At 68.3% G+C, this 115,343-nt stretch carries 93 protein-coding genes, 1 pseudogene and 1 riboswitch (1 of these 95 running past the window's edge); of the genes and pseudogenes, 47 read left to right on the forward strand and 47 right to left on the reverse strand.

All coding sequences use genetic code 11. From position 1 onward, the window contains the following. Both IB227_RS10105 and rpoE read right to left on the reverse strand, forming a co-directional pair. Positions 1–555 (reverse strand): sigma-E factor negative regulatory protein (locus IB227_RS10105; RefSeq protein WP_225591788.1); only part of this gene is annotated, 555 nt, incomplete at its 3' end. Further along, entirely contained in the window at positions 552–1,172 is a 621-nt protein-coding gene (gene rpoE / locus IB227_RS10110; RefSeq protein WP_132865191.1) for an RNA polymerase sigma factor RpoE, read from the reverse strand. The genes rpoE and IB227_RS10105, both read right to left, overlap by 4 nt. 238 nt (positions 1,173–1,410) lie before the next feature. Here rpoE and IB227_RS10115 point away from each other — a divergent pair, with 238 nt between their 5' ends. Continuing rightward, positions 1,411–3,474 (forward strand): 3-hydroxyacyl-CoA dehydrogenase NAD-binding domain-containing protein, encoded by a 2,064-nt coding sequence (locus IB227_RS10115; protein ID WP_192287335.1) that lies wholly within the window; start codon positions 1,411–1,413, stop codon positions 3,472–3,474. 116 nt (positions 3,475–3,590) lie between these two features. Here the strand turns inward: IB227_RS10115 and IB227_RS10120 are convergent, their stop codons facing one another. The 3 genes from IB227_RS10120 to IB227_RS10130 form a co-directional block, all read right to left on the reverse strand. After that, on the reverse strand, positions 3,591–4,571 hold the full coding sequence (locus IB227_RS10120; RefSeq protein ID WP_192287336.1) for a cation diffusion facilitator family transporter: 981 nt from the start codon (positions 4,569–4,571) through the stop codon (positions 3,591–3,593). An 83-nt stretch (positions 4,572–4,654) separates the two neighbouring features. Next, on the reverse strand, positions 4,655–5,476 hold the full coding sequence (gene dsbG, locus IB227_RS10125) for a thiol:disulfide interchange protein DsbG (protein WP_192287337.1): 822 nt from the start codon (positions 5,474–5,476) through the stop codon (positions 4,655–4,657). A 28-nt stretch (positions 5,477–5,504) separates the two neighbouring features. Next, positions 5,505–6,302 (reverse strand): TlpA disulfide reductase family protein, encoded by a 798-nt coding sequence (locus IB227_RS10130; protein ID WP_192287338.1) that lies wholly within the window; start codon positions 6,300–6,302, stop codon positions 5,505–5,507. 137 nt (positions 6,303–6,439) lie between these two features. On the opposite strand from IB227_RS10130, the gene IB227_RS10135 reads away from it, so the two are divergent. The 8 genes from IB227_RS10135 (at position 6,440) to mutS (ending at position 19,870) form a co-directional block, all read left to right on the forward strand. Beyond that, the gene (locus IB227_RS10135) at positions 6,440–7,873 is read left to right on the forward strand and encodes a GGDEF domain-containing protein (protein WP_192287339.1); all 1,434 of its coding nucleotides are present in this window, start codon (positions 6,440–6,442) and stop codon (positions 7,871–7,873) included. Between the two features lie 87 nt (positions 7,874–7,960). Continuing rightward, positions 7,961–9,070: a metallophosphoesterase gene (locus tag IB227_RS10140; protein ID WP_192287340.1), complete on the forward strand. Its 1,110-nt coding sequence runs from the start codon at positions 7,961–7,963 to the stop codon at positions 9,068–9,070. A 350-nt stretch (positions 9,071–9,420) separates the two neighbouring features. Further along, complete coding sequence (locus IB227_RS10145; protein ID WP_225591789.1) at positions 9,421–10,845, forward strand: DcaP family trimeric outer membrane transporter; 1,425 nt, start codon at positions 9,421–9,423, stop codon at positions 10,843–10,845. Positions 10,846–10,948: 103 nt separating this feature from the next. Next, the gene (gene adiC, locus IB227_RS10150; RefSeq protein ID WP_192287342.1) at positions 10,949–12,298 is read left to right on the forward strand and encodes an arginine/agmatine antiporter; all 1,350 of its coding nucleotides are present in this window, start codon (positions 10,949–10,951) and stop codon (positions 12,296–12,298) included. Positions 12,299–12,328: 30 nt separating this feature from the next. Further along, positions 12,329–14,617: an Orn/Lys/Arg decarboxylase N-terminal domain-containing protein gene (locus IB227_RS10155; protein WP_192287343.1), complete on the forward strand. Its 2,289-nt coding sequence runs from the start codon at positions 12,329–12,331 to the stop codon at positions 14,615–14,617. A gap of 353 nt (positions 14,618–14,970) precedes the next feature. Next, positions 14,971–15,846: a cation diffusion facilitator family transporter gene (locus IB227_RS10160; RefSeq protein ID WP_263863711.1), complete on the forward strand. Its 876-nt coding sequence runs from the start codon at positions 14,971–14,973 to the stop codon at positions 15,844–15,846. After that, complete coding sequence (locus IB227_RS10165; protein WP_192287345.1) at positions 15,843–17,162, forward strand: amino acid permease; 1,320 nt, start codon at positions 15,843–15,845, stop codon at positions 17,160–17,162. Before IB227_RS10160 ends, IB227_RS10165 begins: the two co-directional genes overlap by 4 nt. 137 nt (positions 17,163–17,299) lie before the next feature. After that, positions 17,300–19,870, forward strand: coding sequence for a DNA mismatch repair protein MutS (gene mutS / locus IB227_RS10170; RefSeq protein ID WP_225591831.1), 2,571 nt, complete (start codon positions 17,300–17,302; stop codon positions 19,868–19,870). Between the two features lie 81 nt (positions 19,871–19,951). Here mutS and IB227_RS10175 read toward each other — a convergent pair whose 3' ends face one another. Both IB227_RS10175 and IB227_RS10180 read right to left on the reverse strand, forming a co-directional pair. Next, the gene (locus IB227_RS10175) at positions 19,952–20,572 is read right to left on the reverse strand and encodes a glutathione S-transferase family protein (protein WP_132865203.1); all 621 of its coding nucleotides are present in this window, start codon (positions 20,570–20,572) and stop codon (positions 19,952–19,954) included. Positions 20,573–20,638: 66 nt separating this feature from the next. After that, positions 20,639–21,331 carry a YafY family protein gene (locus IB227_RS10180; RefSeq protein ID WP_132865204.1) on the reverse strand — a complete coding sequence of 231 codons (693 nt, stop codon included), beginning with the start codon at positions 21,329–21,331 and terminating at the stop codon, positions 20,639–20,641. 365 nt (positions 21,332–21,696) lie between these two features. Here IB227_RS10180 and IB227_RS10185 point away from each other — a divergent pair, with 365 nt between their 5' ends. Further along, positions 21,697–23,208, forward strand: a complete 1,512-nt coding sequence (locus IB227_RS10185; protein WP_192287906.1) for a catalase — start codon at positions 21,697–21,699, stop codon at positions 23,206–23,208. Positions 23,209–23,362: 154 nt separating this feature from the next. Further along, complete coding sequence (locus IB227_RS10190; RefSeq protein WP_192287347.1) at positions 23,363–23,971, forward strand: DUF937 domain-containing protein; 609 nt, start codon at positions 23,363–23,365, stop codon at positions 23,969–23,971. A 152-nt stretch (positions 23,972–24,123) separates the two neighbouring features. On the opposite strand, the gene IB227_RS10195 is transcribed toward IB227_RS10190, so the two are convergent. Further along, a complete protein-coding gene (locus IB227_RS10195) occupies positions 24,124–24,534 on the reverse strand; it encodes a S4 domain-containing protein (protein ID WP_132865206.1) in 411 nt (136 codons plus the stop codon). Positions 24,535–24,637: 103 nt separating this feature from the next. On the opposite strand from IB227_RS10195, the gene IB227_RS10200 reads away from it, so the two are divergent. Then, positions 24,638–26,113, forward strand: coding sequence for an MATE family efflux transporter (locus IB227_RS10200; RefSeq protein WP_192287348.1), 1,476 nt, complete (start codon positions 24,638–24,640; stop codon positions 26,111–26,113). A 147-nt stretch (positions 26,114–26,260) separates the two neighbouring features. On the opposite strand, the gene IB227_RS10205 is transcribed toward IB227_RS10200, so the two are convergent. From IB227_RS10205 to IB227_RS10215, 3 genes are all read right to left on the reverse strand, one after another. Then, a complete protein-coding gene (locus tag IB227_RS10205) occupies positions 26,261–27,616 on the reverse strand; it encodes a Gfo/Idh/MocA family oxidoreductase (protein ID WP_192287349.1) in 1,356 nt (451 codons plus the stop codon). 121 nt (positions 27,617–27,737) lie between these two features. Then, positions 27,738–30,713, reverse strand: coding sequence for a TonB-dependent receptor (locus IB227_RS10210; protein WP_192287350.1), 2,976 nt, complete (start codon positions 30,711–30,713; stop codon positions 27,738–27,740). A 124-nt stretch (positions 30,714–30,837) separates the two neighbouring features. Beyond that, on the reverse strand, positions 30,838–34,200 hold the full coding sequence (locus IB227_RS10215) for a TIM-barrel domain-containing protein (RefSeq protein ID WP_192287907.1): 3,363 nt from the start codon (positions 34,198–34,200) through the stop codon (positions 30,838–30,840). Positions 34,201–34,520: 320 nt separating this feature from the next. On the opposite strand from IB227_RS10215, the gene IB227_RS10220 reads away from it, so the two are divergent. The 7 genes from IB227_RS10220 to IB227_RS10250 all read left to right on the forward strand — a co-directional run bounded on the left by IB227_RS10220 (position 34,521) and on the right by IB227_RS10250 (position 42,340). Then, positions 34,521–35,669: an SIS domain-containing protein gene (locus tag IB227_RS10220; RefSeq protein WP_192287351.1), complete on the forward strand. Its 1,149-nt coding sequence runs from the start codon at positions 34,521–34,523 to the stop codon at positions 35,667–35,669. Beyond that, a complete protein-coding gene (locus tag IB227_RS10225; protein WP_192287352.1) occupies positions 35,662–36,597 on the forward strand; it encodes an ROK family protein in 936 nt (311 codons plus the stop codon). The genes IB227_RS10220 and IB227_RS10225 overlap by 8 nt, the downstream gene beginning before the upstream one ends. A gap of 18 nt (positions 36,598–36,615) precedes the next feature. After that, the gene (locus IB227_RS10230; protein ID WP_192287353.1) at positions 36,616–37,950 is read left to right on the forward strand and encodes a D-tagatose-bisphosphate aldolase, class II, non-catalytic subunit; all 1,335 of its coding nucleotides are present in this window, start codon (positions 36,616–36,618) and stop codon (positions 37,948–37,950) included. A 36-nt stretch (positions 37,951–37,986) separates the two neighbouring features. Beyond that, positions 37,987–38,763, forward strand: coding sequence for a DeoR family transcriptional regulator (locus IB227_RS10235; protein ID WP_192287354.1), 777 nt, complete (start codon positions 37,987–37,989; stop codon positions 38,761–38,763). Then, positions 38,760–39,884 (forward strand): N-acetylglucosamine-6-phosphate deacetylase, encoded by a 1,125-nt coding sequence (gene nagA / locus IB227_RS10240; RefSeq protein ID WP_192287355.1) that lies wholly within the window; start codon positions 38,760–38,762, stop codon positions 39,882–39,884. The genes IB227_RS10235 and nagA overlap by 4 nt, the downstream gene beginning before the upstream one ends. A gap of 80 nt (positions 39,885–39,964) precedes the next feature. Beyond that, positions 39,965–41,764, forward strand: a complete 1,800-nt coding sequence (locus IB227_RS10245; protein ID WP_192287356.1) for an MFS transporter — start codon at positions 39,965–39,967, stop codon at positions 41,762–41,764. 108 nt (positions 41,765–41,872) lie between these two features. Then, positions 41,873–42,340 carry a hypothetical protein gene (locus IB227_RS10250; protein WP_192287357.1) on the forward strand — a complete coding sequence of 156 codons (468 nt, stop codon included), beginning with the start codon at positions 41,873–41,875 and terminating at the stop codon, positions 42,338–42,340. A 266-nt stretch (positions 42,341–42,606) separates the two neighbouring features. On the opposite strand, the gene rplS is transcribed toward IB227_RS10250, so the two are convergent. The 8 genes from rplS to ffh all read right to left on the reverse strand — a co-directional run bounded on the left by rplS (position 42,607) and on the right by ffh (position 48,717). Further along, complete coding sequence (gene rplS, locus IB227_RS10255; protein WP_132865217.1) at positions 42,607–43,020, reverse strand: 50S ribosomal protein L19; 414 nt, start codon at positions 43,018–43,020, stop codon at positions 42,607–42,609. Positions 43,021–43,159: 139 nt separating this feature from the next. Continuing rightward, the gene (trmD, locus tag IB227_RS10260; RefSeq protein ID WP_192287358.1) at positions 43,160–43,939 is read right to left on the reverse strand and encodes a tRNA (guanosine(37)-N1)-methyltransferase TrmD; all 780 of its coding nucleotides are present in this window, start codon (positions 43,937–43,939) and stop codon (positions 43,160–43,162) included. Between the two features lie 5 nt (positions 43,940–43,944). Then, positions 43,945–44,460, reverse strand: coding sequence for a ribosome maturation factor RimM (gene rimM / locus IB227_RS10265; protein ID WP_132865219.1), 516 nt, complete (start codon positions 44,458–44,460; stop codon positions 43,945–43,947). A 40-nt stretch (positions 44,461–44,500) separates the two neighbouring features. Beyond that, positions 44,501–44,761, reverse strand: coding sequence for a 30S ribosomal protein S16 (rpsP, locus tag IB227_RS10270; RefSeq protein ID WP_132865220.1), 261 nt, complete (start codon positions 44,759–44,761; stop codon positions 44,501–44,503). A gap of 137 nt (positions 44,762–44,898) precedes the next feature. Next, positions 44,899–45,690, reverse strand: coding sequence for an aminotransferase class IV family protein (locus tag IB227_RS10275; RefSeq protein ID WP_192287359.1), 792 nt, complete (start codon positions 45,688–45,690; stop codon positions 44,899–44,901). After that, positions 45,690–46,763: a nitronate monooxygenase gene (locus tag IB227_RS10280; protein WP_192287360.1), complete on the reverse strand. Its 1,074-nt coding sequence runs from the start codon at positions 46,761–46,763 to the stop codon at positions 45,690–45,692. The genes IB227_RS10275 and IB227_RS10280 overlap by 1 nt, the downstream gene beginning before the upstream one ends. Positions 46,764–46,793: 30 nt before the next feature. Then, on the reverse strand, positions 46,794–47,228 hold the full coding sequence (locus IB227_RS10285) for a hypothetical protein (RefSeq protein WP_192287361.1): 435 nt from the start codon (positions 47,226–47,228) through the stop codon (positions 46,794–46,796). A gap of 106 nt (positions 47,229–47,334) precedes the next feature. After that, on the reverse strand, positions 47,335–48,717 hold the full coding sequence (gene ffh / locus IB227_RS10290; protein WP_192287362.1) for a signal recognition particle protein: 1,383 nt from the start codon (positions 48,715–48,717) through the stop codon (positions 47,335–47,337). Positions 48,718–48,827: 110 nt separating this feature from the next. On the opposite strand from ffh, the gene ccsA reads away from it, so the two are divergent. Then, complete coding sequence (gene ccsA / locus IB227_RS10295; RefSeq protein WP_132865225.1) at positions 48,828–49,619, forward strand: cytochrome c biogenesis protein CcsA; 792 nt, start codon at positions 48,828–48,830, stop codon at positions 49,617–49,619. A 108-nt stretch (positions 49,620–49,727) separates the two neighbouring features. Here ccsA and radA read toward each other — a convergent pair whose 3' ends face one another. The 5 genes from radA to hflK all read right to left on the reverse strand — a co-directional run bounded on the left by radA (position 49,728) and on the right by hflK (position 55,918). After that, positions 49,728–51,113: a DNA repair protein RadA gene (gene radA, locus IB227_RS10300; RefSeq protein ID WP_132865226.1), complete on the reverse strand. Its 1,386-nt coding sequence runs from the start codon at positions 51,111–51,113 to the stop codon at positions 49,728–49,730. 74 nt (positions 51,114–51,187) lie between these two features. Continuing rightward, on the reverse strand, positions 51,188–51,901 hold the full coding sequence (locus IB227_RS10305; protein ID WP_132865227.1) for an AraC family transcriptional regulator: 714 nt from the start codon (positions 51,899–51,901) through the stop codon (positions 51,188–51,190). Between the two features lie 408 nt (positions 51,902–52,309). After that, positions 52,310–53,602, reverse strand: coding sequence for an adenylosuccinate synthase (locus IB227_RS10310; RefSeq protein ID WP_132865228.1), 1,293 nt, complete (start codon positions 53,600–53,602; stop codon positions 52,310–52,312). 352 nt (positions 53,603–53,954) lie between these two features. Further along, positions 53,955–54,818: a protease modulator HflC gene (locus IB227_RS10315; protein ID WP_132865229.1), complete on the reverse strand. Its 864-nt coding sequence runs from the start codon at positions 54,816–54,818 to the stop codon at positions 53,955–53,957. Continuing rightward, positions 54,815–55,918 (reverse strand): FtsH protease activity modulator HflK, encoded by a 1,104-nt coding sequence (gene hflK, locus IB227_RS10320; RefSeq protein ID WP_192287363.1) that lies wholly within the window; start codon positions 55,916–55,918, stop codon positions 54,815–54,817. Before hflK ends, IB227_RS10315 begins: the two co-directional genes overlap by 4 nt. A 141-nt stretch (positions 55,919–56,059) precedes the next feature. On the opposite strand from hflK, the gene IB227_RS10325 reads away from it, so the two are divergent. Beyond that, a complete protein-coding gene (locus IB227_RS10325; protein ID WP_192287364.1) occupies positions 56,060–57,055 on the forward strand; it encodes a YhdH/YhfP family quinone oxidoreductase in 996 nt (331 codons plus the stop codon). Positions 57,056–57,147: 92 nt separating this feature from the next. Next, on the forward strand, positions 57,148–57,531 hold the full coding sequence (gene pilH, locus IB227_RS10330; protein WP_132865232.1) for a twitching motility response regulator PilH: 384 nt from the start codon (positions 57,148–57,150) through the stop codon (positions 57,529–57,531). A gap of 75 nt (positions 57,532–57,606) precedes the next feature. Here the strand turns inward: pilH and IB227_RS10335 are convergent, their stop codons facing one another. Further along, positions 57,607–58,503 (reverse strand): DnaJ C-terminal domain-containing protein, encoded by an 897-nt coding sequence (locus IB227_RS10335; RefSeq protein WP_192287365.1) that lies wholly within the window; start codon positions 58,501–58,503, stop codon positions 57,607–57,609. A gap of 120 nt (positions 58,504–58,623) precedes the next feature. Then, positions 58,624–59,058 carry an Hsp20/alpha crystallin family protein gene (locus IB227_RS10340; RefSeq protein WP_192287366.1) on the reverse strand — a complete coding sequence of 145 codons (435 nt, stop codon included), beginning with the start codon at positions 59,056–59,058 and terminating at the stop codon, positions 58,624–58,626. A 150-nt stretch (positions 59,059–59,208) separates the two neighbouring features. On the opposite strand from IB227_RS10340, the gene IB227_RS10345 reads away from it, so the two are divergent. Beyond that, positions 59,209–59,691, forward strand: coding sequence for a peroxiredoxin (locus IB227_RS10345; RefSeq protein ID WP_132865235.1), 483 nt, complete (start codon positions 59,209–59,211; stop codon positions 59,689–59,691). A gap of 27 nt (positions 59,692–59,718) precedes the next feature. Further along, positions 59,719–60,297 (forward strand): ferritin-like domain-containing protein, encoded by a 579-nt coding sequence (locus tag IB227_RS10350; RefSeq protein ID WP_132865236.1) that lies wholly within the window; start codon positions 59,719–59,721, stop codon positions 60,295–60,297. An 80-nt stretch (positions 60,298–60,377) separates the two neighbouring features. On the opposite strand, the pseudogene pbpC reads toward IB227_RS10350, so the two are convergent. The 6 genes and pseudogenes from pbpC to prpB form a co-directional block, all read right to left on the reverse strand. Beyond that, a pseudogene (gene pbpC, locus IB227_RS10355) lies at positions 60,378–62,693 on the reverse strand (penicillin-binding protein 1C); the annotation flags it as partial. A gap of 186 nt (positions 62,694–62,879) precedes the next feature. Further along, positions 62,880–67,799 (reverse strand): alpha-2-macroglobulin, encoded by a 4,920-nt coding sequence (locus tag IB227_RS10360; protein ID WP_192287368.1) that lies wholly within the window; start codon positions 67,797–67,799, stop codon positions 62,880–62,882. A gap of 116 nt (positions 67,800–67,915) precedes the next feature. Further along, a complete protein-coding gene (gene prpF / locus IB227_RS10365; protein ID WP_192287369.1) occupies positions 67,916–69,109 on the reverse strand; it encodes a 2-methylaconitate cis-trans isomerase PrpF in 1,194 nt (397 codons plus the stop codon). Positions 69,110–69,226: 117 nt separating this feature from the next. Continuing rightward, entirely contained in the window at positions 69,227–71,842 is a 2,616-nt protein-coding gene (gene acnD, locus IB227_RS10370; RefSeq protein WP_192287370.1) for a Fe/S-dependent 2-methylisocitrate dehydratase AcnD, read from the reverse strand. A 335-nt stretch (positions 71,843–72,177) separates the two neighbouring features. Then, entirely contained in the window at positions 72,178–73,335 is a 1,158-nt protein-coding gene (prpC, locus tag IB227_RS10375) for a 2-methylcitrate synthase (protein ID WP_132865241.1), read from the reverse strand. Between the two features lie 90 nt (positions 73,336–73,425). Next, positions 73,426–74,310 (reverse strand): methylisocitrate lyase, encoded by an 885-nt coding sequence (gene prpB / locus IB227_RS10380; protein WP_192287371.1) that lies wholly within the window; start codon positions 74,308–74,310, stop codon positions 73,426–73,428. A 114-nt stretch (positions 74,311–74,424) separates the two neighbouring features. Here prpB and IB227_RS10385 point away from each other — a divergent pair, with 114 nt between their 5' ends. Further along, entirely contained in the window at positions 74,425–75,654 is a 1,230-nt protein-coding gene (locus IB227_RS10385; protein ID WP_192287372.1) for a citrate synthase family protein, read from the forward strand. Positions 75,655–75,672: 18 nt separating this feature from the next. On the opposite strand, the gene IB227_RS10390 is transcribed toward IB227_RS10385, so the two are convergent. From IB227_RS10390 to pdxH, 3 genes are read right to left on the reverse strand one after another with little or no spacing between them, the layout of a single operon-like run. Continuing rightward, complete coding sequence (locus IB227_RS10390; RefSeq protein WP_192287908.1) at positions 75,673–76,461, reverse strand: cobalamin-binding protein; 789 nt, start codon at positions 76,459–76,461, stop codon at positions 75,673–75,675. After that, complete coding sequence (locus IB227_RS10395) at positions 76,461–76,805, reverse strand: hypothetical protein (protein WP_192287373.1); 345 nt, start codon at positions 76,803–76,805, stop codon at positions 76,461–76,463. The genes IB227_RS10390 and IB227_RS10395 overlap by 1 nt, the downstream gene beginning before the upstream one ends. A 30-nt stretch (positions 76,806–76,835) precedes the next feature. Further along, positions 76,836–77,435 (reverse strand): pyridoxamine 5'-phosphate oxidase, encoded by a 600-nt coding sequence (gene pdxH, locus IB227_RS10400; protein ID WP_192287374.1) that lies wholly within the window; start codon positions 77,433–77,435, stop codon positions 76,836–76,838. A gap of 41 nt (positions 77,436–77,476) precedes the next feature. Between pdxH and IB227_RS10405 the strand changes: the two genes are divergently transcribed. Then, positions 77,477–78,295 carry a kinase gene (locus IB227_RS10405; protein WP_192287375.1) on the forward strand — a complete coding sequence of 273 codons (819 nt, stop codon included), beginning with the start codon at positions 77,477–77,479 and terminating at the stop codon, positions 78,293–78,295. Between the two features lie 7 nt (positions 78,296–78,302). Here the strand turns inward: IB227_RS10405 and IB227_RS10410 are convergent, their stop codons facing one another. After that, on the reverse strand, positions 78,303–78,506 hold the full coding sequence (locus IB227_RS10410; RefSeq protein WP_132865246.1) for a dodecin family protein: 204 nt from the start codon (positions 78,504–78,506) through the stop codon (positions 78,303–78,305). 99 nt (positions 78,507–78,605) lie between these two features. Here IB227_RS10410 and IB227_RS10415 point away from each other — a divergent pair, with 99 nt between their 5' ends. The 6 genes from IB227_RS10415 (at position 78,606) to mdtD (ending at position 83,994) form a co-directional block, all read left to right on the forward strand. Then, positions 78,606–79,148: a shikimate kinase gene (locus IB227_RS10415; RefSeq protein WP_132865247.1), complete on the forward strand. Its 543-nt coding sequence runs from the start codon at positions 78,606–78,608 to the stop codon at positions 79,146–79,148. Next, positions 79,145–80,254, forward strand: coding sequence for a 3-dehydroquinate synthase (gene aroB, locus IB227_RS10420; protein ID WP_192287376.1), 1,110 nt, complete (start codon positions 79,145–79,147; stop codon positions 80,252–80,254). Before IB227_RS10415 ends, aroB begins: the two co-directional genes overlap by 4 nt. A gap of 129 nt (positions 80,255–80,383) precedes the next feature. Beyond that, positions 80,384–80,635, forward strand: coding sequence for a WGR domain-containing protein (locus tag IB227_RS10425; protein ID WP_132865249.1), 252 nt, complete (start codon positions 80,384–80,386; stop codon positions 80,633–80,635). Between the two features lie 19 nt (positions 80,636–80,654). Continuing rightward, positions 80,655–81,764 (forward strand): uroporphyrinogen decarboxylase, encoded by a 1,110-nt coding sequence (hemE, locus tag IB227_RS10430; protein ID WP_192287377.1) that lies wholly within the window; start codon positions 80,655–80,657, stop codon positions 81,762–81,764. 49 nt (positions 81,765–81,813) lie between these two features. After that, positions 81,814–82,497: a hypothetical protein gene (locus tag IB227_RS10435; RefSeq protein ID WP_192287378.1), complete on the forward strand. Its 684-nt coding sequence runs from the start codon at positions 81,814–81,816 to the stop codon at positions 82,495–82,497. Positions 82,498–82,572: 75 nt separating this feature from the next. Next, positions 82,573–83,994: a multidrug transporter subunit MdtD gene (gene mdtD, locus IB227_RS10440; RefSeq protein WP_192287379.1), complete on the forward strand. Its 1,422-nt coding sequence runs from the start codon at positions 82,573–82,575 to the stop codon at positions 83,992–83,994. A gap of 91 nt (positions 83,995–84,085) precedes the next feature. Here mdtD and IB227_RS10445 read toward each other — a convergent pair whose 3' ends face one another. Both IB227_RS10445 and IB227_RS10450 read right to left on the reverse strand, forming a co-directional pair. Next, complete coding sequence (locus IB227_RS10445) at positions 84,086–87,649, reverse strand: ATP-binding protein (protein ID WP_192287380.1); 3,564 nt, start codon at positions 87,647–87,649, stop codon at positions 84,086–84,088. A gap of 5 nt (positions 87,650–87,654) precedes the next feature. After that, positions 87,655–91,230 carry an ATP-binding protein gene (locus IB227_RS10450; RefSeq protein WP_192287381.1) on the reverse strand — a complete coding sequence of 1,192 codons (3,576 nt, stop codon included), beginning with the start codon at positions 91,228–91,230 and terminating at the stop codon, positions 87,655–87,657. Between the two features lie 256 nt (positions 91,231–91,486). Between IB227_RS10450 and IB227_RS10455 the strand changes: the two genes are divergently transcribed. The 3 genes from IB227_RS10455 to IB227_RS10465 are packed head-to-tail and all read left to right on the forward strand — an operon-like array spanning position 91,487 to position 93,301. Next, entirely contained in the window at positions 91,487–92,164 is a 678-nt protein-coding gene (locus IB227_RS10455; protein WP_192287909.1) for a YceI family protein, read from the forward strand. Continuing rightward, positions 92,154–92,732 carry a cytochrome b gene (locus tag IB227_RS10460; RefSeq protein WP_192287382.1) on the forward strand — a complete coding sequence of 193 codons (579 nt, stop codon included), beginning with the start codon at positions 92,154–92,156 and terminating at the stop codon, positions 92,730–92,732. Before IB227_RS10455 ends, IB227_RS10460 begins: the two co-directional genes overlap by 11 nt. Continuing rightward, positions 92,729–93,301, forward strand: coding sequence for a YceI family protein (locus IB227_RS10465; protein ID WP_132865256.1), 573 nt, complete (start codon positions 92,729–92,731; stop codon positions 93,299–93,301). Before IB227_RS10460 ends, IB227_RS10465 begins: the two co-directional genes overlap by 4 nt. Positions 93,302–93,418: 117 nt before the next feature. On the opposite strand, the gene IB227_RS10470 is transcribed toward IB227_RS10465, so the two are convergent. Further along, a complete protein-coding gene (locus tag IB227_RS10470; protein WP_132865257.1) occupies positions 93,419–93,646 on the reverse strand; it encodes a glutaredoxin family protein in 228 nt (75 codons plus the stop codon). A gap of 98 nt (positions 93,647–93,744) precedes the next feature. Here IB227_RS10470 and IB227_RS10475 point away from each other — a divergent pair, with 98 nt between their 5' ends. Together IB227_RS10475 and IB227_RS10480 are read left to right on the forward strand one after the other, a co-directional pair. Continuing rightward, the gene (locus IB227_RS10475; RefSeq protein WP_192287383.1) at positions 93,745–95,127 is read left to right on the forward strand and encodes an L-serine ammonia-lyase; all 1,383 of its coding nucleotides are present in this window, start codon (positions 93,745–93,747) and stop codon (positions 95,125–95,127) included. A 145-nt stretch (positions 95,128–95,272) separates the two neighbouring features. Beyond that, on the forward strand, positions 95,273–96,010 hold the full coding sequence (locus tag IB227_RS10480; RefSeq protein WP_225591791.1) for a response regulator transcription factor: 738 nt from the start codon (positions 95,273–95,275) through the stop codon (positions 96,008–96,010). Here the strand turns inward: IB227_RS10480 and IB227_RS10485 are convergent. Together IB227_RS10485 and IB227_RS10490 are read right to left on the reverse strand one after the other, a co-directional pair. Further along, a complete protein-coding gene (locus tag IB227_RS10485; protein ID WP_192287384.1) occupies positions 95,992–97,368 on the reverse strand; it encodes an ATP-binding protein in 1,377 nt (458 codons plus the stop codon). The two genes, IB227_RS10480 and IB227_RS10485, sit on opposite strands and share 19 nt — an antisense overlap. 313 nt (positions 97,369–97,681) lie before the next feature. Beyond that, positions 97,682–98,254 carry a hypothetical protein gene (locus IB227_RS10490; RefSeq protein ID WP_192287385.1) on the reverse strand — a complete coding sequence of 191 codons (573 nt, stop codon included), beginning with the start codon at positions 98,252–98,254 and terminating at the stop codon, positions 97,682–97,684. 386 nt (positions 98,255–98,640) lie between these two features. Here IB227_RS10490 and IB227_RS10495 point away from each other — a divergent pair, with 386 nt between their 5' ends. The 6 genes from IB227_RS10495 to IB227_RS10520 all read left to right on the forward strand — a co-directional run bounded on the left by IB227_RS10495 (position 98,641) and on the right by IB227_RS10520 (position 103,955). Further along, the gene (locus IB227_RS10495) at positions 98,641–99,123 is read left to right on the forward strand and encodes a hypothetical protein (RefSeq protein ID WP_192287386.1); all 483 of its coding nucleotides are present in this window, start codon (positions 98,641–98,643) and stop codon (positions 99,121–99,123) included. 98 nt (positions 99,124–99,221) lie between these two features. Continuing rightward, positions 99,222–99,995: an SDR family oxidoreductase gene (locus tag IB227_RS10500; RefSeq protein ID WP_132865263.1), complete on the forward strand. Its 774-nt coding sequence runs from the start codon at positions 99,222–99,224 to the stop codon at positions 99,993–99,995. A gap of 86 nt (positions 99,996–100,081) precedes the next feature. Then, the gene (locus IB227_RS10505; protein ID WP_192287387.1) at positions 100,082–101,533 is read left to right on the forward strand and encodes an aldehyde dehydrogenase family protein; all 1,452 of its coding nucleotides are present in this window, start codon (positions 100,082–100,084) and stop codon (positions 101,531–101,533) included. An 84-nt stretch (positions 101,534–101,617) separates the two neighbouring features. Continuing rightward, positions 101,618–101,788, forward strand: a complete 171-nt coding sequence (locus IB227_RS10510; RefSeq protein ID WP_225591792.1) for a hypothetical protein — start codon at positions 101,618–101,620, stop codon at positions 101,786–101,788. 28 nt (positions 101,789–101,816) lie between these two features. Continuing rightward, positions 101,817–102,980 (forward strand): low temperature requirement protein A, encoded by a 1,164-nt coding sequence (locus IB227_RS10515; protein ID WP_313251707.1) that lies wholly within the window; start codon positions 101,817–101,819, stop codon positions 102,978–102,980. A gap of 186 nt (positions 102,981–103,166) precedes the next feature. Then, positions 103,167–103,955 carry a hypothetical protein gene (locus IB227_RS10520; protein WP_192287388.1) on the forward strand — a complete coding sequence of 263 codons (789 nt, stop codon included), beginning with the start codon at positions 103,167–103,169 and terminating at the stop codon, positions 103,953–103,955. On the opposite strand, the gene rarD is transcribed toward IB227_RS10520, so the two are convergent. The 4 genes from rarD to IB227_RS10540 all read right to left on the reverse strand — a co-directional run bounded on the left by rarD (position 103,930) and on the right by IB227_RS10540 (position 108,398). Beyond that, positions 103,930–104,832 (reverse strand): EamA family transporter RarD, encoded by a 903-nt coding sequence (gene rarD, locus IB227_RS10525; protein WP_192287389.1) that lies wholly within the window; start codon positions 104,830–104,832, stop codon positions 103,930–103,932. The two genes, IB227_RS10520 and rarD, sit on opposite strands and share 26 nt — an antisense overlap. Before the next feature lie 229 nt (positions 104,833–105,061). Further along, positions 105,062–106,129 carry a homoserine dehydrogenase gene (locus tag IB227_RS10530; protein WP_192287390.1) on the reverse strand — a complete coding sequence of 356 codons (1,068 nt, stop codon included), beginning with the start codon at positions 106,127–106,129 and terminating at the stop codon, positions 105,062–105,064. Further along, positions 106,126–107,373, reverse strand: coding sequence for an O-succinylhomoserine (thiol)-lyase (locus IB227_RS10535; protein WP_192287391.1), 1,248 nt, complete (start codon positions 107,371–107,373; stop codon positions 106,126–106,128). The genes IB227_RS10530 and IB227_RS10535 overlap by 4 nt, the downstream gene beginning before the upstream one ends. Continuing rightward, a complete protein-coding gene (locus IB227_RS10540; RefSeq protein WP_192287392.1) occupies positions 107,370–108,398 on the reverse strand; it encodes a homoserine O-succinyltransferase in 1,029 nt (342 codons plus the stop codon). Before IB227_RS10540 ends, IB227_RS10535 begins: the two co-directional genes overlap by 4 nt. Before the next feature lie 69 nt (positions 108,399–108,467). Beyond that, a riboswitch (SAM riboswitch) is annotated at positions 108,468–108,587 on the reverse strand. Positions 108,588–108,726: 139 nt separating this feature from the next. Between IB227_RS10540 and IB227_RS10545 the strand changes: the two genes are divergently transcribed. The 4 genes from IB227_RS10545 (at position 108,727) to IB227_RS10560 (ending at position 114,122) form a co-directional block, all read left to right on the forward strand. Beyond that, positions 108,727–109,530, forward strand: coding sequence for a M23 family metallopeptidase (locus IB227_RS10545; protein WP_318639539.1), 804 nt, complete (start codon positions 108,727–108,729; stop codon positions 109,528–109,530). A gap of 147 nt (positions 109,531–109,677) precedes the next feature. Further along, the gene (locus IB227_RS10550) at positions 109,678–111,282 is read left to right on the forward strand and encodes a peptide chain release factor 3 (protein WP_132865272.1); all 1,605 of its coding nucleotides are present in this window, start codon (positions 109,678–109,680) and stop codon (positions 111,280–111,282) included. 125 nt (positions 111,283–111,407) lie between these two features. Further along, entirely contained in the window at positions 111,408–112,040 is a 633-nt protein-coding gene (locus tag IB227_RS10555; RefSeq protein WP_132865273.1) for a hemolysin III family protein, read from the forward strand. 120 nt (positions 112,041–112,160) lie between these two features. After that, positions 112,161–114,122, forward strand: a complete 1,962-nt coding sequence (locus IB227_RS10560; protein WP_192287394.1) for an AsmA family protein — start codon at positions 112,161–112,163, stop codon at positions 114,120–114,122. A gap of 18 nt (positions 114,123–114,140) precedes the next feature. Here the strand turns inward: IB227_RS10560 and IB227_RS10565 are convergent, their stop codons facing one another. Further along, positions 114,141–114,572 (reverse strand): CBS domain-containing protein, encoded by a 432-nt coding sequence (locus IB227_RS10565; RefSeq protein WP_132865275.1) that lies wholly within the window; start codon positions 114,570–114,572, stop codon positions 114,141–114,143. After that, a protein-coding gene (locus tag IB227_RS10570) for a glycosyltransferase family 2 protein (RefSeq protein WP_192287395.1) crosses the window boundary here: on the reverse strand, positions 114,532–115,343 show its 3' portion. The gene runs 208 nt beyond the window's last position; the window shows 812 of its 1,020 coding nt (coding positions 209–1,020); the start codon falls outside the window, past its right edge; it ends in the stop codon at positions 114,532–114,534. The genes IB227_RS10565 and IB227_RS10570 overlap by 41 nt, the downstream gene beginning before the upstream one ends.

Here is a 115,343-nt window from a genome sequence, read left to right on the forward strand (position 1 = left end):
CTCACGGCGGGCCACGGCGGCTGCCACGGCCGGTGCCGCCGCAGCCAGGCCGGCGGCGTCATTGAGCACCGCGCCCTGCTGCGGTGCCGGGGCCGACGGCGCGGCCGGCGTCGCCACCTGTGCCGCCGAGGCGATCACCGGTTCCGGCGCACTGTTGTCAGGCAACTGCTCGCGGGCCATGAACAGGGCCACGGCCGCCACCGACGCCGCCAGCGCGGCCCCGCCGCCCCAACGCCGCCAGCCACTGCGTGGCTTGGCCCGCGTGACCTGCACCGGCCCCTGCGCCTGGAGGTCGGCGGCCACGGCCGCCTGCACCCGCGCGCTGAAATCCAGCGGTGCCGGGGCCACGGCGCGCCCGCGCAGCACGTCACCCACCAGCTGCCAGCGCTCCTGGCAGCTGGCCAGTTCGGTGTCGTGTTCGATCCGGCGCAACAGGAAGCGCGCTTCGTCAGCGGCCAGCTCGCCATCCACCAGGCAGGACAACTGCAGGCGGTTGTGGAGGTCCAGCTTGTCGGGGGTGTCGGTCATTTCCGGGGTACGGCCTGTGGGGTTCATACGCGGCTCCGCTCACGGGTGGCACTGGCGGTGTCCAGCAAGGGGCGCAACTGGGCGTCGATGGCTTCGCGCGCACGGAAGATCCGCGAACGCACCGTGCCGATCGGGCAGCCCATCTTCTGTGCGATTTCCTCGTAGCTCATGCCTTCCACCTCTCGCAACGTAATGGCCGAGCGCAGCTCTTCGGGCAACGCGTCGACCGCCTTCATCACGGTCTGTTCCAGCTCCTGGCGCATCAACTCGCGCTCGGGCGTATCGGTATCCCGCAGCCGGGTACCGCTGTCGAACTGTTCGGCGTCGCCGATTTCCACGTCATCGGTCGGCGGTCGCCGGTTATGTGCAGCCAGGTAGTTCTTTGCGGTATTCACTGCGATTCGATGCAACCAGGTATAGAACTGGGCGTCGCCACGGAAATTCCCGATCGCGCGGTAGGCGCGGACGAAAGTGTCCTGGGCCACGTCCTGACATTCACTCCAGTCGGCGATGTAGCGCCCGATCAGCGCGATGATCCGATGCTGGTACTTGCGCACCAGGACATCGAACGCCGCGCTCTCGCCGCGCTGCACGCGCCGGACCAGCTCCAGATCCAGCTCCTGCGGTGTTTCAACCTCGGCCATAACGGGCCGCACTCCTGTCAGCCCAACCGACGTCGGGCGTTATGACCGCTGCTCGCGGAAAAAGTTCAGTCCCCTCGCCAGAGAGGGGCGAACCCGCTTTTAACTTCCGTTCGGATAGCCTGCCCTGAACCGGCGGCGGTGCGAACGCATCACATCCCCAAGCATTGGGATTTGACGCCGAGGAAACAACCTCTGGATCATAGCGATCTTCTCCATACACAACCGGATGGAACGTCCCATGCTTTCAGGCTTCGATGGGCTCCGCTTCAATCATTGGCACACCGAGCTGCGGCAGGACGGCATCGCCGTGCTCAGCCTCGACCGCAAGGACAGCCCCGTCAACGCGATGTCGCAGGACGTGCTGCTGGAACTGGGTGACATCATCGAGCGCCTGGCGATCGATCCGCCCAAGGGCGTGGTGGTGCGCTCGACCAAGCCGGCCGGCTTCATCGCCGGCGCCGACCTGAAGGAATTCCAGGAGTTCGATCGCCGCGGCACCGTCAATGACGCGATCCGGCGTGGCCAGACCGTCTACCAGAAGCTGTCCGAGCTGCCCTGCCCCACCGTGGCCGCCATCCACGGCCACTGCCTGGGCGGCGGCACCGAGCTGGCGCTGGCCTGCCGCTACCGGGTGGCCTCCAACGACGCCTCCACCCGCATCGGCCTGCCGGAAACCCAGTTGGGCATCTTCCCGGGCTGGGGTGGCAGCGCACGCCTGCCGCAGTTGGTCGGCGCCCCGGCGGCGATGGACATGATGCTGACCGGGCGCACCCTGTCGGCCTCGGCCGCGCGCGCGATCGGGCTGGTCGACAAGGTGGCCGCACCTGCGGTGCTGGTGGACGCGGCGGTGTCGCTGGCGCAGTCCGGCACCACCCGGCCGTTCAAGCAACGTGCCACCGCGTGGGCCACCAATACCTGGCTGGCGCGCAAGATCCTGGCCCCGCAGATGGCCAAGCAGGTCGCCCGCAAGGCCAAGAAGGACCAGTACCCGGCGCCGTACGCGCTGATCAGCACCTGGGAGCGCACCGGTGGCAGCCCGATCCAGAAGCGCCTGGACGCCGAGCGCCGCGCGGTGGTCAAGCTGGCCAGCAGCCCGACCGCACGCAACCTGATCCGCATCTTCTTCCTGACCGAACGGCTCAAGGGCCTGGGCGGCAAGGATTCGGGCATCCAGCACGTGCATGTGGTCGGTGCCGGCGTGATGGGCGGTGACATCGCCGCGTGGGCGGCTTACAAGGGCTTCACCGTTACCCTGCAGGACCGCGAGCAGCGCTTCATCGACCCGGCCATGACCCGCGCCCAGGCGCTGTTCGAGAAGAAGGTGAAGGACCCGGCCAAGCGCCCGGAGGTCGCCGCGCGCCTGAAGGCCGACCTGGCCGGCGACGGCGTGGCCCAGGCCGACCTGGTGATCGAGGCCATCATCGAGAACCCGGAGGCCAAGCGTGCGCTGTACCAGTCGCTGGAACCGAAGATGAAGGCCGATGCGCTGCTGACCACCAACACCTCGTCGATCCCGCTGGTCGAGCTGCGCGACCACATCCAGCGCCCGGCGCAGTTCGCCGGCCTGCACTACTTCAACCCGGTCGCGCAGATGCCGCTGGTGGAGATCATCCACCACGACGGCATGGCCCCGGAAACCGAAAAGCGGCTGGCCGCGTTCTGCAAGGCGCTGGGCAAGTTCCCGGTGCCGGTGGCCGGCACCCCGGGCTTCCTGGTCAACCGCGTGCTGTTCCCGTACATGCTGGAAGCGGCCACCGCCTATGCCGAAGGCATCCCCGGCCCGGTGATCGACAGGGCGGCGGTGAAGTTCGGCATGCCGATGGGTCCGATCGAGCTGCTCGACACCGTGGGCCTGGACGTGGCTGCCGGCGTGGGCAAGGAGCTGGCACCGTTCCTGGGCCTGCAGATCCCGGCGGCGCTGGCGACCGTCGAGCAGGACAAGCGCGGCAAGAAGGACGGCCAGGGCATCTATAAGTGGGAAAACGGCCGTGCGGTGAAGCCGGAAGTGGCCAAGGACTACCAGGCCCCGGGTGACCTGGAAGACCGCCTGATCCTGCCCCTGCTCAATGAAGCGGTGGCCTGCCTGCACGACGGCGTGGTCGCCGATGCCGACCTGCTCGACGCCGGCGTGATCTTCGGCACCGGCTTCGCCCCGTTCCGCGGCGGCCCGATCCAGTACATCCGGTCGGCCGGGGCTGATGGCCTGGTCGAGAAACTCAAGGTCCTGCAGGCCCGCCATGGCGACCGCTTCGCGCCGCGCCCGGGCTGGGACCTGCCGGTGCTGCGCGAACCGGTGGCCTGACGGTTCACCCGCCCACCGTGTGGATACGAAAACGGAGCCTGCGAGGGCTCCGTTTTTCTTTCGTGGCCGGTGCGGCTGTCGGCTTCGCGGCCCAGGTCGCTCCTGCCGGCGGGGGCTCAGCGATGGACGTGGCCGTGATGGCCCTGCGCGTCCGGGCCGTGATCGTGATCGTGATCGTGATCGTGATCGTGATCAGCCTGCGGCTTCGGCACGGCGCAGTCATCACCGCAATGGTCGATTTCCATCTGCAACGTCACATGGTCGATCGCGAAGCGCTCGTGCAGCAGGTCAGCCAGCTGGCGACGCAGGTTGTCCTGCTCGCGGCCGTCGGTGATCACCACGTGCGCGGTCAACGCCGGGGTGCTGGATGCCAGCGCCCACACGTGCAGGTCGTGGATTCCCGCCACGCCGTCGTGGCTGCGCAGCGCCTGTTCGATGTCGCCCAGCACCACGCCCTTCGGCACGCCTTCGAGCAGCACGTTGATCGCATCACGCAGCAGCACCCAGGTGCGCGGGATCACCCACAGGCCGATCAGCACCGCCAGGATCGGGTCGACCAGGGTCCAGCCGGTGAAGTGGATGATCAGGCCGCCGGCGATCACCGCCACCGAACCGAGCATGTCGCTCCACACTTCCAGGTAGGCCCCCTTGATGTTCAGGCTCTCGCCGCTGCCGGCGCTGAGCAGGCGCATGGCGATCAGGTTGACCACCAGGCCGAACGCGGCCACCCACATCATGCCGGTCGAGGCGATTGCCTGCGGTTCGCGGAAGCGATCGACGGCTTCCCACAGGATGTACAGGCCCACGCCGAACAGCAGCAGGCCATTGACCACCGCTCCCAGCGCCTCCAGGCGGGCGTAGCCATAGGTGCGGCGGGCGTCGGGTGGGCGTCGGCTCAGGCGCACGGCGGTCAGCGCGATCACCAGGCCGATGGCGTCGGTAGCCATGTGCGCCGCATCGGACAACAGCGCCAAGCTGTTGGTCCAGAACGCGCCCACCACTTCGACGATGAGGTAGGACGTGGTCAGGCCCAGCGCCCACCACAAGGGCTTCTCGTGGCGGATCTCGCTGGGCAGGTGGTTGTGGTCGTGGCTCATGGCAGGCTCCAGGAAACGGGGCCAGCTTAGTCAGGCGCGTGCGGCGGAGACTATTACATCGCCGCACGCGCCCATGCGCGGGTTCAGCGCGGGCCGAGCACGGTCTGCAGGTCGGCCCCCTGCGGCAGGCCCGAGCGCATCTGCACCGTGCCATCAGCGTCCTTGAACACGATGCCCGGCGTTCCCTGGAACCCCAGTTCCATCATCAACATCTCGTTGGCGCGCAGCTGGGCCTGCACCTCGGCCGGCACGCTCGCCAACGGCTTGATGCCGCCCTTGGCGAAGTTGCGCTCGTTCTCCAGCAGCGCCTGCTCCGGCGATGCCGCTGCCAGGATGGCGGCAGCCTTGTTGGCGCTGTCCTGGCGGATCACGCCGACCAGGATCTCGCGGATCTGCACCTTGCCCGCCTCCACCCACGGCCGCGCGGCTTCCCAGAAGTGGTTGCAGTACGGGCAGTTCGGGTCGCTGAAGGCATAGATCACGCGCGGGGCGTCGGCCTTGCCGTCTGCCACCCAATGGCTGGCTTCCACCTTGCTCCATGCCTGCGCGCCCATCGGGCCGGACACCAGTTCCTTCAACTTGCCGGCACCGATGTCCTCGCCCTTGGCGTTGACGAGCGTGCCGACCACCGCGTACTGGCCATCCTTGGACACGTAGACCGCCAGCGGTTGCTGGCCTGCCGCACCGGCGTAGCCGGTCAGGCCCAGCGGTGTTTCGAAGGTACCCATGAACTCCACGCCCTGCGTGCGCAGCGTCCGGATCACTTCCGGCTCATTGGCCTGGCCCGGCGTGGCGGCGGACGCAGCAGGTGCCTGCGCCTTGGCCGGCTCGGCATCACGCGCACAGGCTGCCGGCACGAGCGCGGCGGTGGCCAACAGGAACAACATCGAACGGGGGCGGATCATCATCAACCTCGTCATCAGGATTTGGAATTCATTGCAGCTCACGCAGGCGCGTTTCCAGCGTTGCCCGCGACAGTTCGCCCATGTGCACGTCGCGCAGACGGCCATCGGCGCCAAAGAACAGGGTCGTCGGCAATGCGCGTGCACCGGTCTGCTGCATCACCGCCGAGTCCGCGTCGAGCAGTACGTTCTCCAGCCCGAGCTGGCCCGACTGCAGGAAGTCGATGACCTCCTCCGCTGTTTCGCCCTGGTTGGCGAACACGAAATCGACCGATGCATGCGCCTTCTGCGCGGCAGCCAGCACCGGCATCTCGCGCCGGCACGGGCCGCACCAGGTCGCCCACAGGTTGATCACCACCGGCTTTCCGGCGAAGGCCGTGAGCGGCGCCGGTTGCCCCTGCAGGTCCTGCAGCACCGTTTCGGGCAAGGGAATGGAAGCACGCTGCAACGCGAACAGGCTCATGCCACCAATGGCCCAGAACGCCGCACCCGCGGCCAACCCCAGCAACACCGGCTTGCGCGGCCCCCCCGCACGCGTCTTCCACAACGCATACGCGGCAGCCACCAGCACGCCGGCCCAGATCGACCAGCCGCCATCGCCGAGGCGGATGATCGACAGTGGCTGGGACAGATAGTCCGACGCATGCAGGAGCACATGCACCAGGCGCGCGCCCAGCAGCGCCAGCAACAGCGCATCGAGCACGACCGCGCCGGTGCGGGTACGCAGGCCGTCGACGGCCGGGACCAATGCACGCGCGAAAAACCACGCAATGGCAAACGCCACCAGCGCGATCACTGCCATCATCGGGAACGGCCCGGCGCTAATCACTGCGCGCTCCGCATATCAGGAAAAGCCATGCAAACAGATTGGACGGCAGTTGGAGACTTCCGCACACTACTTCCTAAAGTTACCGTTGAATTTGCCGATACAGGGCACCTGCCTGCCGGCGGTTGCCTATCCTACGCATGAAACCCGCATCTCCCCACTCCTGCGATCCCGAGGCTTGCCCGCTGGTTGCTGGCTGGCAACACAGCCTGGCCGCCGCAGGCCCCGCCGCCCATGCACTGCTGGCCGCGATCGCCAGCGACCACGCCCCGGCATTGGCGGCCCATTTCTACAAGGTCATGCTGAACGACAGCCGTGCATCACGCTCGATGTCGCACGACCAGGTGCGGGTGCGATTGCAGCCGGCGATGCAGCGCTGGCTGACCGGACTGCTGGGCGCAACGCCGGACGACGTCGAGCAATTGCTGGCCGCGCAACGCGTGATCGGCGACGTGCATGCACGCGTGGGCATCCCGGTGGACCTGGTCACGCGTGGCACACGCGTACTGAAGCAACGCATCTTCAGCCTGATCGTGGAGCAGGCCGGGCACGGCGAAACCGCGCACGCGGCAATCGCCAGCCTGACCGCATCCTTCGACATCGCGCTGGAAGGCATGACCCTGGCCTACTCCAACGCCCGCGAGCGTTCCTCGCGCACGGATGCCGCCTACCGGCTGTTCTCGCTGGTGCAGAACGTCAGCACCGAGCGCGAGCGCCAGCGTGCACTGCTGCTGGACTGGGAGAACACCCTGCTCTACGCCCTGGCAAGCACGGGCCGGATGCCCGGCTTCCAGTCATTGGCGCGTTCGGAGTTCGGCCTGTGGTTCACCCACAAGGGCATTCCCAGCTTTGGCGAGAGCACCGAGACCAACCAGATCCTCCACCTGATCGCGGAAGTGGACCGGCTGCTGGAGCACACGCTCTCCAGCCACGAGGACGCCGCCCTGCGCTCCGCGCAGCTGCAGGACGTACGCATGAAGGTGGGCCAGGTGCGCAACCTGCTCGGCATGCTGTTCGAGCGCATCGGCGAGCTGGATGCCGGCTGCGATGCGCTGACCAACCTGCTCAACCGCCGCTTCCTGCCCACCGTGCTGCGCAGGGAGATCGAACTGGCCGAGAAATCGGCAGGCAGCTTCGCCGTGCTGCTGCTGGACCTGGACCACTTCAAGCACATCAACGACACGCACGGCCATGAATCCGGCGACCGCGCACTGCAGCATGTGGCCGGCGTCCTGACCCAGTTCACCCGTGGCAGCGACTACGTGTTCCGGTACGGCGGCGAAGAGTTCGTCGTGGTGCTGGTCGCGGTCGACCAGCGCCAGGCGCTGGTGATCGCCGAAGGGCTGTGCCGCCGCATCGCCGATTCACCGGTGGCCCTGGCCGACGGGCAGTTGCTGGACGTCAGCTCCAGCATCGGCGTGGCGATGTATGACGGCCACCCCGACTACGAGCGGGTGATGGCGCGCGCCGACGCGGCGATGTACCAGGCCAAGAAGCAGGGCCGCAACCGCGTCGTACTCGGCGATGAAGGACTGCCGACCGCCCCGGGCCGGGCCGCGTTGCTGCGCGGCTGAGGCCGACCATCGGCACATGCCAGGCGGCACGGCGGCGGCATATGCTCGGAGTCGATGCCGCCCACCTCCGCCGCCCGCTCCCTGCCGATGTCCCTGCTCCGCGCCGCCACCCTGCTGCTGTGCCTGTTCCCGATGATCGCGGCAGCCGCCGAACCAGTGGCGCCTGCCGAACACGTCGATGCCGATGGGCCCTATGTGTTCCGCAACGGAAAGCGGTTGCAGGCGCACTGGATCTGCGATGACCAGGTGGTCTCGCGCACGCTGCGGCAGCACCTGCGCGGCGCGCGGCTGCCACCGCGATGCGGCTATCCCCATCCCCTGCGCCTGGCCGCACCGGTTGCATCGGCGGCTGCCGTACTGCCCGCGGTGCCGCGCATCGTGGCGGTCTCCGACATCCATGGCCAGTACGATCTGCTGGTCCGCCTGCTGCGCGCACACCATGTGATCGACGCACGGGATCGCTGGTCGCTGGGCCGCGACACCCTGGTGGTGGCCGGCGATGTGTTCGACCGGGGCCCGCAGGTGACCGAAGCCTTCTGGCTGCTCTACAGCCTGCAGCAGCAGGCCGCCGACGCCGGTGGCGCGGTGCATTTCGTCCTTGGCAACCACGAAACGATGGTGCTCTACGACGACCTGCGCTACGTCAACCCCAAGTACCTGCGCAGTGCGCAGCGGTTGGGGCGCAGCTACCCGGACCTGTACGGTGCCGACTCGGTGATCGGGCAATGGCTGCGCACCCGCCCGGTGCTGCTGCGCATCGGCGACACGCTGTTCCTGCACGGCGGCATTGCACCGGAAGCGGTACAGATGGCGCTGGCGCCGGAGTCGACCAACGCGGCCTACCGCGCGTCGCTGGGCAGGCCCAAGGCCGAGGTGAAGGCGGACCCGGCCACTGCACCGCTGTACGACGGCAAGACCAGCCCGATCTGGTATCGCGGCTACTTCGATGGCCGCCTGGATGCCGGTGGGGTGCAACAGGTGCTCGACCAGCTCGATCTGCGCCGCATCGTGGTCGGTCACACCTCGATGCCGCATGTCAGCCAGTTCCACGATGGGCGCGTGATCGCCATCGACAGCAGCATCAAGGACGGCCAAAGCGGGGAACTGCTGTTCATCGAGAACGACCAGCTCAGCCGCGGGCTGCTGGATGGCAGCCGTGTGCCGCTGGCCGAAGGCACCCTCGACGCGGGCGACTGACGCCCAGCCCACGCCGAAGTGTTGCAATCCGCAACACCCGCGGCCCAGGCCCGGGCGGTTTCCGGTACCGCCCACGCTCACGGATTCTCTCCCGCACGGAAGCCGGTCACGCCTTGCCCGCATCACAAGGGGCGTGTGCGGCTGCCCATCGCCGGATTTCGACTTTTTTCGGTTTGTTTCACATTCCTGTTATGAAATCTGGGCCAACGTGACCGAGGGGGGAACGTCGCCGGACATCGGGAACTGCCAGGCGAACACACTGAAAACAGAAGCCGCGCACGGGCCAGCGCCTGTCGCGACGTGGTGTTTTGCATAGCTTGGGACAGGCGATGAAACCACGAAAACTTGCGATGCTGCCGTTGCTCCTGGCCCCGGGAGCCGCCCTCGCCCAGGACTCCGTCGGTGCCCTGAGGCAGGAGATCACCCAGGTGCAGGCACACCTGCAGGCCCTGACCGCGCGCCTGGACGCGCTGGAACGCGAACAGGGCAAGGATCCACCGCCATACACGCCAACAAGCCCGTCGCCCGCGCAAGCACCTGATACGCAGGCGACGGCGCCTCTGGCGCAGGCTGAAACCGCAGCGTCCCCCACCCGTGGCGCGGCCGCCGCACCGTCCATCCTGCCGCCACGCGATTCGGTCGCCGACCCGTCCACGGCGGCATCGCGCCCGGACAACGCGCCCTCGCCCACCGATCCGGAACTGAAGGGCTTCTTCGCCATCCCCGGCACCGAGACCCTGATCCGCCTGGGCGGCTACGCCAAGCTCGATGCCATCGCCGACAGCCGCGCGGCCGGTGACAACCAGCAGTTCGTCACCTCCTCCATCCCGGTCGGCGGCCCGCATCGCGATGTCTCGCATTTCGACATGCATGCCAAGCAGACACGCTTCAGCTTCGAGGCGCGCCGCCCAACCACCCACGGCAACCTGCGCTTCTACCTGGAGAACGACTTCTTCGGCAGCAGCGACAGCTATGAATTCCGCCTGCGCCATGCCTACGGGCAGCTGGGCAACACCTATGCCGGCTACGGCTATTCCACGTTCATGGATGCCGACTCGCTGCCGGACACCCTGGATTTCGCCGGACCCGGTGCGGCCGGCTACCTGTTGGTGGCCGGCATCCACCACAGCTTCGCGCTGGGCAAGGGCAACACCCTGACCCTCGCTGCCGAAGACCCCGATTCACAGCTGGCCAACCCCGGCGATGCCGACGTCAGCACCGAGCGGCTGCCCGACATCAGCCTGGTCGCACGCATGGAGCGCGACTGGGGCCACCTGCAACTTGGCGCGGTCGCGCGTAGCCTCGGCTATGACGGCGATGGGCGCAGCGACCGTGTCTTCGGCGGTGGCCTGCAGTTGAGCGGCTCGTTTGCCATCGCCGAACGCGACCTGCTGTTGTTCGGCGTGGTCGGCGGCAAGGGCATCAGCCGCTACACCGCCGACCTCACCGGCTCGGGGCTGGATGCGGCGATCAACGCCAACGGCCAGCTCAAGGCGCTGCCGCTGTATGGCGGCTTCTTCGGCTACACCCACTACTGGTCGGACATGTGGCGCTCGAACCTGATCTACGGCCAACTGCATCTGGACGACGCCGACGCGCTGGCCCGCGATGCCTTCCTTCGCAGCCAGTACGGCGCGCTCAACCTGATCTGGAGCCCTGCCCCGTCCTGGACGATGGGCATGGAGGTGCTTTACGGCCAGCAGCGCCTGCAGGACGGCCGCAGCGCGGACACCCTGCGCGTGCAGGGCAGCCTGCAGTACAGCTTCATCAAGTAGCCAGCCCGCACGCCGGCAGCAGCGCGGCCGGCCGCCAGCTATCGAGAACGTCCACCGCCTTTCCCTGTAATCACACCGGCATCCCCGGTGAAAGGAGATACCCATGGCAGGTCAGAAGAAAATCGGCGTGGTCGGTGCAACCTTCCTGGTCGCCGGCAACATGATGGGCTCGGGCGTGTTCCTGCTGCCCTCCAGCCTGGCCAAGATCGGCACCGCCTCGATCTGGGGCTGGCTGATCACCACCGCCGGCGCACTGCTGCTGGCGTTCGTGTTCGCCAAGCTCGGCAAGCTCGCCCCGCAGGCCGGCGGCCCCTATGCCTACGCACGTGACTGGTTCGGCCCGTACATGGGCTTCCAGACCAATACCATCTACTGGTTCGCCAACTGGATCGGCAACGTGGCCATCCCGATCGCGGCGGTGGGCTACTTCAGCTACTTCTTCCCGATCCTGTCCCAACCGCTGCCGCGCTGCATCGCGGTGCTGCTGCTGGTGTGGGCGCTGAGCTTCGCCAACGTGATCGGCCCGGCCTTCGTCAGCCGCGTGCAGACGGTGACCACCAGCTTCGCGCTGGTGCCGATCCTGGGCATCGCGATCTTCGGCTGGTTCTTCTTCGACCCGACCATCTTCAAGGGCGCCTACAACGTCTCCGGCGAGTCCAACTTCGGCGCGGTGTCCAGCGCCGCTGCGCTGACGCTGTGGGCCTTCATCGGCGTGGAATCGGCCTCGGTCACCGCCGGCGTGGTCGAGAACCCGGAGAAGAACGTCGCCCGTGCCACGCTTGCCGGGGTATTCCTCGCGGCGATCGCCTACATCGCCAGCTCCTCGGTGATCATGGGCATGGTGCCGAACGCGGACCTGCAGGTCTCCGACGCGCCGTTCGCCCTGGCCGCGGCCAATGCGGTCGGTGGATGGGGCGGTGCGCTGGTCAGCCTGTGCGCCTTCATCGGTGCGGCCGGTTCGCTCGGCGGCTGGATCCTGCTGACCGCGCAAAGCGCCAAGGCGGCCTCTGACGACGGGCTGTTCCCCAGCATCTTCAGCAAGATCAACAAGGACGAAGTGCCGGTCAAGGGCGTGCTGATCGTGGCGGTGCTGATGACCCTGGCGGTGCTGATCACCTCCACCTCGGAAACCGCGTCGGCGCAGTTCGACGTCATCACCTCCGCGGCGGTGGTGCTGACCCTGCTGCCCTACATCTACTCCTGCGTGGCCTGCTACTTCGTGGTGGAGCGCTCGCACACGCTGGTACATACCGGCGCGTTCTGGGTGCTGACCAGCATCACGGTGGTGTATTGCCTGTGGGCCATCTTCGGCTCGTCCGGCACGATCGTGCAGTACGCGTTCCTGTTCGTGCTGTTCATCACCGTCTTCTATCCCTTCTTCAGCGAAGAACGCCGCAAGCAACGGCTTGCCCGCTTCTCGCCCACCGGCACGCCGCGTGCCGCTTCGAACTGAATCCCCCGCTCGGTAGAAAAGGAAACCACCATGTACTTCAAGTCCCTGGACTATCCCATCGTCATCATCGACGCGGACTACGAGTCGCCGCGCATCAACGGCATCCTGATCCGCGCCCTGGCCGACGAGCTGCGCCACAACGACCAGCGCGTGCTGTGCGGCCTGACCCTGGATGACGCGCGCGCCGGCGCACGCACCTACGTGGCTGCCTCGGCGGTGTTGATCTCCATCGACGGCACCGAGGAGAACGACGACCAGTTCCAGCAGCTGCTCGCCTTCCTGCGCGAGCAGAGCAAGCGCCGCGCCGACCTGCCGGTGTTCCTGTACGGCGACCGCCGTACCATCGAGAAGGTGCCGAGCAAGCTGCTCAAGTACGTGCACGGCTACATCTTCCTGTTCGAGGACACCAAGAGCTTCATCGCCCGCCAGGTGATGCGCGCGGCCGAAGACTACATGGCCAAACTGCTGCCGCCGTTCTTCAAGGCCCTGATCCACCACGCCGCCGAGTCCAACTATTCCTGGCATACCCCCGGCCACGCCGGTGGCGTGGCGTTCACCAAGTCGCCGGTGGGCCGTGCGCTGCACCAGTTCTACGGCGAGAACACGCTGCGCAGCGACCTGTCGATCTCGGTCCCGGAACTCGGCTCGCTGCTCGACCACACCGGCCCGATCCGCGACGCCGAAGCCGAGGCCGCGCGCAACTTCGGCGCCGACCACACCTTCTTCGTCACCAACGGCACCTCCACCGCCAACAAGATCGTCTGGCACGGCACCGTGGCGCGCGGCGACATCGTTTTCGTGGACCGCAACTGCCACAAGTCGCTGCTGCACTCGCTGATCATGACCGGCGGCATCCCGGTGTACTTCACCCCCAGCCGCAACGCGCACGGCATCATCGGCCCGATCAGCCTGGACCAGTTCTCCGGCGAGGCGCTGCAGCGGATGATCCAGGCCAACCCGCTGGCCAGCAAGGCGGCCAAGCCGGGTGCCAAGCCGCGCATCGCGGTGGTCACCAACTCCACCTATGACGGCCTCTGCTACAACGCCGAGAAGATCGCCGACAACCTCGGCACCGCGGTGGACTTCCTGCACTTCGACGAAGCCTGGTACGGCTACGCCGCGTTCCACCCGTTCTACGAGAACCACTACGGCATGGCCAAGGGCAAGCCGCGCGAGCAGGACGCGATCATCTTCACCACCCAGTCCACGCACAAGCTGCTGGCCGCGTTCTCGCAGGCCTCGATGATCCACGTGCGCAATGCCGCCACCCGTGAGCTGGATGCCGAGCGGTTCAACGAATCGTTCATGATGCACACCTCCACCAGCCCGCACTACGGCATCATCGCCTCCTGCGATGTCGCCTCGAAGATGATGGAAGGCGAGGCCGGGCGGTCGCTGGTGCAGGAGATGCACGACGAGGCGGTGGCGTTCCGGCGGTCGATGCTGCATGTCAGCGAGGACCTGGGCCGGGACGAATGGTGGTTCAAGGTCTGGCAGCCCGATGGCGTGGAGCGCACGCTGGCCCATGAGGACAGCAGCAAGCCGATGGTCACTTCGCGGCCTGACTGGTACCTGCGTCCGGACGCCCGCTGGCACGGCTTCGACAACCTGGCCGATGACTACGTACTGATCGATCCGGTCAAGGTCACCCTGCTCACGCCGGGCCTGTCGATGGACGGGGAAATGGGCAAGCTGGGCATCCCGGCCGCGGTGCTGAGCAAGTTCCTGTGGACCCGCGGCATCACCGTGGAGAAGACCAACCTGTACTCGGTGCTGTTCCTGTTCTCGATGGGCATCACCAAGGGCAAGTGGAGCACGCTGGTCACCGAGCTGATGGCGTTCAAGGACCTCTACGACGCCAATGCCCCCTTGAGCCAATCGCTGCCCAACCTGATCCAGGACCACCCGGCCGCCTACGCCAACTGGGGCCTGCGCGACCTGTGCGAGGCGCTGCACGCCTTCAACCGGGAGTTCCGCGTGGCCGAGGTCATGCGCGAGATGTACGTGGACCTGCCCGAGCCGGTAATGACGCCGGCCGAGGCTTACAACCACCTGGTGCGCGGCGAGATCGAACGCGTGGACATCGACCAGATCAGCGGCCGGGTGGCCGGCACGATGCTGGTGCCCTATCCGCCGGGCATCCCGACCATCATGCCGGGCGAGCGTTTCGGCGCGCAGGATGAACCGATCATCCAGTCGCTGCGCATCGCCCGCGAGCAGAACGCGCGCTTCCCCGGCTTCGAGTCGGACGTGCATGGGCTGATCATCGACGACAGCGGCGCGCAGCCCAGCTACAAGGTGGAGGTCCTGAAGCTGTAACCGCCGGCGCGGCGCAGGGGATATGGCAAGCGCCCTCACCCCCAACCCCTCTCCCACCTGCGGGAGAGGGGCTCTGGCACGGCAGACGCGCGTTCCTGCTTCGGTGGGTTGCAAGGAAACGGCGATGCCCGCGCCGCTCCCTTCTCCCGCCCCGGCGGGAGAAGGTGCCCGCCAGGGCGGATGAGGGTGCTTTGTGCGTTCCACGTCAGCCCGCCCGCAACCAGAGTGAGCTCTGCCATCCCCCGGAGAAGCGGCTACGATGCGGGCGACACCCGCCGCCCCCGCGATGACGGGAACCAACGGATGCACCACGGCACGCCTTGATGACCAGCACCGGCCAGGAACAACGCGTCTTGCAACTGTCGATCGCGGCGACCGTCCTGGTCGCGGCGATCGGTTTCTTCGGGGGCCTGCTGGCACGGTCGCAGGCGATCCTGTTCGACGGCATCTACAGCCTGGTCGATGTCGCGCTGACCCTGGTCGCGCTGGCGGTACTGCGGTTGATGGCCAACGAACAGAGCCCGCGCTTCCAGTACGGGTTCTGGCACCTGGAACCGATGGTCGAGGCATTGGGCGGCGCAATCCTGAGCCTGGCCTGCATCTATGCGCTGGCCAATGCCGTCATCGGCTTCAGCGATGGCGGGCACGAGACACGGCTCGGCCCCGGCCTGGCCTGGGCGGCATTGCTGGCGGTGGTCGACCTGGTCATGGCGGTCTGGATCGGCCGCCACGCCCGTCGCCTGCAATCCGGTTTGCTGGCCCTGGATGCGCGTGCGTGGCTGCTGACCGGGCTGATGAGCCTGGCGGTGGTGCTGTCCTTCCTCATCGCCTTTGCCCTGCGCGGTGGCGCACACGCGCATTGGATCCCCTACATCGACCCGCTGGTGCTGGCCGCGATCAGCGTGGTGGCATTGCCGGTGCCGCTGCGCGCGGCATGGAAGGCCGCCCGTGAGGTGCTGCAGGTGGCCCCGGACGACCTGGACCGACGGGTGCGTGAGGTCATGCAGCAGTTCGTCGACGAACACGGTTTCGACGGCTTCACCAGCCACGTCGCCAAGATCGGGCGCATGCAGTTCATCGAGATCCACGTGCTGACCCGGCCGGACGCCCGGCTTGGCAGCATCGGCGACGTCGACCGCCTGCGCGACGGCATCGCCAACCGCCTGGACGCCCGCTCGGGCCGCTTCTGGCTGACGATCGACTTCACCTCCGACCCGGCCTGGACATGAGCACCTCCGCCCCGCGCAAGATGGGCCTGACCATGGCCACCATGCTGGTCGCCGGCAACATGATCGGCACCGGCGTGTTCCTGCTGCCGGCCAACCTGGCCACGGTCGGCAGCATCTCCTCCTTCGGCTGGATGATCGCCACCGCCGGGGCGATCGCGCTGGGCCTGGTGTTTGCCCGCCTGTCGCAACTCAACCCGCAGCCGGGCGGGCCCTATGCCTATGCGCGTGACACGTTCGGCAACTACATCGGCTTCGTCAGCAACTACGCCTACTGGTTCGGCAACTGGATCGGCAACGTCGCCATCGCGCTGGTGGTCACTGGCTACCTGAGCCAGCTGTGGCCCTGGCTGGAAGGCATCTACCCGCGGCTGGGCTTCACCCTGGCGGTGATCTGGCTGCTGAGCCTGGCCAACGCACGCGGCGCCCGCTGGATCGGCGCGCTGGAGACCGGCACCCTGTTGCTGGCGTTGGTCCCGATCCTGGGCATCGCCATCGCCGGCTGGTGGTGGTTCGACCCGGACCTGTTCCGCGCCGGCTGGAACGTCAGCGGCATGAGCGACAGTGCCGCGATCTCGCGCAGCGCTTCGATCGCGCTGTGGGCCTTCATGGGCGTGGAGAGCGCGGCGGTCTCGGCCGACGTCATCGACGACCCGCGCCGCAACATCCCGCTGGCCACCCTGTTCGGGTTGGCATTGGCAGCGGTGATCTACGTCAGCTGCTCGCTGGTGATCATGGGCATGCTGCCGATGGAACAGCTGCGCGACTCCTCGGCACCGTTCGCCGAGGTGGCCAGGCTGATGATCGGCCCGTGGGGCGTGGTGGTGATCGCGCTGTGCGCCATCTTCAAGTCCGTGGGCGCGCTGGGCGGCTGGATGCTGCTGGTCGGGCAGTCGGCCAAGGCGGCCGCCGAGGATGGCCTGTTCCCGCGCGTGTTCTGCCGGCTCAACCGGCATGGCATGCCCGGCACCGGCCTGATGATCGTGGCGGTGCTGATGAGCGGGCTGCTGCTGGTCACCTCCTCGCCCACCCTGGCCCGCCAGTTCGACCAGCTCACCAACATCGCGGTGCTGCTGACCATCATCCCCTACCTGTTCTCGGCCGGCGCGCTGGTCGCGACCACGCTGGAGCGCAACGAGCAGGGCGCGCTGCGCGCCGGCTGCCTGTTCATCGCCGCCACCGCCGTGGCCTATTGCCTGTATGCGCTGGTTGGCGCCGACGCCCAATTGCTGGCCTACGCCACCGTCGCCCTGCTGTTCAGCGCGGCGGTGTACCCGTTCTTCCGCCAGCGCCTGCACTCGCAGGGCAACCAGGACTGACCCCGGCCGGCTCGCCCGGCCTCCCGCTTCGTCCTGCCCGCGCCCAGCCACTACAATGCCCCCTTTGTGGCAGCCCCCTGCCCGGCTATCGAAGTGGAATGCGCGTGACCGAGAAGAAGCCCGAACACACCCCGTTGATGAAGCAGTTCTTCGCAGCCAAGGCCGACTACCCGGACCTGCTGCTGTTCTTCCGGATGGGCGATTTCTACGAACTGTTCTACGACGACGCGCGCAAGGCCGCGCGCCTGCTGGACATCACCCTGACCCAGCGCGGCAGCTCGGGCGGTGCGCCGATCCCGATGGCCGGCGTGCCGGTGCATGCCTACGAAGGCTACCTGGCACGGCTGGTGGCGCTGGGCGAATCGGTGGCGATCTGCGAGCAGATCGGCGACCCGGCGCTGGCCAAGGGGCTGGTCGAGCGCAAGGTGGTGCGCATCGTCACCCCCGGTACCGTCACCGACGAAGCCCTGCTCGATGAACGCCGCGACACCCTGCTGATGGCGCTGTCACGGACCAAGGCCGGCTACGGGCTGGCCTGGGCCGACCTGGCCGGCGGTCGCTTCCTGGTCAACGAAGTGGAGACCGACGACGCCCTGGAAGCCGAGCTGGCCCGCCTGGAACCGGCCGAGCTGCTGGTGCCCGACGAGGAGGACTGGCCCGAGTTCCTGCGCCAGCGCAGCGGCGTGCGCCGGCGTGCGCCGTGGCTGTTCGACGCCGACAGCGGCCGCCGCCAGCTGCTGAACTTCTTCAAGCTGCACGACCTCACCGGTTTCGGCATCGACGACAAGCCGCGTGCTACCGCCGCGGCCGGTGCGCTACTCGGCTACGTCGAGGAAACCCAGAAGCAGCGCCTGCCGCACCTGACCTCGATCGCGATGGAGAACGCCGGCGAGGCGATCGCGATGAATGCCGCCACCCGCCGTCACCTGGAGCTGGACACGCGCGTGGATGGCGACACCCGCAACACCCTGCTCGGCGTGCTGGACAGCACCGTCTCGCCGATGGGCGGGCGCCTGCTGCGGCGCTGGCTGCACCGTCCGCTGCGCCTGCGCAACGTGCTGCAGCAGCGCCACCACGCCGTGGCCACGCTGATCGACCGCGGTACCGATGCCGACCTGCGCGAGAGCTTCCGTGCGCTGGGCGACATCGAACGCATCCTCACCCGCATGGCGCTGCGCTCGGCACGCCCGCGTGACTTCTCCACCCTGCGCGACGGCCTGGGCCTGCTGCCGGCCATCAATGCGCAGCTGGATGGACTGGACTCCCCGCGGCTGCAACAGCTACGCGCCGAACTAGGCTCGCACGACGAAAGCGCGCAGCTGCTGGCCAGCGCCATCGCCGAACAACCGCCACTGAAGCTGTCCGACGGCGGCGTGATCGCCGAGGGCTATGACGCCGAGCTGGACGAACTGCGCCGGCTGTCCACCCACGCCGACCAGTTCCTGATCGACCTGGAACTGCGCGAGCGCGAGGCCAGCGGCATCGCCACGCTGAAGGTCGGCTACAACCGCGTGCACGGCTACTACATCGAGATCAGCAAGGGCCAGGCCGACAAGGCGCCGGTGCACTACACCCGCCGCCAGACCCTGACCAACGCCGAGCGCTACATCACCGAGGAGCTGAAGAGCTTCGAGGACAAGGTGCTGTCCGCGCGCGAGCGTTCGCTCAGCCGCGAGAAACTGTTGTACGAAGGCCTGCTCGACACCGTCGGCGAACACCTGGAGCCGCTCAAGCGCTGCGCGGCAGCACTCAGCGAGCTGGACGTACTGGCCGCCTTCGCCGAACGCGCGCAGGCGCTGGACTGGGCGCAGCCCGAACTGCAGGACGAACCCTGCCTGCGCATCGAGCGCGGCCGTCACCCGGTGGTCGAGGCGGTGCGGGATGCACCGTTCGAGCCAAACGACATCGACCTGCACCCGGACCGCCGCATGCTGGTCATCACCGGCCCGAACATGGGCGGCAAGTCGACCTACATGCGCCAGAACGCGCTGATCGTGCTGTTGGCGCACATCGGCAGCTTCGTGCCGGCCAGCCGTGCGCTGATCGGCCCGATCGACCGCATCCTGACCCGCATCGGCGCCGGCGACGACCTGGCCAAGGGCCAGTCCACCTTCATGGTGGAAATGGCCGAGACCAGCTACATCCTGCACCACGCCACCGCGCATTCGCTGGTGCTGATGGACGAGATCGGCCGCGGCACCTCCACCTACGACGGCCTGGCGCTGGCCGATGCGGTGGCCCGCCACCTGGCCTACCAGAACCGCTGCTACACCCTGTTCGCTACGCATTACTTCGAATTGACCGCATTGGCCGACGAGAGCCACGAAGGCGGCGCCAGCGGCATCGCCAACGTGCACCTGGATGCGGTGGAGCACACCGACAAGAACGGTGGCGAGCGGCTGGTGTTCATGCATGCGGTGAAGGACGGCCCGGCCAACCGCAGCTTCGGCCTGCAGGTGGCGGCGCTGGCCGGCCTGCCGCGTGCGACGGTAGCGCAGGCGCGGCGTCGCCTGGCCGAACTGGAGCAACGCGGCGGCGAGACCCAGTCCGCCGCGATGGCACCGCAGGCACTGGATGCACCGCAGCAGTTCGGGCTGTTCGCCGCCCCGAGCTCGGCCGCGCTGGATGCACTGCAGGCGATCGATCCGGACGAGCTGACGCCCAAGCAGGCGCTGGAAGCGCTGTACCGCGTGAAGTCGTTGTTGTAACGAAATACCGAGGGCCGCGAAAGCGGCCCTCGATGTATCCAGACACAGTTCGCGACCGAGGCCGCTCCTGCGATGACGGGCTCAGGCTGCGCTGGCAGTCACCAGCGCATCATCCAGCTCACCCGCACGCACCGACGCCGGTCGCTGCAGATGGACTGCGCAGTAATCCGTGAACACCGGCTTGGCCTCCAGCTCGCCGACACGCATGTAGTAGCTCAGGAAGGAGGCCATATACAGATCAGCGACGGTGAAGCTATCCCCGACCAGATAGCGCTTGCCGGCCACCGCCGTTTCCAATGTGTGCATCAGGTCCTCGGCGGTGCCATAACCTGCTTCCATTGGCGGTGCCAGCGAGCCATGACGACGATCGGTGACGAAAGCCTCCAGCGGCCCGGCCGCAAATAGCACCCAGCGGTAGCAGGCACCGCGCTCGGCGCTGCCCACCGGCGGCAACAATCCCTTCCAGGGCGCCAGATCCGCAAGATGCAGGCAGATCGCTGCGTTCTCGGTAATGACCGTACTGCCCTGCAGCAACGCCGGGACCTTGCCCATGGGATTGAGCGCCAGGTACTGCGCGGACTTCATGCTGGTGCCGTACTCCAGTATCACCGCGTCGTAGCGCAAACCCGTTTCCTCCAGCATCCAACGGGTGATGCGCCCGCGCGATTGCGGATGGGTATGGAACGTGAGCGTGTCGGACATGTCAGGCACCTGCCTTGTAAGGAGCCTGCAGTGTGCGCAGGGCCTGCTGACAGCGGTTGTCAGCAGTCAACGCGGACCGCGCTGCAAGCACTCCTGGTTCCAGCGCCGCAACAAGCGATGACGCTGCTCCGGATAACGCTGGCCGGTGTCCTCCAGCCAGACCATGCGGTCGGCGCGGAAGTGGCGGAAATCACCACGCATCTCGCACCATGCGGCCAGCAGGCGGATCTCGGCCAGGAAGGCCATGGCGAAGGGCCAGATCACCCGCTCGCTGGCGCGCCCCTCCCCATCGCGGTAATGGATGCGCACCGCGTTGCCGGCACGGATCGCACGGCGCAACGCCGGCAGCCACGGCTCCGGTTCGGCTGCATGCCATTGCGGTGCGAACAGGCCACTGGTCTCCACCTGCAGGCGCAGCCCTTCCGGCAACACGCCCGTCATCCGCTCCAGCGCCGCGCCTGCGGCCACCGCCAGCTCCGGGTCGGCGTGCGACGCCACCCAGCGCGCGCCGAGCACCAGTGCTTCCAGCTCCTCGGCCGAGAACATCATCGGCGGCAGCAGGAAGCCGGCACGCAGCTGGTAACCGATGCCCGGGTCACCGACGATGTCGGCCCCCTGCCCGCGCAGTGCGTCGATATCGCGGTACACCGTGCGCAGGCTGACGCCGAGCCGGTCGGCCAGTTGCGCACCGCGCACCGGCTTGCGGCGTCGGCGCAGTTCATCAAGCAGGTGCAGCAGGCGGGTGGCGCGTTGGCTCATGCCGGTGACCGGGAAACGGGGGCGCACAGCATAGCCGCCACACCCGCCCCTGCACCGCGCCATGTTGCGATGCGATGACCGAGGCGAGGCAGCGGAAAGACAACAGCCGGCACAGATGCATTTCCGGGCGGTGATAGATGAATGCTATCAATGCGAACGGATCATTTGATTGTCCATTTCACCTGCCCGTGGCTACAGTCGGTCCAAGATGTCCCACTAGCCAGCAGGAGCCAGCGATGAGCAGCAACGACACCAAGCCGACCTGTCCGTACCACAGTGCCCCGACACCGGAGCAGGCCGCCCAATCGCAGCGCGATACCAGCACCACGCCCACGCAGAAGCACGGCGACGCGCCGGTGACGCCGATGACCACCGCCTTCGGTGCGCCGGTGGTGGACAACCAGAACAGCAAGACCGCCGGCCCGCGTGGCCCGCTGTTGATGGAAGACGTGTGGCTGCTGGAGAAGCTGGCCAACCTCAACCGCGAGATCATTCCCGAGCGGCGCATGCACGCCAAGGGCTCCGGCGCGTTCGGCACTTTCACCGTGACCCACGACATCAGCAAGTACACCCGCGCCAAGCTGTTCTCGGCGGTGGGCAAGCAGACCGAGATGTTCGCCCGCTTCACCACCGTGGCCGGCGAGCGCGGCGCGGCCGATGCCGAGCGCGACATTCGCGGCTTCGCGCTGAAGTTCTACACCGAGGAAGGCAACTGGGACCTGGTCGGCAACAACACCCCGGTGTTCTTCCTGCGTGACCCGCGCAAGTTCGCCGACCTCAACAAGGCGGTCAAGCGCGACCCGCACACCAACCTGCGCAGCGCGCGCAACAACTGGGATTTCTGGACGCTGCTGCCCGAGGCACTGATGCAGGTGACGGTGGTGATGAGCGACCGCGGCATCCCGCGCAGCTTCCGCCACATGCACGGCTTCGGCTCGCACACCTACAGCTTCACCAACAACGACGGCGAGCGCTTCTGGGTGAAGTTCCACTTCCACAGCCAGCAGGGCATCCAGGCCCTGACCGACGCGCAGGCCGAAGTACTGGTGGGCAAGGACCGCGAGAGCCACGGCCGCGACCTGTTCCAGGCGATCGAGCGCGGTGAGTTCCCGAAGTGGAAGCTGTTCGTGCAGGTCATGCCGGAGCTGGAGGCGGAGACCTACCGCATCCACCCGTTCGACCTGACCAAGGTGTGGCCCAAGAGCGACTACCCGCTGATCGAGGTGGGCGAGTTCGAGCTCAACCGCAACCCGGACAACTGGTACCAGGACGTGGAGCAGTCGGCGTTCGCACCGAGCAACCTGGTGCCGGGCATCGGCCCGTCGCCGGACAAGATGCTGCAGGCCCGCCTGTTCGCCTACAGCGATGCACAGCGCTACCGCCTGGGCGTGAACCACCACCAGATCCCGGTGAACGCGGCTCGCTGCCCGGTGCACAGCAACCACCGCGACGGCGCCATGCGCGTGGACGGCAACTACGGCGGCCTGCCGCATTACGAGCCGAACAGCTATGGCCAGTGGCAGGAACAGCCGCAGTACCGCGAGCCGCCGCTGAAGATCCGTGGCGATGCCGACTTCTGGAACTTCCGCGAGGACGACAACGACTACTTCAGCCAGCCCGGCGCGCTGTTCCGCAGCTACAACGCCGAGCAGAAGCAGCGCCTGTTCGACAACACCGCGCGTGCCCTGGGTGATGCGCCGGACTTCATCAAGCAGCGCCACATCGACAACTGCAACAAGGCCGATCCGGCGTATGGCGCCGGCATCGCCGAGGCCTTGAAGAAGCTGGCGGCGAACCCGTCCGACCCGTTCCAGCCCGCCCATCCGGGCAGCGAATTCCCCAGCGCCACCCCCGGTGCGGAGGACATCACGCTGTGACACCGCACCCGCCCGGTTGAACGGGCGGGTCGCCCGCACCACCCCGACGCCCGGGATGCCTGGATGGCATTCCGGGCGTTGCCGTCTGCCACACCGGCCACCCCGCGCGGGGTTACCATCCCGGCTTGGCCACCCACCGCAAAGGAAACCACCGATGAGCCTGACCGACGACCTTCTTTCCCAGCTGCAGGGTGCGCCCCTGCAACAGGTTTCCCAGCAACTGGGCATCGACAGCCAGCAGGCTTCCGGCGCGATCAGTGCCGCCCTGCCGCTGCTGATGGGCGCCCTGGGCAACAACGCCGCCAAGCCACAGGGCGCCGAAGCCCTGCTCGGCGCGCTGCAGAACAACCACAGCGGCCTGGACATCGGCAGCGTGTTGGGCTCGGTGCTGGGCGGCGGCGGCAGTCCGGCCACCAACGGTGCCGGCATCCTCGGCCACATCTTCGGCGGCAACCAGGGCCGCGCGGAAACCGGTCTGGCCCAGGCCACCGGCCTGAGCCAGAGCAATTCCAGCCAGCTGCTCAAGATCCTCGCCCCGATCGTGATGGCCTACCTGGCCCAGCGCATGGCCGGGGGTGGCAACCAGGCCAGTGCCGGTGGGCTGGCGCAGATCCTGGGCCAGGAGAAGCAGCAGGTCACCCAGGCCGGCGGCATCGGCGGCGGCCTGTTGGGCAGCGTGCTGGACCAGGACGGCGACGGCCAGTTCGGCGTGTCCGACCTGATCAAGCTGGGCAGCGGCCTGCTGGGCTCGGGCAAGCGCTGACCTGTTCGGGCTGCGCCTGAAACAATAACGCCACCCTCGCGGTGGCGTTTTTTTCCTCCTGTGAGAGCGCCTTCGGGCGCGAGGCTGGGGCTCCTGCAATTGCAATCATTCCCTGCGGCGGACGAACCCCGGCTTCGCGGCCGAGGCCGCTCCTACAGGGCGTCGATGTCGCCCAGGGCGCGGATCAGGCGGCGGGCGCGCTTGTCGGGCTTGTGCTCCGGGGCCTGGTAGCCCGTGCGCTCGGCGGCGCGACGCAGGCGCACCTCCTGGCGGGCCTTTCGTGACGCATCACTCTCCTCGTACAACCCTTGCGCCACCGGTGCGGGGCCACGCATGTCGCTCAGCCCGCGCACGCTGATCTCGAACACCTCCTCACCGCGCTGTACCCGCAACGCATCGCCGATGCGGATCGCGCGCGAGGACTTGGGCCGCTGGCCGCCCACCTCGACCTTGCCGGTGTCCACCGCCTGCTTGGCCAGGCTGCGGGTCTTGTAGAAACGTGCCGCCCACAACCACACGTCGAGGCGGATACTGGGGACCACGGGAACGGCTTCGGGATTCATCAGGCTCCACTGGGTTGCAACAGGTCTGCCCTGCCTACATGGGGCCGGCATCGTCACCGTCAAGATGCTAACGTGCCGGACCTCGAGCCTGACCCGCGCATTCATGTCGAAAGCAAGCCAAGCCCGCAACCTGACCGAGGGCCCGATCGGCCGCAGCCTGCTGCTGTTCTCGCTGCCGATCCTGGCCGGCAACATCGCCCAATCGCTCAATGGCTCGGTCAACGCGATCTGGGTGGGCAAGTTCCTGGGCGAGGCGGCGCTGACCGCCACGGCCAATGCCAACAACATCATGTTCTTCCTGATCGGCTCGGTGTTCGGCATCGGCATGGCCGCCACCATCCTGATCGGCCAATCGATCGGCGCGAACGACCTGCCGCAGGCACGCCGGGTCATGGGCACCAGCGCGACCTTCTTCATCGGGCTGTCGGCGGTGATCGCGGTGGCCGGCTGGTTCCTGTCGCACCGGCTGCTGGTGGCCATGGGCACGCCGGCCGAATCGATGCCGCTGGCCGATGCCTACCTGAAGGTGATCTTCCTCGGCATGCCGCTGATCTATGCGTTCGCCTTCCTCACCGCGGCCCTGCGCGGCGCAGGCGATTCACGCACGCCGTTCCGCTTCCTGCTGCTGTCGGTGCTGCTGGACATCGGTTTCAACCCGCTGCTGATCTTCGGCATCGGCCCGTTCCCGGAACTGGGCGTGGCCGGTGCGGCGTGGGCCACCTTCTTCGCCCAGGGCCTGTCGCTGGCGGCGATGCTGCTGTACCTGCGCAACAAGCGCCACATGCTGTGGCTGGGCCGCAAGGATGCCGCGCTGCTGAAGATCGACCTGGACATCCTCAAGGCACTGGTGCTCAAGGGCGTGCCGATGGGCCTGCAGATGGTGCTGATCTCGCTGGCGATGATCATGATGATCTCCATGGTCAACGGCTACGGCGTGGAAACCGCCTCGGCCTACGGTGCGGCACTGCAGTTGTGGACCTACGTGCAGATGCCGGCGATGGCCATCGGCGCGGCCTGCTCGTCGATGGCCGCGCAGAACGTGGGTGCCGGGCGCTGGGACCGCGTGGATGCAACCGCGCGCACCGGCGTGCTGTTCAACTTCCTGCTGACCGGTGCGCTGATCGCGCCGATCATCCTGTTCGACCGCAGTACCCTGGCGCTGTTCCTGCCCGAGGCCAGCCCGGCGCTGGAGATCGGCCGCCACCTCAACCACATCGCGGTGTGGTCGTTCCTGTTCTTCGGCGTGAACTTCGTGGTGTCCGGCGTGGTGCGTTCCACCGGCGCGGTGGTGCCACCGCTGGTGATCCTGGCGATCGGCATGTGGGGTATCCGCGTGCCGATGGCCAAGCTGCTGCAGCCGGCGCTGGGGGCCGACGCGATCTGGTGGAGCTTCCCGACCAGTGCGTTCTGTTCGATGCTGATGGTGATGGCGTACTACCGCTGGGGCAACTGGCGCAAGGCCAAGATGCTGGACAAGCACGCGCCGGACACCCTGGCCACGCCGGCCGAGGTGGCGTCCACGCCGCCGTCGCCGGTGGCCGATGCCAACCCCGAGGTCGAGGAGCCGGCGGCGCGCTGAAGGGCGTGGCCGGTGCGGATGACGGGCTTCTTTGCCCTCTCCGCCCCTTCGCTGCGCGGAAGGGACGGGTGACGCCGGGCCGTGCCCGGCGCCGGCGTCGACAAGCCCTGCTGCCGAGCGTGGCTCGGCACTACCGCTGTACGGCCTTCAGTAACTGGCGTCAAACGCGAAGATCGGCTTGCGCTGCTGCCACAGGCCGTTGGTGAAGTCCGGGAATTCCAGCGTCTGGAAGCCATTGGCGATGGACTGCTCGGACAATGGCGTGATCGCGCTCCAGGTCACCGCGTCGAAAATGTCGATCGGCATCGGCGCCTGGGCCTTCAACGACTCGACGAAGGCATGGATCACGAACCAGTCCATGCCACCGTGCCCTGCCCCGGCGGCGGTCTCGGCGTGCTTCTTCCACAGCGGGTGCTCGTACTGGTCCTGGTAGACCTGGAACTCCTCCCACTGGTGCGGCGGACTGCGCCCTTCGATATGAATGCCGTGGTTGAGGTCCATCCACAGGCCCTTGGTGCCCTGCACGCGGAACCCGAGCGAGTACGGGCGCGGCAGCGAGGTGTCGTGCTGCAGCAGGATGGTCTCGCCGTTGGCGCAGGCCAGCGTGGTGGTGACGATGTCGCCCAGCTTGAACTGCACCTGCGTGCTGGGATGCGTGGTACCGCCGCTCTTGGCCACGGTGTACTCGTGCAGGCCGCGCGCCTTGCTGGCGAAGGCATTGATGTGGGTGAAGCGATTGCCACGGTTGATGCCGGTGTACATCGCGCACGGGCCAATGCCGTGGCTGGGATACAACTCGCCGTTGCGCGTGACCGAATGCTCGGTGCGCCAGCGCGCCTCGGACCAGCCCTTGGCACCAAACTCCACGCCGCTGCCATAGGGGTGCTCTGGATTGCCGTCGTTGAACTTCACCCCGCGCAGGTCATGCTGGTAGCCACCCTGCAGGTGCACCAGTTCGCCGAACAGGCCGGCGCGGACCATCTGCAGCGCGGCCATCACGTCGCGGCGGTAGCACACGTTCTCCAGCAGCATGTACGGCGTGCCGGTGTCCAGTTGGGTCCGCAGCACGTCCCAGTGGTCCTGCAGGGTGATGCCGGCGACCACTTCGCAACCCACCGCCACCTTGGCCTGCATCGCTGCGATGGCCATCGGCGCATGCCACTCCCACGGCGTGGCGATGATCACGCCATCCAGGCCGCGCTGCTCCAGCAGCCGCTTCCAGGCATTGACGTCGCCGTCCTGGCCGTAGGCGGTGGGCGCCGGTTTGCCGGCCTTGGCGACCATGTCCATCGCCCGGCCCAGCATGATCGGCTCGATGTCGCACAGCGCCACCATTTCCACGTCCTCACGCCGCACCAGCTCCTTGAGCAGCACCTGGCCGCGCATGCCGGTTCCGATCATGCCCAGCCGCACCTTGCGGTTGCGCGCCCAGGCCGGCATCTGCGGCAACAGGGTGGTGGCGGCCAGGGCCGCGCTGGCCAGGATGAATTCCCTGCGTTTCATTGCATGTCCTCTTTCGTGAAATCGTGCCGTTGCCGGCAGGCGTATCGGCCCCGCACTGACGGTGCCATCACCCTCCCGCGCATGCAACGCATGCGAGGGAGGGTGCCGGGGCGTGGCAGGCTCAGAACTTGTAGGTCGCCGTCACGCTGTAGATGCGACCGAAGTTGTTGGCGTAGCCGGCGAAGTTCATCCAGTCGTTCGGGTCGTAGAACGGCAGGCGGTTGAACAGGTTCTTCACGGTCACGCCCACGCTCAGCTTCTCGATCGGACGCCAGTTCACGCTCAGGTTGGCCGTCCACCAGGCCGGTGCGCCGCCGCAATGGCCGGGCGCCAGGTCCAGGTAGCTGCCGGTGCAGGTCTGGGCGTTGTTGTCCTGCGCGTCGATGCGGTCATACGCCCACTTGGTGCCACCGACATAGTTGACGTAGAAGCCGGTGTCCCACTTGCCGTAGGTCCAGTTGGTGTTGAAGGTGGCGCGCACCTTCGGGTTGTTGTAGTAGCCGACCACGTTGCCGTAGTACCAGCCGTCGCCGTTGTCGGAGTTGTACATGTTGCGGTTGGCGATGGTCGCGGCGACACCGATGTTCAGGCGGCCCCATTCCCCCAGGTCGAAGCGGCTGCGCAGGTCCACGTCGAAGCCGTCGATCAGGGTGCGGCCGCGGTTGCTGTACTGGCCGATCACGCTGGCCACGTTGCCGGTGCTGTAGCCGGGCAAGGTGGACGGACAGCTCACGCCGCTGGCCGGGTCGTTGCACATGTTGGCCAGCGCGGCCAGGTTGGACAGGTCGGTCTCGGTGATCGGGAAGCGGGTCATCGAGTCGATGTCCTCTTCCTTGCTGTAGTCCGGTGCGACGATCTCGTCGCGGCGGTACACGAACCAGTAGTCGGCCGACACCGACAACCAGTCGGTGGGTTCAAACACGACGCCCAGGGTCGCGATCTTGGCCTTCTCCGGCTTCAGGTCCTGGTTGGGCTGGGTCATGCGTGCCACGTTGCGGCTGCAGTCGCTGTTCCACAGGCTGTTGCCCAGGTCCTGGTCGACGACGCGGCTGGACTGCCGCAGCAGGCCGGCGATGGCATTGGTCTCGTTGCAGCGGATCTCATCGCGGTAGCCACCGATCTGCGCATACACGCCGCCGCTGCCGGCCTCGGCCAGGCTGGGGGCGCGGAAGCCTTCGGAATAGGTACCGCGCAGCATCAGCTGCGGCAATGCCTGGTACTTCAGGCCGATCTTCGGCGCGGCGTTGGCGCTGAAGCCCGGGTACTTGTCCAGGCGCAACGCCAGGTCCATCTCCAGCTTCTCGGTGAGCGGCGCAACGGCTTCGGCGAACAGCGCGTAGGTGTTGCGCTTGCCGTCGAACCACGAACCGCCCTGCTGGGTGATCAGGCCGTTGGCGGCATCCGGATTGCCCGGGGTGTAGAAGGTCTCACGGGTGGCGTTGAAGCCGAACGCCGCGCGCACCTCGCCGGCCGGCATCTTGAACAGCGGGCCTTCGATCTTGCCGTCCAGGGTGTGCAGGCGGGTCCACGACTCGATGTCAAAGGTCGGGAAGGCTTCGCGGATCAGCGCCGCGTTGGCTTCACTGATCTCGCCGAACTTGTAGGCCGGGTGATCGGAAATGATGACGCGGCCGGTACCCGGATCGACGGTGTACGGGCCGAATGCCTTCTCGAACCCCTTCAGGTTGACGTTGGTGGTCTGGTAGGTCACCGAATGCGAGCCGGCGGTGGCGAACGCGGTTTCCCAGTTCCAGTCGCCGGCGCTGCCGCGCAGGCCGGCCACCGCGCGGTAGCTCTCGTCGGTGTTGCGCTGGCCGAAATGGCCGCCGCCCACGTCCTGCAGCAGGTAGCCCAGGCCGACCACGCCGCCCATCAGTGCCTTCATCTCGGGGCTGGCGTGGTTGTATTCGTTGTTCGGGCCGAGCCACGGGGTCAGGAACTGGTTGACCGTGTTGCCGGTGTTGCGCGAGAACCAGCTCTGCGGGTTGCCGGTGGTGGTGCCATAGGCGCGCGGCGTGCCGCCGTTGGCATGCAGGTCGATGTCGGTGTAGGTGACCTCGGCGAACGCCTCGGTGGCATCGTTGAGCTGGAAGTGGCCGTTGACGTAGGCGGTCACGCGCTTGGAATCGGCGCCGCCGTTGATCTGGCGGTTCATCCAGGTCTGCCAGATGCAGCGCGTGCCGCTGGCTACCTGCAGCACGTTGTTGCAGCCCGGCGCGGCCTCGTCCATCCGCGCCCCGGTGACAGGGTCGATGGCGTAGTAGTAGCCGGGGTTGAACACGCCGGGCGCGCTGCCGGTGTCCAGCCGCAGGTTCTTGATGTAGTCCGGGTTGTTGACGTAGAACTGCGCCGGGTTCTTGAGGTACCACTCGCTGTCCGGGATGCCGTCGCGCTTGTACATGTTGACGCTGGCATAGACGTTGTAGCGATCTTCGGACAGGTCACCGAAGCCACCGGTGATGCTGGCCTGGGTTTCGCCGAACGAATCGAAGCGCGAGGCGGTGTCCCAGGTACCGCTGACCTCCAGTCCCTGGTAACTGCTCTTGGTGATGACGTTGATGACGCCGGCCACCGCGTCGGTGCCGTACACCGCCGAGGCACCGTCGGTCAGCACTTCCATGCGCTCGATCACGGCGGCAGGAATGGCATCAATGTTGACGAACTGGGTCTGGAAGCCTGCCGGTGCGCCGTAGTACGACAGGCGGCGGCCATTCAACAGCACCAGCGTGCCCTGTGCGCCGAGACCGCGCAGGTTGGCCTGCGAGGCACCATCGGAACCGGTGAACAACGACTTGGAATCCACCTGGCCCGGCCGCGCGGCCGGCAGGTTGTCCAGCACCTGCAGCAGCGTGCGCGCACCCATGTTCTGGATGTCCTGCTTGCTGATGACCTGCACCGGCGAGGCGGTTTCCACGTCGGTGCGGCGGATGTTGGAACCGGTGACCTCGATGCGGGCCAGTTCGGTGGCCTTGTCCTTGTCCTTGCCGTCGGTGTCCTGCGCGAAGGCAGGTGCGGCGATGGCGAACAGGGTGCTGGCGATGGCCAGCGACAATGGGGCGAATGTACAGCGATGGGGATTGCGGCGGGCTGGCAACATCGGGTTCTCTCCTAGAAAGGTCACGCAAGAACAGCAGTTGGCGGGCAAAGCGATCCCGGGCCACGGCCTTGCGGCCGTGGTCGGCGTGGTACGGGGGAGCAGCGGTGTTACGTGGTGGTGGTGGTCAGGGGGCGACGTAGTCGGCGGTGTCGCCCTCCTCGCCGATCAGCACGGCGTTGGCCCAGTTGCCACACACCCGGGCCGGGTCATCCCCCTGCGCACCCAGCGTGCGCAGGCTCAGGCGGGAAAGCCCGCGCACATCCAGTTCCGGCTTGACCACGCCGGGTGCCTTGACCAGGCCGCTGTCGTACAGCAGGCGGTCCTCGCCCCACACCTGGAACTGCATGCCACCGGCCTTGCGGCACTGGTCGTCGATGCCCAGGTCGGCGCGCAGCAGCTTCCAGTTGCCCTTCAACGCGATATCGATGCGGCTGCTGGCCGACACGCCCAGGCCGCGGCGGAACTGCAGGCCGTTCATGCGCATCGGCACGTCGGCGCTGAACGCGCGGTCGGCATGGGCCGACGCGGCCAGTGCGGCCGGCAGCGGCAGCTGGGAGAGGTACTGCTGCCGGGCCGGCCGCTCGGCCGCCTGTTGCTCGAGGATATGGAAGGTGGACAGCGCGATCGGGCCGACGTCGCGCGGCTGCAGTGCATCCACCGCACGTGCACTGCTGCCCTGCGCTGCGCTCACCATCGGATCGGCACCGCTTGCGCCATCTCCCTCCGGGTTCTGCACGCTGAGCACGCGGAAGCGCAGCAGGCGGCCGGCATGGGCCGGGAAGTCGATACGCTGCAGTTCCTGCTTCAGCTGCAGATGACCGCTGGCGATCGGCTTGCCCCACTCGCCGTTGCTGTCGGCCATGTAGATTTCGTAATCACGCACCTGGCCATGCTTCCAGTGCTGGTCATTGCGCGGTGCCAGCTCGATGCCGTCGATCAGCTTGCGCTCGCCAAAGCCCACCACCCATTCGTGGGCGCCGGTGCGGATGGCCTGGTTGCGCACGCTGCGGAACCAGGTTGCCGGATCGTCGTCGAAGGCATTTTCCAGCGGATGGCCGGGCTCTTCGGCCGGGCGGTTGACCACCAGCAGGCTGTCGGACGGCAGCGCGCGGCCCAGTTCGGGCGCGTTCGGGAAAGCGTCGTCGGCCAGCGCGGCGGCGACCGGGAAATCCAGCTGCAGTTTCAGCGAGGTGCGGATGTCCTGGCTGGCGGTACGCACATGCAGCGTGCCCTTGCGCTCCTTGCCATCGAAGTACCAGCCCTCGCTGGCGGCCTGCAGCGCGGCCGCGTCGGCCAGCTGGGGCAGCGCGCGGCCATCCAGCTGCACGGCGGTCGGTGCGCTGCGGTTCAATACGCGCAGGCCATAACGGCGCTGCGCCAACTGGCCTTGATACTCGCCCTGCACCGGCGCGATCTCCACCTGCACCGGGCCACTGCCCTGCGCCGGCGCCTGCACGCGGATCTGCTGCGTGCTCGACTCGCCCTTCTGGTAACGGCGGGTGCTGCCATCGTCTTCGTACAGGGTGTAGCTGGATGCGCCCTGCGGATACAGATCGAAGGTCACCTCATCCAATGGCTTTTCGCCGTCGAACAGCATCTCCGGGTACATCGGCAGGATCGCACCGGCGCGCACGAATACCGGTAGCGTCGCCAGCTCGACCGCACGGTCCAACTGTTTGCCTGCGGCACCTGCCTGCAGATGGCGGCCATCCCAATAGTCGTACCAGCCGCCGGCCGGCAGATGGATGTCGCGGCGCCAGCCACGGCTCGCCGCCTGGCTGCGGTAGACCGGCGCGACCAGCAGGTCGCGGCCGAGCAGGAACTGGTACTTGTAGGTTTCATCCTGCGCGTGCGGGTCCTGCGGGTAGTCCCACATCAGCCCGCGCACCGGCGGCGCACCGCTTTGTGCAGCGTCGTGCACCAGCCCGTACATGTACGGGGTCAGGCGCATTTTCAGCTTGAGGTAGTCGCGGTTGATCGAGCGATACGGCTCGTCGAAGGCCCAGGGGTGCTTGCGCGCATTGGACGACCAACCGGACATGCCCATCAGCACGGGAGTGAAGGTCTTCCACTGCAGGTCGCGGGTGAAGGTCTCGGCGCTGCCGCCGAAGATCGCATCGACGTCGCCGCTGGCGTAGGCCATGCCCGACAGGCCCGAGCCCACCAGGGTCGGCACGTGCCAGCGGATGTAATCCCAGCTGCTGCTCTGGTCACCGGTCCATGCCACCGCATAACGCTGGATGCCGGCCCAACCCATCACCGTCCACAGAAACGGGCGCGAGTCGGAATTATTGAGGATGCCGTTGAAGGCCTGCTGGTTGGCGTCCATCGCGAACTGGTAGCCCTGCCCGGTCCAGGCCACGTCCAGCTTCTGCACCCGGCTGCCGGCCTTGCCGACTTCCCAGGCAATCTTGTCCACGCCGTTCTCGGTCCACAGGCCGGTCTTGAAGCCGTACCTGGCCAGCCCCTGCACGGTTTCCGGCAGCTGCTTGTAGCCGCAGCCGTAGCCGTCGTTGGGCAGGATCCAGCCGCCGGGCATGTCGTTCTCGCGGTACTTGGCGGCGACGCTCTGGACCACGTCGGGCGTGGTGCCGGTGGGGCCATCGCTCCAGCCTTCGGGCACGCTGCCGGGCTTCTTGATGTTGTCGCCGTCGTTGTAGCAATCGGCATCGCCGTAGGACAGCGCCCAGCGCGCGACCATGTTCGGGCGGCCGGTCAGCTGGGTGTAGCGTTCGAGCAGGCGCTGCAGGTCGGCACCCACGAAGTAGTACGCGTCGAAGCGGTCCTCGCGGTGCAGCAGCGTGGACTGGTCGGGCTGGCGCAGGTCGTAGCTGCCATCGCTCCACGTATTGCGCAGCATGCCCCAGCCCCGCGAGCTGAGCAGCATCGGCGCCGGGCTGGGGCGGTCACCCTCTTCCCAGCCACCGGAATAGGACACCTCCAGCTCGCGGCCCTTGAACTGGAAACGGCCGTTCTGCTGGCCACCACCATAGAACGCCTCATCGGCCTGCGAGGACAGCACCTGCACGCTCTGCGCCGCATCCAGGTCCAGTGGCTGCAGCTCCTGCCACATCGGCACGCCACGCGCGCCGTCCAGCCGTTCCAGGCGCAGTTGCAGGGGCTGGCGCTGCACGTGCAGCACCAGGGCCGGCGTGCGTACGCGGATCTCGCTGGCGTCCTCCTCCAGCTGTGCCTGCACCGGCTGCACCGGCTGCGGCAGTACGATCGGCGCGGCCTTGTTGCCGGCGTCGGTCAGCTTGCCGTTGCGCCCGGCCTGCACGTGCACGATGTCATTGGCCAGCACTTCGATGCGCAGCTTGCTGCCGTTGTCGGTGAGCAGTTCCCAGCCGCGCACGCCATCGCGCGCGTCCGAAGCACTCACCGAGCGCAGGTTGCCCACCGGCTCGGCTCGCGCCGGAAGCGCCGGCAACAACAGCGCCGAAAGCAGGGCCACCAGCAGCGGCGATTGACGGAAGCGGTTGTGCATCGTGTCCCCAGGCCCGTTCATCGGACGTTTCGAAATGCGGTTGTGGCCGACTCTAGGGCAGCAAATCGAAAGATGTCAACAAAATGAAAGCAAAAAGTAAGTGGAATTTCTTGCAATCGAAAGATGGTGCAAAGCACCACTTTCTGTTGCCCCCGGATTCGCGCATTCACCCGGGGCGAAAGGGTTTTCGTGGAAACCTTTCGTTCGTGACGCCGATCGCGACGGGTACATGACCGCCGACATCTTCTTTTCATTTGCTTTCGATATTTGACATTTCGAAAGAAAACGAAGATGGTTCGCCTGCACAACAGGAACCAAGAATGGACCTCACCCTGCTTTCCGATCTGTCCAACTGGCAGCGCCTGGGCGGTGCCGATACCGCCGCCGAAATCGCCCAACAGCCCTTGCTGTGGGAGGCGCTGGCCCACGATCTGTCCGAACATGCGCCGCGCCTGCAGGCCTTCCTCGGCGAACGCCTGGACGACCCGCGGCAACGCGTGCTGTTCACCGGTGCCGGCAGTTCCGGCTTCATCGCCGAGATGGTGGCCGACACCCTCAACGCGCAGTGGCCGGCCGAAATCCGCGCCGTGCATACCACCAGCCTGCTCACCCATCCGGCGCTGTACCTGCAGCGTGACCGCCCGACCCTGCTGGTGTCGTTCGGCCGCAGCGGCTCCAGCCCGGAAAGCGTGGCCGCGGTGGAGCGCGTGCGCGCCGACGTGGACGACGCGCGCTTCCTGGACATCACCTGCAATGCCGACGGCGAACTGGCCCGCCGCGGCGCCGGCCGTGCCGATACCTGCACGCTGCTGATGCCACCGGCGTCCTGCGACCGCGCCTTCGCCATGACCAGCAGCCTGAGCTGCATGCTGCTGGCGGCATTGGCCAGCTTCGACCGTGCGCCGTGGAACGCGCGCATCCAGCGTTTGGCGCAGGTGGCCGCGCTCGCGCGCCAGGGCATCGCCGACTGGGATGCAGCCGTCGCCACGCTCGCGCAACAACCGTTCTCCCGCGTGATCTACCTGGGCAGCGGCCCGCACGAAGCACTGGCCCGCGAAGCCGCGTTGAAGGTGCTCGAGCTCACCGCCGGACGCGTGCTTGCCCTGGCCAACACGCCGCTGGGTTTCCGCCATGGCCCCAAGTCCACCCTCAACGGCGAGACGCTGGTGGTCGTGTTCCGCAGCGTGCAGCCGCTGGCGCGTCGCTACGAACAGGACCTGCTGGAAGAGCTGCGCGCCGATGGCGTGGCCGGCAAGGTGCTGTCGATCGGCCCGCAGCTGGACGCCGGCGACGACTACACGCTGCCGGTACCGGCCCTGCCGGACAGTTGGTTGGCGCCGGTGTGGCTGCCGTTCGCGCAGCTGTACGCGCTGCAGCGCTCGGCCGCGCTCGGCCTGACCCCGGACAATCCCTTCCCCGATGGCACGGTCAACCGCGTCGTCAAGGGCGTGACCATCCACCATGATTGACGCCACCCGCACCTGCTACGGCATCGACATCGGCGGCACCAAGATCGAATTGGTGGCCTGCGACGCCACCCTGCAGGTGACGTGGCGCAAACGCGTTGCGACCCCGCAGGGGGACTATCCGGCCTTCCTGCAGGCGGTGAAGCACCTGGTCCACGATGCCGACCAGGCGCGCGGCAATCCGGCCGTCGCCATCGGCATCGCGCTGCCCGGCGTGCGTGACCGTCGCAGTGGCCGCCAGCTCAGCGCCAACGTGCCGGCCCTCACCGGCCAGGCCGTGGCCCAGGACCTGCGCGACCTGCTGCAGCGCCCGCTGCACTTCGGCAACGACCTGCAGTGCTTCGCCCTGTCCGAAGCGCATGGCGGCGCCGCCGATGGCTACGCCAGCATGTTCGGCGCCATCCTGGGTACCGGCGCCGGCGGCGGCTACTGCGTGCAGGGGCGGCTGGTCAGCGGCTTCAACGGGCTGGCGGGCGAATGGGGGCACTGGAGTGTCCCGGCCGGCCTGCTGCAACGCCATCAACTGCCACTGCTGGAGTGCGGCTGTGGCCTGCGCGGCTGCGTCGAGCGCTATGTCTCCGGCAGCGGCGTGGCGATGATCGAGCGTCACCTCGGCGGCGTCGCCCGCAACGCCAGCGACGTGATCACCCTGGCCGACGCCGGCGATGCGCGTGCGCGCCAGGCACTGGACATCCACCGCGACCTGCTCGGCCACAGCTTCGCCGCGCTGGTGCTGGCGCTGGACCCGCACGTGATCGTGCTCGGCGGCGGCCTTTCGCAGTACGCGCCGCTGTATGAGCAACTGCCGGCCGCCATCGCCGCGCACCTGTTCGACGGCGTGGAGGTGCCACCGATCGTGCCACCGCGCTTCGGCGATGCCGGCGGTGCCCGTGGTGCCGCCCTGCTCGTCAGCCAACCCGTCTTTTCCTGATCCCCCGGGAGTCCGTCCATGTCACCGCTGCAGTCCCTGCTCCTCTCCCACCGCCAAGGCCACAACGTGGGCCTGTACAGCGTCTGCTGCAGCAACGAGCAGGTGCTGCGCGCGGCCATGCACGTGGCATTGGCGCACGACACGCTGCTGCTGATCGAGGCCACCTCCAACCAGGTGGACCAGTTCGGCGGCTACACCGGCATGACCCCGCCGCAGTACCGCGACTACGTGTGGCAGCTGGCCGACGCCGAAGGCTTCCCGCGCGAGCGCCTGGTGCTCGGAGGCGACCACCTCGGCCCCAACGCCTGGCAGAAGCAGCCGGCCGCCGACGCGATGGCCAACGCCCGCGTGCTGATCGAAGCCTATGTCGCCGCCGGCTTCCACAAGATCCACCTGGACTGCAGCATGTCCTGTGCCGACGACCCCACGCCGCTGCCCGACGCCACCGTCGCCGCACGCTCGGCCGAGCTGGCCGTCATCGCCGAACGTACCGCCGTTGAAAACGGGCTGCCCTTGCCGGTCTACGTGATCGGCACCGAGGTGCCGGTCCCCGGCGGCGAAGCCTCGCTGGAAGGCGGGCTGGCCGTCACCACGCCGGCCGCCGCCGCGCAGACCCTGGCCATCCACCAGCAGGCCTTCGACACGCCGCCGCTGCGCGATGCCTGGCAGCGCGTGATCGCCATGGTGGTGCAGCCGGGCGTGGACTTCGACCACAGCAGCGTGCACGACTACGACCCGGCCGAGGCCGCCGCGCTGGCCGACTTCCTTGAGCAGCAGCCGCGCATCGTGTTCGAGGCGCACTCCACCGATTACCAGCGCGAATCCGGCCTGCATGCCTTGGTGCGCGACCACTTCGCCATCCTCAAGGTCGGCCCGGCCGCGACCTTCGCCTACCGCGAGGCCCTGTTCGCGCTGGCCGCGATCGAAGCGCAGCTGTTGCCCGCCGGGCAATGCTCGCAGCTGCCGCAGGTGCTGGAGCAGGTGATGCTGGCGCAGCCGAAGTACTGGCAGGCGCACTACCACGGCGACGAGGCCACGCTGCGCCTGCTGCGCGCGTTCGCCTTCAGCGACCGCTGCCGCTACTACTGGGGCGAGCCGGCGCTGGTGCAGGCCGTGGCCACCCTGTTCGCCAACCTGGAAGCCCACGCACCGCCGCTGGTGCTGCTCAGCCAGTACCTGCCCGAGCAGTTCCGCGCCGTGCGCGCCGGTGCGCTGTCCAACACGCCGGCCGAGCTGGTGCAGTTCCACGTCGGCCTGTGCCTGGCCGAGTACGCGCGCGCCTGCAGCGACAACCAGGCCGGCACGCGCCGGGAAAACGAAAGCACGCAAACTTCCGTTCTTGCGAAAGGGTAATCTCCCCCTTTCCTTCCCACCAGAACGAGACCCGACATGCGCAACACCCGCCCGCGACGCCAGCAGATCCTGCAGCTCCTGATCGAGCAGGGTTCGGTGCAGGTATCGGACCTGGTGGAGCAATTTGGCGTCTCGGCGGTCACCATCCGCACCGACCTGGGGCAGATCGAGTCGCAGGGACTGGCCACGCGCACCCACGGCGGCGCCACGCTGGTGCGGGTGCCGCCGCAGGAGCAGGACATCCACGAGAAGGACGTGCTGAACCTGTCGCTGAAGGAGTCCATCGGTGCGCGCGCCGCGCAGCTGGTGCAGCCCGGTGACAACATCATCATCGACTCCGGCTCCACCACCATGACCCTGGCCCGCCACCTGCACGACCAGCGCGAGGTCACGGTGATGACCAATGGGCTGAACATCGCCTGGGAGCTGGCCAACGCACCCGGCATCAACGTCCTGCTGACCGGCGGCGTGCTGCGCAAGCAGTCGCTGTCGCTGCAGGGCAGCCAGGCCGAATCCAGCCTCACCACCTACAGCTTCGACACCCTGTTCCTCGGCGTGGATGGCCTGGACCTGCAGTTCGGCCTGACCACCCACGACGAGGGCGAAGCCCGCCTCAACCACCGCATGGTCGAACGCGCGCGGCGCATCGTGGTGCTCACCGACGCCTCCAAGTTCGGGCGCGTCAGCCTGCACCGCATCGTCCGCCTCGACCAGGTCCACGCCATCATCACCGACCCCGGCATCGACGACGCCACCCGCGACGGCCTGCTGCAGCAGGGGATCGAAGTGATCATCGCCGAGCCCTCTTCATGACCGACACCCGCTCCCTGCACGGCCGCGTGCTCACCCCGCTGGGCTGGCGCCGCGGCAGCGTGCACTTCGACCAGCGGATCCGCACGCTGCAGGTGGAGGACCATGCCGGTGATGCCGACGCCCTGCCGATCCTCCTGCCCGGCTTCATCGACCTGCACGTGCACGGCGGTGCCGGCGTGGACCTGATGCAGGGCGGCGACGTCGCCCGCACCATCGCCCGCACCCATGCACGCCACGGCACCACCACCCTGCTCGGCACCACCATGACCGCCGCGTTCGAGGAAATCGAGAACGCCTTGCGCGGTTTGGCGCAGGTCATCGCCACACCGGATGCCGATGCCGCACAGATCATCGGCGTGCACCTGGAAGGCCCGTTCATCAGCCCGCAACGGCTCGGCGCGCAGCCGCCGCGCACCCTCGAGGCCACGCTGGAATCGGTGCAGCACCTGCACGCGCTGGCGCCCATCAAGGTACTGACCCTCGCGCCGGAGATCGGCCAGCACACCGCGCTCATTCCCGCGCTGGCGGCAATGGGCATCCGCGTGCAGGTCGGCCACAGCGCCGGCACCTACGAGGACGCGGTGGCCGCGCTGCAGGCCGGCGCGGTCGGCTTCACCCACCTGTTCAACGGCATGACCGGCGTGGACCACCGCACCCCCGGCATCGCCGCGGCCGCCCTGGCCCACGCCGAGTACGCCGAGCTCATCCCTGACCTGGAGCACGTGCATCGCGGCGTGATCCGTATGGCCACGCGCGCCATCCCGCGCCTGTACGCGGTCACCGATGCCACCGCCGCCACCGGCATGCCCGACGGCGAGTACGCGCTGGGTGAGCAGCGCGTGCACAAGTGCATGGGCTGCGTGCGCCTGGCCAGCGGTTCGCTGGCAGGCAGCGCGCTGACCATGGACCAGGCGCTGCGCAACCTGGTCGACGTCGGCCTGGAGCTGGCCGATGCCTCGCAGCGTGTGTCCACCTTCCCCGCCGACTACCTCGGCCTGGACGACCGCGGTCGCATCGCCCCGGGCCTGCGCGCGGACATGGTCGTACTGGGCCCGGACCTGCAGCTGCAGCAGGTCTGGGTCAACGGCCAACCGATCGACCCACGTCCGGCCCTGCACTGACCCTCTGTTCCGGTGCGTGCAACGCGCACCGGCATCCAACGCGCAGCCGCGCACCTGCCACCGCTCCCGGAGCGCTCCCGATGACCGATACCGCCTTCGCCGTACCCGCCACCGAGGCCGCCCCGCGCTGGCCGGTGCGCTACCTGCTCTTCATCGCCGGGCTGGGTGGGCTGTTGTACGGCATCGACATCGGCATCATCGCCGGCGCCCTGCCCTACCTGGAGGCCACCGCCAGCCACGCCTGGCAGTTGAGCAGCCAGCAATTGGGCTTCGTGGTCGCCGCGGTACTGCTGGGCAGCGTGCTGTCCTCGCTGTTCGCCGGGCTGGTGGCCGACCTGATCGGCCGCCGCGGCGCGATGCTGCTGGCCGGCGTGCTGTTCACCGCCAGCATCCCGATCATGGCGCTGGCCTCGGGCTACACACCGCTGCTGCTCGGCCGCCTGTTGCAGGGCATCAGCGGCGGCCTGATCGGCGTGGTGATCCCGCTGTACCTGGCCGAAGTGCTGGCACCGGAACGGCGCGGCCGTGGCGCGGCGATGTTCCAGCTGCTGCTGACCATCGGCCTGGTGCTGGCCGCCTTGATCGGCCTGTACCAGGCGCACGCGGTGGACGATGCCACGCGTGCGGTCAGCCACCTGCCGCTGGCGCAGCAGGCGCAGGAACTGTTCGCGGTGAAGGACCACGCCTGGCGCACCATCTTCTGGAGCTGTCTGCTGCCGGGCGTGGTGTTCTGCGCCGGCGTGCTGTGGCTGTCCGAATCGCCGCGCTGGCTGGTACGGCGCGGCCGCCTCGACGCCGCCCGCCGCAGCCTGCAGCGCACGCTGCCGGCCAGCCAGGTCGAGCGCACCCTGGCCGACATCCAGGCACCGGTGGCCGCGCGTGCCGACGGCCAGCGCGACCGCCTGCTCAGCAAGCGCTACATGGTGCCGTTCCTGCTCGCCTGCGTGGTGCTGGCTTGTACCCAGGCCACCGGCATCAACTCGGTGTTGGCCTACGCAGTCAACATCCTCAACCAGGCCGGCCTGCCCGGCGCGGCGGCCAACGGAGCCGACGTGGCGATCAAGCTGCTCAACGCGGTGATGACCGTGGTCGCGCTGCTGCTGGTCGACCGCAAGGGCCGCAAGTTCCTGCTGATGCTTGGCAGCGGCGGCATCTGCGTGGCCCTGCTGGGCGCGGCGATGCTGTTCTTCAAGGCCGAGCAGGGGCGGCTGGACGTGCAACCGCGCATCCAGCAGATGATTCTCGCCGACGGCCTGCAGCTGGAACTGGATCCCTCGCAATGGCGGCAACTGGCCGGCACCCACATGCGCGGCGACCAACCGATGCAGTTGACGGTTTCCTATGCCTACGGCGGCTTCAGCGACGTGCGCTCGCTGCGCAGTGACAACCCCAGCGACCACCTGCTGGGCATCCAGCGCGACGCCACCGTGCGCGCGGACAGCGTGATCGGCAGCTTCTTCCGCCGCCTGCACCTCAATCCCTTCCCGGACCCGGCCGCCGCGGCCGACGCCCCGCTGCACATCGACCAGGCCTGGATCGGCCCGGTGCCATCGGCGCAGCATGGCTGGATGGTCGCCACCTGCATCCTGGTGTTCGTCGCCTTCTTCGCGGTCGGTCCCGGCGTCTGCGTCTGGTTGGCGCTGTCCGAGCTGATGCCCAACCGCATCCGCTCCAACGGCATGAGCATCGCCCTGCTGATCAACCAGTTCGTCTCCACCAGCATCGCCGCGATCTTCCTGCCCACCGTCGGCCAGCACGGCTACGCCAGCATGTTCCTGTTCTGGGCCGGCTGCACGTTCGTGTTCTTCCTGGTCGCCACGTTCTGGCTGCCGGAAACCAAGGGCAAGACGCTGGAGCAGATCGAGGCGCATTTCCGCTGAGCCCAGGGCAGCCTGCCTGTCGTAGCGTTCAACGTGCGGCGGGCATCAGCCGATGGCAAGCTGGAGGCTATTCCCGGTCTCGGCCGGGTCATCGCCAAGGAGCCATCAATGCAGCGTGCACATGCATGGAAGCAGGCCGGCGCGCTTGTTCTCTGGTACTACGCCGGGAACGGGCGCAACTATCCAGGTTGGCATCTGACGGCAGACGCGGAAGGCGGTCACTCGATGATCGCCTTGCTCGACGCACTGACCCACGACTCCGCGCCTGCAACGCGAACCCTGCAGATCACTCCCCCGACAGCGGCGCACCTTGGTGTACCCAACAACAGGGCCGGGGTGGCTTGGCGTACCCCAGAGAAACTGCGGCTGACTTTTTCCAATGATCCACACACCTGGGGACTTGCCATGGAACAGGACCTGGCCGTTCTTGCGTTTGGCACTGAAGGCATGGCGGCAATCCGTGATGGACTGCTGGATGTGCTGCAAGGCCGCGGCGACTATTCCATCACCATCCCCGGCGGAACCGGTACACCGCTGTGGTTCTGGTGGTGGCCGAGAACCGCTGCCGGCCGGTAACAACGGCGGCACGGCCATGCAATAGAGACCCTCATCCGCCCCTGCGGGGCACCTTCTCCCGCGCGCGGGAGAAGGGATGGGGTTGCCGCGATCCGGCCGTTGGCCGGTGACCCCGAAACCTCGCGCAGACCTCCCTTCTCCCGTTTACGGGAGAAGGTGCCCCGCAGGGGCGGATGAGGGCAACGCAACACATCCACACCGCACAAACGCAAACGGCCACCCGAAGGTGGCCGTTTGCTGCATGCAGGCGGACCTGCGTGCGGGTATTACTCGGCGGCGGCAGCCTTGGCAGCCAGGCGGGCAGCCTTGGCCTGCTGGGCAGCAGCCAGATCTTCCTTGATGCGAGCAGCCTTGCCTTCCAGGCCACGCAGGTAGTACAGCTTACCGGCGCGAACCTTGCCGCGGCGCTTCACTTCAACCGAGTCGATCAGGGCGCTGTGGGTCTGGAACACGCGCTCGACGCCGTAGCCGTGCGAGATCTTGCGCACGGTGAACGAGGAGTTCAGGCCGGCGTTCTTGGTGCCGATCACGACGCCTTCGTAAGCCTGCACGCGCTCACGGTTGCCTTCCTTCACCTTCACGTTCACCACGACGATGTCGCCCTGGCTGAACTTCGGCAGTTCGCGGGTGATCTGGGCGGATTCAAACTCCGCGACGATGGACTTGTTCAGCTTGCTCATTGGATTACACCGATTATTCGGGGTGGGCGTGTCGGTATCCGACAACGTGGGCTTATGCAGTCGCCGAATTGCGCTGCACGTTTGTTGTTCTGGCGCCCCATGCCAGCCTGAATGGCTGGTGGGAACTCGCAATTCTAACCTACTGATTACCCTCGGCGCCAGTGGTTGGCGGCAGGCCAGCGGCCTGCGCCTCTCGGGCCTCGGCCAGCAGCTTGCGGTCGGTCTTGTCCAGGCCGGCCTCGTCGAGCAGGTCCGGCCGGCGCAGCGCGGTGCGCAACAGCGACTGCTGCCGGCGCCAGCGCGCGATGGCGGCGTGGTTGCCCGAGCGCAGCACGTCCGGCACGTCACCCAGCGCGTGGCTGGACGGGTGGCTGTAATGCGGGCAGTCGAGCAGGCCGTCGCCCTCGAAGCTGTCCTGCACCGCCGACTCGGCGTCATTCAGGGCACCGTCCTGCAGGCGGGTGACCGCATCGATGATCACCGCCGCACCCAGCTCACCGCCAGACAGCACGTAATCCCCGATCGAGATCTCCTCGTCCACCTCCGCCGCGAGGAAGCGCTCGTCCACGCCCTCATAGCGTCCGCACAACAGGATCATACGCGGCAGCGCCGCCAGCTCCCGGACCTTGGCCTGGGTCAGCGGGCGGCCCTGCGGGCTCAGGTAGATCAGCGGCGCCGGTTGCGGGTCGGCCGCGCGGGCGGCCGCCAGCGCGGCACGCAGCGGCTCGATCAGCATCACCATGCCCGGGCCGCCCCCGAACGGTCGGTCATCGACCCGCCGGTAGTTGCCCTCGGCGTAGTCACGCGGGTTCCAGCCATGCAGCTCCAGCAACCCGCGCTCCTGCGCACGGCCGACCACGCCCAGCGCGGCGGATTGCGCCAGGAATTCGGGGAACAGGCTGATGACGTCGACGCGCACGCGGGCTAGAACTCCGGATCCCAGTCGACCACGACCAGGTTGGCCTCGAAGTCCACCGACTTGATGAAGTCGTCCATCACGAACGGCACCATGCGCTCGCGGTCGCCGCGCACCACCAGCACGTCATTGGAGCCGGTGTTGAACAGGTGCGAGACCTGGCCCAGCTTCACGCCCTCCACGGTCTGCACGTCCAGGCCTTCCAGGTCGACCCAGTAGTACTCGTCCGGCTTGGGCGGTGGCAGCGCGCTGCGCAGGATGTAGATCTCGGTGCCGCGCATGGCCTCGACCACGTTGCGGTCGTCCACGCCCGGGAAGGTGGCGATCAGGGCCTTGCCCGACTCGCGGCCACGCACGCCGGTCAGCTCCGACTCCTGCCCCGAGGGGGAGCGCAGGATCCACGGCTGGTACTTGAAGATGGCGGAACGGGGCTCGGTCCAGGACTCGAGCTTCAGCTCGCCGCGCACACCAAAAGCGCCGGCAACCCTGCCCAGCAGGATCCGGCGCTCGGAATCTTTATTCATATGAAGCAGTCGGGCCGCGCTTTCGCGCGGCCCGCCAGGATCAGGCCGCGACGGCCTGGGCCTTGGTCGCTTCCTTGTACAGGTTGCGAACCTTGTCGGTCAGCTGGGCGCCGTTGGCAACCCACTTGTCGACGGCGGCGATGTCCAGGACAACGCGCTGCTCGGCGCCCTGGGCGACCGGGTTGTAGTAGCCGACGCGCTCGATGTTGCGGCCGTCACGGGCGCTACGGACGTCGGTCACGATGATGTGGTAGAACGGACGCTTCTTGGCGCCGCCGCGGGTCAGTCGAATCTTGACCATGGTGGTGTTTTCCTATGTTGCCCAGTCGCCAGGATGGCGCGGTAAGCCGGCGATTATAGCGACGGGTCCGGGGCATTCCAAGTCTTGGGCCTCCGCCGAAGCTGAACAGATGTTCAAGCCTTCACCCCCCAACCGCCCTAAAGCACCGCCCACGGCGCCTCGCCCAGCGCCCGCTGCAGCAGCTCCAGCAACAGGTCCGACTGCTCGAACACCTGCTCCCCGATCCGCGCCAGCGGCCACAGGCCGGTGGAATTGCAGGCCACCGCGCCGCTCATCCCCGCCAGCATCGGCAGGTGCACCTCGCGCCGCACCTGCCCCTGGCCCAACGCCGCCAGCCCATCCATCAGCAGCAGCTCGCTGACCCCGCGCAGCGCCGTTGCCTGCGGCCAGATCACCCGGCCGCCATCCCAGAACGCCACGTTCCAGGTGCTGCCCTCGCTGATGCAGCCCGCCGCATCGACGAACAAGGCGTCGTCATACCCGGCCGCCATCGCCTGCCGCCGGTAATGGAACAACGGGAAGGTCCCCACATGCTTCACATGCGCCAGCTCGCGCTGGTAGGACACCGGCAGCACCGCGCGTCCGGCCACCGGCATCGTCGCCGGCACGCCGATCCCGATCAGGACATCGATGGGCACGGCCTGCTGCGGCTGCCGGAAGTCGAAGGCACGCGAGAACACGGTGATCCGCACCGATGCATCGCCCACCTCGCAGGCCTCCAGGGCGCGCTTGAGCCAGCGCTGCAGGCTGGCCGCGTCCAGGTCGGCATCGAACAGTTCACGCGTGCCCTGCCGCAACCGCTGCACATGCAGCGCCCAGCCCTGCACCGCTCCACCGCGTACCTGCAACGAGGTGAAGTGGCCATAGTTGACCAGCGCCGGGGCGAGCACGTCCACGTCCACCGGCCGGCCATTGCAGAACAATCGCATCACAGCAGCACCTGCGCCTGTGCCCACATCGACTGCAGGATACGTGCCGCCGGTTCGCGTCGCGCCATCCACGCCGACTGCCCGGCCCAGGCCTGCATCGCGTCGATCCGGCCATCGGCACCGGCCTGCCGGCGCATGGCGGCAGTCAGCCCCCGCTGCACCGGGTAAGGACGCGGCGCAGGTGCATCGGGAGCGGCCGCGGCGCGCACATACGCGGTATCCAATGCGCGCCCCAGCCGGCCGCTGAAGGCACGGGTAGTGCGCGTGCCTTCCGGCTCGGCGTCCTGCAGGGCCTGCTTCCAGGCATCGGGGACATCGGATTCATCCGCTGCAAGGAAGGCCGTGCCGACCATCACCGCACTGGCACCGAGCACCAATGCTGCGGCTACGCCACGTCCATCGGCAATGCCTCCGGCGGCGATCACCGGCACCTCCAGCCGGTCGGCCAGACGTGGCAGCAGCGCGAACAACCCGACCAGCTGTTGCTCGGCCTGGTCAGCCTCGAATGCGCCGCGATGGCCACCGGCCTCGGCACCCTGTGCGATCACCGCATCGGCTCCGGCGGCCTGCGCCTGCAGGGCTTCGGCCAGCGTGGTGGCACCGGCCAGCCAGGCAATGCCGGCGTCCTTCAGGCGCTGCACCTGTGCCGGCGAGAACACCCCCATGATGCTGGATGCCACCGCCGGTCGCGCCTGGACCAGGGCCTCGAACTGCGCATCGAAATCCGCCGGGCCTGCATCACCGGCACTGGCCGGCACCTCCGGCCCCCACTGCGCGAGGAACGCCCGGGTCGCGGCCTCACCGGCCACGTCGCGGGCAGGCGCTGGATCGGGAATCCAGACATTGACCTGCGCCGGCCCCGCGGACTGCGCGCGGAAGGCCGCCATCCATTCCCCGACCTGCCCCGGCGTGGACAGCACCGCGCCCATCGCCCCCATGCTGCCGGCGTTGGCCAGCGCCACCGACAACGGCACCGGGCAGGCGCCGGCCATCGGCGCCAGCAGGATGGGGACATCAACGCCGAAGCGTTGGCAGAAGCCGGCAACACGCGCGGCGATTGCAGGGTTGTGCATGGCGATCACGACGCCAGCGGGCCACCCGGATCAGCGCACCGAAAGGGCGTAGCTCCGCACCCGCTGGCTGTCCATCTCTTCGCTGAAGGTGAAGTCCACATATTGAGCGTCATCGGCAGCCATTGCCACCTCGACCAAGGCCCGGCCGATCTCGCTGCCCTCGGCATCCAGCGCCCTGGCCACCAACGTGCCAGCGAACGAGTGGGACGCGATCACGTAGATGGACGCGTCCCTGGCCCCCATCCCGCGGCTCTTGCCCAGGGTGACCGTCAGCCCGCGCGCGGCCATCGCCGGCGCGACCTCGAGCGTGAGCGACATGCGCCTGTCCACGCCCTCGCCAGGGCCAGCCACGAAATCCATGGCACTTCCGTCGACGGCACGTCCCGTGCGCGGGGACGGCGAGCGGTCATCGCCGCACGCCGCCAGGCCCAAGGCCATTGCAAGCAGCCCGATTCCCTTCTTCATGCATGTACTCCTGATCGTTCGGATGACGGCGAAACATCGTGGCTTCCCACGCGCCGCAAGCCTTGTATCGGGAGCATTCCGGCGCCTCCAGCGCCGGCTTCACATTTCAGCGGAAAGGCAAGCCGCCCTTGCCACCGCCCATCGCGCCGAGCATGCCCTTCATGTTGCGCAGCATGCCCTTCATGCCGCCGCCGGCGAGCTTGCCCATCATCTTTTCCATCTGCATGTACTGCTTCATCAGCTTGTTGACGTCGGCCGGCTGGGTGCCGGAGCCGCGCGCGATGCGGGCACGACGCGAACCATTGAGCAGGCCCGGGTTGCGGCGCTCCTTCTTGGTCATCGAGTTGATGATGGCGATCATGCGCGGCACTTCCTTGCTCTGCGTGACCTGCTGCTTGAGGTGGTCCGGGATCTGGCCCAGGCCCGGCAGCTTGTCCATCAGGCCGCCGATGCCGCCCATGTTCTGCATCTGCTCGAGCTGGTCGCGCATGTCGTTCAGGTCGAACTTCTTGCCCTTGGCGACCTTCTCGGCCAGCTTCTGCGCCTTGTCCTTGTCGACCTGCTGCTCGACCTGCTCCACCAGCGACAGCACGTCGCCCATGTCCAGGATGCGGCTGGCCACGCGCTCGGGGTGGAACACGTCCAGGCCATCGACCTTTTCACCGGTACCGGTGAACTTGATCGGCTTGCCGGTGATGTAGCGCACGCTCAGCGCGGCACCGCCACGGGCGTCGCCGTCGGTCTTGGTCAGCACCACGCCGGTCAGTGGCAGTGCCTCGCCGAAGGCCTTGGCGGTGTTGGCCGCGTCCTGGCCGGTCATCGAGTCGACCACGAACAGGGTCTCGACCGGGTTGATCGCCGCGTGCAGGGCCTTGATCTCGGCCATCATCGCTTCATCGATGGCCAGGCGGCCGGCGGTATCGACCAGCAGCACGTCGACGAACGACTTGCGCGCGTCATCGATGGCAGCGCGCACGATGTCCACCGGCTTCTGGTCCGGGGCCGACGGGAAGAACAACACATCCACCTGCTGGGCCAGCGTCTTGAGCTGCTCGATCGCGGCCGGGCGGTAGACGTCGGCCGAGACCACCATCACCTTCTTCTTGCGCTTTTCCTTCAGGTGCTTGGCCAGCTTGCCGACCGTGGTGGTCTTGCCGGCGCCCTGCAGGCCCGCCATCAGGATGATGGCCGGCGCGGGGACATTGAGGTTCAGGTCGGTGGCCTGGGAGCCCATCACCGCGGTCAGCTCGTCGCGCACGACCTTGATCAGCGCCTGGCCGGGGGTCAGCGACTTGAGCACTTCCTGGCCGACCGCGCGCACCTTGATCTTCTCGACCAGGGCCTGCACCACCGGCAGGGCCACGTCGGCCTCCAGCAGCGCGATGCGGACTTCACGGGTGGCCTCGCGGATGTTCTCCTCGGTCAGGCGGCCGCGCCCACGCAGGCGCTCGATGGTGCCGGAAAGGCGCTGGGTCAGTGACTCGAACATGCGGTGCAACCTGCGGGAATCGTGGATACAGAGCCGCCAAGTATAGCGACCCGCCCGCGAGCCCGCCGGTTCACGTCGCCAGCGGCGGGTCCGTGTGCGAAACTGTGCCGATGACAATCGTTCTCATCGCCGCCGTCCTCTACCTGTTGGCAACGGCCCTGCTCGTGCGCGGACTGGCGATGGATCGCAACGCCCTGCCGCGCACCTGGCTGCTGCCGGCGGTCAGCGCCGTCGTCCTGCATGCCGGCTACCACCTGATGGTGGCGATGCAGACCAGCGGCGGTCCGGACATGCACTTCTTCGCGGCGCTGTCCCTGGTCGGGCTGGGCATGGCGGTGCTGACCACCCTGGTCGGCGCGCGCGGGCGCATGGCCGCACTGGGCGTGGTGGTGTTCCCGCTGGCCGCCATCGGCCTGCTCGCCTACCACGGCTACGGCCACGAACCGAGCAAGGTACTGGGCTGGCGCCTGGCCACCCACGCCTGGCTGGCACTGCTGGCCTACGCCACGCTGAGCGTGGCCGCGCTGCTGGCGATCATGCTGTGGCTGCAGGAGCGTGCCCTGCGCCGTCGCGATTTCCGCCCCTGGCTGCGCGCCCTGCCGCCGCTGGCGGACCTGGAAACCCTGCTGTTCCGCACGATCGCGGTGGGCTTCAGCCTGCTGACCCTGACCCTGGTCACCGGCGTGCTGTTCGTCGATGACCTGCTGGCGCAGAAGCTGGTGCACAAGACCGTGCTCAGCGTGCTGTCGTGGATAGTGTTCGGCACCCTGCTGATCGGCCGCCGCCGTTACGGCTGGCGCGGCAGCAAGGCCGTCCACTGGACCCTGAGCGCGATGGCGCTGCTGCTGCTGGCGTTCTTCGGCAGCCGCTTCGTGATCGAGCTGGTGCTGGGAAAGAACTAAACACGCCCGGTACTGCCGCGCCAGGCGCGGCAGCGGGATTCGGGCATCAGCAGGAATCGTCGGCAAGGCCCCGGCGGAGCATGGCTCCGCTCTACAGAGCGCTACGGATCATTCCGATGCCGCCTCCAGCGCCTCGGACAGCCGCTCCACCGCAATCACTTCCATGCCCTTCACCGAGCCGGTCTTTGGGGCATTGGCCTTGGGCACGATGGCGCGCTTGAAGCCGTGCGTGGCCGCCTCGCGCAGGCGGTCCTCGCCGTTCGGTACCGGCCGGATCTCGCCGGACAAGCCGACCTCGCCGAAGGCGATGGTCTTCTCCGCCAGCGGCCGGTCCTGCAGCGAGGACAACACCGCCAGCAGCACCGGCAGGTCGACCGCGGTTTCCTGCACGCGGATGCCACCGACCACGTTGACGAACACGTCCTGGTCGCCGACCAGCACCCCGCCGTGCCGGTGCAGCACGGCCAGCAGCATCGCCAGGCGGTTCTGCTCCAGGCCCACCGCGACCCGGCGCGGGTTGGACAGCGGCGAGGAATCCACCAGCGCCTGTACTTCCACCAGCAGGGGCCGCGTGCCCTCCCGGGTGACCATCACGCAGCTGCCCGGCTGGCGGGTGCTGCCACCGGACAGGAAGATCGCCGACGGGTTGGGCACTTCCTTCAGGCCCTTCTCGCCCATCGCGAACACGCCCAGTTCGTTGACCGCGCCAAAGCGGTTCTTGAACGCGCGCAGCACGCGGAAGCGGCTGCCACTCTCGCCCTCGAAGTACAGCACCGCATCGACCATGTGCTCCAGCACGCGCGGGCCGGCGATGCCGCCTTCCTTGGTGACGTGGCCGACCAGGAACACCGCCGTGCCGGTTTCCTTGGCAAAGCGCACCAGCCGCGCCGCGCTTTCGCGTACCTGGCTGACCGAGCCTGGGGCGGCGGTCAGGGTTTCGGTCCACAGCGTCTGCACCGAATCGGCCACGATCAGCTTGGGCCGCGCCGAGGCCGCGTGCTGCAGGATGTTCTCCACGCCGGTCTCGGACAGCCCGTTGAGGCCCTCCAGCGGCAGCTCCAGCCGCACCGCACGGCCCGCCACCTGGGCCAGCGATTCCTCGCCGGTCACGTACAGCACCGGCAGCGTGCTGGCCATCCTGGCGACTGCCTGCAGCAACAGCGTGGACTTGCCGATGCCGGGATCGCCGCCGACCAGGATCACCGCACCTTCCACCAGCCCGCCGCCGAGCACCCGGTCGAACTCGCCGATGCCGGTGGACACGCGCTGGTGCTCGGTCTGCTGCACGTCCTTCAGCGCGGTGATCTTCGGCGCCTCGACCTTGCCGGCCCAGCCACTGCGGCGCGCGGCCGGTGACTTGGCGGCGGCCGCGCTCTCCAGCACGATCTCGCTCAGGACGTTCCATGCCCCGCATTCGGTGCACTGGCCCTGCCATTTGCTGTACTCGGCACCGCATTCGGTGCAGACGTAGGCGCTGTTACGGGGCTTGGCCATGGAGGTTCCTGCGACGGGGGACCGCAGGATAGCCGAGGGTGGTCGCAGTGGCTGCGACCAGCACGGCCCCGGACTCAGTTCAGCAGCGCGCGCGCGGCGATCATCGCCCGGTACTGGCGCGGCGCCATGCCCACTTCGGCCTTGAACTTGCGGGTGAACGCACTCTGGTCGCTGAAACCACAGGCCTGCCCGATGCTGGCCACGCTGTCCTCGCCGTGCAGCAGGTGCAATGCGATCTGGATGCGCAGCCGGGTCAGCACCTGCTGCGGCGTCATCTGGAACACCTTGCGGAACGAGCGCTCCAGCTTGGACAGCGAGAACCCGGTGATGTCCAGCAGGGTCTGCATGCGCACGTTCTCGGCGTAGTGCGTGTTGAGGTAATCCAGCGCCAGCCGCAACGGCTCGTACTGCGACTCCAGCCCGCCACGCTGGCCCAGGTCGCGCGAGATGCCGATCAGGCCGACCACCCTGCCGTCCTCGATGATCGGCCGCTTGCAGGTCAGGCACCAACCAGGCTGCTGGTTGGCGAACAGCTGCAGCTCCATCACGTTCTCGATCACCTCCCCCCCCAGCACGCGCTGGTCCTGGGCCACGTAGGCCTCGCTCATGCCCACCGGGTACAGCTCATCGGCACGCCGCCCGATCACTTCGCTGCGCGACTTCACGCCGAGCCGCTGCATCATCGTCATGTTGACGTGCGTGTAGCGCCCGTCGGTGTCCTTGGCGAAGAACAGCACGCTGGGAATGGCGTCGAACAGGGCTTCGATTTCGGCAGGGTCAATACGCATCGGGACGACATGTGGCGTCGGGGAAAAGCCGACCGGGCATCCGATGATGCCTGATCCGGCATGGAATCCGCAGGGCCGAAAGACATTCCCGGCGGCGGGCGGGCAGACGGGCCGCCTCAGGCCACCCGTGTGGTCCCTGCAGGCAGGATCCAGCTCCAGGCGCATCGCGCCTTGATGGCATGAAATGCCCCGGATGCCGGAACCGGCACAATCCAGGCACTCGAACTGGACTGGCCCTGCGGGAAGCATCCTGGCATCACCGGCCGCGGCACTGCCCAGTCCCCAGTCCCCAGGCCCATGCCCGCGGACGGCGACGCCCCATCCCATGACCATCCACCGCAAGGCTGCAAACACAAGGCCCCGCTTTCGCGGGGCCTTGGTTCACGCATCAAACGCTGTGACGGGCGATCAGCCCCACGGATCCTGCAGGACCATGGTGTGGTCGCGGTCCGGACCGGTCGACACGATCGAGATCGGGCAGCCTGCCAGTTCCTCCAGCGCGCGCAGGTAAGCGCGGGCGGCCGGCGGCAGCTTGTCCCACTCGGTGACGCCGTGGGTGTTCTCGCTCCAGCCCGGGAATTCCAGGTACACCGGGGTGCACTCTTCCCAGCCCTGCGCATCCAGCGGGGCGTACTCGGTACGCTTGCCACGGTATTCGTAGGCGATGCAGATCTTGAGCTTTTCCATGCCGTCGAGCACGTCCAGCTTGGTGATGCACAGGCCCGAGATGCCGTTGATGGCCACGGCGCGCTTGAGCGCGACGATGTCCATCCAGCCGCAGCGACGCGGACGGCCGGTCGAGGCACCGTACTCGGCGCCACGGTCGCGGATGCCCTGGCCGATCTCGTCGTCCAGTTCGGTCGGGAACGGACCGCCACCCACGCGCGTGGCGTAGGCCTTGGCGATGCCCAGCACGTAGTCGATCGCATCGGCGCCCACACCGGCACCAGCCAGCGCGCCGCCGACGGTGGTGTTGGAGCTGGTGACGTACGGGTAGGTGCCGTGGTCGATGTCCAGCAGCGCGCCCTGGGCGCCTTCGAACAGCACGCGCTTGCCCTGCTTGCGCAGGTCATGGCAGATGCCGGCCACGTCGGACTTCATCGGCTCGACGTACTCGCCGAAGGCCAGCGCTTCCTGGTAGACGGTGTCGAAATCCACCGGCTCCACGCCCAGGTACTGGGTCAGCACGAAGTTGTGGTAATCCAGCGCCGAACGCAGCTTCTCGGCCAGCTGTTCCGGGTAGTGCAGGTCGGCAACGCGGATGCCGCGGCGCGCCACCTTGTCTTCATAGGCCGGGCCGATGCCACGGCCGGTGGTGCCGATCGCCTTGCCGCCGGCGGCCTTTTCGCGGGCCTGATCCAGGGCGATGTGGTACGGCATGATCAGCGGCGCGGCCGGGGAGATCTTCAGGCGCGAACGCACTTCCACGCCGGCCGTTTCCAGCTCTTCGATTTCCTTGCGCAGGGCGGCCGGGGAAATCACCACGCCATTGCCGATCAGGCACAGCGCGTCATCGCGCAGGATGCCGGACGGAATCAGGTGCAGGACGGTCTTCTTGCCGTTGATGACCAGGGTGTGGCCGGCATTGTGGCCGCCCTGGAAACGGACCACTGCACCGATCTCCTCGGTCAGCAGATCGACGATCTTGCCCTTGCCTTCATCGCCCCACTGGGCGCCGAGAACAACAACTGATTGACCCATGACGGGTAACTCCTGAATTTGCTGCGGCCATCGGGGCCGCGGACGGGGCCGTGCGGAGCCAATGGTCAGCCACAGTGGTGCCCCATCGGGGAGCGCCGGCAAACGTCAAGGCCATACACGGAAAAAGCCGAACGGGACGCTCTGTGAGGAGCAGGCCCGACCGGCTTTTCTGGATTATCCGGGTTTTGCCTGACGGCTACCACCCCTGGCGGTGCATCCCATCGGCGGCAGTGGCCGGTCGTTCAGACCCGGCCCCGTGAACGCAGCCAACCTCCGCAACGTTCCTGCCGGGCATGGCCCGGCGCTACAGGTATCTGGCAGCACCGGGCCGAGCCTGGTGCTGCCGCAAGGGTCAGCGGTCGTTCTTCAGGTACTGCAGGAACGGGTCGTTCTTGTCGAGCACGATCACGCCATTGCCGTCGGTCATCGAGCCGCGGTAGGCCTCCAGGCTGCGGTAGAACGAGTAGAACGCCGGGTCGGCCGAGCCGGCCTTGCCGTAGATGGCGGCGGCCTGGGCATCGCCCTCGCCACGCAGCTGCTGCGCATCGCGCTCGGCCTCGGCCACGATCACGGTGCTCTCGCGGTCGGCCTGGGCGCGGATGGTCAGCGACTGCTCCTCGCCCTCGGCGCGCAACTTGGCGGCCTCCTGCTTGCGCTGGGCGCGCATGCGCTCGTACACGTCGGTGATCACCTGGCTGTCGGTCGGCAGGTCGATCTGCTTGATGCGCAGGTCGATGATCTGCATGCCGAGCGGCTTGACCGCCTCGTTGATCGCCTTCAGCTGGCCGGCGATCAGCTCGCCGCGGTCACCGGACACCAGTGCCTGCAGTGTGCGCGAGTTGATCTGGTTGCGCAGCGAGTCGGTGATGATCGGCGCAAGGCGGGCATTGGCCACCTTGCCGTCACCGCCGGTGGAGCGGTAGTACGAACGCACGTCTGAGATGTAGCCGATGGCGAAGAAGTCGACGCTGACGTCCTTCTGCTCGGCGGTGAAGTAACGCGCCGGGGCGGTGTCCAGCACCTGGAAGCGGCGGTCGAACACGCGCACGGTTTCCACCAGCGGCACCTTGAAGTGCAGGCCCGGCTTGATGTCCGAACGCACCACCTTGCCCAGGTTCAGCACCATCGCTGTCTGGTCCTCGCGGACCACGTACACCGAGCCCAGCAGGCCCAGCAGCACCACGACCAGCAGGCCGATCACAAATGAATTCTTCATCGGCTGGCCTCCTCACGACTTGCCGAGCGCGAGACCGAGCGGTCCGCGTTGCGAATGCTGTCGGTGGCCGACGGCAGGGCCGGCACGACCATGTCCGGGGTCAGCTGCGGGGCGTTGCCGGTGCCCTTGGCCGCATCGGCGGGCATCGGCACGTAGATCAGCTGGCGGCCATCGCCACCGATGACCTTGCGGTTCTCGGCCAGCACCTGCTGCACGGTTTCCAGCCACAGGCGCTTGCGGGTGACTTCCGGCGCGTTCTTGTACTCGGCCTGCAGCAGGGTGAAGCGGCGCGCGTCACCTTCGGCCTTGGCCACGGCGGCCTGCTTGTAGCCTTCGGCGGTGGTGCGGGCACGCGAGGCCTGGCCACGCGCCTCCGGCACGACCTTGGCCGCATAGGCCTGGGCTTCGTTGATCAGGCGTTCCTTGACCTGCTGGGCACCGTTGACCTCGTCGAAGGCCGGCTTCACTTCTTCCGGCGGACGGGCGTCGGGCAGGGTCAGGCCGGTCACGCTCAGGCCGGTGTTGTAGGCCTTGAGCGAGGCCTGCAGGCGCTGCTCGGCCACCGAGGCCAGCGGGCCGCGGTTGTTGAGCACAGTGTTCAGGTCGGCACGGCCCACCTGCTCGCGCACCGCGCTCTGCGCGGACTGCTCCAGCATCTGGTCGGCATCGACCGTACCGAACAGGTACTGGCGCGGATCGTCCACGCGGTACTGCACGTTGACCGCCACGTTGACGATGTTCTCGTCGCGGGTCAGCACCGGCACGTTGCTGCTGAAGGTCTTGATCTGGGTCGCGTTGACCTTGACCACCGACTCGATCGGCCACGGCAGCTTGAAGTTCGGGCCCGGCTGCAGGATGCGGGAGAACTGGCCGAAGCGCAGCACCACGCCACGCTGCTGTTCGCCGATCAGCTGGAAGCTGGAGAACAGCACCAGCAAGGCCACCACGATCAGTACCCAGCGCCAGATGCCGCCATCAAACAGGTCGCGCAACGGGCCGGGGATGTTGCCGCCCCATCCGTTGCCATTTCCGCCACGTGGCTTGCGCGGGCCGCGGTCGTCCGCGCCCCCACCATTGCCGCCGGGTGTATTCCAGGCCATGCATGCTCCATCTGTAAGGGCCGGGGTGCGGGAGTTCCCGCCGGACCCGGCCATCAATCGAATCCCGATTCTACTAGATGAGGCTGACCTGCCGTTTCGCAACCGCTATCTTGGACATCCCCCGTTCCAGTGCAGGCCGCCATGTCCGTTTCCACCCCGTTTTCCGCCTTCCGCATCCACAACGACGAGACGGGCTACCGCAGCGGCCTGGAGCCGCTGGCGCTGGACCAGCTCAGCCCCGGCGAGGTGGTGATCCGTGCCCGCTGGTCCTCGGTGAACTACAAGGACGCCCTGGCCGGCACCGGCAAGGGCAAGATCCTGCGCCGCTTCCCGCTGGTCGGCGGCATCGACGTGGCCGGCGAGGTGGTGGCCTCGACCGACCCGGCCTTCCGCGAAGGCGACAAGGTGCTGACCACCGGCTGCGGCCTGAGCGAGACCCGCGACGGCGGCTACAGCCAGTACGTGCGACTGGAGTCCCGATGGGTGATCCCGCTGCCTGCCGGGCTGGACCTGCGTGAAGCCATGGTGCTGGGCACGGCCGGCTTCACCGCCGCGCTGGCGCTGTTCCGGATGACCGAGAACCGCCAATCCCCGGCGCTCGGCCCGCTGGCGGTGACCGGCGCCACCGGCGGGGTCGGCTCGCTGGCGGTGGACATCTTCAGCCGAGCCGGCTTCGAGGTGCATGCCGTCAGCGGCAAGGCCGAGGCGGCCGACTACCTGACCGCGATCGGTGCCAGCCAGGTACTGGGCCGCGACGCCTTGGCCACCACCCGGCCGATGGAATCGGCCCGCTTCGGCGGCGGGCTGGACAACGTCGGCGGGGCGATGCTGACCAGCCTGCTGGCCCAGACCAGCCCCTACGGCAACGTGGCCTCGGCCGGCCTGGCGGCCACCGCGGAGCTGGACATGACCGTGATGCCCTTCATCATCCGCGGCGTGTCCCTGCTGGGCGTGGCCTCGGCCGGCACCGCCCGGGACATCCGCGAGCAGGTCTGGGCCCTGCTGGGCGGGGACTGGAAGCCGCGCCACCTGGGCACCATCTGTACCCGTGAAGTGGGGCTTGGCGAACTGCCGGGCGTGTTCGATACGATGCTCGCCGGCAAGTCCTTCGGGCGCACGGTCGTAAGAATCGACTGACCGCCATCCTGACCCGGCCCGGACCCGGCGCTGGCGGCTTCACGCCGGGCCCGGGCCGGCACTACACTCGTCGCTGACTCTTGGGGAAGAACATGGCGCGCATCCTGATCGTTGACGATTCGCCGTCTCAGTTGATGGGCATCCAGCGCATCGTAGAGAAGCTGGGGCATGAGACCTTTACCGCCACCGATGGCGCTTCCGGGGTGGAAGCGGCCAAGTCGGTGCTGCCGGACCTGGTGCTGATGGACGTGGTGATGCCGAACCTCAACGGGTTCCAGGCCACCCGCACGCTCAAGCGCGAGGCCACCACCCAGCACATCCCGGTGATCCTGGTGACCACCAAGGACCAGGACACCGACCGTCTGTGGGGCATGCGCCAGGGCGCCAAGGCCTACATCACCAAGCCGTTCTCGGAAGAGGACCTGTCCGCGGTGATCGCGCAGGTGTTCAGCGCCGAGGCCCCGCCGGCCGGCTGACGCCGGAGGGCCGGAACGAAAAAGGCGAGCCGGGGAGCTCGCCTTTTTCGTGTTCGGGGACCGGACGCACCGGCCTCAACTGTCACCGAAGGCCTTGGCCAGTTCCTGGTAGGCCTTGCGCTGGGCCTCGGTCGTCGCCACCGGGGCCACCACCTCCAGTTCCACGATCTGGTCGCCGTCGGGCTTGCCCGGCAGGCCACGGCCGCGCAGGCGCAGCTTGCGGCCACTGTCCGAATCGGCCGGCACCTTCAGTTCCACCGCCCCGCCCAGGGTCGGCACGCTGATGCTGGTGCCCAGCGCCGCCTGCCACGGCGTGACCTGCAGGGTGTACAGGATGTTGCGCCCGTCCACCTCGAACTGTGGGTGCGAGGCGTATTCCACCTCCAGCATCAGGTTGCCGCCCCCGCTGCCCTGCCCGCCCAGCCGGATCACCTGGCCCGGGCGGATGCCCTTGGGCACGCGCACGTCGAGCTGGCGACCATCGACGGTGATGCGCAGGCTGTCGCCGCTGTACGCCGCCTCCAGTGGCACCGACAGCTTGGCGCGGGTGTCGCGCATCGGTTGCGGCCCGGCGCCGCCAAACCCGGGACGACCACGCGCCCCTGCCCCGCTGGCACCGCGCTGGCGCGCGAACAGGCTTTCGAAGAAATCGCTGAAGCCGCCGCCGGCACCGCCGCCGCCGAACACCTCCTCGAAATCAAACCCCTGGCCGCCGCCGAAGTTGGGCGGTGCCTGGAACTCCTCGCCCGGGCGGTAGCCCTGCGCGCGCAGCTGGTCATAGGCCTGGCGCTTCTGCGGATCGCGCAGCGCCTCGTAGGCCTCATTGACCGCCTTGAACTTCTCCTCCGCACCGGCTTCCTTGCTGACGTCGGGGTGGTACTTGCGCGCCAGACGCCGGTAGGCGGTCTTGATCTCGGCATCGCCGGCGGTGGGCTCCACGCCCAGCGTTGCGTAGTAATCCTTGAATTCCATCCATACACCTCTGCAAAAAAGTCAGGCCCGCCACCTTTCGGCAACGGGCCGTCATGCAACCGGCAACCGCCGTGGCCGCCATTCTACCGGGCCACGGCGCTCGTGCTGGTGGAGGCGCACTCACACGGCCGGGGAAGCGGCCTGGACCTGGATGCGGCGCGGTGCCGGTTCCTCGCGCTTGGGGATGCGGATCTCCAGCACGCCGTTCTGGCTGCGGGCGGCGATGCCCTCGGCATTGGCGCTGTCCGGCAGGGCGAAGCGGCGGTTGAACGCGCCATGGCGTCGCTCGCTGCGCGAGAAGCGGCCTTCCCCGGCGGCGGCCGGTGCGCTGCGCTCACCACGGATCTCCAGCACGCCCTTGTCCATCTGCACCTCGATGCTGGACGGCTCCACGCCGGGGAGGTCGGCCAACAGCACGAACTGCGTCGGCTCCTCGCGGATGTCCACCGCCGGCGCCCAGCCCTGCGGCGAGGTGGCGGGGGTTTCCAGCAACGGGCCCAGCAGATTGCGGATTTCGGACTGCGTCGGCCACTGGCGGTAACGTACGATGCTCATCATGTCCTCCTGAAATGTGGGGGCCCGGACTGCCGGAATGGCGATGCCGTTCCCATGCCCACGAGGTGTTGCGTGAAAGCCGTGTTTTCAAGCTTTTGACGCTGCACTTCCAATCGATCACTAAACTGACATTCAGCACAGGAGTTACTGATGTCCATCCAAGTCGGCGACCGCATTCCCGAAGTCATCCTCAAGCGCCTGCGCGAGGGCCTGGAAACGGTGGATACCCACACCCTGTTCGACGGCCGCAAGGTGGTGCTGTTCGCCGTCCCCGGCGCGTTCACCCCGACCTGCTCGGCCCGCCACCTGCCCGGTTACGTGGAGCACTTCGATGATTTCCGCAGCCGCGGCATCGAGGTGTTCTGCATGGCGGTCAATGATCCGTTCGTGATGCAGGCCTGGGCCCGGAGCCAATCGGTGCCCGATGGCCTGCAGATGCTGTCCGACGGCAACGGCGAGTTCACCCGTGCGCTGGGGCTGGAGATGGACGCAAGCAGTTCCGGCATGGGCATGCGCTCGCGCCGGTTCGCGCTGTACGTGGAAGATGGCGTGGTACGCGGCAGCTATGTCGAGGAACCCGGCCAGTTCGAGGTGTCCTCCGCCGAATACGTGCTCGCCCATCTGCCGGAGTAGTTTCCCCAACAGAAGGAAAGGCCAGCCATGAGCAAGCAGCCAGCCGCGAAGCCGAGCAAGCCCACCGCCCCGACGCCCGGCTTCACCGACCGCAAGACCCTGCGGGCCAACGCGCGCAAACGCATGGAAGACGGTGCGGTGACGCCCAGCTACAGCGCCGACCGCACCACGGTGATCAAGCTGCTCAACGATGCGCTGGCCACCGAATGGGTCTGCGTGCTGCGCTACTACCGGCATTACTACATGGCCAAGGGGATGCTGGCCGACACGGTGAAGGCCGAGTTCCTGGAACACGCCCAGCAGGAGCAGGCGCATGCGGACCTGCTGTCCAACCGCATCGTGCAGCTGGGCGGTGCACCGGACCTCAACCCGGACACCCTCACCGCGCGCTCCCACGCCGAGTACAAGGAAGGCGGCAACCTGCGCGACATGGTCCGCGAGAACCTCATCGCCGAGCGCATCGCCATCGACAGCTATCGCGAGATGATCAACTTCATCGGCGACAAGGACACCACCACCAAGCGCATCCTGGAGCAGATCCTGGCGCAGGAGGAGGACCATGCCGATGACTTCGCCGACATGCTGGACGGCTGGATCGGCGAATAACCTCGGCAGCAGCGGCCTCGCTTGCGACGTCATGACCGCCTGGCGGTCCGGGACTTCGCGGGCAAGGTCGCTCCTGCCGGCTAGTGGACGACGCGGAAGCGCACGCGTGCCCAGCTGCCGTCGTCCGACAGGGCGGTGAGCGTGTGTTCGCCGGCGTCCTCGAAGTCGCGCATGAACACCCGCGCGCCCTGGGTCTGGGCAATCCAGCGACCGTCGAGCAGCCATTGGACGGTGGCATCGCTTCCCAGTGCACGCAGTTGCAGGCGCGGACCATGCGTGGCACCCGGTGGCCGGGCCAGCGTGGACTGGTCATTCAGGCCGTCGATATGCAGTACGCCACGCGATTGGCGGCCATCGTCCGGGCAATCGGCCGCGAGCACCGGCAACTGCTGTGCCTGCCGTTGCACGGCCGACAACCACGGTGAAGCCAGAGCCGGCCAACGGGCGATCTCGCGTTGCTCACGGGCCGGATGGCCGTCGCAGTCCACCGATACCCGCTGCCCGGTCACTGCATCCACCTCGAAGCGCAGGCGACCGGATTGCCACAGGCGGGCGTCGCGTTCGGCGAAGGTGGGCGGCACCACGCCGTCGAGCACCATCGCCGGGAACCGCTGGTGACACATCGATGGCGGGGTCTGCTCGGCGGCGATGCCCAGCGGCCAGCAGATGTCCATTTCAGTGACGCTGGCCGGTGCCGTCCGGGTGGCGTTGTCGCCCGGTTGGCGCGGCAGGCTGTCGATAACCTCGAACATCAGCGGCAGCGCGGTGACCGCTCCGTACTGGCCGGGCAGCGGCGTGCCGTCGGGCCGGCCGACCCACACGCCCACGGTGTACTGGCGGGTACCGCCGATGGCCCAGGCATCGCGGTAACCAAAGCTGGTGCCGGTCTTCCATGCCACGCGCGGGCGGCCGCCGGTGTCGAAGGTGCCCACGCCGTACCCCGGGCGCGGGTTGGATTCGAGGATGTCACGCACGATCCACGCCGCGCCTTCGGACATCATCCGCCGCTCGAGCCGGGGATCGTCCGGCGTGTAACGCACGCGCCCGGCGATGCCACCGCGGTTGAACGCCGAGAAGGCACCGACCAGCCCCTCCAGCTGGGCACCGGTGCCGCCCAGGATCACGGCCAGATTCGGCTTGGCCCCATGCGGGAAGCGCAGCGTGACCCCGCCGTTGGCGAGCCGGGCGGTGAAGCGCGCCGGGCCGACACGGTCGAGCAGGTCCACCGAGGGCACGTTCAACGACAGGCGCAATGCGCTGGCCGCGCCAATGGGGCCATTGAACGCGGCATCGAAGTTGCCCGGGCGATAGCCGCCGAAACTCTGCGGCGCATCCACCAGCAGGCTCTCGGAGTGGATAAGGCCATCGTCCAGCGCCATGCCGTACAGGAACGGCTTGAGCGTGGAGCCGGGGGAGCGCCAGGCCTGCACCATGTCCACGTGCCCCAGCCGCGCCTTGTCACCGAACGCGACCGAGCCCACGTAGGCACGGGCCTCCAGCGTGGTGTTGTCCATCACCAGCAGCGCGGCGGAGGTGCGCTCGGGCAGCTGCGAGAAGTACGCCGCCACGCGCTCCTCCAGCGTGCGCTGCAGGCCGGCGTCGAGCGTGGTCTGGATATGCGCGGCGCGCGGTTGCGCCGCATGCAGGCGCTGGGCCAGCAGCGCCGCGTACAACGGCTGCTTCAGCGAGCGCGCAACGACTGGCTCGATGCGCGCATCGGCGACCTCGTCGGCCGACCACGCGCCGAGTTCGGCCATGCGCGCCAGCACCTTGTCGCGGGCCCGTCTCGCGGCCTCGGGATGGCGGTCCGGACGCAGCCGGCTCGGTGACTGCGGCAGCACCGCCAGCAGTGCGGCCTCGGCCTGCGACAGGTGCGCGGCGGACTTGCCCAGGTAGGCCCAGCTGGCCGCCTCGACGCCTTCGATGGTGCCGCCGTAGGGCGCGCGCTCCAGGTACAGGTCGAGGATCTCGGCCTTGCTCAGGTGCACCTCCAGCTGCACCGCACGCAACAGCTGCTTGAGCTTGCCCCATGGCGTGCGCGTATGCGGGTCGAGGATGCGCGCGACCTGCATGGTCAGCGTCGAACCGCCGGAGACGATGCGGCGCTCCAGCACCATCTGCCTGGCCGCACGCAGCAGCGCCCAGGGGTTGATGCCCGGATGCCGCCAGAACCAGCGGTCCTCGTAGGTCAGCAACGCCTGCAGGTAAAGCGGCGAAACCATCTTCGCGTCGGCCGGATAGCGCCAGACGCCTTCGGCATCGGCGAAGGCACGCAGCGGCGTGCCGTCGGCGGCGACGACCAGCGTACTGGTCTCCCGCGACCGCGGCAGTGGTGGCGGGAAGGCCAGGTCCAGCACCAGCAGCAACGCCAGCAATGTGGCGGTGCCCCAGCGCAGCAGGCGCAGGGTGCGGGGAGAGCGCAGGCGCTTGCCAAGCTGCTTCAGGCGCGGGAAGCGCGTGTTCACTGGTGCGTGTTCTTCAATCGTGACCTTGGGGAGCAGGAGCGACCCCGGGCGCGAAGCCGGGCATTCCCGGCCTCGCGGCCGAAGCCGCTCCTACCGTGTTGCGCAGGCGCGGCGGGGTCAGGGCTGTACCACCGTGATCGTGCTCGGGGTGGAGCGACCCACGCCGCGCAGGTCGGGACGATACATGTCCTCGGCCAGCGGCGGCGGCACGGTGTAGGTACCCGGGCTGACCGCACGGACGAGGTAGAACACGTTCGCGGTCCGGCCGCGCGACAGGTTCACCGCCGCCACGTAACGGTCGTCACGGAACTCCTCGTGCTTGATGTCGGCGGCGCTGCCACGGTCGCTGATCTCCACCCCATCCACCACCACGTCGGCCCATTGCTTGGCATCACCGAGGTTGAAGTTCTCGATCTCCAGGCCTGCCGGCAACAGGTCGGTCACCAATGCCTCGGGCATCGCGGTATTGGCGGTCACGCTCAGGCGCACGATCAAGGCCTCGCCTTCCTTCAACGGACGCGGTGTCCACGGCTTGCCGTCGGTGCCGTACCAGGTGCGCTCGATGCCGATATGGCGGTTGTCCGGCGCCGGTGCCTGGCGCGGGATGCCGGCCACGTCCAGGCTGGCGAACATCGGGGCCTCGCCCTGCGGCGAGAAACGCACGCCTTGCGCCAGCTGGGCTGCATCGAACACCCGGCCGAACGCCTTGCGCGCGTCGATCGCCTCGCGGCGCTCACCCACGGCCAGCTCGCCGGACACCAGCTTCTTCTGGTTGACCATCAAGGCCTTGCCCAGGCGTGCCAACGCCACCTGCTCCTGCGTGCTCAGCCACAGCCAGCCGCTGTTGCGACGGGTCTCCAGCTCGCGGCCCATGGACACTGCACGTGCGTCGTACTCGGGCTTGGCCAGGCCGCGCTCGTGGGTCAGTGCGATCATCAGCGCATCGTCACGCAGCACGCTGCCGTAATCGCCGAAGTAGGACGGACGGTCATTCGTAGCCTTGGCGAAGCCGGCGGCAATCGCGGCCTGGCCGCGCTTGCCATCGCCCTGCAGCGACAGCGCCACGCCCAGGTGCACCAGCGACAAGCCGGACACCGCCTTGCTGCGCTCGTTGTCCCACAGCGTGCGCAGGGTTCCCAGCGGCGCGCGGTTGACCCGCGCCAGCACATAGCCCGAATAGGCCTGGTTGGCGAACTTCAGTGCCTCCCGGTTGTCCTGCCCGTAGAACTGGTTGCCACCGCTGAGCAGGTCTTCGCTGATCCGGTCCAGCGCTTTCTGCAGCACGTTCTCTGGCACCGCGAAGCCGGCGTCCTTGGCATCGAGCAGGAACTCGGCAATGTACGGGGTCAGCGCCGGGTTGATGTAGTCGTCGTTGCCCCACATCGAGAAGTTGCCGTTGGCCACCTGCATCGATGCCAATCGGCCGAACGCACCTTCCATGCGCTCGCGGCGCGCCTTGGCATCCAGCCCATCGGCGCCGAGCATGGCCGAGGTGGCCTGGTCGAGCATCAACGCGGCGTAGCCCTTGCTCGTGGTCTGCTCGGCGCACCCATACGGATAATTGAGCGCCCCTTGCAGCGCGGAGGCGAACGGGATCGGCGGCAGCGCGCTGACCAGCATGCGGGCGCTGACCGAGTTGCTCATCAGGCCATCGATGAAGCTGCTGTCCAGGGTGACCGGTGCCAGCGGATCGAGCGTGCGGGTCTGCGAGCGCAGCACCTGCGGCCAGGCCGCGCGCACCGGCAGGTCATAACGCCGGTCGACCTTGAAACCGTTGCCGTCCACGCGCACCCGCACCTTGGCCACGCTGTAGCCTTCCTGCGCGGTCAACGGGAAGCTCAGGGTGCTCTTGGCATCCGCGCCCAACTGCACCGAGCGCGAGGACTCGGCGATGCCCAGCGGGCCTTCGCCGTCCACCCGTACCGTGAACTGGCCGGGCTTGCCGGTGAAGTTCTGCACGTCCAGGGTGACCATGCTGCGGTCGCCCGGCGCCATCACCCGCGGCATGCTGGCCTCGGCCAGGATCGGCGCGCGCACCAGCGTCTCCACGTCGCGGTTGCCGTAGCGCTGGTCCGAATAGACCATCGCCGACACCCGCAGGGTACCGTTGAAGTCCGGCACGTTCAGTTGCACCCGCGCATTGCCCTTGGCGTCCAGCGCGACCGGCCCGGAGAACAGGTCAACGGTCTGCACTCGCGCGGTCGGCCGCTTGGCCTGCGGCAGCGCCGCCAGGGCCATGTCGCCACCGAACTTCAGCTTGCCGGTGTTGCCGTCGAAACTCTCGATCACGCGCCCGTAGATGTCATACGCATCCACGCCCAGGCGTCGCTGCGCGAAGAAATGCGCCGGGGCATCCGGCACCGGGAAACGGGTGATGTTGAGGATGCCCACGTCCACCGCCGAGACGGTGACATGGGCCGGCTTGCCGGCCAGCTCCGGCGCACTGACGGTGACCGTCATCGGCTGTTCGGGACGCATCTGCCTGGGCGCCACCAGGCCCACGGCGACGCGGCGGTCGCTGCGGTTCATCGGCACGTGGGCCACGCCCACGGCGCGCGCCGGGGTGATCTTGCTCGGCGCGCTGCCGCCGCGGAACACCAGCGCGGTGACGTAGACGTCGTGGCGCTCCCAGTCGGCGGTCACCGGGATTTCGAAGGTGCTGCCCGGTTTGGCGTCGATGTCCTGGACATAGATCATCTTGTCGCTTTCGACCATCAATAGGCCACGGCCGGCATGCGGCGGCGTCACCGTCACCTTCAGCGTGTCACCGGCGCGGTAGCTGGTCTTGTCCAGGGCCAGCTTGACCTTGTCGGGACGTGCGTCCATGCCGCGGTTCTCGTCCTCCCAGCTCCAGCCGGCACTGAACGGATAGCGCGTGGTCAGGCCGGTGGCGGGATCGAACACGTCCACCCGGTAATCACCCCACTCCACCGGGAAGTCGAAGCGGGCCGCGGTGGTGCCGGCATCGAGGGTGCGGGTTTCCTTGTTCTCGAAGCGACGGGTGAAGTCGTAGTCCCAACGGTTGTCGGTGTAGGTCCAGTGGTAATCGCGCAGCTCGCGTACCAGCGTGACCTTCAGGCCCTTGCCCGGTTGCGGATTGCCCTCGGCATCCACGCGCATCAGCTCGAAGCGCGCATTGGCGTTGGCGTCGGCACCGTCCTTGTCATCGAACAACGGGCGCACCGCCACCAGTGCCGGGGCCGGCCACAGCACGCGCTTGAGCGTGCGGGTGACGGTGCGGCCGCCGGTCTCGTAGACGCTGCCCGACACCACCGCCGCCACCGTCGTCCCCTTGCCGACCTCGGCCGGCAGCGGGATGTCCTGGCGCAGCTTGCCGTCGCCGGGAAGGGTGGTGTCGATCACGTCGTTGGCCTGCCGCGGCAGCTCAACGGTGGGATCGCCGAAGAACCAGCCCGGCATCGCCTCGACCGGATGCTGTTCCACCGCCACCGCCAGGCGCGCGGTGAAGCGGTTGCCGTCGGCCGGAGCGCCGTACAGGTAGGCCGCGTCGGCCTGCAGCTTGAGCGGCTCGCCCGGTTTGAGCGTCTTCTGCGCGCTGTCCAGGTCCAGCTTCATGCGTTCGGGCAGGAATTCCTCGATGCGCAGGGTCATGCCCTGCACCGCTTCCTTGCTGGCCGGGTCGGTGCGGAACTCCACCTGCCAGCGGCCGGTGGGCGCCTCGACCGGGATCACCTGCTCGAAGGAGAAATAGCCCTGTTCGCCCGCCTGCAGGCGGGTTTCGCGGAAGGTCTTGCCGTCGGGTTGCTTGAGCCGCAGGAACACCGGCAACCCGCCATTGGCCGGGGCCGGCAGCGGCTTGCCGTCGTTGTCACGCAGCAGCGCGGACACGCGCACCGTCTCGCCGGGGCGGTACAGGTCACGCCCGGACCAGGCGAATACATCGAAGTTGGCATTCTGGCGGCCAGCCACCGCGAACTCGCTCAGGTCCAGCGCCGGCTGGTTGAACGGCAGCATCGTGGTATCGCTGCCGCTGGAAGCCACCAGCACCTGGGTGGCATCGAGCGTGTAGTTGAGCAACGCGTTGCCGTTGCCGTCGGTCTGCCCCCTCAGGATCACCTCGCCCTTGGCGTTGATGACCTTCAGGTCGACCTTCCTGGCCGGCGTGCCATCGGCCAGCGACGCGGTGTGGACGAACAGCGTGTCCTTGTAGGCGCGGGTGTGCAGGCCGATGTCGCTGACGGAGAAGAACGCGGTGTCGTATTCGCCGCCGAAGCTGCCGGTGCGCTTCATCACCGCGAAGTACAGGCCCGGCTGCTGCAGTTCCTTCACTTCCTGGATCGGCAGGTAGGTCAGTACCCGCTCGTTCTGCTTGCCACCAAGCACGAAGCGGTTCATGTAGACCGGCTCGGCCAGCTGCGACAGCGGCGTATTGTCGCTGTACTCGCTGTCCAGCTCCCAGCTGCCACGACGGCCGCCACGCTGGTACTGGGCAAAGAAGCTGGGCAGCTCGGATTCGCGTACGCGCAGGAATTCGACGTCCACCTCCGGCACGTTCACCGACACCACCGGCAGGCCGCGGCTCTCCTTGGCCGGCAGCACGCTGCCCTGCGAGGCGAAACCGACCGCCGGCTCCATCTCGCCGCTGAACACCTTCTGCTTCACCTCCGTGCCCAGCCGGCTGCCATCGGCGGCCAGCAGGTCCGGCGAAATGATCAGGGTGTATTCCTTGGCCGGCTCCACGTAGGGATAGCGCAGGGTCTTGCCGTCATCGGACAGCGACCAGCTGCTTTCCTCGGTGCCGACCTTCTCCTCGAAGCGCAGCAGCTTGTCGAAGTCCTGGGTACCGACCAGCGGCCGCGAGAACTCCACCGCCAACGCCATCCCGTCACCGCGCTGCTGGTCCGGATAGGCCCGCAGCATGACGAAGCCCTTGACCTCTTCGCGCTTGGCCTGGATGGCCTCGCCACTGGTGCCGGGCAACTGCCCGGTCTCGTTGCGCTTGCATCCTGCAATCAAGGCAATCGCCGCCAGAACCAGCGCTGCCCCCCGCAATCCCCACGACTTCCTGTTGCCCATGGCGTCCTCCTGCAGATGGCCGGAGTATACCCAGCCATCGGCATGGACCTTGTGTACAGGTCAGCCCAATCGCCGCCCAACGGGCACAGGCAACGAGGGTGATGGGCCCGCCCCCCTCAGAACATATCGCCCGGCACCCGCACCCAGCCTTCCATCAGGATGCGCGCGCTACGGCTCATCACCGCCTTGGTCACGGTCCACTGGCCATCGACCTGCGCCACCTCGGCGCCGACCCGCAGCGTGCCGGACGGGTGGCCGAAGCGCACCGCGTTGCGCTGGCCGCCACCGGCGGCCGCGTTGACCAGCGTGCCCGGCACCGATGCCGCGGTGGCGATGGCCACCGAAGCGGTGCCCATCATCGCGTGGTGCAGCTTGCCCATCGACAGGGCGCGGGCGTTGAGGTCGATGTCACCGGCCTTGATCGGCTTGTTGCCGCTGGACACGTAGTCCTGTGGCGGCGCGACGAACACGATCTTCGGCGTGTGCTGGCGCTTGAGTGCTTCCTCCGGCGAGGCGATCAGCCCCATGCGCAGCGCACCGGCGACGCGGATGGCTTCCAGCCGGGCCAGCGCCGCCTTGTCCTCGTTGATGGCCGGCTGCAGCTCGGTGCCGGTGTAGCCGATGTCGGCGGCGTTGACGAACACGGTCGGGATGCCGGCGGTGATCATCGTGGCCTTCAGCGTACCGACACCCGGCACCTCCAGGGCATCGACCAGGTTGCCGGTCGGGAACATCGCACCGCCGCCCTCGCCTTCGCCCTCATCGGCCGGATCGATGAACTCCAGCACGATCTCCGCCGCCGGGAAGGTCACCCCGTCCAGTTCGAAGTCACCGGTTTCCTGCACCTGGCCGTTGCTGACCGGCACGTGCGCGATGATGGTCTTGTTGATGTTGGCCTGCCAGATTCGCACCGCGCAGACGCCGTTTTCCGGAACACGGGCCGGATCGACGTAGCCGGCATGCAGCGCGAACGCGCCGGCCCCGGTGGACAGGTTGCCGCAATTACCCGACCAGTCGACGAAGTCGGTGTCGATCGAGACCTGGCCATAGAGGTAGTCCACGTCGTGGTCGGGCCTGCTGCTTGGCGACAGGATCACGCACTTGCTGGTGCTGGAGGTCGCCCCGCCCATGCCATCGATCTGCTTGGCGAACGGATCGGGCGAGCCGATCACCCGCTGGAACAGGCGGTCGCGTGCCGCGCCGGGCACCTGCGCGCTGGCCGGCAGGTCTTCCAGGCGGAAGAACACGCCCTTGGAGGTGCCGCCGCGCAAGTAGGTGGCGGGGATTCTGATCTGCGGAACATGGGACATGACTGGGTTTCCTGACGTGCATCAACGACAAGGGCAGAAACGGCTGCCCTCACCCCAACCCCTCTCCCGCCGGCGGGAGAGGGGCTCCAAGCAAAGCCCCGTCCAGGGGCTGGCGCATCAACTGGCGGAAGCTTCCAGGAAGTCCTGCGCGAAGCGTTGCAGCACGCCGCCGGCTTCGTAGATGGCCACTTCCTCGTCCGAATCCAGACGGCAGGTGACCGGTACGTTCACCGTGCTGCCGTCCTTGCGGTGGATCACCAGCGTCAGATCGGTGCGCGGCTGGCGCGCACCGATGACATCGAAGGTTTCGGTGCCGTCAATGCCCAGCGTGTTGCGGTCGGTGCCCGGCTTGAACTCCAGCGGCAGCACGCCCATGCCGATCAGGTTGGTGCGGTGGATGCGCTCGAAGCCTTCGGCGGCGATGACCTCCACACCGGCCAGGCGCACGCCCTTGGCGGCCCAGTCGCGCGAGCTGCCCTGGCCGTAGTCGGCACCGGCGATGATGATCAGCGGCTGCTTGCGCTCCATGTAGGTTTCAATGGCTTCCCACATGCGCATGACCTTGCCTTCCGGCTCCACGCGCGCCAGCGAACCCTGCTTCACGCTGCCGTCTTCGTTGCGCACCATTTCGTTGAACAGCTTCGGGTTGGCAAACGTGGCGCGCTGCGCGGTCAAATGATCGCCGCGATGGGTGGCGTAGGAATTGAAGTCCTCTTCCGGCAGGCCCATCTTGGCCAGGTACTCACCGGCGGCACTGGACAGCAGGATCGCGTTCGACGGCGACAGGTGGTCGGTGGTGATGTTGTCCGGCAGCACCGCCAGCGGGCGCATGCCACGCAACGTACGCTCACCGGCCAATGCACCCTCCCAATACGGCGGACGGCGGATATAGGTGCTCTGCGGGCGCCAGTCGTACAGCGGGCTGACCTTCTCGCCGTGCTCGACGCGCACGTTGAACATCGGGTTGTAGACGCTGCGAAACTGCTCCGGCTTGACCGAGGCCTTCACCACTGCATCGATTTCCGCATCGGTCGGCCAGATGTCCTTCAGGCGCACTTCGTTGCCCTCGGCATCGATGCCCAGCACGTCCTTCTCGATATCGAAACGCACGGTGCCGGCGATGGCATAGGCAATGACCAACGGCGGCGACGCCAGGAATGCCTGCTTGGCATACGGGTGGATGCGGCCATCGAAGTTGCGGTTGCCCGACAACACTGCGGTCGAGTACAGATCGCGATCGATGATTTCCTGCTGGATCTTCGGGTCCAGCGCACCGCTCATGCCGTTGCACGTGGTGCAGGCGAAAGCAACGATGCCGAAGCCCAGCTTTTCCAGGTCCGGCAGCAGCCCGGATTCTTCCAGGTACAGCTGTACCGCCTTGGAGCCCGGCGCCAGCGACGACTTCACCCACGGCTTGCGGATCAGCCCGCGCGCATTGGCATTGCGCGCCAGCAGTGCGGCAGCAATCACATTGCGCGGATTGGAGGTATTGGTGCAGCTGGTGATGGCCGCGATGATCACCGCGCCATCGGGCATCAGCCCCTGTGCTTCCTCGGCCTTGCCCGACTCGAGCTTGGTTTCATCAGCGATGCCGCGCTCGGCCAGGTCCGACACCGGCAGACGCTTGTGCGGATTGCTGGGGCCGGCCATGTTGCGCACCACGCTGGACAGATCGAACTCCAGCACCCGCTCGTACTGCGCGGTGACCAACGCGTCGGCCCACAGGCCGGTGGTCTTTGCGTAGTTCTCGACCAACTCCAGCTGTGCTTCCTCGCGGCCGGTCAGGCGCAGGTAGTCGATGGTCTGCTGGTCGATGTAGAACATCGCCGCCGTCGCGCCGTACTCCGGGCACATGTTGGAAATGGTGGCGCGGTCGCCGATGGTCAATGCCGCCGCACCTTCACCGAAGAACTCCAGCCACGCACCCACCACGCGTTCCTTGCGCAGGAATTCGGTGAGCGCCAGCACCACGTCGGTGGCGGTGATGTTGGGCTGCGGCTTGCCGGTCAGCTTGACACCGATGATGTCGGGCAGGCGCATCCACGACGCACGGCCGAGCATCACGTTCTCTGCTTCCAGGCCACCCACGCCGATGGCGATCACGCCCAGCGCATCGACATGCGGAGTATGGCTGTCGGTACCCACGCAGGTATCCGGGAACGCCACGCCGCCCTGCTGGTAGATCACCGGCGACATCTTCTCCAGGTTGATCTGGTGCATGATGCCGTTGCCCGGCGGGATCACGTCCACGTTCTCAAAGGCCAGCTTGGTCCAGTCGATGAAATGGAAGCGGTCCTCGTTGCGACGGTCCTCGATGGCGCGGTTCTTCTCGAACGCCTGCGGGTCAAAGCCGCCGCATTCCACCGCCAGCGAGTGGTCCACGATCAGCTGCACCGGCACCACCGGGTTCACCTTGGCCGGGTCGCCGCCCTTGTCGGCGATGGCATCGCGCAGGCCGGCCAGGTCGACCAGTGCGGTCTGGCCGAGGATGTCGTGGCACACCACGCGGGCCGGGAACCACGGGAAATCGAGGTCGCGCTTGCGCTCGATCAGCTGCGTGAGCGAATCAGTGAGCGTGGCCGGGTCGCAGCGGCGCACCAGGTTCTCGGCCAGCACGCGCGCGGTGTACGGCAGCGTGGCATAGGCACCGGGCTGGATGGCGTCGACCGCAGCCTGCGCGTCGAAGTAGTCCAGCGTGCTGCCGGGGAGATGCTTGCGGTAATCGGTGTTCATGGCTGGCCTGTGAGGGTCTGGGCTTGCTGGTGTTTGCGGTGAATTGCTCGCGGATGCACGCGACTTCGGCAATCCCACAGCAACACTTGGAATCTGGAGGCTCCCTTCTCCCGCCTGCGGGGGAAGGTGCCCGGAGGGCGGATGGGGGAGCTTTGCTCTTGCTCTTGCTTGATCTCCAGCTTTGCTTCGCTTTTTTCTACGGACTTGAAGCTTGCTCCACGTGCCAGGAGCCTCCCCTCACCCCAACCCCTCTCCCGCAAGCGGGAGAGGGGCTAAGTTTTCCGCAGTCGGGAGAGGGGCTTTGTGTTCCGCCTGCGGGAGACTTTCTGCGAGCCTTACGCGCGCTTGTCCAACGGCACGAAGGCCTGGTCTTCCGGACCGGTGTAATTCGCGCTCGGGCGGATGATCTTGCCGTCGATGCGCTGCTCGATGATGTGCGCGCTCCAGCCGGCGGTACGCGCGATCACGAACAGCGGGGTGAACATGGCGGTCGGCACGCCCATCATGTGGTAGCTGACGGCGCTGAACCAGTCCAGGTTCGGGAACATCTTCTTGATGTCCCACATCACCGATTCCAGGCGCTCGGCGATGTCGTACATCTTCATGTTCTCCTGCTCGGCCGACAGCTCGCGCGAGACCTCCTTGATCACCTTGTTGCGCGGATCGGACACGGTGTAGACCGGGTGGCCGAAGCCGATGACCACTTCCTTGCGCTCCACCCGCGCCTTGATGTCGGCCTCGGCCTCGTCCGGCGTCTCGTAGCGCTTCTGCACCTCGAAGGCGACTTCGTTGGCACCACCGTGCTTGGGCCCGCGCAGTGCGCCGATGCCGCCGGTGATGGCGCTGTACATGTCGCTGCCGGTGCCGGCGATGACGCGGCAGGCAAAGGTCGAAGCGTTGAACTCATGCTCGGCGTACAGGATCAGGCTGGTGTGCATCGCCTTGACCCACGACTCACGCGGCTGCTCGCCGTGCAGCAGGTGCAGGAAGTGGCCGCCGATGGAGTCGTCGTCGGTCTCCACGTCGATGACCTTGCCGTTGTGGCTCCAGTGGTACCAGTACAGCAGCATCGAGCCGAGCGAAGCCATCAGCTTGTCGGCGATGTCACGCGCGCCCGGGTGGTTGTGGTCGTCCTTCTCCGGCGACACGCACCCCATCACCGACACGCCGGTGCGCATCACGTCCATCGGGTGGGCCGACGGCGGCAGTTCTTCCAGCGCGGCCTTGACCGCCGCCGGGATGCCACGCAGCGCCTTCAGCTTGGCCTTGTAGGCGCGCAGCTCGGCCTTGTTCGGCAGCTTGCCGTGCACCAGCAGGTGGGCGATTTCCTCGAACTCGCTGGTGTTGGCCAGGTCCAGGATGTCGTAACCGCGGTAGTGCAGGTCGTTGCCGCTGCGACCGACCGTGCACAGCGCGGTGTTGCCTGCGGCGGTGCCGGACAGGGCGACGGACTTCTTCGGCTTGAACGCCGGGGCGGCGGTGGATTCAGACATGGTGTGAACCTCGATCAGATGCGGGATTTAGCTCCCCTCTTCCGCCTGCGGGAGAGGGGCTGGGGGTGAGGGCCGGATGCTGCGGCCCCGTTACTTCTTCGCAGCAAACGTCCTGTCCAGGCTGCGCTCGAATTCGTGGTAACCAATCCGGTCGTACAGCTCCTCGCGGGTCTGCATCGTCTCCACCACATTACGCTGGTGGCCGTCACGGCGGATGGCTTCGTAGACGTTCTCGGCCGCCTTGTTGGCCGCGCGGAACGCCGACAGCGGGAACAGCTGGATCGCAACGCCCGAAGCAGCCAGCTCATCACGGCTGAACAGCGGCGTGGCCCCGAATTCAGTGATGTTGGCCAGCAGCGGCACCTTCACCGCGTCGGCGAAGCGCTTGTAGGTTTCCAGGTCATAGGCAGCCTCGGCGAAGATGCCATCGGCGCCGGCCTCGACGCAGGCGATGGCACGCTCGATGGCCGCGTCCACGCCTTCCATCTGGATCGCGTCGGTACGGGCGATCAGGAAGAAATCCGGGTCGGTCTTGGCATCGGCCGCCGCCTTCACGCGGTCCACCATTTCACCCTGCGACACGATCTCCTTGCCCGGGCGGTGGCCGCAACGCTTGGCCCCCACCTGGTCCTCGATGTGGCAGGCCGCGGCACCGGCCTTGATCAGCGACTTCACCGTGCGCGCGATGTTGAACGCACTCGGGCCGAAGCCGGTGTCGATGTCCACCATCAGCGGCAGGTCGCACACGTCGGTGATGCGGCGCACGTCGATCAGCACGTCTTCCAGGGTGTTGATGCCCAGGTCCGGCAGGCCCAGCGAGCCGGCCGCGACGCCGCCGCCGGACAGGTAGATGGCCCGGTAGCCGGCGCGCTTGGCCAGCAGGGCGTGGTTGGCGTTGATCGCGCCGATCACCTGCAGCGGCGATTCGGCAGCCAGTGCGGCGCGGAAGGCGGCGCCGGCGGAAGAAAGACTCATGGCATGGCTCCTTGCGTGGCGGAGGCGACGATGCCATTCCGCTATGACAAACAATCTGTCACTATCGGATTCATTGATCAATCTTGATTCAATAAATCAACCTATTGAATGCGCATGACCGATAACGCCGAGAACGACCTGCTGTCCGCCAGCGATGTCTGCAGCCTGCTCGGGATCAGCCCGGCCACGCTGTACGCCTATGTCAGCCGTGGCCAGCTCAGCTCGCGACCGGGCGCGGACCAGCGCAGCCGGGTGTACCTGCGCGCCGAGGTCGAGCGGCTGGCACAGCGCAAGCGAGCCGGCCGTGGCGCGGCGCGGGGGGCAGCGCAGAGCCTGGACCGTGGCCTGCCGGTCTTGGAAACCGGCATCTCGCTGATCCAGCCGGATTCGCCCTATTACCGCGGCCGCTCGGCGGTCGCGGCGGCGCAGGACGGGGCGACCCTGGAAGACACCGCGCGGCTGCTGTGGGACTGCGAGGAACTGGACCCCTTCACGCCCCAGCCGCCACCGCATTGGCCGGAGCGGATTGCCCCGCTGGCGCTGGACGGATCACTTCCACCGCTGGAGCGGGCCATGGCCTGCCTGCCGTTGCTGGCATTGGGACAGCGTCAGTCGCTCAACGCCGCCGCACCGGTGCGCCGCGAGGTAGCCGCGGCACTGTTGCGCCAGAACGCCGCGCTGCTGGTCGGCGTGCAGCCGGATGCGCGCCCGGTGCATCGCCTGCTGGCCGACAGCTGGTGCGCCGGGGACGAGGGTTTTGCCGAGGTGGTACGCACCGCATTGGTGGTGTGCGCCGACCATGAGCTCAACGTGTCGGCCTTTGCTGCGCGCGTGGTGGCCTCCACCGGCGCGCACCTGCACGCCACCGTGTGCGCCGGCCTGGCCGCGATGTCCGGGCCGCGCCATGGCGGTGCCACCGCACGCGCGCATGCGCTGTTGCTGGATGCACAGGCCAGCGGCGCGGCGGCGGAGTTCATTGCCGGTCGCTGGCGGCGCGGCGACGACCTGCCGGGGTTCAACCATGTGCTGTACCCGCAGGGCGACCCGCGCGGTGCCGAAGTCCTGCGCGTGCTGCGTGGATTGCGCGGTGGCACGCCGGCGATGCAGCACATCGAGAGCGTGCTGGCGGCCACCGAGGAGCACAGTGGCCAGCACCCCAACATCGACGGCCTGCTGGCGGCGATCTGCTACGCCTATGGCCTGCCCGGCGCGCACGCGCTGGTGATGTTCGCCACCGCCCGGCTGGCCGGCTGGCTGGCGCACGCCCTGGAGCAGCAGGCGCTGGGCACGCTGATCCGGCCACGCGCGCGTTACACCGGCGTGGTCCCCGGCAAGCCCGCGTAGGCACGGCCGAGGCTGCTCCTACCGACGACTCCAAGCCTGGATGATCGCCGCGATGGCCTGCACGCCATCGGTCAACGCTGCAGGGCCCGGCTGCAGGATCAGCGGCGACTTGATCTCGTGCAGCTGGCCATCACGCACGGCGTTGATCGCGGCCCAGCCCGGACGTGCGGCGACCCGCTCGGGGCGGAACTTCTTGCCGCACCACGAGCCGATGATGATGTCCGGGTTGCGCGCGATCACCGGATCACCGTTGGCCAGGATCCGCCCCCTGGCCAGCGGCTCGCGCGACAACTCGGGGAACACATCGTCGCCGCCGGCGATGGTCACCAGTTCGGCGCCCCACTGGATGCCGGTGATGATCGGCTCGTCCCACTCCTCCACGTACACGCGCGGCCGCTGCGGCAACCGCGCGGCCTGCGCGGCGATGTCATCCAGCCCGCGCTGCAGGCTGTCGGCATAGGCATTGGCTCGCGCGGCCACGCCCACCAGCCCACCGAGCCGGCGGATGTAATCGAGGATGCCGGCCACGCTGCGGTGGTTGGCGATCCATACCTCCACGCCATGCCGGATCAATTCGGCAGCGATATCGGCCTGGATGTCGGAGAAACCGATCGCCAGGTCCGGCTTGAGCTTGAGGATCTCCTCCACCTTGGCGCTGGTGAAGGCACTGACCTTGGGCTTGTCGCGCCGTGCTTGCGGTGGCCGCACGGTGAAGCCGCTGATGCCGACGATGCGCTCCTGCTCACCCAGCGCGTACAGGGTTTCGGTCGGCTCCTCGGTGAGGCAGACGATGCGACGCGGGCCAATCATGGGCTTGCGAACTCCGTGCTATCGACGAACACCGCCGGGGTGTTCCAGGGATGATGGGCGGCAATGCCCTGCGTCAGCAGGCGTTGCAGCCGCCTGGGATCGCGCGGGATGCAGAACTCCAGCCGCACGCTGGGCTCGCGTACCAGTTCGCCAGGCCGGCCGGATGCGCTGGCCGTGCCGTCCAGCACGCGGAACTGTTCCCGGCCCGGCGCCGATTCCCACATGCCGGCCGCGTAGCCGCCGGCGGCCAGCGGGTCCACGGACAGGATGCCGGCCTTCAACGCCTCCAGGTGCGCGGGCGGCACGAACACGGTGATGCGGTAGACCGGATGCAGCTTCATCATTGCCCCGCCATCGTCAGCCACCGCAACTCAAGGGAACAGCATCCGCTTGCTCCACTGCCCGGCCGCATCGGCCTCGTAGCACCAGCGCTCATGCAGGCGGAAGTCGGCGCCGTACCAGAACTCGATGCGCTGCGGCACCACGCGGATGCCACTCCAGCCGTCCGGGCGCGGCACGTCCCGCCCTTCGAACTGGGCCTCGAACCGGGCCAGGCGTTGCTCGAACGCCTCGCGCGAGGCCAGCGGCTGCGACTGCACCGAGGCCCACGCGCCGATCTGGCTCATGCGCGGGCGCGAGGCGAAGTACGCATCAGCCTCGGCCGGCGCGACCAGCTGCGCGTCGCCTTCGATCCGCACCTGGATGCCGGCCTCGCGCAGGCTGCGCCACAGGAACAGCAACGCCAGCGCGCGGTTCTCGTGCAGCTCGCGGCCCTTGCGGCTGTCCAGGTGCGTGTAGAACACGAAGCCGCGCTCGTCGAAGGCCTTCAGCAGCACCGTGCGTGCCGAGGGACGGCCGTGGATGTCGGCGGTGGCCACCGTCATCGCGGTGGCATCGATTTCGGCACCGGCTTTTGCCTCGTCAAACAATGCGGCGAAAGTCGTAAGTGCTTCGGCGTAAAGATCGGTCATGAGCGGCTTCGTACGGCAGGGGTTTGAGCTATTGTGGCGGCATGTCCCCCGTTCCGCACAGTTTTTCCCCACGACGCTTCGCGCAGGCGCTGGTCGAACAGGCGCTCGACGATGCATTGGCCAGTGGCGCGCGCACGCCGGTGCTGGCCATCAGTGGCGTGCAGGGCAGCGGCAAGTCCACCCTGGCCGCGCAGGTGGTCGAGCTGGCCCGCGCGCGTGGGCTGCAGGCCGCGGCATTGTCCATCGACGACACCTACCTCACCCGCGCCCAGCGCCAGCGCCTGGCCGACCGCATCCACCCGTTGCTGGCCACGCGCGGCCCGCCGGGCACGCATGACCTGCCGCTGGCGCTGTCCACCCTGGATGCGGCCAAGGCGGGCCGGGCTTTCGCCCTGCCCCGCTTCGACAAGCTGGCCGACGAACGGGTGCCCGAAGCGCAATGGCAGGTGCAGGACACGCCACTGGACCTGCTGGTGTTCGAGGGCTGGTTCCTGGGCACACCGGCCGAGCTGGACGCCGCACTGCAGGCACCGTTGAACGCGCTCGAGCGCGAAGCCGATGGCGACGGTATCTGGCGGCGCTGGTGCAACCAGGCGCTGGCGGACGACTACCCCGCTCTGTGGCAGCGCTTTGACCGGTTGTGGTTCCTGCAGCCGCCGGGCTTTTCGGTGGTCCCGCACTGGCGCTGGCAGCAGGAGCAGGCACTGCAGCAGGCCTCGCCGGGGCGCACCAGCATGAGTCGGGCGCAGGTGGAACGTTTCGTGCAGTTCTACGAGCGCATCAGCCGGCAGGCGCTGCGCACCCTGCCGACGCTCGCCGACCGGGTCATCCCGCTGGATGCGCAACGCCGTCCGTTGTAGGGGCGGCTTACTGCACCAGGAAGGTCACCCGCAGGTTGACCCGCCATTCGGTGATGTTGCCCTGGCCGTCGGTGACCACCTTGGTTTCGTTGATCCACGCGCCCTGGATGCCCTTGACGGTCTCGGCCACCTTCTTCAACCCGGTGCGCACGGCGTCCTCGACGCTGGTCTTGGACGACGCGCTGACTTCGATGATCTTCGCCACACTCATGTCCGACTCCTTGGTTGCACCACGAACCATTCGTGGAGTCCGCGAGCTTGGCTGCTACCGTGTTAAGGCACTGACACGAGGTGCTAGCATCGCCCTACGATGAATCCCGCCCCCAATCTCATCCTGATCGGCCCCATGGGCGCCGGAAAAACCTGCATCGGCCGCCGCGTGGCCGAGCGCTTCGGGCTGGCCTTCATCGATGCCGACCAGGCCATCGTCGATGACGTGGGCACCAGCATCCCGGCCATCTTCGAGAACCTCGGCGAGGCCGGCTTCCGTGCCCACGAGAAGCGGGTACTGAACGACCTGCTGCAGGGCAACGGCCAACTGGTGTCCACCGGCGGGGGCTCGGTGCTGGATGCCGACAACCGCCAGCGCATCCGCCAGCGCGGCTTCGTGGTCTACCTGCGGGTCAGCGTGCAGTCGCAGCTGCAGCGCCTGCAGAAGGACAAGACCCGCCCGCTGCTGCAACGTCCCGACCGCGAACAGGTGCTGGCCGACATGGCCGCGTTGCGCGACCCGCTGTACCGCGACCTGGCCGACCTGATCATCGACACCGACCTCTACACCTCCGCCGAAGCCACCGCCCAACTGGTGGTACGGCTTGCCAGCCAATGGCAGATCTCGGAACCCACCGCATGACCGCTTCCCCCCGTACCGTCGCCGTTGGCGGCGAACTCCCGTACCAGATCCACATCGGCCCCGGCCTGCTGTCCGACGCCAGCCTGCTGGGCGCGGCCATCCGCGGACGCCACGTGTTGCTGGCCAGCGACGACGCCGTGGCCCCGCTGTACCTGGCACGCGTCCGCGATGCCCTGCAGACGACCCGCCCCGAGCTGAAGATCGGCCAGTACGTGATCCCGGCCGGCGAAGCGTCCAAGACCCTGGACAACTTCGCCGGTGCGATCGCCGCGCTGGCGGCGCTGGGCGCCACCCGCGATGCCTGCGTGCTGGCACTGGGCGGTGGCGTGGTCGGCGACCTGGCCGGCTTCGCCGCGGCGTGCTGGATGCGGGGCGTGGACTGCGTGCAGCTGCCCACCACGCTGCTGGCGATGGTGGACTCCTCGGTCGGTGGCAAGACCGCCGTGGACATTCCGCAGGGCAAGAACCTGGTCGGCGCCTTCCATCCGCCGCGCGCGGTCATCGCCGACACCGCCGCCCTGCGCAGCCTGCCGGTGCGCGAGCTGCGCGCCGGGCTGGCCGAGGTAATCAAGTACGGCGCCATCCGTGACCCGCTGTTCTTCCAGTGGCTGCAGGCCGAACGTGCCGCGCTGCTGGCCGGCGACGATGCCGCGCTGGCCCAGGCCATCGCCCGCAGTTGCGAGCACAAGGCCGAGATCGTCGAACGCGACCCGCTGGAGAAGGGCGAGCGTGCGCTGCTCAACCTGGGCCACACCTTCGGCCACGCCATCGAGACGGCGCAGGGTTACGGCGCACCGGGCAATGACAGCCTCAACCACGGCGAGGCCGTGGCGGTGGGCATGGTGCTGGCCGCGCGCCTGTCCGCCGCGCTGGGCATGGCCGATGCGGCCGACACCGACACCCTGCGCGAGCTGCTGCTGGCCTATGGCCTGCCGGTGCGGATCCCGGCCGGGCTGGAACCGGAGGGCCTGCTCGCGCACATGCGCTTGGACAAGAAGAACATCGCCGGGCGCCTGCGCCTGGTGTTGTGGCGTGGCATCGGCAAGGCCGAGGTCGTGGCCGACGTGGACGAGGCCGCGGTGCTGGCGGTGTTGCGCCAGGGCTGAGGCGCCCGCGCCTTCCCCGTCCCCTTGGCCTGCGGCCATGGGGACGGAAGACCAGCACACGCCGTGGCGATGCCGGGGCATGCCGCCGGAAAGCGGCCCAAATCCCGCGCAACGGCTACAATCGCCGCCATGCGCGTCCTACTGCAACAGCCGCCCAGCGGCAAAGAAGCCCCCCGTTACGTACAGCTCACCCTGGTGCCGGACCTGCTCGGCGGCTGGGAGCTGCTGCGCGAGAGCGGCCAGACCGGAGGCCGCGTGCAGCTTCGCCGCGAACTGTTCCTGCAGCACGACGAAGCCCGCGACGCCTTCGAGAAGGCACGCGACGCACAGATCAAGCGCGGCTTCCAGGTGATGTTCACCAGCGGCCTGCCACAACCCTGAGCGGACCCTGCAGGGCGCGATGCGCCCGCGCCGCCCACTGCCAAGGAGCTCCACCGTGACCAGCCCCCTCCGCAACGACCGCTTCCTGCGCGCCCTGCGCCGCGAACCGGTGGATTGCACCCCCGTCTGGCTGATGCGCCAGGCCGGCCGCTACCTGCCGGAGTACCGCGCCACCCGCGCCCGCGCCGGCAGCTTCCTGGGCATGGCCAAGAACCCCGAAGTCGCCTGCGAAGTCACCCTGCAGCCGCTGGAGCGCTTCGACCTGGACGCGGCCATCCTGTTCTCGGACATCCTCACCGTGCCCGACGCGATGGGCCTGGGCCTGTACTTCGCCGATGGCGAAGGCCCCAAGTTCAAGGACCCGGTGCGTGACGCCGCCGCCATCGCCAGGCTGGCGGTGCCGGACATGGAGACCGAGCTGGGCTACGTGATGGACGCGGTGCGCCTGATCCGCCGCGAGCTGGACGGCAAGGTGCCGTTGATCGGCTTCTCCGGCAGCCCGTGGACGCTGGCCTGCTACATGATCGAGGGCGGTGGCAGCAAGGACTACGCGCGCATCAAGGCGATGGCGCTGAACGAGCCCAAGGCCCTGCATCAGTTGCTGGGCGTGGCGACCGACGCGGTCATCGCCTATCTGTCGGCGCAGCGCGCGGCCGGCGCGCAGGCGCTGCAGGTGTTCGACACCTGGGGCGGCGTGCTCGGCCCGGCCATGTACCGTGAGTTCTCGCTGCGCTACCTCTCGCGCATCGCCGCCGAACTGCCGCGTGGCGAAGGCGCCGAGCGCACCCCGCTGATCCTGTTCGGCAAGGGCACCGGCCAGTACGTGGCCGAACTGGCCGCCACCGGCACCGACGGCGTCGGCGTGGACTGGACCATCAGCCTGGAGGACGCGGTGCGTGCGGCCGGCGGCAAGGTCGCGCTGCAGGGCAACCTGGACCCGGCCACCCTGTACGGCTCGCCCGAGGCGATCACCCGGGAAGTGGGCAAGGTGCTGGACAGCTACGCCGCTGGCAACGGCGGCTCGCGCGAGGGCCATGTGTTCAACCTCGGCCATGGCATGTCGCCGGACATGAACCCGGACCACGTCGCGGTGCTGGTGGACGCCGTGCACCGGTTGAGCCGCCGCTGATCCCGGCGGCCGGCCTGGCCGGCCCCGGACCGTTTCAAGGAGGAACGCCATGCCCCTGCCCCGCCCGATCCTGTGGTGCGCGCCGCTGTCGTGCGCATTGGCCGCCTGTTCGGCCGATGTCACGCCGGCACCGGCACCGACCGCCATGCCGGCCGTGGCCGGCGCCGCCAGCAACGCATTGAAGATCCAGCCCGAGGATTTCCCGAGCCTGGCCTCGAATGAGAACCTCACCCAACTGGCGATCTTCAGCACCGGGATGGGCGACTTCCCGCAACGCTGCGACCAGCTCCGGCTGGTCAAGCAGGACGAGCTGTCCCCACGCTGGTCGGCGGTGATCGCTAAGCTCTCGCTCACCTCGTGCACGCGCGAGGCCTACGACGACGGCAGCGGCTACCTGTCCTATGCGGCCAGCGCGGCCTTCAAACCGGGTGCGGTGACGCTGCTGGACCTGCCGGTGCTGCGCTACGACGAGGATGCCGGCGAAATGCACATCCTGCGGACCTACGTCATCGATGCCCCGCTGCAACAGCTGCTGCAGACCTTGCGCCCGCGGATCGAGAAAGACTGCGAGCCCACCCACAGGATCAATCCCAGCGCGGTGCCGACCTGCACCATGGAAGCGGATGACGGCACCTGGAGGCTGACCCTGGGCGAGCTCAACACCACCGCCACCCTGGCCGCCGACCCGGACAACCCGGCCCATTCGCTGTACAGCTACGGCGGCGGTGATTGAGGGCCAGGCGCGATCTGCGCGTGACCTGCACGCGCCAGGAGCGACAATGACGACCTGCCCCCGCGAGCCGTCCTGATGTCCAACGCCGTTTCCAGCCCGCTGCCCGCCGGCAACGCCCACAAGCCGCTGCTGTGGCTGGTGTCGCTGGCCATCTTCATGCAGATGCTGGACTCGACCATCGTCAACACCGCATTGCCGGCGATGGCCCGCAGCCTGGGCGAAAGCCCGCTGCAGATGCAGTCAGTGGTGTTCAGCTACGCGCTGGCGGTGGCCACGTTCATCCCGGCCTCGGGCTGGATCGCCGACCGCTTCGGCACCCGCCGCACCTTCATGACGGCGATCATCCTGTTCACCCTGGGCTCGCTGGCCTGCGCGCTGTCACCCAGCCTGCAATGGCTGGTGGCCGCGCGCGTGCTGCAGGGCATCGGCGGGGCGATGCTGCTGCCGGTGGGGCGGCTGGCGGTGATGCGCACCGTGCCGCGCGCACAATTCCTGTCGGCGATGAGCTTCATCGCCATCCCCGCGCTGATCGGCCCGCTGCTGGGCCCGACGCTGGGCGGCTGGATGGTGGAAGTGGCGTCATGGCACTGGATCTTCCTGATCAACCTGCCGATCGGCCTGATCGGGCTGGTCGCTGCGCTGCGGATCATGCCCGACCATTACGGACAGCAGAAGCACCGCTTCGACCTGGCCGGCTACCTGATGCTGGCCTTCGGCATGGTCGCCTTGTCGCTGGCACTGGACGGCGTCTCCGGGCTGGGCTCGGCGCATGCACTGGTGATCCTGCTGGCGGTGATCGGCATCGCCGCACTGGCCGGCTACTGGCTGCATGCGGCCAACAGCCGTGATGCCTTGTTCCCGCTGACGCTGTTCCATGTGACCAGCTTCCGCATCGGCATCCTCGGCAACCTGTTCTCACGGATCGGCAGCGGGGCGATGCCGCTGTTGATCCCCTTGTTGCTGCAGGTCGGCCTGGGCATGAGCCCGATGCGGGCGGGCATGATGATGATCCCTGTGGCGCTGGCCGGCATGGCTGCCAAGCGCGCGGCGGTGTCACTGGTGCAGCGCTTCGGTTATCGCCGCATCCTGATGATCAACACCGTCTGCGTGGGCGTGGCGATGGCCGGCTTCGCGCTGATCGACGGGGGCCAGCCGGTGTGGGTGCAGCTGGTGCTGCTGACCGCCTTCGGCGCGGTGAACTCGATGCAGTTCACCGTGATGAACACCGTGACCCTGCGTGACCTGGACATGGAGCAGGCCAGCAGCGGCAACAGCCTGCTGTCGATGGTGATGATGCTGGCCACCGGCTTCGGCGCGGCCACCGCCGGCAGCCTGCTGGCCACCTTCGGCACGCACCTGGTAGGCCACGGCGCGACCGCCGCGCTGCACGCCACCTTCATCTGCGTCGGCGCGATCACGCTCAGCTCCACGCTGGTGTTCTGGCAGTTGCCGGAAAACCGCCCGCATCCCAAGGCGGTCGAGGAAGTCGCCGAGTAACCGCGCACGCGAGCGCGCCGCATGCAGTGGCGCGTCCCCGGGAGCAGCATGCGTGGCCCCGCGCACGATCCCGGTCCCGGCTTGCCGGAGCTCAGCCGCGCGGGGCCAGCCCCTGCGCACGGCGCTGGTGTGCGTCCAGCACCCCGGCGATGGCTTCCAGCAGCATCTGCGCGGTCACCGGTTTGCGCAGGAAATCATCGAAGCCGGACTTGCGTGCCTGCGGCTCGGCTTCGGCATCCGAACGCGCGGTCACCGCGATCAACGGCATCTCGTAACCCATCGTGCGCAGTTGCAAGGCCAGCCCGAAGCCGTCGATGCCGGGCAGGTCCAGGTCCAGCAGGGCCACGTCGAAGCGCGCATTGGACACCTCGGCCAGCGCGGCCAGCCCATGCGCGGCATGCACCACGCCGTGCCCATGCACTTCGAGCAGGCCACGGATCACCGCGGCGATGGTGGGGTCGTCCTCCACCAGCAGGACATGCAACGGCGGCAGTGACTTCCACGACGACACGCCGACACCGTCGGCCGCCGTCTCCGGCACCACCTCCCAGGCCAGTGGCAGGCGCACGCTGAAGCAGCTGCCGGTCCCGGGCGTGCTTTCCACCTCGATGGTGCCGCCCATGGCCACCGCCAGTTCGTGGCAGATCGCCAGGCCCAGGCCGCTGCCACCATAACGGGCCGCGGTACGCGCGCCGTCGGCCTGCTCGAAGCGGCGGAACAGGCGCTTGCGCTGTTCCGGATTGATGCCCGGCCCGGTATCGCAGACATCGAAGCAGATGCCGCTGCCACCCTCGCCCATCTCCACCCGCAGGCGCACCTGCCCATCGCTGGTGAACTTGATCGCATTGCCCAGCAGGTTCAGCAGGATCTGGCGCAGGCGCAGCACGTCACCGGTCACCCGCGTGCGCGCATTGGCCTCGCTGTGCAGCGAGAACGCCAGCCCACGCCGCTGCGCCAGCGGCTCCATCAGCCCGCGCACGTCGTCCAGCAGTTGCTGCAGGTCCAGCGGCTGGACCTGCAGCTCCAGCCGCCCGGCCTCGATGCGCGCCAGGTCCAGCGCGTCATTGACCAGCCGCAGCAGGTGCTCGCCGGCACGGCGGATCGACTGCGTGTAGCCGCGTTGCCGGTCGTCCAGCTCCGAGGCCAGCAGCAGTTCGCTCATGCCCAGCACGCCGGTCATCGGCGTGCGCACCTCGTGGCCAAGCGTGGCCAGGAAGCGGGTCTTGGCCAGCGAGGCCTGTTCGGCCAGTTCCTGCTTGTGCTTGGCCAGTTGCCATTCGTGGCGCCGCGCCAGCCGGCGCCGGTACAACCAGGCGCCCAGCAACAGCAGCGCGACGCCCAGCACGATCAGGCCGGCCAGGCCACCGGTGCTGCGCCACCACGGCGGCTGCACGTGGAAGGACAGCGTCTGCACCGTCGACCAGACGTTGTCCGAGGTCGCCGCCTGCACCTGCAGCCGATAGCTGCCCGGCGGCAAGCGCGGGAACACCCGGTCGCCCGATGCGCCCACTTCCACCCAGTCCGGGTCATAGCCTTCCAGCCGGAAACGGTACAGGTTGATCGCCGAATCGGCGAAGGACAGCAGCCGCGCCGACACCCGCAGGTCGCGGTCGCCGGGCAGGATCTGCAGCGGGGTCTGGTGGGTCAGGTCCTGTTCCTGCTCGGCGCGACGCACGCTCACCCGCTCGATGACCAGCGGCGATTGGCGCGCCGACAGGCGCACGCGTTGCGGGTCGAACAACACCACGCCATCCGGCGTGCCGCCGGCGATCTGTCCACCGCGCGCCTGCACCAGCGTGCGGCGCCGGAACTCCTGGCTGGGCAGGCCATCGTGCACGCCATACATGCGCACCGAGCGGCTGGCCGGGTCGATGCGGATCAGGCCGCGTGCGCTGGTCGCCCACGCCACGCCCTGCGGATCGACCACCAACCCGTGCGCGCCGAGCATCGGGTAGCCCTGCGCCGGGCCGACCGAATCGAGCAGGGTCATGCGCCGGCCATCCCACAGGTAACGGTCCATCCGCCCCAGGCCGGCGAGCCAGGCCACACCGCTGTCGGTCAGGTTGAAGCTGGAAATGCGGTCGGTGGGGGCGCCGGGCACCTGCACGAACTGCTGCTGCGCCGTCTGCCAGGTCAACAAGCCGGCACCGGTGGCCAGCCACAGGTCGTCGCCGGGGCCACAGTACATGTCCTCCACGATCGCCGGCGGCAACCCGTGCGTGCCCGGCTGCATCTGCAGCAGCACGTGGCCGTCCCCGTCGCGCTGCTGGATGCCGCCGTCCTCGGAATACACCCAGATCCGCCCGCCCGCGCACTGCCGCACGATGTCCGCATCACCGGTCATCGCCGCATCCGACGCATCGCCGGCCTGCCAGCGGCGCACCTCGTGGCTGGCCGGGGTATAGCGGATCAGTTCGTCCAGGCTGCCGATCCAGACCCGGCCCTTGTTGTCTTCGGTCAACGACTGCGGCCAGTTCATGCCGCTGATCTTTTCCAGGTGCTGCTCGACCTCGCCGGTGGCCGGATCCAGGCGGTCCAGCGCGCCGCGCGTGCCCACCACCCAGATGCCGCCGGAAGCCGACGGTGCCAATGCCAGCGGGTTGGGGTTGCGCAGCGAGGCCGGGTCGTCCAGGTGCCGCGACAGCACCGAGAACTGGCGCCAGCTCGGCGGCAGGTGCCAGAGCCCGGCGTTGGTGCTGGCGAACCACAGGCCGCCTTCGCGGTCCTCGTAGGCGCTGGACCAGTTCGGCCGCACCATGCCGCGCTCCTGCATGCTGTACAGGCCCACGTTGTGCACGCGGCCGGCGCGGAAACGCCCCAGCCCGGCCAGCGTGTCGAGCCAGTAATCGCCGTCGCTGGAGTACTGCAGCATGTTGAGCACGTCGCCGGCCTGCATGCCGGGCCAGACCGAACGCTGGAACCGCCCGTCGGCGGTGCGCACCACCAGCCCGAGGTTGGTGGCGATCCAGAGCCGGCCCTCGCGGTCCACCTTCAGGCCATTGATGCGCTCGGACGGCAGTACCGACTCCCCCACCTGCTCGAAGTCATGCCCGGTCCAGCGCGCCAGCCCGCCCTTGGTGCCGACCCACAGGGTGCCGTCCGGCGTCACCGCCATGTAGGTCACCGCCGCCGCCGGCAGGCTGTTGGGGTCACCGTCGATCGGCATGAAGCGGGTGATGTGCCCGTCCGGATCGAGCCGGTGCAGGCCGCCGGTCGCGGTACCGAACCAGGTGCTGCCGTCGGCGGTGGTGACGATCGACCAGATCGTGTTGCTGCCGATCTCCGGGTGGGTGCGCCGGTTGTAGAAGGTGAAGCTGCGGCGGTCCGCCGACAGCATCACCAGCCCGGCATTCTGCGTGCCGATCCACAGGCGGTTGGCGGCGTCGACGTGCAGGCTCCAGACCTGGTTGTCCTGCAGGCCGTCCTCGGCCCGCCACACGCGGTAGCTGCGCCCGTCGTAGCGCGCCAGGCCATCGCGGCTGGCCAGCCACAGGTAACCGGTGCGATCCTCGGCGAAGGCATTGATGGTGCTCGACGGCAGCCCGTCGGCCACGGTGAGCTGGCGCGGCTGCGGCGTGGCCGGCACCTCGGCATTGGCCGGCGCCAGCAGGCACACGGACAGCGCCAGCAGCACGGCGCGTACGCACCCTTTCATTCCCGTCATTCCTCGTGCATCGGCAACCCGGCCAGGGCCGGTCCCCCACCACGTTGGGCGCGTGAGCGTAACAACACCTGCGTGATGGTGGTCGCCAGCAGCTGGCCGGTGACCGGCTTGCGCAGGAACCCTTCCATCCCCGCCGCCGCCGCCAACTGCTCGGCCTGGCCATCCGAACGCGCGGTGACCGCGATCAACGGGAACAGGTGCCCGGACGCACGCAACTGCCGGGCCAGCGCCATGCCATCGAGCGCGGGCAGGTCCAGGTCGAACAGGCCGATGTCGAACGCCTGCTCGGCCACTTCGCCCAGCGCGGCGAGGCCGTGCGGCGCATGCACCACGGTATGCCCGCGCGCGCGTAGCAGGCCGGCGATGACCTGGGCGACGGTCGGGTCGTCCTCCACCAGCAGGATCCGCAGCGGCTCGCTGCCGGCCGCAGCCTCCGCGTCGCCCTCCTGCGGGGCCTGCACGCCCTGCACCCAGTGCAGCGGCAGCTCCACCTGGAAGCTGGCCCCTTCGCCCAGGCGGCTGCTGACACGGATGTTGCCCCCCATCGCCGCCGCCAGCTCCTGGCAGATCGCCAGCCCCAGGCCACTGCCGCCGTAGCGCGAGGCGGTGCGCCAGCCATCGGCCTGCTCGAAGCGCTGGAACAGGCGCGCCTGCTGCTCGTCGTTGATGCCCGGCCCGGTGTCGCTGACGGTCAGGCGCAGGCCGGTGTTGTCCGGCAGCAACACCACCTCCAGCCGCACCTTGCCCTGCTCGGTGAACTTGATGGCGTTGCTCAGCAGGTTCATCACGATCTGGCGCAGGCGCATGGCATCGCCGGTCACCTCGACCGTGCCGTCGAAGCCCGGCGCGTACTCGAACGCCAGGCCGCGCCGCTCGGCCATCGGCGCCATCAGCGCCACTACTTCCTCCAGCACCTTGCTGAAATTGAACGGCTGGTTGTCCAGCTCGAGCTTGCCCGACTCGACGCGGGCCAGGTCCAACGCGTCGTTGAGCAGCCGCAGCAGGTGCGATCCGGCCTGCTGGATGGCACCGGCATAGCGCCGCTGGCGGGGATCCAGGTCGGTGTCCAGCAGCAGCTCGCTCATGCCCAGCACGCCGGTCATCGGCGTGCGCACCTCATGGCCCAGCGTGGCCAGGAAGCGGGTCTTGGCCAGGGAGGCCTGTTCGGCCAGCTCCTGCTTGTGCAGGGCCAGTTGCCATGCACTACGCCGGCGCACGCGGCGACGGTAGGCCAGCAGCGCCGCGCTGACCAGCAGGGCCAGCACCGCCACCCAGGCGGCGATCGCCGTACCGCTGAGCCACCAGGGCGAGGCCACTTCCACCGTCAAGGCCTGCACCGGCGTCCAGCCGCTGCCGCCGGCCGCGCCCTGCACCTCCAGGCGATAGTGCCCGGGCGGCAGCCGCGACAGCACCCGCTCGCCTTCGGCACTGACCTCCACCCAGTTCTGGTCGTAGCCCTCCACGCGGAAGCGGAAGCGGTGGCTGGCCAGGTCGGCGAAGGACATCAGCCGTGCCTGCACGCGCAGGTCACGGTCGCCGGCCCCCAGGTGGATCACCTCCCCGCTGAGCGCCTGTTCGCTGACCGCGTCATCGCGGCGCACATGCACCGAACCGATCACCAGCTTGGAGGCCGGCAGCGGCTGCGCCACCTGGTCCGGGTTGAATACCACCAGGCCGCTGGCCTGCACCGCCAGCGCCGCCTCGCAACCGCCCATCGCCGGTGGGCGTGGCGAGAACTCCGCGTCCGGCAGGCCATCGGCACCGCCGAGCAGGCGCACGCGCCGCGCCCCGGGCTGCCACAGCAGCAGGCCGCGCGGGGTGGTGGCCCACAGCTGTCCGGAGCACCCCAGTACCAGCCCGCCCATCATCACCGCCGGCACGCCCTCCGCATTGCCCAGCCGCTGCTGCAGCACGAGGCGGTCGCCTTCGCGGCGGTAGTGCTCCAGCGCGCCATCGCGCGCCAGCCAGACCGTTCCGTCCGGGACGAAGGCGATGTCATACACGCCCCCCCGCGACACGCCCTGCAACGTGATGAAGCGGGTGCCGTCGAAGTACAGCACGCCGGCCGCGCCGGTCAGCCACACCGTGCCGTTGCGGTCGATCAGCAACTGCTCGACCAGCTTGTCGGGCAGGCCCGGCGACGCGCCGGCCGGATAGGTGGCCAACAGCTCACCGTTCGCGGCGCGGTGCTGCAGTCCGTATCCGATGATCGACAACCACACGCTGCCGTCGGCGGCGCGGCGCATCAGGTCGGCGCGGAACTGCGGATCACTGCCGACGCCCAGGTCCACGACCCGGCGCCCCTGGCCTTCGGGCCGGAACAGCACCAGACTGCCGGCCCGCCCGGCCCAGACCTGTCCATCGGCGCCACGCAACACCGACCAGATCCCGCCGACGCCCAACCGCGCCTCGTCGGCCAGCTGCTGCAGCTGCCCGCTGCCATCGAGCCGGTAGACCCCGTGCGCGCCACCGACCAGGAAGCCGTCGCCATCGGCCGCACCGCTGCGCATGTACAGGCTTTCCAGCGGTTTGCCGTCCAGCCGCGAGACGGTGGAAAAGCGCTTCCAGTCCGGTCGCAGGTAGGCCAGGCCCTGGGTCAGCAGGGCCGTCCAGACACCGCCTTCGTGATCCTGCAGCAGGTCCAGCACGCCACTGTGCTCGGTCAGGAAGTCGCTGCCGCGCCCGCCGGCCAGCAGCGTCAGCTGCTTGCCATCACCGCGGTACAGGCCGTTGGAGGTTCCCATCCAGTACCCGCCGTCGCGGTCGTGCAGCAGCACCGCTGCCCGCGACTGCTGGGCCTGCGGCCACGGCGCGGGGAACACCAGTCCATTGTCCAGCACGCGGAACAGCCCGCTCTCGGTGCCGGCCCAGAACCCGCCGTCACGGTCGGCGCTCATGCGGATGATGGTCTTGCCGGCCAGCAGCGGCGCGACGATGCGGGTGAACTGCTCGCTGCCCGGCGCGCGGCGGGCCAGGCCATCGGCAGTGCCGATCCATAACGCGCCGTCCTTACCGAGCAGCAGCGAATAGATGGTGTCGTCGGGCAGGCTGTGCGGGTCACCGGGAACATGCCGGTACTGGGTCACGCGGCCATCGGCATGCAGCCGGCAGATGCCGGTGCCGGAGCTGCCCACCCACATCTCGCCCTCCACCGAGGCCAGTGCCCAGACCTGTTCGGTGCAGCGTTCCTCGACGGCCTGGAAACGCTGGAACGCCTTGCGCTGGCCATCGAGCATGATCAGCCCGGCGCCGTTGGCACCCAGCCAGACCCGATCCTGCGGGTCGATCAGCAGTGTCTCCAGCACGTTGCCGGGCAGCGAGTCCGGATCGTCGGGGTCCTGGCGCCAGACCCGCAGCTGGTGGCCATCGTAGCGGGCCAGGCCATCATCGGTGGCCGCCCAGACGTATCCCTGGCGGTCCTGCGCCAGGGCCAGCACCATCCGCGATGGCAGGCCTTCGGCGACCCCCAGCCGGCGCATGTTCGGCGTCTCGGCCAGTACCGCGGCCATCGCCGGCGCGACGGCCAGCCACAGCAGCAGTGCCAGCCCGGTAATTCCCAGGAACCGCTTCATCACACGTCCGTTGCTCCTCGCCTGTCCATTTGCGCCCCTGCAACGGCCACTCCCCGCCGTCCCAGCCCCGCGCAAGGCTGCGACTTTAGCGTCCATGCGGAGGCGGAGCAAAAAAGTTCCCCTCCCGTCACCGCCGGAACCACAGACAGCTGTAACAAACCGTTGCAGCGTGTACGCACAAACCTCCGCCCAACTGTGCCTAGAATCATGCCCATTCCGAAACCGGGGAGCCGGGACCTTGTTGCGACCCATCCTGATGCTGGCACTGGGGCTGCTGCCGCTGGCGGCCGCTGCGGCACCCGAGCCGTACCGGCTGGACCCGGTGCATACGCGGGTGCTGTTCGCGATCGAGCACGCCGGGTTCTCGCAGGCGCTGGGCACGGTCTCGGGCAGCGAGGGCGTGCTGCACTTCGACCCGCAGGACTGGAGCAGCGCCCGGCTGGACGTCACCGTGCCACTCACCCGGGTCGACCTGGGGGATGCGAAATGGAACCAGGCCACGCTGGCGCGCAACCTGCTCGACGGCGAGCGCTTCCCCCAGGCACGCTTCGTCTCCGATCGCGTGGAGGCCGTTGACGCCACCCATGCGCGCGTCCATGGCCAGCTCACCCTGCACGGCGTCACCCGCGCGGTGGTGCTGGAGGTCACCCTCAATGCGGTGAAGCGTCACCCGCTGCCGCCATTCCGCCGCACCGCCGGGTTCTCCGCCACCACCGCGCTGAGCCGCGCCGACTTCGGCATCAACGCATGGAAGTCGGTCATCGGCGACCGCGTGGAGCTGCGCATCGAGGCCGAAGCGGTGCGTGACGACAACGCCTCCGCGCCCGCGCCGGACACCGACACCCCTGCCGACGCGCAGGACACTTCCCTCCAGGACGCGGCCGATGCCGCGCTGGAACACGCCACACAGACGGAACCACGCCATGACCACTAAGAACACCGCCCAGCAATGGGGAAGCGTCAGCAAATCCCTGCACTGGCTGATCGCCCTGCTGATTCTGGCGCTGGGCATCGTCGGCCTGGTCATGGGCGAGTTTCCCAAGACCCCGAAGTACTTCTGGATCTACACGATGCACAAGTCGATCGGCATCACCGTGCTGGTGCTGGTCGCCGCGCGCCTGGGCTGGCGCCTGTACGCCGGCGCGCCCGAACCGGTGCCGGGCACGCCGGGCTGGCAGGAGCGCGTGGCCAGCCTCACCCACTGGCTGCTGTACGTGATGATGTTCGCCATCCCGCTGTCGGGCTGGCTGTACGACTCGGCCAGCGGCCTGCGCCCGTTCAAGCTGTTCGGGCTGGTCGAGATGCCCAAGCTGGTCGCGCCAAGCGAATCGGCCGCGCAGGTCTCGCACCTGATCCATGAATGGGGCTTCTGGGCTTTGATCCTGTTGGTGCTGGGCCATGCCGGCGCCGCCGTTTTCCATCACGTTCACCAGCGTGACGCCACCCTCACCCGCATGCTGCCGCAAGGCTGGCTCAGCACCCCGCAAAAGGAATCCGCATGAACATCAAACTCACCTCCCCGGCCGCCGTCGCCGCCGCCCTGGCCGGCATGCTGGCCGTCGCCCCGGCCATGGCCGCCGACTACGTGCAGGCACCGGGGACCGGCTCGATCCTGGTATTCGCCACCAAGTACGACGGCGAAGTCTTCACCGGCACCTTCCCGGGCTTCCAGACCCAGGTCAGCTTCGATCCGGCCAACCCGGCCGCCGGCAAGCTCGACGTCAGCATCCCGCTGGCCGGCGCCCGCAGCGGCAACACCGACCGCGACTCCACCCTGCAGGGCGCGGACTTCTTCAACGTGGCCCAGTTCGCCCAGGCCCGTTACACCGCCAACGGCTTCCGCGCCCTGGGCAACAACCAGTTCGCCGCCGATGGCACGCTGGAACTGCGGGGCGTCAGCAAGCCGGTCACGCTGACCTTCACCTGGGCGCCGGGCGCGCAGCCGGTGCTGACCGGCAAGGCCACCGTCAAGCGCCTGGACTTCGGCGTGGGCGGCGGCGACTGGACCGATACCAAGACCATCCCCAACGAAACGGCGATCAGCACCATCGTCAAGCTCAACGCCAAGTAAGCCACGCCCCTGCGTGGTGCCGGTGCAGCGGAGCGTGGCTCCGCGCTGCCGGCCATCGCGCCGCTGTTGTCCGTGCCGAGCCACGCCCGGCACGGGCCTCATCGGCCCGGCTGCGCGCTACTGCTTCAGCCAACGCTGCACGCTGGCCGCGTCAAACGGCCATTCCAGTTCGCGCCCGGCGCCATCGCGCAGCACCGGCACACGCGTCCCGTAGCGCGCCTCCAGCGGCGCGTCGTCATCGATGAACACGCTTTCGAACGCCGGTGCGCGTGCCTGCGCCAGCACCGCCAGTGCCTGGTCGCACAGATGACAATCATCGCGCTGGAACAACACCAATCCGCTCATGCCGCTGCCCTGTGGTTGGAATGCTGCGCTGCAGGCATGGCCCGCCGCCGCCAGCACGTAGAATAGCGGCCCTCTCCACGCAGTACGCAGAAGCACGCATGTCCGTCAGCACGTTCGACCTGTTCAAGATCGGCATCGGCCCGAGTTCGTCACACACCGTGGGCCCGATGCGCGCGGCCGAGCGCTTCGTGCACCGCTGGCTGCTCGACCAGGGCCGCCTGCAGGACACCGTGCGCATCCGCGCCGAGGTGTTCGGCTCGCTGGCGTTGACCGGCAAGGGGCACGGCACCGACAAGGCGGTGCTGCTCGGCCTGGAAGGCCACCGCCCCAACCTGATCGACCCGGACATCATCCCGGCCGCGCTCGAGCGCATCCGCACCACCAAGCGCATCCACCTGATGGGCCAGCACGAAATCGCCTTCGACGAGAAGCGCGACCTGCCCATGAACAAGCGCCAGAAGCTGCCGTACCACACCAACGGCATGCGCTTCACCGCCTACGACGCCGACGACCAGATCATCGCCACCCGCGATTATTACTCCGTCGGCGGTGGCTTCGTGGTCAACGAGGACGATGCCGCCGATGACCGCATCGTCCCCGACCAGACGCCCATCCCCTACCCGTTCAAGAGCGGCGACGAGCTGCTGGCGCAGGCCGCGCGCAGCGGCCTGAGCATCGCGCAGATGATGTTCGAGAACGAGAAATGCTGGCGCAGCGAGGACGAGATCCGCGCCGGCCTGCGCGAGATCTGGGACGCCATGCAGTCCTGCGTGACGCGCGGCATCCGCTCCGAGGGCACCCTGCCCGGCGGCCTGCACGTCAGCCGCCGCGCGCCCACGCTGTACCGCGAGCTGTCCGCGCGCCCGGAAGCGGCCATGCGCGACCCGCTGACCACGCTGGACTGGGTCAACCTGTACGCGCTGGCGGTCAACGAGGAAAACGCCGCCGGTGGCCGCGTGGTCACCGCGCCCACCAATGGCGCGGCCGGCATCATCCCCTCGGTGTTGCATTACTACGACCGCTTCTGCCCCGGCAGCACCGAGCAGGGCGTGTTCGACTTCCTGCTCACCGCCGCGGCGATCGGCATCCTCTACAAGGAGAACGCCTCCATCTCCGGCGCCGAGGTCGGTTGCCAGGGCGAAGTGGGCGTGGCCTGCTCGATGGCGGCCGGCGGGCTGATGGCCGCCCTGGGCGGCAACCCGGGCCAGATCGAGAATGCCGCCGAGATCGGCATGGAGCACAACCTCGGCCTGACCTGCGACCCGATCGGCGGGCTGGTGCAGATCCCCTGCATCGAGCGCAACGCGATGGGCGCGGTCAAGGCGATCAATGCCAGCCGCATGGCCATGCGCGGCGATGGCAAGCACAAGGTGTCGCTGGACAAGGTCATCAAGACCATGCGCGATACCGGCCGCGACATGCAGGACAAGTACAAGGAAACCAGCCGCGGCGGCCTGGCCGTCAACGTCATCGAGTGCTGACCGGCCACCGGGCCGGCACGCGCGGTACCCCGCGGCGTCATCGCCGCCTCCGGCGACCGGCCTGCCGCGGTCGCCGGCCGGGTCGCTTACAAAAGCCCCGGTGACTGCAGTAGGCTGGCGCGACGGTCAACGATCACGCCCCCACTTGAACGACAGAACCACGCCCACGCCCGACCTTCCGGAGCCACCGCTGAAGGTCGCGGTCACGGAGGACGACGCGCTGCTGCGTGATCGCATCCTGCTTCCCGGCCTGCGCGACCATGGGTTCAACGTCCAGGGGTATGGCGATGCCACGGAACTGTATCGGGGCCTGCTGGCCGAGGCCTTCGATGTGGTCATCCTGGACATCGCCCTGCCGGGCGAGGACGGCCTGAGCATCGCCTCGCACCTGCGCCGCATCCAGCCCGGGCTGGGCATCGTCATGCTGACCGGCACCGAGAGCCGCGAGAACCACCTGCGCGCCCTGCGCGACGGGGCGGACATCTATCTGGCCAAGCCCGTGGACGTCGAGATCATCGCCGTCACCCTGCACAGCCTGTCGCGCCGCCTGCCGCGCACGGCAACCGGCACGGTGCCAACGGAACCGTCCGGCACGTGGCGGCTGCTCTCCGATGGCTGGTGCCTGGAAACGCCCGCCGGCAGGATCATCGCCCTGACCACCCCGGAGCGTTCACTGCTGGCCCTGCTGGCCCGCCATCGCGGCCAGACCGTGGAGCGGGAGCGGCTCATCGACGCATTGACCGATGACGCTTCGGACTTCGACCCGCATCGCCTGGAAGCCCTGGTGCACCGCGTCCGCCGCAAGGCCGCCGCCGCCGCACCCGATGCCCCGCCATTGCCATTGCTCTCGGTCCGCGGAAAGGGCTACGTGCTCGCCGGCTGAGCGGTCTCCCCATCCATGGCCAGCGGCAGCAGGATCCGCACCGTCGTGCCCTGCGCCGGCGGGCCAAAGAGGTCGATCTTTCCGCCTGCCTCCAGCAGCATGTCGCGCACCACGGACAAGCCCAGGCCAGTCCCCATCCCGCTCGGCTTGGTGGTGAAGAAGGGTTCGAAGGCCTGCGTGCGCACGTCTTCCGGCATGCCCTTGCCGTCATCGGTCAGGTCCAGGCATACCCAGGCCCCGTCCAGCCGGCCTGCCTGGATGCGGAACGTGCCGGTATCGGTGATGGCATCCCTCGCGTTGGCGGCGATGTTGATGATCACCAGCCCGAAGCGATCGATGTCCATCCGCACTGGCAACGCGCCATCGGCGCACTCCAGCTGCAGGCGGACCCGCGCCCCGAACAGCTGCTTCAGCATCGGCATCAGTTCGCGCAGTGACGCCGCCGCGTCGAACACCTCCGGCCGTGCGACTTCCTGCCGGCTGAAGCTCAACAGCTTCCGGCTGATGGTCAACGCCCGCCTGGCGGCCAGGTCCACGTCGCCCAGCGCCTCATAGAGTGCCGGCGCCCCCCTGTCGGCCAACCGTTCCCGCTGCGCGGCATAACTCAGGATGATGCCCAGCACGTTGTTGAAGTCGTGGGCCACGCCACTGGCCAGGCGGCCCACCGCCTCCATCTTCTGCGCGTGGACGAGCTGGTCGCGCGTGCGTTCGCGCTCGCGGACTTCTTCCTGGAGCCGTTCGTAGGCCAGCGCCAGCGCCTGCCCGCGGGCGTTGGATTCCTCCAGGCTGTTGCGCAGCGCGGCCACGGTGCGGTCCAGCGCGATGGTGATGAGCAGCCAGATGCCGGCCAGCGACACGGCCTTGCCCAGCCCCGCGACCGGCATCGCCCCGCCGCCGAGCGCCGCACGCATGAAGTCCGCGACCAGGGTCGCCGCGACGATCCCCAGCAACGTGGCCAGCGTGATCCACAGCGTCCGCCGCCCCAGGATCAGGCCTGCCAGCGCCAGCAGGATCATCGGCATGGGGTCGAACCTCAGCCCGACCATGCCGGTGGTGATGTAGATGATCGCCATCGACAGCATCACCACGCCGAGGAACACGTGTACCCCTTGGCGGAAACGGCCACGCCGGATCAGCCACACGCCTGTCCATGCGGCGGAGGTCATCAACACGTCCGTGGTCAGGTCGGCGGCCAGCGCCGTCCAGCCGGGCAGGTCCCCCGACCAGCGACCGCTCAGCACGGCGTACAGGAACAGCGACTTGTTGAGTGGGATGAACACCCCGAGGAACAGCAGGAGCACCTGCACGAAGGGGGCATTGCGACGATCAACCGGATCGTGGACAGGGATGTTCGACAACCAGCGCCGGACCCGACCGAGGAAAAAATCGTACTTGATGGGAGTCTCCTGGCATCCACCGGCCTAGCGCGGCGCCGGTCATCGCCGCGCGCGCGCCAGGCGCCGAAACAGAACAGACACAAAGGCCATTCCTCACCGTTTATCACCCCCGCGGTGACAAACGATGCGTGTATTCAATGACCCGCTTTTGTAGCTTAAAGCTGCCCCAGTTCCCGCCAGGAGCGACATCCCCGAAACCCTGACACACCCGCGTCCGCGCATGATCCGGCGGTGGTATCCGGAGCGTCAAGCACAGCGTGCCCGACCACCGGTCTCACGCGATGTAGGCAACCCAGCGCCGCCCCAGTGCACCGACGATGCTCTCGAGCAGGTCGATGTTCAACGGCTGCGAGATGTCCAGGCCGGCCCTGACGAAATCCACGGGCATGCACAGGGTCTGCGCCAGGGAGTGACAGGAGGCACCGCTTCTCACCATCTCATTGAGGACCAGCACCTTCATCGACTCCGCAGCCGACAGGCGCGCGTCGATACCGTCCCGCGGCCGGCTCCGTGGCAGCGGGATGAGCCTTCCGGCCCGCATGTGTTCGCGTACGGCCGCCCTGAGCGCTGCGTTGAGCTTTTCCCTGGAGTACTCCGAACCCGGCAGGCAGACCTCGGGCCAGTCCGCCAGATGCAACGTGTAGCTGCTGACGGCACCGACGGATTTCACGGGATAGACAAGCATGGAATTGAGCACACCAACCGTTTTCAGCACGTCAACCTGATCCCGGAACGTCCTGACAGAACCCATCACCCCGGCCCAAGCCCAGCAGGGCGCCGCAGGGGCCCGACACTCCAACGCGAAGAACACACCGTCGTGACGCACCCAAGCATCGAACAGATCCACGCCCTGATCGAATCACTGGACAACGCCTCGCTCAGTACCCACCAACGTGTCCAGGCCCTGCAGGAAATACGCCGCATGTCTGCCAGCCTCTACCTGAACCGTGCTACGCAGGACACCACCGAGCAGTGTCATCAGATCGATGCCCTGGCCCTGAAGGCGTGCGGCATTGCGTTGACGTCGCAGCAAGCATGACCCCGCCATCCCGTACCTGTTGGCAACGGAAGATAAGGGCTATTGACATGATGTTCACGCATGCTTCCTCACACCGTCGGTGATAAACGATGAGGAATGACCGTCCCCGCCACGCATCGCCGCACCGCGCGCCGTTGCATCCCGCCGACACGCCACGTGCAGGCCACGCCTCGTCGGATGAAACACGCCCCGCGATGACAGGCACCGCGCCCGCGCCGCCCAACCCGCGGACCCCGAGCTTCGGGGAACTGCAGGCATTGATGCATCCGCACCTTCCCCAGGACCTCTCGAGATTCGATCTGCATGAACGGGTCGCGCAACGCTCGACGGAGATCCGCCAGACGGACCCGTTGAGCGCCGCGCTGCTGGCTGCCGCCGCCGTGCAGCTGCGGCGCCAGGCGCAGAACGAGCGCAGCGCGCGCAGCACCCCGGCGCTGCGGGTGAGGACGCTGCGCGAACTGCAACCGGTCCTCACCGCGCTGCGGCAGGCCTGCATCCAGGAAGCGGCCTTGGCCGCACTTGGCCCGTCCGCGCCCGGCTGGCTGCGTGGCACCGATGCCAGGACCGGCGCAAGCCGCCTGGCAGCCTCCCGGGAGAGTCGCTCCGAACTCACCCGGCTGCTCGATGCCCTGCGCCAGGAGAACGCTCCACAGCGGGACGAACCCCGCGGCAACTGAGCTGCAAGCACCTCCTCCTGCGCCGCAGCGAGGCCACACGGCGACCGCCGGCGTGCCGGAAGCGCCATCACCACCGCCCCACCACCAGGAACATGCAGATGAACGACCATTCCCTGAAGAACAAAGTCGCCGTGATCGCAGGCGGCGGCAAGAACCTCGGCGCGCTGATCGCCCACCAGTTCGTCGATGCCGGCGCGCGCGGCATCGCCCTCCACTACAACAGTGACGCCTCCCGCGCCGACGCCGAGAAGACCGCCGCCGAACTGAAGGCCAAGGGGGCCGATGCCACCCTGTTCCAGGGAAACCTGGCGGTGGTCGACAACAACGTGAAGCTGTTCGACCAGGCCAAGGCCCACTTCGGCCAGGTCGACATCGCCATCAACACCGCCGGCGTGGTCATCAAGAAACCCATCGCCGACATCACCGAGGCCGACTACGACAAGAGCTTCGACGCCAATGCCAAGGCCGCGTTCTTCTTCATCCAGCAGGCCGGGCGCGTCCTCGCCGACGGCGGGAACATCGTGACGATCGTCAGCTCCCTGCTGGCCGCCTACACGCCGTTCTATGCGATCTACCCGGGCAGCAAGGCCGCCGTGGAGCACTACACGCGCGCCGCGTCCAAGGAGTTCGGCGAGCGTGGCATTTCGGTCAATGCCATCGGCCCGGGCCCGATGGATACGCCGTTCTTCTACGGGCAGGAACAGCCGGACGCGGTGGCCTACCACAAGTCCGCCGCGGCACTGAGCAAGTACAGCAGGACCGGGCTGACCGACATCCAGGACATCTCGCCGATCGTCAAGTTCCTGGTCACCGATGGCTGGTGGATCACCGGGCAGACCATCTTCGCCAATGGTGGCTATACCACCCGCTGATGCATGGCGGTGACGCGCACGAAGCGCGTCACCGTCCCTGTTCCATGGACAGGACGTTCAGCGGCCAATCGCGTGGGGTAATCACGATGAGCAATCGTTTCCAGTCCTGCTTCGACGCGCAGAAGGCGCGGTTCGACACCGATGCCACCAAGTCCCTTGCATGGCGCCTGGAGCAACTGGACCGCATGGAGCGGATGCTGCGCGAGCACCAGCAGGCGCTCTGCGCGGCGCTGCACCAGGATTTCGGCAAGCCACCGTTCGAGCAGCTGTTCGAGATCACTGTCCCGCTGGGCGTGATCCAGTACTACCGGGACAACCTGAAGGCCCTGATGGCACCGCAACCGGTGCCGATCCCGCCGGGACTGGAGGCCCGTGGCAACCGTGGCCTCGTGTTCAAGGAGCCGTACGGGGTGACCCTGGTCATCGGCCCCTTCAACGCGCCGATCCTGCTGTTGCTGGACCCCGCCATCGCCGCGCTGGCCGCAGGCAACACCGTGATCCTGAAACCAGCCAACACCACCCCGGCGACCGCCGAACTGCTGAGCCGCTGCATCACCAAGCACTTCAACCCCGAGGATGTCGCCATCGTCACCGGCGGCCGCGAGGAGATCGCGGCGCTGCTGGAACTGCCGTTCGACTTCATCTTCTTCACCGGCAGCTCGGCGGTCGGCAAGGTGGTGCTGCGCGCCGCCGCCGAACACCTGACCCCGGTCGTGCTGGAACTGGGCGGGCAGAACCCGACCGTCGTCGATGCCAGCGCCAACCTGGACATCGCGGTGGACCGGATCGCCTGGGGCCACAACGCCATCGCCGGCCAGTGGTGCGTGGCCCCGGGCTACGTCTGCGTGCACCGTTCGATCGCCGATGCGTTCATCACGCGCCTGAGACGGTCGTTGATCCATATGTACGGCGAAGACCCCCGCCACAGCCCGGATTTCGCGCGGATGATCAGCGAGCATGATGCCGAACGCGTGGCCTCGTACATCCTCCCGGAAAAGGTCGTGCATGGCGGTCGCTTCGACGTCCCCGGCCGGTACGTCGAGCCGACGGTGCTGTATCCCTCCGCGTGGACCGACCCGGCAATGCAGCAGGAGGTGTTCGGCCCGGTCCTGCCCGTCATCCCCTATGACGACCTGCGCGAAGTGGTCGGCCTCATCAAGCGCAGGCCCAGGCCGCTGGCGGCCTATATCTTCAGCAAGGACCCGGCGGCCATCGACTACTTCCTGGGGAGCGTGTCCTTCGGTGGCGGCTGCGTGAACCAGACCAACCTGCACTGCTGGATCGACAGCCTTCCCTTCGGCGGCGTCGGCTACTCGGGGATGGGCAAGTACTACGGCAAGGCCGGCTTCGACACGCTGAGCAACACCAAGGCCATGTTGATCGGCAACCCCGACGAGGTGCTGGACGTCTTCCCGCCCTACGCCGGCAAGGACATCGCCGGCAGCCTGGGGCTGTTCGCGTGGACCGAACCGCCCGCGCCCGGGAATGACGCCTCACCGATGCCGGATACGAACACCCACCCCAACGCGACGGACTGAACCATGCGCACAACCCTGCTGATCGTTGCTGGACTTCTCCTGGCCGCCCTGGCGTCGTGGCTGGGGGGCCCCTCACGACGCGTGATGGCGGCCGTGCTCTTCGCCGCGGCGTGGCTGGCCGTCGTCGGCTGGAACCTGCGCACGGGCCTGTCGCATGGCTACACGCTGCGCGAGGAGTTGCCGATCCAGGCCGCGATCTACCTGGTGCCACTCGCGCTGGCGGTGTGGCTGGCGTGGAAGCACGCGGCCAAGTGACCCTGAACCCCTCTCCACGGATGCCCCGGTGAACACCCGAATCCATTCCATGCTCCGCGTGCGCGACGGCCATGAGGCCAAGGTCGGTTACGCGGAACTGTTCTTCGACCTGGTCTATGTCTTTGCGGTCACCCAGGTATCGCACTTCCTGCTGGGCAACCTGACCCCGCTCGGCGCCGCCCAGGCGCTGCTGCTGTGGTTCGCGGTCTGGCTGGGTTGGCAGTACACCTGCTGGATCACCAACTGGTTCGACCCCGAGTCCCCGCGCATCCGCCGCATGCTGTTCGGGCTCATGTTCGTCTCGCTGGGGATGGCCGCGGCCCTGCCGGACGCCTTTGGCCAGCGCGGTCTCCTCTTCGCCGGCTGCTATGCGCTGATGCAGGTGGGGCGCGCCCTGTACATCCGCGTCAGCCTGGGCAACGCGCCGCTGGCATCCAACTACACGCGCATCCTCGGATGGGCCTGCATCAGCGCGGTGTTCTGGATCGCCGGCGGCCTGCAGCAAGGCACGCCACGGATGCTCCTGTGGGCGGTGGCCGTGGCCTGCGAGTACCTGTCCCCGATGTTCGGCTTCCCGCTGCCGGGCCTGGGCCGTTCGAACAGCGAGCGCGACTGGACGGTGGAAGGCGGGCACATCGTCGAGCGCTGTGCCTTGTTCATGATCGTCGCGCTGGGCGAGTCGGTCCTGGTCGCGGGCGCAACGCTGGGCCACGCCCACCACTGGGACATGCCGATGCTGCTCGCGTTCACGGCCGCGTTCGCCGGCAGCGTGGCGATGTGGCGGGTCTACTTCAGCGTCGCGGTGAAGGAAGCGACCGAGGTCATCGTCCACGCACCGGACCCCGGCCGCTACGCCGCGTTGTTCCACTACCTGCACGTGCTCATCCTGGCGGGCGTCATCGTCACCGCGGTCGGCAATGACCTGGTCATCGCGCACCCCACCGCCCGCATGGACGGAACGTCCCTGCTGGTGCTGGTGGTGGGACCGGCGCTGTTCCTGCTCGGCAGCGGCCTGTACAAGCGGGTGATCCACGGGCACTACCCCGTCTCGCACCTGGTCGGCCTGGGACTTCTTGCGATCACCGCGATCGTCGGCTGGCGCTTCAACCTGCTTGTGGCCAATGCGTGGACCACCGTGGTCCTGTTCGTGGTGACCGGATGGGAGCAGCATTCCAGCGCCAATCGCGGCTGAGCCTGCGGGGCGGTGCCCTCCGGCCGTGCTGTCCAATCCTTGTCTTGAAGTGCCCTGCCGGGCAGATCAGAATCCGGCCACCCCACGATCTGCCCAGGGAACAGGATGCACAGCGAACAGGACCCCACCCGCCCGGCACCGATGCGCCCGGCACCCCGCAGGCGGCCCGAGCCCAGGAAGGGCGGATTGACCCTCACCCGGGTCATGCTGGGCGCCTGCGTGCTGGTGGTGCTGGCCTGGTACATCGGAAGGCGCGACGCACCCGGCGCCGGCGCGACGGCGCAGGCCGATGCGACGCCCGGCCCCGCAACCGCGTCTTCGCGCGGCGCGGCACGCTCGGAGGCGCACGTCGTGCAGGGTGAGAAATCCACCACGCTGGCCACCCTGGACGAAGCGCGCATGACGGTGGGCGAACAGGGCCGCGTGCTGCGCATCACCGGCAGCGTCGGCCGCAACTTCGCCCAGGACCTGCAGGCGGCGCTGGAGGCCAACCCCTCGCTGCAACGCATCGACATCACCAGTGGCGGCGGTTACGCCAAGCCCGGCCTGGAGGCGGCGCGGATGATCCGCCGCCGCAACCTGATCGTGCGGGTCAGCTCGCACTGCGCCAGCATGTGCGTTGCCCTCTGGGCCGCCGCTGCGCAGCGCCAGCTGGAGCCGGACGCGGTGATCGGCCTGCATGCCTGGGATGCTCAGTGCGACGCACGCCCGTCGCCGGACCGCGAGCAGTGCCATTACCAGATGCAGTTCGCCACCGATCACGACGCCAGCTACGACTCCTGGCTGCGCGAGGCCGGCTTCAATGCTTACCTGCTGGGGCTGCAGGAACGCACCGCCTCGGAGAACATCGCCGTGGTCAACGCGCTCCAGCTCTGGGAGAACGGCGTGGACTTCAGCGCCGTCAGCCACGACGGCACGCCGATGACGCGTGCCGATGTCCAGCGCTATCTCAGGGAGCGCTACAGCCGCCGTTGAACCGGCGGCGGCGCAGCTTCATGCCGCCTTCCAGCGCCAGCAGGGCCACCGCGATCCAGATCGCGATGTAGGTCGGCCACTGGCCCTGCCCGACGCTCTCGCCGAGCAACAGTGCGGCCAGCATCAACAGCACCGGCTCGACGTAGGTCAGCAGCCCGAACAGGCTGAAGGACAGCATCTTCGCCGCCAGCACGTAGCACATCAGCGCCACCGCGCTGACCACGCCCAGCAACGGGATCAATGCATACAGTGCCGGGCGTTGCGCCAGCATCTGCAGCAGCGCCTGGCCGTCCCCGATCGCGGCCCACCCCGCCACCGGCAGCAACAGCACCAGCTCCACCCAGAAGCCGCCCAGATGGGCGATGTCCAGGTGCCGGCGCACCAGGAAGTACGCCGGGTAGCCCAGTGCCACCAGCAGCATCTCCCACGACAGGCCGTGGTTGCGCAGCAGCGCCCAACCCACGCCGAACGCGGCGCTGGCCACCGCCAGCCGCTGCAGCGGCGACAGGCGTTCGCCATAGACCACGCGCCCGACCAGCACCATCACCAGCGGCAGCAGGAAGTAGCCCATCGACACCTGCAACGCCCGCCCGTGCAGCGGCGCCCACAGGAACAACCACAACTGCACCCCGACCATCGCCGCGCAGGCCGGCATCGCCAGCCAGAGCCGGCGGTCGGTGCGCAGGCGTTGCAAGGTGCCTGGTATCAACGTGCGCTCGCCGCTCACCCGCAGCATCAGCGACACCAGCGGCACGGCGAACAGCACGCGCCAGCCGAAGATGTCCTGTCCCTGCAGCGGTGCCAGGTGCGGGCTGCCGTAATACATCACGCCGAACAGCAGCGACGCCACCAACGAAACCAGCACACCCTTGGACACGGAACCACCCGATCGACAGACAGGGCAACCCGCACCTGAGGGGGCGGCAGCCGCCGCGGGACACGCGGCATCGACGCAGGGAGCGTGCCACCGGCGCAGGGTACCGGGACCAACGCCGATCCCCAACCCTTCGGCCGGGAGGGGAACCCCGCCTCACGCCCCCGCCGTCACCCCGCATCGCTGCACATGCCCTGCAGCCCCACATCCGCACCGAACCGGCATGCGTCGCTCAGCGGCGCACGATCCCCAGCACATCGTCGAGCAGTGCCGCGGCGGTGACCTCGGCGCCCGCCCCCGGCCCCTGGATCAACAGCGGCTGGGTGCTGTACCGGTCACTGTGGATCGCCACGCGGTTGTCGGTGCCGCGCCCACCGGCCAGCGGATGATCCGCCGGCAAGGCGCGCAGGCCCACGCGGGCACCCTGCGCGTCCACGCGCCCGACCACGCACAACTTCAGGCCCTGCGCACGGGCCTGCTGCAGGCGCTCGGCCAATGGCGCGTCCAGCAGTTCCAGCGCGCCATCGACCTGGGCCGCAGGCAACGCGGCCAACGCCGACGGCACCAGCGAATCCACCTGCACCTGTTCGGCCTCCAGCGGCACGCCGGCCGCACGCGCCAGGATCAGCAGCTTGCGCCGCACGTCCTCGCCGGACAGGTCGATGCGCGGGTCTGGTTCGGTGTACCCGGCGGCGGCGGCCTCGCGCACGCAGGCGGAGAACGGCTGGCTGCCGTCGTAACGGTCGAACAGCCAGGCCAGCGACCCGGACAGCACGCCCTCGATCGCATGCACATGGTCGCCGCCGGCCACCAGCGCGCGGATGCTGCGCAGCAGCGGCAGGCCGGCGCCGACGGTGGCGGCATCGCCGTACTGCGCGGCACCGTGATCGGCGGCGGCGCGGATGTCGCGGGCACGCACCAGCGCGGTGCCGTTGCCCAGCTTGTTGGCCGTCACCACGTGGATGCCCTGCGCCAGCCACTGCGCATGATCGGCGGCCACCGCCTCGCTGGCCGTGGCATCGACCACGATGTCGCCGGCGACCAGCCGTCCCACTTCCCGCCGGTGCACGGGCTCGCCTTCACCGCGCTGCGCATTGCGCGCCTGTGACAGCACCGCATCGGGCGCATCACCGCAGGCCAGCGCGATGCGCGAGTTGGCCACCACGTGCAGCGCCGGCAGGCTCAGCTGGCGCTGCTGCAGGGCCTGGTAGCGGCTGACGAACGCCGAGCCGACGGTGCCGGTGCCGAGCAGCACCAGCCGGGCCTGCGTGGTTTCCTGCGGACGCAGCTGCGCGCTCATGCATCCACCGTTTTCTTGCATTTGGAGGCATCCCGCGACTGCGCGATCACGCTGGCCGCACGGTCCAGGGCGGCCTGCAGGTCGGCCAGCAGGTCCTGGCTGGACTCGATGCCCACCGACAGGCGCAGCAGGCCGTCGCTGATGCCGGCCTTGGCGCGCGCCTCGGCGGTCATCGCCGCATGGGTCATGGTCGCCGGGTGCGCCACCAGGCTCTCCACGCCACCCAGCGATTCGGCCAGCGTGAAGTACTGCAGCCCATCGACGAAGGCGCGCACCGCCGCGTGCGGGTCCTCGCCGTCGCACGGCTCCAGCTCGAAGGACAGCATCGCGCCGAAGCCCTTCTGCTGGCGCGCCGCCACCGCATGGCCCGGGTGCGATTCCAGGCCCGGGTAATAGACGTTGGACACCGCTTCATTGCCCACCAGCAGCTCGACCAGCGCCTGAGTGTTCTCCTGGTGCACGCGCAGGCGCGCATCCAGTGTGCGCAGGCCACGCAGCGTCAGGAACGCATCGAACGGCGAACCGGTCAGGCCCAGCGCGTTGGCCCACCACACCAGCTGCTGGTGGACCTCGGCATCGGCGGCGATCACCGCGCCGCCCACCACGTCACTGTGGCCGTTGACGTACTTGGTGGTGGAATGCAGCACCACGTCGGCCCCGAACGCGATCGGGGTCTGCAGTGCCGGCGACAGGAAGGTGTTGTCGACCACCACCTTGGCACCGGCCTTGTGCGCGGCGTCGATCACGAAGCGCAGGTCGGTGATGCGCAGCAGCGGGTTGGACGGGGTTTCGATCAGCACCAGCTTCGGCTGCTGCGCCAGGGCATCGGCCAGCGAGCGCGGGTCGGTCAGGTCGGCGGTGACCAGCTCGAAATGGCCCTTGGTGGCCAGCGCGTTGAACAGGCGCCAGCTGCCGCCGTACGCGTCATGCGGCACCACCAGGCGGTCACCCGGCTGCAGCAGCGCATTGAGCACCAGGTTGATCGCACCCATGCCGGTGGCGGTGACCACGCCGCCGGCGCCGCCTTCCAGTTCGGCCAGGGCTTCGCCCAGCAGGTCGCGGGTCGGGTTGCCGCTGCGGGTGTAGTCGTACTGCCGCTTGTTGCCGAAGCCGTCGAAGCTGAAGTTGGACGACAGCACGATCGGCGGCGTCACCGCGCCGTGGGCGGTGTCCCGGTCGATGCCGGCACGCACGGCCGCGGTGACGCGGCTACAGGACACAGCGGAAGTGTGGGACAGGCTCATGCGGTTTCTCCGGGCAGGCGAAGGGCGTTGGCGAGGATCGCGTCGATGCGATCGGTTTCTTTGAGGAAGGCGTCGTGGCCGTAGGGCGAGCGCAGCACGCGCAGGCTGCCGCGCGGGCCCAGGCCCTCGACCAGCGTGACCAGGTCCGACAGCGGCACCAGGCGGTCGCCTTCCACGGCGACCACCAGGGTCGGCACGCTGATGGCGGCCGGGTCGACGCGGTGCAGGTCGATGGATTCGGACAGGCGCAGGTAGGCGTTGACGCGGGTGCGGGCCACGTACTGCGCGCCGGCAGCGTCGAGGTAATCCTCGGCAGCCACGCGCACGCGGCCATTGACCACTTCCGGCGCGGCATCGAAGCGCTCGCCGAACTCCTCCGGCGTGCGGTAGCTGAGCATGGCGAACTGGCGGGCCAGTGCCAGCCCGTGCGTCTCGGCGCACTGCAGCTGGCCCAGCGCCACCGCGCGGCGCTGCAGCGCGCGCCAGGCCGAGGCATACGGATGTGGGCGGTGTGCGCCGCTGACCGCGATCAGCCTGGCCAGCCGCTGCGGGTGGCGCACGGCCAACTGCTGGCCAACCAAGGCGCCGTAGGAATAGCCGACGAAACCGTGCAGCTGTTCGATCTTCAGCGCGTCCAGCAGCGCGGCGATCGCGTCGGCCTGGTCGGTGGTATCGATCGGCGCGTCCAGCTCGCCGTCGGCGCCGATGAAATCCACGCCGAGCAGGCGGCGACGGCTGGGATCCAGCGCGCGGCCCACCCCGGCCAGCCCCTCGGCCCAGCCCTTCTCGCCGAAACTACTGTTGGCGGCGATGTGCCGATGCGCCGAGATGCCGCCGGCCACCAGCACCACCGGCGTGCCGGCCGTGCCGACCAGTTCATAGCGCACGCGCAGCAGGCGCTGTCCTGCATGACGCATCGCCAGGCGCACCTCGACCTCGCCGCGCACGGCGGGAATGGCGCGTTCAGCGCTGTCTGGGAAAGCGGCGGGGAATTCCTGGGCGGCAATGGCAGTGGCGAAACGCATGGCGATATCCGGTAAGGAGCAGCCATCGAGCTTCGCGGGCCCGTGTTCGCCGTACGCGGGGTACGGATCGAACCATCTTTCGGCGGACACAGTGGTCACCGCAGGATTTGGCACCAAACACAGGCGCTTGCGCGTCTGCTGGTTGCCCCGGCTTCAAAGGGCCTGTCCCTCTGCCGGTCTCGATGGTGGCGCTACGATGCCAGCGCCCCGCGCCCATGTCAATCGCTTTATTCGAATAAAGAGATGGATAGGTTTCCGACGCAACCAAGCAGGCACAATCCACTACCCCCTGCCTACCCCCTGCCTACCCCCTGCCTGCCCCCTCACCGTGCGCCCAACCACGCTGCTCCCGCTCCTCCTGCTGCTCTCCCTCGGCTGCGACGCCAGTCCCGGCGCGCGCTGGCGCCAGGGCTGGAACCTCGGCGGCGCCCCGGCCATCCCGGCCACCTCCCCGGCCGACCACTTCGCCAGCCTGCGCCTGCAGGCGCGCGGCGGCGGCCATGCGGTGATCGCGCGCAACCTGCTGTCCGGTCCGGTTCAGGTGCAGCTGCGCGGACTGGACGCTCCCGCGCCGCCGCACCTGCTCGCCGCCAACGAGGAACGCCTGCTGACCTGGCTGCCCGGCAACGCCAGTGGCGCGCGCCTGGTGCTGGATGCAGTCCCGGGTGATCCTGCGGCCCGGCCCGACGCCTACCGCTACCAGTTGCCCTTCCGGCAGGCGGCCATCCGCGTCAGCCAGGCGTTCGGCGGCCGCTTCAGCCATGGCGACCCGCAGAACCTGCACGCGGTCGACTTCCCGCTGCCGGAAGGCACGCCGGTGCAGGCGGCACGCGACGGCACCGTGATGCAGGTGATCGCCGATTCGCCCGGGCAGGGCTGCCTGGTCCGGGTCCTGCACGGCGACGGCAGCATCGGCCTGTACGCCCACCTGCAGTCCGGCGGGCTGCAGGTCCGCCCGGGCCAACGGGTCCAGGTCGGCCAGGTGCTGGCCCGCTCGGGCAACACCGGCCGCAGCAGCGGCCCGCACCTGCATTTCGCGGTGCAGGCCAACACCGGGCTGGCGCTGGCATCGGTGCCGTTTCGCATGGACAGCCCCAACGGCGAACTGCGCTTCCCGCGCGAGGACCGCTGAACGACGGTGCCCAGCGACCCGCCACCGTGCACCCGCTGCCGCCGAACTGAACGCGCCGGGCGCGCGGCCGCCGCTGTTGCGGCCGGCCGACAGGTATAATTGCCGGTTCATTCGTCTACTGCTGCGCCCGGGCGGGCGCCCCCGACCATGTCCGAAGTCGCCTCCGAAGCCGCGCGCCGCCGCACCTTCGCCATCATTTCCCACCCTGACGCCGGCAAGACCACGCTGACCGAAAAGCTGCTGCTGTTCGGAGGCGCGATCCAGATGGCCGGTTCGGTCAAGGGCCGCAAGGCCGCCCGCCACGCCACCTCCGACTGGATGGCGCTGGAAAAGGAGCGTGGCATCTCGGTGACCTCGTCGGTGATGCAGTTCCCGTACGAAGACAAGATCGTCAACCTGCTCGATACCCCCGGCCACGCCGACTTCGGCGAGGACACCTACCGCGTGCTCACCGCGGTGGACTCGGCGCTGATGGTCATCGACGTGGCCAAGGGCGTGGAAGAGCGCACCATCAAGCTGATGGAAGTCTGCCGGCTGCGCGACACCCCGATCATGACCTTCATCAACAAGCTCGACCGCGAGGGCAAGGACCCGATCGAGCTGCTGGATGAAGTGGAAACCGTGCTCGGCATCCAGTGCGCCCCGGTCACCTGGCCGATCGGCATGGGCCAGCGCCTGAAGGGGGTGGTCCACCTGCTCACCGGCGAAGTGCACCTGTACGAACCGGGTCGCAACTTCACCCGCCAGGACTCCACCATCTTCCCGTCCATCGATGCACCCGGCCTGGCCGGGAAGATCGGCGAGAAGATGCTGGCCGACCTGCGCGACGAACTGGAGCTGGTGCAGGGCGCCAGCCATCCGTTCGACAAGGACGCCTACCTGCGCGGCGAGCAGACCCCGGTGTTCTTCGGCTCGGGCGTGAACAACTTCGGCGTGCAGCCGTTGCTGGACTTCTTCGTCGAGCACGCGCCGGCGCCGCAGGCACGCGCCACCACCGGTCGCGACGTGGCCCCGCAGGAAGACAAGCTCAGCGGCTTCGTGTTCAAGATCCAGGCCAACATGGACCCGCAGCACCGTGACCGCGTGGCCTTCATGCGCGTGTGCTCGGGCAGGTTCAGCGCCGGCATGAAGACCTTCCACGTGCGCAGCGGCAAGGAAATGAAGCTGGCCAACGCGCTGACCTTCATGGCCAGCGACCGCGAGATCGCCGCCGAGGCCTGGCCGGGCGATGTCATCGGCATCCACAACCACGGCACCATCTCCATCGGCGATACCTTCACCGAAGGCGAAGCGGTCACCTTCACCGGCATCCCGAACTTCGCCCCGGAACTGTTCCGCCGCGCCCGCCTGAAGGACCCGCTCAAGCTCAAGCAGCTGCAGAAGGGCCTGGCGCAGCTGTCCGAGGAAGGTGCCACCCAGTTCTTCCGCCCGCTGATGAGCAACGACCTGATCCTCGGCGCGGTCGGCGTGCTGCAGTTCGACGTGGCCGCCTACCGCCTGAAGGACGAGTACGGCGTGGAAGCGGTGTTCGAGCCGGTCTCGATCACCACCGCACGCTGGGTCTCCTGCAGCAACGCCAAGAAGCTGGAGGAGTTCCGCGAGAAGAACGCCAACAACCTCAGCATCGACGCCTCCGGCCACCTGGTGTACCTGGCCCCGACCCGGGTCAACCTGCAACTGGCCGAGGAGCGCGCGCCGGACGTGCGTTTCTCCGCTACCCGCGAAGCGGCGCATACCGTCTCGGTGGATTGAGGGCGGGAGGACCGCCCTGCGCGAATGGGAACGGGAACGGCTGTCCCGTTCCGGTTCCCGCTCCCGGCCCGTTCCCTGCTTTAATAGCTGCCATCGGGCTTCCCCACAGCCCGCGGCAGTCGCACATGACCACAGCTGTTTCGATCCGGGAAGAAATCGCCAGCGCCCTGACCCACGGGCTGGGCGCCGTCACCGCACTGGCCGGCGGCGCCGTGCTGATCACCCTGGCCGCCATCTACGGGGATGGCTGGGAGCTGGGCAGCGCCATCGTCTTCGGTGTCGCCCTGCTGCTGCTGTACACCGCCTCCACCCTGTACCACGCCATCCAGCATCCGGTGGCCAAGGGTCGGCTGAAGATCTTCGACCACTGCGCGATCTACCTGCTGATCGCCGGCACCTACACGCCCTTCACCCTGGTCGGCCTGCGCGGCCCGTGGGGCTGGGGCCTGTTCAGTGCGATCTGGGCACTGGCGCTGTTCGGCGTGGTGTTCAAGCTGTTCTACACCGGCCGCTTCAAGAAGCTGTCCACGGCCATCTACATCGCCATGGGCTGGCTGGTGGTGGTGGCGATCAAGCCGATGTGGGCCTCGCTGGACGGGTGGACCATCGGCTGGCTGTTCGGCGGCGGCGTGTTCTACACGCTGGGAACCTTCTTCTACCATCGCGAGCAGGTCCCGTATTCGCACGCCATCTGGCACCTGTTCGTGATCGGCGGCAGCGTCTGCCATTTCGTCGCGGTGACCGCGCTGCTGCTTTGACCGGGTGCGCCCGCCGGCCCGCGATGCCCCGCAGGTGCATACGTCCCGGCAACGGAACATGCACGCCACGACAATGATTGCTTCGCGCGCCCTGCACCGCTGAGCGGCAATCATGGGCGCGTGAACAGCCCGTCCGCCCAACCGAAGACGCGCCCCTCACGCTGGCCTGCACGCCCCGGCAAACGCCTGCTAGCCGTGTTGCTGGCCCTGCTTGGCGCACTGCTCGCCCTGTTCCTGCTGTGGGACTGGAACTGGTTCAAGGCACCGCTGGAACGCGCGGTGCAGGCACGCACGGGCCGCGCCCTGCATATCGACAACCTCGACGTGACGCTGGGGCGCACCACCACGGTGCGTGGCGATGGCATCACGTTCGCCAATGCGCCATGGGCCCGCCAACCGGAAATGGCACGCGCACGCCGGGTCGAGGTCGACATCCGTCTGCTGCCGCTGCTGCGCGCCAGCGTCCAGCTGCCGGAAATCCGCCTGACCCACCCGGATGTGCTGTTGCAGACCGCCCCTACCCACGGCCAGCCCGGCAACTGGGACGTCCTCGGCGGCAGCGGTGGCAACAGCACGCTGCAGCTCAAGCGCCTGCGCATCGACGCCGGCAAGCTGCGCTTCGTCGACGCCGCCGGACGCACCGATGTCGCGCTTGACCTGCAGAGCGGCAAGCCATCCCAGGGTGATGCCGCCCCGCCCCTTCACGTGGAAGGCAACGGCCACTGGCGCGGTGCCGCGTTCTCGATGCGCGGCACCACCGAATCGCCGCTGGAACTCACCCATAGCGACACCCCGTTCCGGATCGCGCTCGATGCCCGTGCCGGTGCCACCCGTGCGCGCGCCAGCGGCAGCCTGACCAACCCCTTCCAACTGCAGGTGTTCAACCTGCAACTCCAGCTCAGCGGCCAGGACCTGGACGAGCTCTACCCGCTGATCGGCATCGCCATCCCGTCTTCCCCGCCGTACCGGCTGAACGGCCAGCTCGCGCGCGATCACCAGCGCTGGCGCTACACCGGCTTCACCGGCGTGGTGGGCAACAGCGACCTGGGCGGTGACGTGCAGGTGGAGACCGGCGGTGAACGACCGCGACTGCAGGCCAACCTGCTCTCGCAGCGGCTGGACTTCGACGACCTGGCCGGCTTCGTCGGTGCACCACCGAAGACCGGCGGCGAGGAGTCGGCCAACGCCCGGCAGAAGGCCGAGGCCGCGCGCCTGGCGGCCAGGCCCACCGTGCTGCCCGACAAGGCCTATGACCTCGGCAGGCTGCGCGCGATGGATGCCGATGTGCGCTGGAAGGCCCGCCGCATCAATGCGCCGTCGTTGCCGCTGGATGACATGGACGCACACCTGCTGCTCGACGATGGCCTGCTGCGGCTGGAGCCGCTGGACTTCGGCGTGGCCGGCGGGCATATCCGCAGCACGTTGCGCATGGATGCCCGCCGCCCGCAGATCGCCACCGCATTGGATGCCAACCTGCGCAACGTGCAGCTGGGCCGACTGTTCCCCGATGCCAAGCTGGCCGAACAGGCCTCCGGTGGCATCAGCGGCCGCGTCCAGCTCAGCGGGACCGGTAATTCCGTGGCCGCCATGCTCGGCAGCAGCGACGGCAACGTCGCCATCGGCATGGGCCGCGGCCACATCGGCAACCTGCTGATGGAACTGGCCGGGCTGGATATCGCCGAATCGGTGAAATTCCTGTTCACCGGCGACAAGCAGATCCCGTTGCGCTGCGCCTTCGCCGACTTCGGCGTGCAGGACGGGCTGATGCAGGCGCGCGCGCTGGCCTTCGACACCACCGACACGCTGGTCGTCGGCGAAGGCACGGTCAGCCTGCGCCAGGAACACCTGGACCTGCTGCTGCGGCCGCGTCCAAAGGACATGAGCATCCTCGCCCTGCGTTCGCCGCTGCGCATCGGCGGCACCTTCAAGGACCCGTCCTTCCGCCCCGACTTCAAGGCGCTGGGCCTCCGCGGAGCGATCGCCCTCACGCTGGGCAGCATCGCCCCACCGGCCGCGCTGCTGGCCACCCTGGAAACCGGGCCGGGCAAGGACGTCAACTGCGGCGGGCACTACGCCCGGTAGCACCCGCCACCGGACCGCTCAGCCCTGGGTGATGTATTCCTGCAACTGGCCCAGCTCGCGGCGCTGCTGCTCGATGACCGACTTGACCAGGTCGCCGATGGAAATCACGCCGACCACCTCGCCGCCCTCCAGCACCGGCAGGTGGCGGATGCGGCGCTGGGTGACCAGCTCCAGGCACTGCTCGACGCTGACCGTCGGCGCCACGGTGACCACCTCGGCGGTCATGATCTCCTGCACCGGCGTGGTCGCCGAGGAGCGGTCCATCAGCACGATCTTGCGCGCGTAGTCACGCTCGGACAGGATGCCGACCAGCTTCGGCCCATTCATCACCAGCACCGCGCCGATGCCCTTCTGCGCCATCAGGCGGATGGCGTCGATCACGGCCGATTCGGGCCGCACCGCGTGGATCTCAGGGGACTTGCTCCCCAGCAACTGTCGAACGGTCTGCATGGCGTTCTCCTGCGCTGATCGGTGCTGCCGATACTGCCACGTTCGCCGGGCGCCATGTGTCGACCAGGTACAAAGGCCGCTGCTTGGCCTCCATGTACAGGCGCCCCAGGTACTCGCCGATCAGGCCCAGCGCGATCAGCTGCACCCCGCCCAGGAACAGGATCACCGCCATCATCGTCGGCCAGCCGGCGACCCGGTCGCCGTACAGCGCGGCCTTGCCCACCACCCAGGTACCGAACACGAATGCACTGGCCGCGGTGAACAGGCCCAGGTAGGTCGCCGCGCGCAACGGCGCGGTGGAAAAGCTGGTGATGCCTTCCAGCGCGAAATTCCACAATTTCCAGAAACCGAACTTGCTGCGCCCGGCGATGCGCTCGCCACGCCGGTACGGCAAGGCGATGCGGTGGTAACCGACCCAGCCGAACAATCCCTTCATGAAACGCTGCCGCTCCCGCAACTGCCGCAACCCGGCCAGCGCGCGTGGCGAGAGCAGGCGGAAGTCTCCGGTATCGGCCGGAATCGGCGTCTTCGACAGGCGACCGATCAGGCGGTAGAACACTGCCGCGGTCGCCCGCTTCATCCAGCCATCGCCGTCGCGTGCCCAGCGCGTGCCATGCACGTCGTCGTAGCCTTGCCGCCACAGCGCGACGAACTCCGGGATCAGCTCCGGCGGATCCTGGCCATCGGCATCCAGCATGATCGCCGCGCCTTCCTCCACCGCATCCAACCCGGCGGTCAGCGCGATCTCCTTGCCGAAATTGCGCGACAGCC

Origin of the sequence: Stenotrophomonas sp. STM01, from assembly GCF_014852135.1 — a bacterium.
In the GTDB taxonomy this organism is placed as follows: Bacteria; Pseudomonadota; Gammaproteobacteria; order Xanthomonadales; family Xanthomonadaceae; genus Stenotrophomonas; species Stenotrophomonas capsici.

Coding starts and splice junctions, on each gene's coding strand:
- rpoE (WP_132865191.1), bottom strand. CDS start 1,172: ATGGCCGAGGTTGAAACACCGCAGGAGCTGGATCTGGAGCTGGTCCGG.
- IB227_RS10115 (WP_192287335.1), top strand. CDS start 1,411: ATGCTTTCAGGCTTCGATGGGCTCCGCTTCAATCATTGGCACACCGAG.
- IB227_RS10120 (WP_192287336.1), bottom strand. CDS start 4,571: ATGAGCCACGACCACAACCACCTGCCCAGCGAGATCCGCCACGAGAAG.
- dsbG (WP_192287337.1), bottom strand. CDS start 5,476: ATGATCCGCCCCCGTTCGATGTTGTTCCTGTTGGCCACCGCCGCGCTC.
- IB227_RS10135 (WP_192287339.1), top strand. CDS start 6,440: ATGAAACCCGCATCTCCCCACTCCTGCGATCCCGAGGCTTGCCCGCTG.
- IB227_RS10140 (WP_192287340.1), top strand. CDS start 7,961: ATGTCCCTGCTCCGCGCCGCCACCCTGCTGCTGTGCCTGTTCCCGATG.
- IB227_RS10145 (WP_225591789.1), top strand. CDS start 9,421: ATGCTGCCGTTGCTCCTGGCCCCGGGAGCCGCCCTCGCCCAGGACTCC.
- adiC (WP_192287342.1), top strand. CDS start 10,949: ATGGCAGGTCAGAAGAAAATCGGCGTGGTCGGTGCAACCTTCCTGGTC.
- IB227_RS10155 (WP_192287343.1), top strand. CDS start 12,329: ATGTACTTCAAGTCCCTGGACTATCCCATCGTCATCATCGACGCGGAC.
- IB227_RS10165 (WP_192287345.1), top strand. CDS start 15,843: ATGAGCACCTCCGCCCCGCGCAAGATGGGCCTGACCATGGCCACCATG.
- mutS (WP_225591831.1), top strand. CDS start 17,300: ATGAAGCAGTTCTTCGCAGCCAAGGCCGACTACCCGGACCTGCTGCTG.
- IB227_RS10175 (WP_132865203.1), bottom strand. CDS start 20,572: ATGTCCGACACGCTCACGTTCCATACCCATCCGCAATCGCGCGGGCGC.
- IB227_RS10180 (WP_132865204.1), bottom strand. CDS start 21,331: ATGAGCCAACGCGCCACCCGCCTGCTGCACCTGCTTGATGAACTGCGC.
- IB227_RS10185 (WP_192287906.1), top strand. CDS start 21,697: ATGACCACCGCCTTCGGTGCGCCGGTGGTGGACAACCAGAACAGCAAG.
- IB227_RS10190 (WP_192287347.1), top strand. CDS start 23,363: ATGAGCCTGACCGACGACCTTCTTTCCCAGCTGCAGGGTGCGCCCCTG.
- IB227_RS10195 (WP_132865206.1), bottom strand. CDS start 24,534: ATGAATCCCGAAGCCGTTCCCGTGGTCCCCAGTATCCGCCTCGACGTG.
- IB227_RS10200 (WP_192287348.1), top strand. CDS start 24,638: ATGTCGAAAGCAAGCCAAGCCCGCAACCTGACCGAGGGCCCGATCGGC.
- IB227_RS10205 (WP_192287349.1), bottom strand. CDS start 27,616: ATGAAACGCAGGGAATTCATCCTGGCCAGCGCGGCCCTGGCCGCCACC.
- IB227_RS10210 (WP_192287350.1), bottom strand. CDS start 30,713: ATGTTGCCAGCCCGCCGCAATCCCCATCGCTGTACATTCGCCCCATTG.
- IB227_RS10215 (WP_192287907.1), bottom strand. CDS start 34,200: ATGCACAACCGCTTCCGTCAATCGCCGCTGCTGGTGGCCCTGCTTTCG.
- IB227_RS10220 (WP_192287351.1), top strand. CDS start 34,521: ATGGACCTCACCCTGCTTTCCGATCTGTCCAACTGGCAGCGCCTGGGC.
- IB227_RS10225 (WP_192287352.1), top strand. CDS start 35,662: ATGATTGACGCCACCCGCACCTGCTACGGCATCGACATCGGCGGCACC.
- IB227_RS10230 (WP_192287353.1), top strand. CDS start 36,616: ATGTCACCGCTGCAGTCCCTGCTCCTCTCCCACCGCCAAGGCCACAAC.
- IB227_RS10235 (WP_192287354.1), top strand. CDS start 37,987: ATGCGCAACACCCGCCCGCGACGCCAGCAGATCCTGCAGCTCCTGATC.
- nagA (WP_192287355.1), top strand. CDS start 38,760: ATGACCGACACCCGCTCCCTGCACGGCCGCGTGCTCACCCCGCTGGGC.
- IB227_RS10245 (WP_192287356.1), top strand. CDS start 39,965: ATGACCGATACCGCCTTCGCCGTACCCGCCACCGAGGCCGCCCCGCGC.
- IB227_RS10250 (WP_192287357.1), top strand. CDS start 41,873: ATGCAGCGTGCACATGCATGGAAGCAGGCCGGCGCGCTTGTTCTCTGG.
- rplS (WP_132865217.1), bottom strand. CDS start 43,020: ATGAGCAAGCTGAACAAGTCCATCGTCGCGGAGTTTGAATCCGCCCAG.
- rimM (WP_132865219.1), bottom strand. CDS start 44,460: ATGAATAAAGATTCCGAGCGCCGGATCCTGCTGGGCAGGGTTGCCGGC.
- rpsP (WP_132865220.1), bottom strand. CDS start 44,761: ATGGTCAAGATTCGACTGACCCGCGGCGGCGCCAAGAAGCGTCCGTTC.
- IB227_RS10275 (WP_192287359.1), bottom strand. CDS start 45,690: ATGCGATTGTTCTGCAATGGCCGGCCGGTGGACGTGGACGTGCTCGCC.
- IB227_RS10280 (WP_192287360.1), bottom strand. CDS start 46,763: ATGCACAACCCTGCAATCGCCGCGCGTGTTGCCGGCTTCTGCCAACGC.
- IB227_RS10285 (WP_192287361.1), bottom strand. CDS start 47,228: ATGAAGAAGGGAATCGGGCTGCTTGCAATGGCCTTGGGCCTGGCGGCG.
- ffh (WP_192287362.1), bottom strand. CDS start 48,717: ATGTTCGAGTCACTGACCCAGCGCCTTTCCGGCACCATCGAGCGCCTG.
- ccsA (WP_132865225.1), top strand. CDS start 48,828: ATGACAATCGTTCTCATCGCCGCCGTCCTCTACCTGTTGGCAACGGCC.
- radA (WP_132865226.1), bottom strand. CDS start 51,113: ATGGCCAAGCCCCGTAACAGCGCCTACGTCTGCACCGAATGCGGTGCC.
- IB227_RS10305 (WP_132865227.1), bottom strand. CDS start 51,901: ATGCGTATTGACCCTGCCGAAATCGAAGCCCTGTTCGACGCCATTCCC.
- IB227_RS10310 (WP_132865228.1), bottom strand. CDS start 53,602: ATGGGTCAATCAGTTGTTGTTCTCGGCGCCCAGTGGGGCGATGAAGGC.
- IB227_RS10315 (WP_132865229.1), bottom strand. CDS start 54,818: ATGAAGAATTCATTTGTGATCGGCCTGCTGGTCGTGGTGCTGCTGGGC.
- hflK (WP_192287363.1), bottom strand. CDS start 55,918: ATGGCCTGGAATACACCCGGCGGCAATGGTGGGGGCGCGGACGACCGC.
- IB227_RS10325 (WP_192287364.1), top strand. CDS start 56,060: ATGTCCGTTTCCACCCCGTTTTCCGCCTTCCGCATCCACAACGACGAG.
- pilH (WP_132865232.1), top strand. CDS start 57,148: ATGGCGCGCATCCTGATCGTTGACGATTCGCCGTCTCAGTTGATGGGC.
- IB227_RS10335 (WP_192287365.1), bottom strand. CDS start 58,503: ATGGAATTCAAGGATTACTACGCAACGCTGGGCGTGGAGCCCACCGCC.
- IB227_RS10340 (WP_192287366.1), bottom strand. CDS start 59,058: ATGAGCATCGTACGTTACCGCCAGTGGCCGACGCAGTCCGAAATCCGC.
- IB227_RS10345 (WP_132865235.1), top strand. CDS start 59,209: ATGTCCATCCAAGTCGGCGACCGCATTCCCGAAGTCATCCTCAAGCGC.
- IB227_RS10350 (WP_132865236.1), top strand. CDS start 59,719: ATGAGCAAGCAGCCAGCCGCGAAGCCGAGCAAGCCCACCGCCCCGACG.
- IB227_RS10360 (WP_192287368.1), bottom strand. CDS start 67,799: ATGGGCAACAGGAAGTCGTGGGGATTGCGGGGGGCAGCGCTGGTTCTG.
- prpF (WP_192287369.1), bottom strand. CDS start 69,109: ATGTCCCATGTTCCGCAGATCAGAATCCCCGCCACCTACTTGCGCGGC.
- acnD (WP_192287370.1), bottom strand. CDS start 71,842: ATGAACACCGATTACCGCAAGCATCTCCCCGGCAGCACGCTGGACTAC.
- prpC (WP_132865241.1), bottom strand. CDS start 73,335: ATGTCTGAATCCACCGCCGCCCCGGCGTTCAAGCCGAAGAAGTCCGTC.
- prpB (WP_192287371.1), bottom strand. CDS start 74,310: ATGAGTCTTTCTTCCGCCGGCGCCGCCTTCCGCGCCGCACTGGCTGCC.
- IB227_RS10385 (WP_192287372.1), top strand. CDS start 74,425: ATGACCGATAACGCCGAGAACGACCTGCTGTCCGCCAGCGATGTCTGC.
- IB227_RS10395 (WP_192287373.1), bottom strand. CDS start 76,805: ATGAAGCTGCATCCGGTCTACCGCATCACCGTGTTCGTGCCGCCCGCG.
- pdxH (WP_192287374.1), bottom strand. CDS start 77,435: ATGACCGATCTTTACGCCGAAGCACTTACGACTTTCGCCGCATTGTTT.
- IB227_RS10405 (WP_192287375.1), top strand. CDS start 77,477: ATGTCCCCCGTTCCGCACAGTTTTTCCCCACGACGCTTCGCGCAGGCG.
- IB227_RS10410 (WP_132865246.1), bottom strand. CDS start 78,506: ATGAGTGTGGCGAAGATCATCGAAGTCAGCGCGTCGTCCAAGACCAGC.
- IB227_RS10415 (WP_132865247.1), top strand. CDS start 78,606: ATGAATCCCGCCCCCAATCTCATCCTGATCGGCCCCATGGGCGCCGGA.
- aroB (WP_192287376.1), top strand. CDS start 79,145: ATGACCGCTTCCCCCCGTACCGTCGCCGTTGGCGGCGAACTCCCGTAC.
- IB227_RS10425 (WP_132865249.1), top strand. CDS start 80,384: ATGCGCGTCCTACTGCAACAGCCGCCCAGCGGCAAAGAAGCCCCCCGT.
- hemE (WP_192287377.1), top strand. CDS start 80,655: ATGCGCCCGCGCCGCCCACTGCCAAGGAGCTCCACCGTGACCAGCCCC.
- IB227_RS10435 (WP_192287378.1), top strand. CDS start 81,814: ATGCCCCTGCCCCGCCCGATCCTGTGGTGCGCGCCGCTGTCGTGCGCA.
- mdtD (WP_192287379.1), top strand. CDS start 82,573: ATGTCCAACGCCGTTTCCAGCCCGCTGCCCGCCGGCAACGCCCACAAG.
- IB227_RS10445 (WP_192287380.1), bottom strand. CDS start 87,649: ATGAAAGGGTGCGTACGCGCCGTGCTGCTGGCGCTGTCCGTGTGCCTG.
- IB227_RS10450 (WP_192287381.1), bottom strand. CDS start 91,230: ATGAAGCGGTTCCTGGGAATTACCGGGCTGGCACTGCTGCTGTGGCTG.
- IB227_RS10455 (WP_192287909.1), top strand. CDS start 91,487: ATGCTGGCACTGGGGCTGCTGCCGCTGGCGGCCGCTGCGGCACCCGAG.
- IB227_RS10460 (WP_192287382.1), top strand. CDS start 92,154: ATGACCACTAAGAACACCGCCCAGCAATGGGGAAGCGTCAGCAAATCC.
- IB227_RS10465 (WP_132865256.1), top strand. CDS start 92,729: ATGAACATCAAACTCACCTCCCCGGCCGCCGTCGCCGCCGCCCTGGCC.
- IB227_RS10470 (WP_132865257.1), bottom strand. CDS start 93,646: ATGAGCGGATTGGTGTTGTTCCAGCGCGATGATTGTCATCTGTGCGAC.
- IB227_RS10475 (WP_192287383.1), top strand. CDS start 93,745: ATGTCCGTCAGCACGTTCGACCTGTTCAAGATCGGCATCGGCCCGAGT.
- IB227_RS10495 (WP_192287386.1), top strand. CDS start 98,641: ATGACAGGCACCGCGCCCGCGCCGCCCAACCCGCGGACCCCGAGCTTC.
- IB227_RS10500 (WP_132865263.1), top strand. CDS start 99,222: ATGAACGACCATTCCCTGAAGAACAAAGTCGCCGTGATCGCAGGCGGC.
- IB227_RS10505 (WP_192287387.1), top strand. CDS start 100,082: ATGAGCAATCGTTTCCAGTCCTGCTTCGACGCGCAGAAGGCGCGGTTC.
- IB227_RS10510 (WP_225591792.1), top strand. CDS start 101,618: ATGGCGGCCGTGCTCTTCGCCGCGGCGTGGCTGGCCGTCGTCGGCTGG.
- IB227_RS10530 (WP_192287390.1), bottom strand. CDS start 106,129: ATGAGCGCGCAGCTGCGTCCGCAGGAAACCACGCAGGCCCGGCTGGTG.
- IB227_RS10535 (WP_192287391.1), bottom strand. CDS start 107,373: ATGAGCCTGTCCCACACTTCCGCTGTGTCCTGTAGCCGCGTCACCGCG.
- IB227_RS10540 (WP_192287392.1), bottom strand. CDS start 108,398: ATGCGTTTCGCCACTGCCATTGCCGCCCAGGAATTCCCCGCCGCTTTC.
- IB227_RS10550 (WP_132865272.1), top strand. CDS start 109,678: ATGTCCGAAGTCGCCTCCGAAGCCGCGCGCCGCCGCACCTTCGCCATC.
- IB227_RS10555 (WP_132865273.1), top strand. CDS start 111,408: ATGACCACAGCTGTTTCGATCCGGGAAGAAATCGCCAGCGCCCTGACC.
- IB227_RS10565 (WP_132865275.1), bottom strand. CDS start 114,572: ATGCAGACCGTTCGACAGTTGCTGGGGAGCAAGTCCCCTGAGATCCAC.